Here is a 112,821-nt window from a genome sequence, read left to right on the forward strand (position 1 = left end):
CCCGATGATTGAACGCAAGTTGGACGACTGGGCGATCGCAAATCAGGCGCTTGCCAGGATTGAAGCTCTCGCACTTCGTCCTGATCCTGGCACGTTCGAGGTGTTTTACACGTATTTCGCGGGAACAATTCCCCAGCTTTCGAGTGACATCGACGGCGTGCTTTCGCTGCGGAATGCGCCCGCTATCCAGGCAGAGGTCGACGCGATCCACAGTCGGGTGTTCAGTGGTGGTCGAAAGACAGATGAAGTTGACGAGGCTGGCGATCGGCTAGCCGAGGCCTTGACGAGTGCTATTTCGTCTATCGCGGAAGCGGCCGGCCAGACCGGTGATGCGTTTACCGAAATCGATCAGGCGCGGCGGAGCCTCGACCCCAAGAACCCGAAGAGCATCTATGCATTCACCGAGAAGCTGGTGGAGGCGACCGCCCGTATCCAGAGCGGCAACAGCGCTCTCCAGGCCCGGTTGCAGGCCTCACGGAGCGAGATCGAGACGCTGCGAGACGACCTGCGGGCCGCGCGTGAGCACAGCGTGCGTGACGCTCTGACGGAAGTCTATAATCGCCGCTATTTCGACGAGAAGGTGACTAGCCTCGTGAATAACGGGAAGCGGCAGCAACCCGTGTCTTTGCTCCTGGTCGACATCGATCATTTCAAGTCGTTCAACGACCGGCTCGGTCATCAGATCGGCGATCAGGTGCTGCGGATGGTGGCGAACTGTCTGCAATCGTGTGTCTCCGATGATCATACCGTGGCCCGGTACGGTGGTGAGGAATTCGCGATCGTGCTCGAGAACTCGCCACTTGAGGAGGCGGCTGAAGTCGCAGAGCGCGTCCGGCGAACCATCATGGGTCGGGATATCAAGAAGAAATCCACCGGGGAATTGCTCGGGCGCCTGACCGTCTCTATCGGTGTTGCGACGCTCCAGCCGATCGACGGCCTTGAGACCTGGATTGGGCGAGCCGACGAGGCGCTCTACCGGTCAAAACGCAATGGCCGCAACCGCGTGATGTGTGAAGATGAGGACGCCGTCAAAGACGTCCCCTTGCGCGCGGTTGGCTAGTGAGCATCGTTATTCACGGCGGGATAGTCTTCCCGGACACCAGCCTCGGTCGGGTCTACGATCTTTTGGAGGGTTTCGCGCCTCGGATCGCGGAGTTGTCCGCCGATGAGCTTGCCACGTTCTTGGCGAATCACGCTTGTCGGAAGCTGGATGCAGCATGTGCCGGCGGCCCGGACGATGGAAGAGCGCCGCTGTCATCCGCTTGGGATGAGATTGATCGGGGTCGCAAGGCCGACCGTGAGGGCGTGCGCCATCCGCTGACCGATTTTGAGTTTCGGGTGGATCTCTTTCCCGTCGGGTCGAACGTATATGGGGTGGTCCGGACGGAGCGCGGACGATGGCTCAAGATCTTTCTAGAAGAGCTTTCGCCATGGGTGCGCGAGTATGTCTATTGGGACAACACCGACCGTCCTGACGATATCCTGGCCGCAGAATGGAAATCGCGAGGGAAGGTGTGGGATCGCATCTCGCGCACCATGATTCGGGGCCGGATCTCCGGAGGATGCAAAGTTGATCTCAGCCGGCTTCTCAATCCTCCCGAATCCGATCAGATCATGGCAAAGTTGCCGGACCTGGCAGCACGGATAGAGAGAACTGCAAAAGATCGCGGCGTCGAGCACTTTTTCCGACACAAGGCTGGGCTCTCGGATGGCGAGCACATTGATGATCACGTGCGAGCGGTCTTGCGGGCGCCGGATTGGCTCAAAAGTACCGCAGGCCAGGCTTGGCTTGCGGAGGAGCGAAAGCGGCTCGGCGAAGTCTTGGTATCGGAAGTCAGATTTGAGGATCTTAGACGACCTCCACCCGCTCCGGTTGCCGGCCCGTTCCCCTGATCCAGCTATCATAGCGGCAAAAAATAATTGCCGACGAGATTAATGTGGGTCAGCGCGTTCTGATCGGAAAGGTCAACTCGCGCTTCTCTACGGCTAGGGACTTGCGTTCCATGTCTCGGGACGGCGTGTTTCATCGGTCACTCCAGGACATGATCGGGAAGGATAATTGGGCCAGCCGCGCGAGGCAATCAGGCGTCGTAGTATCATTTGGATGGCCCAGGGCTGCATCTGGTCCCCCATAGTCTTGGAGGGAATTGAGATTGGGTGTGGTGGCGTTGCGGTCAAAAATCCAGGCAACGCTCGGGGGTATCGGATATCGGCAGATGTCACCGACCGGCGATTCCTCGCCGGACAAAACCGTCGGTCTCCGAGCGGCGCATGGGAATTAGATTGGCAAGGCCGGCGCGCAATGCGACTGTCATTTGTGCCCTGTATTCAGCTTCGTTGCCCATGAGCTCCGCGCGTTTCGACTTCAGCCATGCCGCAACCGGATCTGCAGGATCAGTTGCTAGGGCGATCATGGCGGAAATCGCGGCGAGCGAAGCGTCCTTGTCACCGCCGGCCACGATCCAACTGACGTATGGAATGATCAAGTCGGTACGGTCGGGCGCTACCGCCAAGAGGTGGGCAATGTCGTCACCCCAGTGCTTCACTTCGGGATCCAGGGCGGTCACGATCGGCGGGAAGTTGCCGCTGGATAGCAGCAAGCGGTGCCTGAGCTCGAGGAATGACACCAGGAATGCCGCTCCGGCGCCATGCTCGGCAAGATCTCGCATGATGCAGGAATAGTTGACGGTAGCCAGGATGCGCCGTGTAAACCAAGCAAAGGGAGCGGGTTCAGTTTCTCCCTGGTCCACGAAGCGCCGGAAGAGCGCTGCGTTGATATCGCGGGCCGGGATCAGGTGACCAGCGACCGGACGACACAGTTCGGGATTGGGGACCTGGAGCGGCTGAGCTTGGCGCGTTTTATATTCCAGGTTCGCAACACCGAGCATGATACTGGCGAAGTAGACCAATGAGATGCCTGCTCCAGCTGCCGCCAATGGTGATGCCAGCCCTGCAACTGTGCGGCGGCTGATGGTGCAGCAGCGTCGACGATCGATGTGAGAGACCGAAGCAAAAGCAAGAGCAAGGAATGGCGCCGCCGCGTTGCGAAGGGGACCAGTCACGACCGCGATGGCGAAGCCTATTACCAGGAAGGCAGCTGGAAGAACTGTTCTCGGCCCAGCCCAGACGAGCGGAGAGACAAGCAGCAGGCCAACAAGCAGCGCACCGGCGACGCCGAGCGACGCCAATGACTCCAGCAGGAGATTGCCGCTGTAGAGTTCATCGGTCGGCGTTTTCTGCCACAACGTTCTGGACGAAGTCTCTGACCCAGAGGCAAAAGCGCGCCCCGGAATCGTTCGCAGCTGCTCGGCGATAATGTCAGGATAGGCCCCCCAGCCGCGACCGATCGCCAGATAAAGCGGATTCTGGAAAAGGCTGTCCACGACCGCCCGGGTCTTCCGGGCAGTGGCCCAAAGTGAACCGTATGGCTTGGCGTCGATAGAAACATGATCGCGCGGATCGACTGACGGGATCCCGTCGATGCTCATAATCGCCGGCGTGATCTGCGACGTGGAAACGAGTTCGAGCGGCTCTGGAAGCAGCGCCAATCCCGCCGGGATGCCGAGCAGGAAGGCCGTGGAGGAAATCATTGCTGCGGCCCGGAACCGATCTTTTTCCAGTGCAAAGCGTCCCTTGGCGATAACACTCACTGCAAATGTGGCCACAATGATTGCGACCCACGTCGTCGCGCTTTCCGAAACTGCGGCGCCTACCGCCAGAGCCGCTCCGCCAAGGAAAGGCATGGCCCTTGGCCTTGCGGCAAACAATGGAGTCGCGGCAAGGATTGCCAGAGGGCCAAGCCAGCCACTGGCTGTATGCGGTGGCCAAGCAAGTGTCAGAAGGCTGGCAAGGCATGCGGCTGCTCCGCCGGCCGCCGCATGGGCATTCCTCCACGCGTCCGATCCGATGGCGAGGTAACCCGCGAAGAGCACGGCGCAATCGAGGAACCAAAGGCCACCAATGCCGTAGCCGATCAATCCGTGCAGGGTTCGAGGTGCGTCAAACCCTGCGATCGGAGAGAGCATCGCCTGCAGCACCGTTAATCCGGAAATTGCGGCGAAACATAACGTAACCGGATGCCTTAATGCGGCGGCGGCGCGGCGATCGCCGGCCAGGGCGAGAGCGGCAATCGCCACGGCCAAGAGACCCGAAACGAAATGTAGGGCAACGGTGACGGTTTCCGTTTCGTGCCAGATTCCAATCTTCACCCAGGGCAAACCGAAGGCGAACGCGAACGGTGCCACGAGCAGTAGCGCCCCGAGCACGACGCGCAGCATCGAAGCAAAGATCACAGAGGTCCCCTGTCTGCAGATTGACGAGGAAAAGGTAAGCGACCGCGTCCCAACCGGGCAAGGATTCGTAGACCATCACAACAGGTTGTCTGGGGACAGATCAGGGACAATGCGGCATGGAATGGTGAGCTTGGTTGACGGGCTCTGCTCTGGCCGCCATGACGTCACCAAGGAGACACTCATGAAAATAGCCGCGCTGACTACGCTTGCATTTTTTCTTGTCCCCCAGGTCTCTGCGGCCGGGGATGGCAGCATGCCGGCACCGCCTCGTCGCGAGCTTCCGGTGGTTCTTGATTGGGAGCCAGGGGTCGGGGCGCCGGGAGGCGTCACGCCGATGGAACAGGAGGCCAACGAGCGATTGTCACGGCACCTCTATGTCGAGCGGGTTCTGGACGACGGCATGCCGATCGTCATCCGATGGAAGGTCGAACCGTCCGGCGATTATCCGGCCCCGCCGGAATTGTTCGGGGGACCGACCTATCCGTCCGGCATAGTCCGGATGGAAGTTGGGCAGCGCACAGCGGATGTCGAGGTGAAGCTGACGCCGACCGGAAAGCCGGATTACAAGCGTGAATTCAAGCTTTCACTCTGGGATGCGGAGTCCGAGAAGCAGATTCTCGGGCCGTACATGCTTCCCGTCGAGATCGTGTTCATGGTCCAGGGCGACCTGCGTTGCGCTCCAGGCCGAACGAATCTTTGCGACAATGCCGAGGAGGACGACCCGCCGGTTGTCATGGGGGTTCCTTTGGGCCCGAAACCAGGGAAGACCGAGACGAAACAATGACGGCGAATCGAATCCTTTCACGCGTCGGAACGATGAAATCGGCCGTTACGCGCGAACGTCGCATCAATCCCGTCGGCAGAGCCGCAACCGCTAGCATTCACCGTGAGACCGTTGGCGGGCTGCGGCTGGCTGTGGTCGATATCGAGCAGACGGCCGATTTCATGATCGATGCGGTGTTCCCGCACCGACGAGTCAGTCGTCCTCTAAATCTGACCTCAGCCAATGGCGAAGTGCTCTCACGATGCTCAACCGAGCCGGAAACTGACCGGTTATTCCGTTCTGCCGACATGATCAATGCCGACGGGCAGCCGCTGGTCATGATGTCGAAGCTTCGGTCCGAAAGGCCGCTGCCCGAGCGTGTCGCGACGACTGATCTGTTTCACGTCGTTGCCCACAAGGCACAGGCTCTCGGGCTGACTTTCTACATGTTTGGCGCCAGTGAGATGGAGAACGCAGCCGCTGTCGCAAACGTCCGTCGCATGTATCCGAACCTCAAGATCGTCGGTCATTCGCACGGCTATCTGCGCGGCGAGGCGTTGCAGTCGAAGGTCGCAGAGATCAATGCTCTCGCGCCGGATTTTCTCTGGGTCGCGCTTGGTGTGCCGTTCGAACAGGCATTCGTCGAAGAGTTCATGCCGCGGCTTTCCGGTGTCGGCGTCATCAAGACTTCTGGCGGGCTTTTTAACTTTCTGTCCGGGAGCCGGCAACGCGCGCCGCAATGGATGCAGAACGCAGGATTGGAATGGGCTTGGCGCCTCTGGCTTGAGCCGCGCCGGTTGTTCTGGCGTTACCTGATCACTAATCCGCATGCTCTCTATCTGCTTTTCCGTCGCACCAAGGCGGTTCCATAGTCACGGGGCCAGAGGTCGTGACCCACTGACGCCGGGGATAAACGTGGCTTGACATCGACTGATCTCTAATCCTTGCGCCCCCGTAGTCTCCGTGGCGTTAACCACGGGTATCTGCGGCCTTGGCCGGATTGTCGTCCCTCGGTTCCAGCGGCTTGGTGGCGGTGCTAGAATCGAATCCTTACTGTGGAGGAGAAGTGGAAAATACCCGTTCTTGGCGTGAGCCTGCCTGCCTCTTTGGGCATGATGGGGATCCAATCGTCGTACCAGCCGGGGGGCTGGTCGATTGGGTGAGGGGGTATCCATTATGTCAGTGAAGTTTCGTCCCGCGCTTGTTGCGGGGCTGTTGTCTGCCGCTATCGCTGTTCCGGCGTATGCCGGTGGCTCATTTGAGGGTTTCCATCTCGGAGCATCTGTCGGGCCGCAGTTCGGGGCTGTCGAGGCCACTTTCCCGGGGGCGAAGACCGATCTCGGACCGACCGGCTTCGCGGCCGGTGTGTCGGGAGGCTATGCCTTTTCGATCGCACCCCGTTGGCTGCTCGATGTCGAGGCGACGTTCGATTGGAATGATGCCAAGGCGGATCTCCTGGGGGCGACCTCGATCAAGACCGGGCTTGGCTTCGGTGGGGCGCTGTCGGTCGGATATCAGTTCGATCGTTCCTGGCTCGGTTACGCGAAGGCCGGCTATCAAAGCACCGCCTTCAAGGTCGAGGGCTCGGACGAGAAACGCCTTGGAGGCGTTCTGCTTGGAGGCGGATTGCGCAAGGGCCTCGGAGACGGCTGGTCCGCGAAGGCCGAGTACGACTACGTTTTCTATCCGTCATTCACGGACTCGATTTACGGTGTGACCTGGAAGCCGTCGGCCTCGATCCTGAAATTCGGCGTCGACTATAGCTTCGACGGGCGCCTTTGGTGAGGCACTGAGCTGGCAGGCATGGAACAGGGTGCGACGATAATGGAGGGGCCGTCGCTGGTACCTTCAGAGGGACTATCCGCTGATCTGGCGGACGATCTGGTCTTCGTGGTCGCAACCGACGGCTATGAGGGGCCACTCGACCTCCTGCTTTCGCTTGCGCGGGATCAGAAGGTTGACCTTCGTCAGATCTCCATCCTGCAGCTCGTCGATCAGTACATCGCCTTTGTCGCCAGCAATCGCGACCTGCGGCTTGATCTGGCAGCCGATTATCTCGTCATGGCCGCGTGGCTGGCGCTGCTCAAGTCGCGCCTGCTCCTGCCGGAAGCCGTCAAGCCGGAGGAGAAGCGGTCGGCCGAGGACGATGCGAAGGAGCTGGCCGACGGGATCCGGCGGCTCGCCAAGCTGCGGGAAGCTGTTGCCTTTCTCGACGCCAGGAACCGTCTCGGGCGCGATTGGTTGCCTCCGGGGTCGCTGTCGGATACCGGGCCCAAGAAGATCGGCAGCCGGTCCAGTGCGACGCTGCTCGACATGTTGACCGCCTTTGTTCGCGAAGCCAAGCGCAACGCGCCGCCGCGGATACCGGCCCTCGAGCCGTTCGACTTGAGTTCGGTCGAAGATGCGATCGGACGTCTCTCAGCCCAGGTCGGCCGACTGGAGGGCTGGAATCGACTGCGTGATCTCTTGCCGAGCGGTGGCAGTTCATTGCGACGCCGATCCGAGATTGCAACGCACTTCGTTGCGATGCTGGAGCTTGCCAGGACGGGGCGGCTGACGTTCCGCCAGGAGGATTTATTCGGCCCGATCTGGATCCGGAAAGCGGAGGATGAACTCGATGGCTGATGCCAAGCCTACCGGGCTTGATCCCGTTGTCATCGTGGAATCGGCGATTGCCGTTGCCGGCCGGCCGGTATCGGAACGGGAGCTCGCATCCTATTTGCCGGATGGCACCGACCTCGCGGAGACTTCGGCTGCCCTTGATCGAGCCTACGCCGGCCGCGGTATTGCTCCAGTGCTCACCGCCGGTGGGTGGGTGTTTCGCACGCGGCCGTCGTCTTCTGGCCTCGCCGTGCGCATTTTCGAGGAACGGCACGCCCTGGGACGGGCAGCCACCGAAACGGCAGTTGCAATCGCTCTGTTTGCGCCCGTGACACGATCCGAGATTGAACGGGTCAGGGGCGTGACCCTGGCCAAGGGTACGATGGACGCCTTGCTGCTGGCGGGCTTGATCAGGCCCGGACCACGCCGGGACGGACCAGGACGTCCGCTGACTTGGATGCCGACAGAGCGTTTTCTCGAGCTCTACGATCTCGACTCGCCCGCCTCGATACCGCAATGGAAGGAGTTGCGCGACGAAGGGCTCGATGACATGCGTCGGTCACGAGGTGCTGCTGTCTCACCGGATGAAGGGAACGAGCAGGACGAAGAAGAGCCGGACATCGCAGTTTTTGACGACGAGGTTGTTCAGGACGATCTGCTCCAGGAGCCTTCCACCGACCCCGGCGTCCTGCCGCGCAACGAAAAATAGCGCGGCGTGATATTGAGCCTCTCGACACACTCATACCAGCGCTGCCTGGCCTGACGCACGTCGAGGCCTTCGCGACTGTTGCCGTTGCTTGCTTCATCGGGCGTGTTGCCGTCGAACAGATAGTCGACGTACCTGATCTCGGGCCGCACCGGGAGGAGCCCACACAGGACGATCATCGTGTCGGCCTGGTTGAGATTGCGACCAAGCGTCCAGTCCAGCAAGACCGGATGCAGGCGGGCGTTCTGGTCCGGCAGCCCGTGCGGTAGGAACGAGTCAGCCCGATAAGTCCAAAGCCGCTTCGAAAGATGTCTGCAGCGGGCCTCCGATCCCGCCAGGATCAGGACCCGACGCCCCAGTTTCAGGTGGGCTTCGGCGAGATCACCGATCGACATGGCGTCAGGGTCGGAGGCGAACTCATAAAACGTCACCTGACACGGATAACTGCTTGTGTCTTGCGGCGGTTCCGACTTGCGCGGATGTGGAGGGGTCTGCGAAGTATCGGTCATCGCGGGCGGTCCGCGACATGGCGGGGGCGTGGGTGGCCGGCGATCTGAAACCGATCGATCTTTACGATATCGCGCGGATGTGTTCGATGGCTTACCGTGCCAATCCGTCCCTCGCTGGTTGGCAGGCCTTTGGTGCAGGCGAAATGCGTTTGACCGACGCGCGACTTTACGCGACGCCCTACATCTCGCCGAACGCCGTCGCCTGGTACAAACGCGCCATTGCCGACCGAAGTCCGATCGTCGTGGTGGTCATTCGCGGCGCTGACGCTACCGTTGGCGATTCCGAGCCGACGTCGGCGGAAGTAGCCGCTGCGGCCGAGGTGGTGTCGGCCGTCATGAGATGGGCCGCGACAAAGGGAGACGCACGGTTCGTCGTGGCCGGCTGCGACGCCGGCGCCAGGATCGCGAAGGCAGTCGCTACGGCAGTCGACGCGGACGAACTGACGGTTGTCGCGTTCGGTCGCGAGCGCAGGGGTGAGGTTCCGGACCATATTCGATTGTTCGAGATTGTCGCTGCGCCGAGCGGTGAGCGTCGGCGGCGTGCCGATGGTTATCTGGCAGAGATACGCGCGCTCTACGAGGCCGGCGACCTCGCCGAGATGCTCGGGCGCGACGACGCCCACACGATCATCGAACTTCCCGAGCATCCGGGGTTATAGCCGCCAGGTTAGTCGTGACGGGGATGCGGCACGACCGCGGCCGGCGCCGAGGCGTCGGCCGGCCCGTAGGCCTCCCAAATCCCCCGCAATTGGCGAACGGCCTCGCCCTCGCGCTGGACGTACATGGGGGTGTCCCGGTACTGGGCGGATGCGAAGCCGTCGCGAACCATAGCGGCGGCAATGTCTCGACCTTCAACCTCGCAATGGGCGGACATGATCGCGTCGCCCTCCTGATCGACAGCCTCGCACACGACCGGTCCAACCGACAGGTGCCGCTGCAACTCTGCGCGCGCCTTGCTTCCGCAATTCCACCGGCCGCCGCGGCTATCCGGGCAGGTTTCACCAAGCGAGGGCGCCTCAATGCCGAACAGACGGAACGATTGTCGGCCGAGCAGGATCGTGCTGCCGTCCACTGCGCCGCCCTTGCCGCAGATCAACCGCGGGGCGGGCTTGGGAGCCGGCCGATCCGGCGGAAATTCGTCGACGTAGCCCTTGAAGGGGCTGACGAAGGGGCGTCGAAAACGGCCCTGGTCCAGGCCTGGCTCCGGGACGTGGTAGGTGTCGGTGGCTGCCGGCATTCCGGCGCGGAAGACGTAACTGCCGTCTGCGACTTGATCGCAGGCATTGTGCACCGGGGCGACGACCCTCGCCGCCGGAAGCGGCCGGCTCTTCACGATTGGCAGCGATGTGTCCGCCGCATGGGCGGCAACCGGAACGGCGGCTGCGATAACAAAAGCGACGGCTGTCAGAAGGCGCATTGAGAAATCCTCGTGAATGAAACCTTGACGGACCATAGCGCGTGCCTGCATCGCGATGCATCCCGAAACTTTCGTCCTCCCTGCTCTCAACAGGTTTGTTTCAGGTCGCGAACGGCGCGGTTGACTGAAACCACTGCCTGCCGGAAATAATCAAGGATTCGAATACGGTAACGGCGTCGTATCGAGTGCATTGGGCTGATAGGGGAGTGCAAGCGGCATGGGCGGGCTGTCCGTCGTACCTTTCGATCGAACCGTGATCGATGAGATCGTTGAAGGAGCGAGGGCGCGGCTCGTCGCGTCCTACCCGGACGCGGCGAGCCCGAGGTTTCCCTTCGGCATGCACCACGCCTGCACGCGGCGCCAGGTTCGGTTGCCGACCTCGCGTCGCCATCTCCAGCAGCCTGAAATTGCCGAAAAGCTCGTAGAGTGGGCAAAATTACATGGTGGCGCGCCGCTCTATGCCTGGCAAAGCGTGGCGACAGCGGTCGCTGAACTGGTCGCCGAAAGCAAGGAGAGCCCGGTAGCTCGCGATCTGCTGACCGAAGCGGAAACGGCTCTCCGCACAGCGCCACCGTTCCTTTCCTGGCTCAAGCAAATCGCATTTGCCGAAGAGCGACGAGCTGAGGGCGAGCAATGATTGTGCGGCCTATGATTTTTGCCGATCGTGACGACTTGCCAAACGGCATGGTTCTCGAGTCCCTGGAGGGTAATCTCCAGATCTGGAACGATCGAGGTCAAAGCTGCGGGAGATGCGAACGCCGTGGTTCGCGCTGGCTCTGGAGTGCCTCGGGGACGACCGGAATAGCACCCGACATCGGAATTGCGTGGCTAGCTGTCACGCAAGCGCTGGCCGCAGCCTAGTCCAGTCCTTGCGACTTGCCAGGGCGGGATCGATTGTCGTCTCAATCTTCAAGGGCGAGGCGCAAATGACGGACCGAACGATCATTTTGAGACGCGAATTCCTACTCCGTGATGGAGACGGGAAAAATGTCGACGTCGTGGCGGAGCTTCGTTCTCTCGGCGGACAAACGCCTTGCTTTTCTATCACCTGTCAAAATGGATCGGCTCACGAACTCATCGCGTCCGCGGCTCCGGTCGATATCAAGGCAGAGATTGAGACTTTAATCCAGGTCCATCTCTGCGAGATCAGTGGCGTGCCGGTTCATGCCGTCGAGAACGCCACCTATTGGCTGTCCAGCGCGAAATTCGATGCCGCTGCAAAGACCCTGCACGACGTCATCCCTGTCGAAGATCTCTATATGATGTTCGGCGAATGCACTCGCCGAGCCGAGGATCCTGCGACCCTGAAGGACTATCTGGACCGTGTCACGCCTCAGGCCGGGGTAGCTGCGCGTGCCATCGAGCGCCAGGCTGCTGGTTCCAATCCGGGAATGCGTTTCCGGTCGACCTCGGAGGCGGTCGCGAAGGTTGCCGGGCTCCTTTCTCGGCGGTCGGCTACCGACGCTGAGATTGCACAGTGGGCCAAGGGCAAGTACTCGGATGAAGTGAAGTCGCAACTCCTGGGGGCATTGCGGCGGGGTGTCTTCAGGACGGCCGTTTCAGCGCTGGTTGCCGATCGCTGCATGCCGGTGTGGGCGGAGCGAGCCGAAAAGGCCAAGGCGATCCTGGCAAAGCCGAACTATCGGGTTGAAGGCCGTCCGACGATCGAGGCTGATCCGACGACGTTTACTGGTTTTGCTGCAAAGCACGGTCTTGAGCTAGCCGCGTTGCTCAACAAGCGGCCTGAGGGTTCAGTCGCCGGGAAGTATCGCTGGGATTGCTGGTTGACAGGGCTGGCTTTCCGCAAAGTCGATGAGCAAGAGAAGTCGCTCCATGCACTCGTTCTGCCGTTCTCGTCGCCGGTTGGTAGCGAGCCTACGCTCGAGATGATCCTTGAGCATATGCAGATGGAGTTCTCGGACGTCACGATCTATTCGTGCGACGAGTTCCTCGACACGTTCGAGTATACGGGGAGTGCCAAGCTTATGCGGAAGGGCCAGGATGCTTACAGGAGTATCCAGGACTGGCTCGTGCGCTTCAAGGCGATCCTCGGCGGCGATGAGATCGATGCCGAAACCGGTCTGACGAAAGGCGAATCGGCGTTTCGCGAATTTGCTACCTCCGTCGGGGACAATCCTCCTCTGACCATGGATCACTTCGGGCAGCAGGCGACGTCCGGAGCGGCGCCGGCGCCGTGAGGTGATGCATTTTCCCCTCGCGGCTTGCAGGGGCAGCACCCAGAATGGCCCCAAGCCAGCAACTTTCGTGAATTGAAACGGATCATGAGCGCGAATATTCGTCTAGAAACTCATCCCGGCTACTACCTGCACGACGCTCGTGGGTGCATCGTTGGCATCAGCGAGATCGGTGTTGCGGCCGAGCCGGAGCGAGAGACGGTCACCGGCGGTGGTCTGGTCGATTTGCCGGATGATGACCGCGCTCCTTCGATCGCCGTGCTTCATGCTCCGTCGATGCCCCAGCGCTTTCTATCGGTGGAAATTACCGGGGGCGGCGTGTTTATGGTCCGCACCGATGGGGCTCGGTGCAGTATACTCTGTGACCCACTGGTGGCCGAAGAGGTCGCAAGGCGCGGCTCCATGCTCGTCAAGGAGGCCGGTGATCATCACAAGGACTGCCTGATTTACGAGATTGCGATTGTTGCGCCCGAATACGAGAATTCGATGAGGATGTGAGATGGTTTCCTCGGGACGTCAGAAGCAAGTGCTGGTCGGGACTGTGCGGGCCATCAAGGATGGCCGCGCAGTCGTTCGCACGCCTGACGGGAAAGGATTTCTCTTCCGGATCAAGGGTCGCATGCCGTCACTCGGAGAAAACGTCGTCGGCAAGGTCGATTCGGTCCGCCGCGATGGGCTCATGACGCTTGATCTCAGCGAGCGCCAAAGCCTGAAATCAAGCACGATCTCCTTCTTCGGTGATCCGGAGATTTTCTCCCGGATCTTCAAGCGTGTTTACACCGGTGCTGCGGCCTACGCGCCGGGGCGGGGGGATACGCTCGATCGACTGCGTCTTACCGGTGATGCTGATCTTGACTGGGCGCTCATGGTGTTTGGGCCGGAGGCAGATCGCGAGGGCGTCGCGCTGAATGTGCTCGACGTCCGCGCCCTCGCGGCCGCGTCCTGGGCCAACGAACGCCTCGAGGACCTCCTGCCGTCCGACACCTGCCGGGATCCCGACTCGACCGAAGCCCTGCTCACCTCGCTTCGTTCCGGGTTTGCACCGACCACCCGCATGATTCTCGAGACGTCACTTTCGTCTCAGGAAAGCGTCGATTTTGTTTTGCCCTATTCTCCGCTTGCCGGCGGCTGGAATTTTGTAAGGCGCGAAGCTATGGCGGCTCGGCGCATGTGGCCCAATGTGACCATCGATGCGGCCAGCGCACGGCGGTTGTCGGCTGCGCGTCAGATGGCCATGGTTTTCGCGTCGCGGGTCATGCCGAAGACGATTCTAACCGATGATGATGATCTTGTTCGCACTATTTCCCGCCGGCGTCTCGTCGACGCCTTTGCGACGGCGGCGGCATCTCTCGCCTGGCTGCGTGCCGGCGGTGACCGCTCTGTGCTGGAATCGTGGTCGCGGGCGAAGAAGGCTTCGGCCGCGATGCTATCGGAGGCGCCCGACGCCGAGCAGCGCGCCGCTATTTTGTGTGGCATGACGTCTGCTGCCATTGATCGCGTTCTGGCCGGCGATCGCGGACGGCCGCTGCTAAAGGAAGCCGCTGTGGCGGCCGCGGCAACCTGCGCCCAGATGGAAGATCCCAACAACCGTATCCGCATGATCGAACTCGCCGCGGTAGGCGAGAAGGCCCGCGCCGAAATGTTCGTCGATTGCGATGAGATCGCGCTCGATGAAAAGGCGCGCCGGCGGGCGATCTGGCGGACAGACCTGGATGACATCATTGCCCACCTTGGCCGCGATACTGTCGCCCTGTCGCGCCTCGCGTCGACTGGCCGCTCTTCGGTGCCGCTTGGTTGTCTCGACGACTTCGATGACCGAATGCTCGAGTTGGGGCTCGACATCGAGCCGGCCTTCGCGGATGGCCTTGAAATCGCGGTTCCAGGACCGCCGTCTTAAGACGGGGCGCGGCCGAGGCGCTACGTTCTCGTCGTCGGGATGTGCTGTCGGCAAACTCTTGCGGGTGCGTTTGACCACGAGGCTTAGAGCGCAGACGAAAGCTGCGTCAAGGTTTCGGTCTGTCCGGATGCATCTGACTGCGACACGCGCTGGACCTTCGGTGTTGGCCAGCTCGGCGTCACTGTCGTAACGACGAGGCTAGCGCCGCGCAGCCATTGTGTCTTCGTCAGATCGGCCATGTCGGCTGAAGCGCGCTGGATGGCTTCCGAAGCGCCGCGCTCAGAGGCGCGGTTGAACACTGCGCTCCAGTTCGAAGTGCGCCCCGCGGGGAAATAGAGATCGTCTTCCAAGAGCGTCATTCCAGTGTCGAACAGCACCTCCACCCGATCACTTGTCCAACGATAATTGAGGTATGCCGGGAATTGCCGGGGATCGTTGGTGCTCAAGCGAACGGCGATCCGGCGCGGCGGCATTGGCACCGGTGAGGTCTTTTCGCTCGTGGCGGCCAGTTTGGATGGTGCTGATCCCGGTAGGGGAAGATCCTGACCATCAACGGCGGCGAGCGCGGCAATCGCGGCCCTGGCCCGATTGTCTGGCACCTTCTCTCCAACCGCCGCCCGACCTGCCGCCGGAGCGCCCAGCACGGCCAATGCCTGCTCGATGCCGTCGGCATCCGGACCGCGCGTTGGGACGGCTGGTGTAGCTACATTGGGGTCGAACATCTCCCGCTCGATCGAGGTTTTGACTCTGATCGGGTCCGTCGCGGTGAGCGGTGCCACAGCCGGTTCGGCCGGCTTGGGCTCGATTGCTGGGGCCTCGTAGGTTCGGAAGCCAGGCTCGGGGACGCCAAACCGCGGCACGAATGAGCAGACAGCCCCCTGGTAGCGCTGCGTCAGGCCTTCCTTCCAATCTTCGCTTGCCTCGACCGCTGGACGATCATCGAGGAAGACGGTCCTTGTGCCTCGGCTGCAGTTCGCGCGGACGCGGGGTCCAGGGACGGCTTCGCTGGTGACCGGCGGCACCACGGGCGTCGTCCCGGCGGTCCCAGTTGTCGCGAGCTGAACTGGTGCGGATGGCGTGGGTGCAGGAAGTGCCACTTGCCGTTCGGCGACGGCGGGCACCGCAGAGAGCGGACGATAGTCGCGCGCGACAGGCGTTGCGGTCCCGGCTACGAGGGGAACTGCAAGGACGAATCTCATGACCTGGTTGAATTCGGCTTGGCCGCGCACCCAGCGTGCCGCCACCAGTGTCCTGGCGGTGACGTTCCGGACGAGCTTATCGCGAAGACTACGAAAGGGTTCGTCGATCCCGTCGCTAACGACGGACGGTCGCAACGCTACTATTGCCTGAGGCTTCTTGGCCTGGTCGTAGTTCAAGACGAAATGCTCCCCGCATTATCGGCGCAAACTGGCAAACATAGACGAATCCTTCAAGCTGATGCAGGCGCGCATCTGTGGACGGCGGTGGATGGGAAGCCGAACGGTTAACGTGGCCGGAACGCCTCCTGTTGAAAACACGGTTTTCATCGCTTTGGAGTTGACTTGAACGTCGCTGGGCCCGACGGAAAAGACGATGGACAATGCTGTGCAAGACTCCCTGGATGATGACCGGCAGGCCCGACTTGGCTTCATTCGGGCGGCCCTCGACGTCGTGATGGTGTTTGACGGCGAAATGCAGTTGGCTTGCTTCCGGACGCTCCTCAAGCTTTGTGAGGTCTGTGAGAGCCAGAGCGATGGGATGCCGACCCTGGCACTTGCCAATCTGCTCTACGATCCGAGCAGAAAACAACGGACCAACGTGACCCGGCACCTTGTGTTTCTTCGGGACAGGGGCCTGGTCGAAACAGGCAAGGATCCTCGCGACTCGCGTGTTCACCTCAACCGGCCAACCGATTTGGCGAGAGAGTTATGCCGAGCGATCAGCAGTTTGCCGGACGCCATCGACAAAGCTGCAAGCTAGTCGTCGTCCTCGGGGTGCTCCGCCGGCAGCGGCGTCCGCCCGTTCATGACCCAGCGGGCTCCTATCACGAACAGGAGGGCAAAGCCGGCGACCCCGCCGACCGACAGGGGTATCGATATCCAAAGGGGTGCCGTCGCCAATAGCTTTTCAGCGCTCTGCTGGATGAACAGACCGCCGAACAGGCCGATGACGATTAACAGCACATCCTTCAGCATCTTTTTTGGCTTTGCGCGGGTGGGAACAACATGGATCCACCTTGGCGAGCATACTCTGAGGATGGTCGGGAACCAAAGCGAAACGCAAGGATTCGAACAGGAAAGGCGGTCGTCCTTTGTGCGGCCCTATGGCGCTGGTCCAGAACCAGGTTCATCCTCGGCCTCGAGTTCTGTGTCATCGACATCGAGCTCCTCGAGTTCGCAAACGACGCTATCCCGCACGCTGACGTCAAATCCCGCCTCCTCGAGGAGGGCCTGCACGCCTCCAACGCAGCCACCGCCATCCAGGTTATACCAGGCACCGGTCAGCGAGATTCGCATGGTTTCCGGGTCTAGCGTTCCATCCTTGATCCAGGCGCGCACACGGTCTGACTGGTGCGGCGGGATATTGTCGCAGCCCCAGGAGCGGCGGGCACGAAAGCCCGCGGCGCGACAGCGCCCGAGAGCCTCTTTGATGGCCTGTCCCAGTTCGCGAAAGGCCGGATCCTTCAGATCTTCGCTGAGCTCTCCGTCAATGACCAGCATGTCCCCGGTCCACCGGGACAGATCGGCCGCGAGCTGCGCGCGGTATGAGTATGCCAGTTGGGAGCCGAGATTGTGGTTTGCGGAGCCGCAGGCCGATCCCGGATGGACCAGGATCAGGACGGCTCTCCTTTCAAGTGTGACGGCGTTTGACATCTGTTAACTGTCTGGCAGCGCGCTGAAAGGCACAAGTATGAACGAAGTAGTCGAATCCTTGAAGAGTCGATAGACTAGTTCGCAATGAACGTCATCAGTACCAGGTCCATCGAAATTGCCGCCGGCATGGCCGCCGATCCAGCCGTTCGTCCGGTCGTCAAGGAGTGGATGCGGCGCGCGGCGGAGCGGCATATCCGGAAGTCACCGGAGATGCTTGAGAAGATCGTCTCACGGCATCAAATCGAGGATGAAGTCGCCCGCAACTCCCGTTCGAAGCAGTGGCGGTTGAGCAAAGCTAAAAGTCGGGAGCTGGTTGATAAGTTGTCGGCCCAGTTGGAGGTCGGAACCGAGTTCTACGTCTTCGACTTCAATCGGAACGCGGCTTTCCAGGATTTCCTCGAGGAAGCGCGCAGCGTTCTTGACTGGCTAGATGCTATCCCGAGGTCCGATCGCCACCTCAAGCGTATCGATCGCGTATCCTATCGAGAAGCGGCCGGGATCTCGGCAGATTGGCACCGTCGGCTAGTTGAGCTCACCACGAATTCGAATGACGTCACAGAGGAGATAGACGTCATTGAGAGCTTCGATGACGGCTGTCGTTTTGTCGAGCTCAAGGGAGCGATCGCCCTTCTTCGGGAGGGAAGCTGCATGAATCATTGTGTGGGAGGTCGTGGGTACGTCGAGGCGGTGAAAAATGGCTCGACCAGGATCTTTTCATTGCGGGATCCGTCGAACCGCCCGCATGTCACGATCGAGGTGCGTCGGACGTACCGGCGGAAAGCATTCTGCGCGGTCCAGATCAAGGGAAAAGGAAATGCAGCCCCCGCGCTAAACGGCAGTTGGGCTGCCTACTGCCGGGCGTTCGTGATCTCCCAGGGGTGGGAAGTCACGCGTGATGGCAATCTGATTGGCCTTTACACCATCGGAGGTCGGACGTTCGATGATCCTGACGAAATGCTTGGAGCGCTGCTCGATCAGGTTGACGCTGAGAGACTCGGTGCACTTCGAGGCGGGTCGCTTTCCAGGGTTCTTGGAGATGCCGGAATAGCTGGTGTCATTCTGCGCAATGTGGATCGTTTGAAGGACGGGACGCGGCGGCGACTTCTCAAGGTCCTGACGCCTGACCAAGAGCCGGCATTCCAGACGGAGCTTGTGATGGTACACGAACACGGACCAAATGCGCGGAATATCGAAGTGCGTACGTTGGCGATGCCGTCGGCGTTGATGGAAGCGCTCGCGTCCGGCTTCTTCTTCGGAATTGAAGGCGAGGCATCCAGTGCGATCGGACCCTACCTCGACAAAGCCGTCGCCGAGATGAAGGCCGAACCGCATCACGTCCATAAGCTTGAGATGGGAGGTTTGCCCAAGGGGGCAGACCTTCTCCAGCAAGTGATGGCATATTGCGGGCTTACGAAGAAGCTGGATGACGTGCGTACGAGCGTGCTGTCGGCACGCAACAAGGTTGTTGGAGAACTCTCCTCGGCGATCCGGCGGGCAGCGCGCTCCGGCGAGACGCCTCCGCCGGCCGTTGGAGACTGGGCGCGTCAACTGGCCCACTTGGAACTCGTGTCCCGACCCGCGGTCGAGAAGATGACGTTGGATAGCCGGCACCTCGTGATTTGAGATCCTATGGAGCCGGCTGCGCCGCATCTTCTTCGTCGTCTTCGGGTCCCTCATACTCGTCCGCAGACCGGACTTCGCAGCGCCGGCTTGTGAGTGCGGCCATTTCGGCATGCAGTTCATAAGCCCTGTCGTCGGAGCCCAACCCGCCCTGCGGCTGCCATTGCCGTCGAAGCAACTCGAGATTTTGATCGAAGAATACCGTACGCAGGCAATCGGCAAGGACTGCGCGTGCCTCGTGATGGCGCCCTTCGGCGTGAAGTCGCCCGACAATTCCGGTCATGGCCTGCTGCAGCTTGGAATGAACCCCGTTGCAGCGATTGCGAATGAAGAACCTGGCGACCTCCGGCGTCTCGGTCCAGTTCCGACCGGTTGAACTGGTCCAGAGTTCGACAAACTCACTGAGGTCGGAGAAACTCTCGCCCTCGCCACGCGGCTTGCCGGTTCCGCCACCGGCAAGCCGCGTGGCGTCAACCAGGAACTCGTCGAACCGGGCTGCTTCGTTCGCGTACAGAGTCTCAGCTGGACCCCAAAGACCCGGAGTTTTCGCCGTCAGTGCCTCGAATACATCGGCGTGCACGAACATCGTCATGAGCTTTGACTTACCGTATGGCCAGCCAAGATCGACTTCGATGTCCTCGCCTTTCTTCGCGGCGTTCTCGATGACGGCGAACTCCGCGCCCGTTGCTGCCTTCAAGGAAATCGGGGCGTGGGCATGATCGATCTTCTCGGCGAATCCATAGTCGTCATAACGCCCGCGAAACGGCAGCGAGAGAGCCTGCCAGTACGGCGTGGCTCCGGTGAAGCCGGTCACGCCGGAGGCTCGGTATCCATAAGACTTGCCGATCACGAAGCCGACCACGGGATCCTGATACTCGATCGCCATGTGAGTTATGGCGCAGGTCTGACAGAAAGAGCCCATATTTCGACATCCTCTCAACAGTCGTGTCGAGTCGATTTATCGTTTGCGCCGGCAAACTGCAAGTGCGAGAGTCTCGGCGGAACGTGGACCAAAACCCGATTGCCCGATACATTCGCAGCGCAGTGAGATAGGCAGTGGAATGGGTTCGGCATGGCCAAGGACTCGTTGACAATACCTGAGCCGAAATCTGGACCATGATCGCTCGCCGGCGGAAGAAGGCCCGCTCGACTATACTCGATTTTGTCGCGCCGGGACTGAAGCACGTCTTCACGACGCGCGCGAGTCGCAGGTTGGCCATTGCCGGCGCCGCAGCGGTGGTTGCGACAGTGTTGGTCCGCGAAGATGGTTTCCCTCTGCCTGCGAATGCGACCAGTTTCATCAGCCAGGCCTCCGCGTCGGTTTCCGACGGAGCCTATCGTGCTGCCGATGCTGTGCTCGGGCCAGCTTCTGACGTTTTGGACGCCAAAATGAATGGAATGACCCGTTTTCTCGGACGGCGGTTTGAGGAGGTGCGCAAAGGGCTTGATCAGGCCGTTGTGGCGGTGGATCGCCACCTGAATCCGGCCGACTACTCGGATGAACCTGAAGTGCTAATAACCTCTGCGGTTAGCTCGGCTACCACAGGTTCCCCACCGGTGATCCGGTCGACGGATTACCAGACGCATAGCCGGAAGCGAAAAGCACCCCATTCTCGACGCAGGTCGCCCCACAGAGCGCCGGGCGGTGGTCCACGGCTTTAGCGGCTCAAGCGAGCGTCAGTTCCGGTGTCTCGGCTTCGACCTCTGCGCCCGGCGCCTTAGCTGCGCGGTCGGCGATTAGTGAAGCATACCGTTCGTGAATGGAGCTGCGATCGAGGTACGACGTCTGGAAACCGAAGAGCTCGCTGAGCTGATTGCGGACTGAGGCGAGGATGTCCGCCTCGTCGTTCGTCAGCATGCGGGTCGGCCAACCCTTGACGAACTGCATATCCTTGGTGATTGCACTTTCGATCTTGACCCGTTTGACAGCGGTTTCCTTCGCCGTTGCGATATCGGCCTGCAGTTCTGTGCCGAGAAGGTCGGGTGCGATATCGGCGAGCCATCGGTTGCCCTGGAAGGCAAAGGAGCTCTGCGCTTCGAGTCCGACCATGCGACGGAAGATGTCGTGTGATTCAGCGAGCTTGGCCGCGGCCTGCAGATCCGCGAGGCTCGACATGATGCAGAACCTGCACGAAACCCTCGTGAGGGTCGCATAGGCGGGATGAGGCTTCATACCCGCCTCGGCGATCGAGGCGAAGACTTCGCCCAGCTTCCAGTTTGATATTGGTCTCCAACTATAATTGCCGTTGGTGTCACGAGAAGCTATCGTGCCCTTGGCACGGGCAGGACTCTCTTCGCGGCGAACGCCGGTGACGTTGATGACGGTCTGGCCTTTGAACCTGCGGCGCAGTTCGGATGCAATTATTTGTGTCTTCAACTCTGAGGTGCAAAACCTCATTGACGGCGTCGACCAAGGAAGGATTAACTTCACGACTTCCAACCCGGTCCAGCGTCGTATACTCGATTGCCACCGAGACTCCCAACGCGCCATCATGTCGCCGCTGATGCGCCTGACCACGACGAGGTAGATGCCCAACCGCTTCGACATTTCTTCACAGATCCGGATCGAGTCGTCCCATTCCACGGACCCAAGGTCGCTGTGAATCAGGATACGCGGGCCTTTATGCCCGTTAGCATCTAAATGGGAGAGGGTTGCGATCGCGGCAGCTTGGCTATCTTTGCCGCCGGAGACCCCAATCGCAACCGGTGCATCGGCCGCAATCAGTTTTTCGATCGCTGGATCGGTGGCAACGGGGGGCATCATGTGTGCGGGCTCCGGGAAACTTTGTTCGGATGACCGTAGATGCCGCCCCGGCAAGTCGGAAGAGCGAGCGAGCCTTAGGCGGCCTTGGTCTGGACCCGCTTCTCGAGATACTCGCGAGCGGCGCCGACAGTAACGAGGCCCTCGGCAACGTCGTCAGTTATCTCGACGTCGAACTCCTCTTCGAGGCTCATGATTAGTTCTACGATGTCGAGGCTGTCGGCCCCCAGATCATCAACGAAACGCGCACTATCAACCACCTTCTCGGGCTCGACGCCCAGATGTTCGACTACGACCTTGCAAACTCGCTCGGCGATATCAGACATTGAAGTTCCTTCGCTCCTGATTTGAGAGGCGCTCTGTACCAGCAAGGATTGGAGACGACCATAACGAATCCTTGACTGCCCCCGATATTCGCAGGCCTGCAGGTTCGGCACTAGAAGGATCAGGCGAAGGCGGTCGATCGTCAGCGCGAGAACTTCGCCGGAACCGCGAAGTCCGGTGTCACCGGCAAGCGGACGACGGACCTCCAGCACATCGCCGGCGTCATCATCGTGCTCGGTCGCGCAAAGAATGATGAGTACCCCGGGGCGTGAAGGGCCTGGCAAGGCCGATTCGGCTGCAAATTTGGTGTGTCAAGCGCAAGCTGATCTCCACGAATCAATGGAACCGAGGCAAACTCGGGCATGGCCCACAGCGATTCGACTGCGCGCAAGCTTGAGGCTGAAGCGCCGGCCTTCCGCTCTCCTCCTCACAATATCGAGGCGGAACAAGGTTTGCTCGGCGCCATCCTGGTCAACAATGACGCTTTCTATCGCGTTTCCGATTTCCTCGAGCCCAAGCACTTCTTCGAGCCGTTACACCAGACGATCTTTGAAACGTCCAGCAGCTTGATCCGGATGGGCAAGATAGCCACGCCGATCACGCTCAAGACGTTTTTGCCATCCGATACCGATTTGGGGGGCATGACCCTTGGTCAGTACCTTGCCCGGCTGGCGGCCGAGGCGACGACCATCATCAACGCGCAGGACTACGGCCGGGCTATCTTTGATCTATCAGTACGTCGAAACCTCATCGGCATCGGCGAGGATATGGTCAATGTGGCCTACGATGCCCCTGTTGATGCCGCCCCTAGCCGGCAGATCGAGGAGGTTGAGCGGCGGCTCTATGAGATCTCGGAAACCGGCCGGTATGACGGCGGCTTCCGGCGCTTCTCCACTGCCTTGACGTCTGCCGTAGACATGGCTGCGAAGGCATTCCTGCGCGATGGCAGCCATTCGGGCCTCGCAACCGGACTCAGCGATCTTGACGCCAAAATGGGCGGCCTGCAGCCTTCTGACCTCATTATCGTCGCCGGCCGGCCTGGGATGGGAAAAACGTCGCTTGCGACCAACATCGCTTACAACGTCGCCAGGGCCTACCGCGGCGAACTTCAGGCCGACGGTTCGACCCGTGCGGTGGAAGGAGGAGTGGTCGGGTTCTTTTCCTGCGAGATGTCGGCTGAACAGCTTGCTACCCGGATTATCTCCGAGCGCAGTGGCATCACATCGAGCGCTATCCGTCGCGGCGACATATCCGAAGCCGATTTTGCAAAGATCCGCGATTGTGCGATGGAGCTCGAGGCGCTGCCTTTCCATGTCGATGAGACCGGTGGGTTGGCGATCTCGCAGCTGACGGCTCGCGCCCGCCGGCTTAAGCGCCAGCGAGGGCTGGATCTTCTTGTTATCGACTATATCCAGCTGCTGCAGGGGTCGGGTCGGCGTTCCGAAAACCGTGTCCAGGAAATCACTGAGATCACCACCAGCCTGAAGGCGCTGGCAAAGGAGCTGAACGTCCCGATCATCGCTCTTTCTCAGCTGTCGCGGAAAGTCGAGGACCGCGAGGACAAGCGGCCGCAACTTGCTGATTTGCGCGAGTCGGGCTCGATTGAACAAGACGCCGACGTGGTGATGTTTGTCTTCAGGGAGGAGTACTATCTGGCAAACTCCTCGCCGCGGCCCGGCACGCCAGAATACGAGGAATGGCAAGCTAATCTGTTGAGGTCGAGCGGCAAGGCTGAGGTCATCATCGGTAAGCAACGCCATGGCCCAACTGGGACGGTGGAACTGCAATTCGATGCCGCGGTGACCCGGTTTAGCGACCTGGTGCGTTAAGCTTCGTTTCGGTCAGGTCTTCCGGCAAAGACGGCTTCGGGGTAGGGTCATCCCGGTGAGCGAGGTCGTGTCGTGAATGAGCGTGTTTCCCCAGCCATGTTGGCTGAGCTTCAATTCCTGCAATGGCTCAAAGAGGAGTGCGGATACCGCGATCCGCGACCGCTTCCTGGCGGTCGATGGGCGGCGATTTCGCCGCTTATGTATACCCATGCGATCATCGTCGGCTCGGTCGGCTCGTATCTCGGGTATGATGATCGTTGGTGCTACGATTCCTATGATCGGGCGAAGACGGCTCTGGATGCGTGGGATGGCATGGGCGAACCGGATGGCTGGCACAGGCATCCAATGACTGGTCGCCGACGGATCGAGGGAGAGCCCGCGTCCGAATATATGGCGCCCTGAGTTAGGTTACGGCGCAGGCGTCAGCCGCGGACCAACCTCGATGACCATCGAGCATAGGTTCTCCATCATGCGACGTTCTGACGGGAGTCCTATGGCGTTATCCACGACGCGCGTGCCGGAGATGAACTCGTCGCGAACGCGGTGCTCGTGCCCGTGAATCCAAAGCTGTATTCCGTCGACCTCCTCCAGCAGAGTGGTCGTTGGAGGATAGTGCGTGACGACAACATCAGGCCTCGCCGCCTTTAGGGCGTCACGGGTCATCTCGAATTGGCGTCTGACATCGCGGTTCTTCGCGCGCCGATCCATGACCCCGGGCCCCTGCACATGAACTGGTTCTCCGAAGGGCAGGGCGCCATGCGGGACGGGGTGTTGCTCCATTCCAGACATGATCGCCGAGAGATTCGGTCTGCGAGCCCTGGGATCCTGTAACATTGGCTCCCAAAGGGTCGCCCCGAAGAAGACGACCCCGTCGATCTCAATGGTGGTGTTCTGAAGGAAGTGCACCCCGGTGCGCTCGCCGGCTTCCATGCCTTGCCGTTGGACCACTTCGAATGAACTGCCCCAGTGGCAATGATTCCCGGCCACGTAGATCGCGGGCCTTCCTCCCGCCATTGCGGCCGCCGTCTGGACGCCGCACACAACGTTACCGTCCATGACGTCGCCGGCCAGAATAAGCACGTCGAAATCCTCTGGCCGCTTGCGGCCCGGGTCCCAATCCTTGCGGACCTCGCGGTGGAGGTCGGAGACGATCCATAGTTTCATGCCGCCAGTTCTAGGGCTGAACCCGGCATGCTTCCAGTCCGGTGATTTTTTCTACGTTAACGCCCGCTATGGCCCACTTTTGTCCTCACGCTGCCCCGGACACGGCGCCCATACGGGTCGGTCCTAGCTCTCGAACGCCGGTGGCAATGGCTGTGTTTGCGATTTACTGGCGCTGGCCTGACAATCCGAGCTCAGTTCAAGAGGCCGGACATGGACGCGACCGAACAGCTTTTCCAGCAGATGATCAAGGATGAGGGAACCATCTCCCCCTTCGTGATCACGCGCGTTCACCAGGCAACCTCCGGTCAAAGCCTCGATGCCCACGGGCAGCATCTCGGTGAGGTAGCGCTCGATTTCGCGCGGAAAGGTCATGTTTCGCGTGAGAGCGCGCTGATCGACCCTTTTCTCACGCTCTATGCGCCGGATCCTGGCTCGTCCTATCACGCCGCATTGGCACTCAAGACCCCCGAAGACATGTTTCTCCTGATCGTCGAGTGGTCCGGAAAGCCGGACCCGAAGCTCGACAGGCTGCTTGACGAAATTCTTGAAAAGAAGGGCGCGCGCCTTCGCCCGCGAAGAGACCCCGCCGGACCCGATTATTCGAGGATTTCGGAGGTGCGCGTGTTGCGGCTCAAAAACGAGGATGAGATCGCTGCTGCATTGAAAGACGCTCAGGAGAGCGTCTGGAGTCCGTCCTTGATGATTCGGGCGAGGACCTCTTATCGCTTCCAGGGAGACAGGCAGTGGAGCCCCGGCAACATCAGCGTTGAATCGGAAGGCATCGACCGGTGGCCGGAGTTCTTCGCGGTCCTTCGCAGGGTCTTGACCGCCCATGACGCCGGTCGTGTCGTGCGCGACGGTGCCGAGTACGCAACCCGCATCTTCCCGAACGAGGCTGGTCCACGGAACGACCTGCCGGACTACGAAGCCGCACGTCTCCTCGGATTCTCGACCGCCGCCGCCGATGGCTTCCTGCCGGGGGAAAATGCCGAGGTCATGTTCCGCGGACTGGAGCGCTTCAAGGCCGAGGCCGACGTTCGTTATCTGCTCAACCGTGACTTTCTGACCGGCATCTACCAGCACTGCCTCACTCAGGGTCACGTCGCTGAGACGAGCGAGTTCGAGTGCAATGACATGAAGGACTACGTTCACGTCGTCGAACGTGACGGAGTGGTCAGCTTGCATCTTCGTGACCAGAACCGCCGTACGCGTGTGGATTTCACGGTGGATGGGGATACGGTGACGTCCCTTGACGTGTGGAGCGCCCCGATCAGCTCCCCGAAGGACCTCAGTCGACTTGCGAAATTCGATATCAGGGCTGGTTACCGGGTGGAGACGCTCGAGGCGCCCTCGATCAGGCTCGACGGGATAAGAGCCTGGAGCTCGTTCGTCATCGGTGTGGAGTCAGTCGCCGTGTCCCTGGATGAGTACTATTCCGTTGCGTCGCCGGCGCCTTAAAATTCGTCTATACGATTGCGCTCCGCGGCCGTTGCGGCTTGCCGCTTTGCATGCATCATGCCTTCCTAAGCGCCTGCACGGATGGATTTGCCATGAGCCTGGACTACCCTGTCGATCGTTTTGCCCGTCTCAAGCTTGAAGGGCGCCAATTCGCGTGGCGTACCGGGAAGGTGATCCCGCACAAGGCCCCACTCGAGATAGTCGATCCGCTGGAAGCATACGCGCCGTTCCTGTTCGACAGCCTCGCAGCCGCTCAGAAGTCGCATGCCGATGACATGGTTAAGCTCTGGAATATGGTGGCAGATGGCCGCATGAGCAGCGACGACGCTTACGCGGTGGACGAAATCATGGGAATTTTTCGGTGCACCATCGAAGCGGATGGTCGGATCCACGCCACTGATCCCGGCCATCACCTGCCCACTATCGCGGAGCGTCGAGCATTTGAGGACCGCAGGTTCGGTCCGACCGGCGAATTTGAGATCACCCGCGAGGATGCCTTCGCGGCTCACGGCATTACCGATCCATTGGCGTCGCTAGCGCGTTCGATGTGAAGGGCGGCGAGCAAAGCACGAGAGAGTCGTGTGGTGCCTGGCAAGCGGCCCATGCCGCCCGCTGGCTTTCGTAGGTCTGGCCATCTGTCCCGATCACGATGCGGTCGTACGGGATCATCTTCGGGTCATCGAGAGTGACGTTGTAGATGTACCAGCACCATGGATGGCCGTCGTTTCGATAGGTGGAATGGTCTGCCATGAACGCGAGGGCTTTGTCGCGGCTACTTGCGACAAACGCCAGGTCAGACTCGACGTTCGAACTGTTGGGCGTTGAGGCCGCCAATGGTGAGCGGACTTCAATAATGGTGACCGTTGTCATCCGGCGTTGCTCCGTGAATTGATCCGAAAGCCAATGGTTATAGCCAAGGCGGTGTACCCGTGTGAATGACCTGGGGACAAATCAGGGGATATTAACCCTCTCAAGGATTCGTTCGTGATTACGCGTGGGTCTGCGCGGTATTGCACAGCAACAAAAATCCCTCTCTTTCTTGCCGAGACATGTTCCAGACGTCACCTCGCCGCACTCCGGATCCGGCTGCGCTACTCGAGGCGCTACATGGCCTGCTGGCGCCCTTCTGGCCATTCGGGGTTGGCGATGAACCAATCCTTCGGCGCCAGATACTGGGTGGGCACTTCCGGAATCCGCTCTCTGTCGGATTGACGTTGGCGGATGCTCGCATGGCGCGATCATTTGCGGCGTTGGGCTTTGGCTCAATCGAGCTGTCGTTGTCGAGCCCCGATCTGACCGGGAGCGTGTCCCGTTTGGACAGCCTTACGTCCCTGATTTCCGAGATCCGGGACTGCGGTCGTCACGGTAATGCGGTCACGCGAGTAGGCCTTATCGTGAACGGTACATTGGAATCCTTCGCGAATGTAGACGGCTATGCCGAGGCGATCGGAATCGCCGTCGGGGAGGGCCTCGCCGATCATGTCACAATTGACCTGTCGCGTGGACACAGCGTCGGCTATAGCGATCCCCTGTTGCTGCGGCTGTGCGACCGTCTCGTGGCTGGGGTCATTGAAGTGTGTGATCGGATCCAAGGAACATCCGGTCGGCCGGTCTCAATTCTGGTCAAGATTGTCGACGACATCAGCAAGCCGGAGCTTGATGCCCTTGTATCGATGGCAGTCAGACGCGGGGCAGCCGGCATTATGGTTTCTCCCGTCTCCTCGGCACACGTCGGCGAAAGCCTGGCCGGTCGACCGGTTTATGGCCGGACCACCAAGATTCTCGCCGAGGTGGCGAGCCGCGTCGAGCCCGGAATGACGCTCGTCGGAGAAGGCGGGGTAGATGATGTGGAAACCGCTCTCGGCAAGGTTTCGGCTGGCGCGGATCTCGTCATCATCAATCCTGCGGTTGTGGCGGCGCAACCTTTGCTGCTGACGCGAATCAAATCGGCTCTGTTGAATGCGGTCAGGACGGGAATGAGCGTCAGCGAACTGGTCGGGCTCGAACTGGAAGGTTGGAGGGCGCGAGAATGGTGAGCGCGAGAAAGCCGCAGGTGTGGCCGGTCATTCACATCCTGTCGCCGGCGCTTGCCCTGGCTGCTGCTGAAGTCGCCGCAGAATGCGCATGTGCAGGTGTGTTTCTCATCAGCATGGACGGCTACGATCAACGACTCGACCCGATCGCGGACGAACTTCGAAAACAACTTCCCGCTCTTGCGATCGGCGTGAATTATCTGACGTTGACTGCTGACCGAGCGCTTTGCCGTAGCCTTGACCATGGCTATCAGGCCACCTGGACTGACGATGCAGGATTGCATTCGTCCGGCGCTGAGCCGCTTGCCCGGCAGTGTCGGCTACAGCTCAAGGATCATCCGGGGCACTTGTTCTTTGGTGCCGTCGGCTTCAAGGGACAGCGACACGAACCGGATCCCGCGGCCGCGGCGCGCCAGGCGCTTGAGCATGGCATGATCCCGACGACAAGTGGCCTGGCGACTGGTGTTGCGCCGGCGGCCGAGAAGTTAATTTCAATCCGGTCCGCGATCGGCCCCGAGGCGCCGTTGGCGGTAGCCAGCGGGATCACTCCGGAGAATGTCCGCGAGCTCGGACGCCCGGTAAGCCACATCCTGGTGTCTACAGGCATCGCGGCTGATTTCCACACGTTCGCTAAGGAAAAACTTGTTTCTCTCATGGCCAATTTGCCCGTTGGCTAACCGTGACCGGGGTACGCATTCATGATCCACCCGTACACTCACACCATGATGCCCCTGCACCTTGCCAAGCGCATGATCGAGCAGCGCGGCGGCGAATGGCGGATCGAATCGTGGCCGTTCTTGGAGATCATGAAGGGCGGCGAACACTTGGGTTCGGCCCTGATTGCCGATGACGTGGTTAGGTTTCTGGACATCACCAGAGCCTTAGCTTCCCGCCCTTCTTGAGGAGCATGAACCAATGACCGAGGAAAGTAAGACAATCGAGAGCGCTCCGTCCCCGCGTTCTCTAGAAACGCCGGGGACTGAGCGCAGCCAAGCGCGGAAGCAGGCGCAGGTGACAAAGTACCGCCAGATTCTTCAGAAGGCGACCGCTACGTCGCCGTTTCGAAACTCAGGCTCACGAAAGGGCAGACACTACCGATGATTCCAGATACCCGATCCAACCTCCGGTGACGAAATGAACACGCAGCACCAATGTGCCAGATCAACCTCAAATCGCGAAGAATCTAAAAGTGGTGGTGTCGCTTTTTTGCGACAGCCCACATAGGCCGGAACCAAATCCAGATTAGGCGATTGTAGTCACTGCGTCGTCGCACGTGCGGCGAGTGTATAGAAATTCCATCCGGGGGGATGTTCTGAAATGGCATTGGAATCCTTCGAGTCGTTGTCCGGTGGCGGACTGCGAAGTCCAAGGGCGTTTTCATCAAATCGACCAAATCGGCGAGCATGCGCGGACAGCGTTGGGCAATTGGCACCCGAGCGCTCTAGCTCCATTTCAAGAGATTAGTAACCATGACCACTGCAGTCAGTCGGACCGCGCTCTTCATTGACGGGCCAAACATCCACGCGGCTTCAAAATCGCTTCAGTTCGACCTCGATTACAAGGCTCTTCTACGCGAATTTCGCGGTCGAGGCGAGCTCGTCAGGGCATTCTATTACACCGCGATCAACGAAGACCTCGAAGTCAACGCCTTGCGCCCCTTGGTTGATTGGTTGGACTATAACGGCTTCACAGTCGTCACCAAGGCCACCAAGGAGTTTTTGGAAATTTCGACGGGCCGAAAAAAAATCAAGGGGAATATGGGTGTCGAGCTCGCCGTCAACGCGATGGAACTCGCCTCTCATGTCGACGAGATCGTTCTGTTCTCGGGTGACGGTGATTTCCGGTCCTTGGTCGAGGCGGTGCAGCGCCGCGGTGTGCGCGTGACAGTGGTGTCAACCATCAGGACCCACCCACCGATGATCGCGGATGAGTTGCGTCGGCAAGCGGATATCTTCCTCGAGCTCGATGATTTGCGTTTGGCATGTTCCCGATCGCCCGCGGAACGGCCTGTTCAGCGCGAGCAGGTGGCGAAGGCACCGGTAGTCGCCGCGTGCTCGAAATAGCCTGGAAGCAGGCATATTTCGGCGATCTGGCGTCTTCGGACACGACGCTGATCGCGCCGTTTCAGTTCAAGCCGCAGGTCCGGGCGAGGGGGAATGTTCGAGGTGCTCCGCATAGGAAGCCAGCAACTCGGCGGTGTCGGCCGCGACATCGTGTCCGTCGATCTTTCGGAACATGAAGATCAATCGTCCAGGGTTGCCTGCCCTGGCAATGAATCGCCCACACGGAGTGTGGTCCGGAAGGTCGACCACACATACTCCGGGGACGGTCGCTGTCACCGTGACGTCGGAATCCCGAAAGCTGATCTTTGCCTTCGGCCCACGATAGGCGTCAATATCGCTGAGCTCGATTTTGAGGCCGTCTGCTCCTTCACGATCGCGGAGGCGCTTCACGAAGTCTGTCAACAACGTGCGAAGCTGAACCATCTCCGGACTGTCCTCCCGGTGAATGACCTGCGCGTGCTGGTCCGGAAGTTGGTTGTTCGAAACGGACTCTCGAACTGTCCGGTAGTCGAATTGGCGGGTTGGTGGCGGGATAGGTGAAACCAACTGCCGCTGGGCGCCACGCGTCAGTCGCTCAGCATCCGTTTCGAAGCGGGAGCCTCTCTCGAACGGCGGCTTTGGCGCGTGCAAGGATAGCTCGAACAGCTCATCGCCACGCTGCAGGAAGGTGCCGCCGGCTAGTGCATGGATTTCGTCTCCCGGCCGCGCGTTGATGGCCTCCAACACGACCGCATGGATTCGACTGGAGCCATAGGATGCATTGGTGGCTGTCATACCGAAGTGCTTGAACACCCGGAAAGGCCGTTCGACACGAAAGTAGGAGTTCGCCCAACCCATGCCTGGCTCCCTCGGTTTGGGTATGGAGAGCGAGAATAGCCCCGCCTGCCGAAAGTACCAAGGCACGTTAACCAGCCGGTCTCGCCGCAAATTGCGTCCTGCGCCGCTTGCAGCTATGGATAGTGATGCAGGCGATCCTGAAATACCCCCGGACACCGCATTTGCGCGGCTCCGCCCTGCAGAACGGCGACGAGCCCGACCGCATCTCGATGTCCGAGCTCCGCGATCGCGGCGAGGTCGTCTGGGAGGAGAAGGTCGACGGAGGAAATTGTGGGATTTCGTTTTCCCCCGATGATGGGCGGCTCATCTTACAATCGCGAGGGCATTCTCTCGAAGGTGGCCCGCGCGAGAAGCAGTTTACGGTCCTCAAGCAGTGGGCGAGGGTGTTCGAGAAAGACCTGCGTGATGTCCTGGGTCTGGAATATGTCCTTTACAGCGAGTCGATGCTTGCGAAACACACGATCTGGTATGACCGACTCGAATCCTACGTGCTTTCGTACGATTGCTATAGCCGCTCGTCTAATCGTTGGCTGTCGACTGCGGCGCGCGCGCGTCTCTTTGGAGACCTCGTTACTCCGGTTCGTGTCGTCCACACGGGCTGGGTCGCGGATTGTGACGTTCCGAAGCTGGTGAAAGAATCCGCTTACAGATCGCCACAATGGAAGGAGAGCCTGCGGGGCGCGGTGGAAGCAGCAGGTGAAGATTTCGAGACTGTTCTCGGCCAGACTGACCCAAGCCCGTTGGCCGAGGGCGTCTATATGAAGTTAGAGGACGACCATCATACCCTCATGAGGGCCAAGTTCGTTCGGCCGGGCTTCGTCCAAGCTATCCTCGACAGTGGCGCCGTACACTGGGCGAAGCGTCCGATGATCAAGAACCAGCTCGCGCCCGGCATCGACATGTTCGCGCGGCCGTCCATGACCTCTGGGGTTGCGCCATGACAATCGATTGGCGGACTTTTGCCTCCGACGGCGTCATCGATTGGCCTGCGGTCGAGAAATCCTTCCCTTACGTGGACGAGATGTCCTCCTGCACACAGGATCCCATCTATCATGCTGAAGGGGATGTCTGGACTCATACGGCCGCGGTCGGCCGTGCTTTGTTGAGCGACCCAGATTTTGTGGGTTTGTCGCCTGCGCGACGAACGACGATGGCGTTGGCTGCCCTTTGGCATGACGTCGCCAAGCCCGAAACGCGGACCGAAGTCTTCGACGCGGAGCTCGATCGGCTGCGAGTCTCGCACCCCCACCATGCCTCCAAAGGCGCTTTGGTCGCCTGGCGTGATCTTTGGCGTGCTGATGTTCCGATTCACACCCGGCTCGATGTCTTCGCGCTAGTCCTTGGTCATCAGCAGATCTTCCGAGTTCTGAAGAACGAGGATCCAAGATTGTCATTGGCGCGCTTATCGACGCTCGGATCCTTGTATGAGCTTACGTTGCTTGGGCGGGCAGATAATCGCGGCAGGATTTGCGAGGATAAGCGGGTCGGCGATGATGAGATGGATTTGATCAGGATCGCGGCCGCGGAGAATTCCTGCCTCCACGAGCCATGGCCGTTTGCATCTCCACAAGCGCGCTTGCGGTTCGCACGCGGCGTTCCGGATAGCCTGTACTTCGAGCCGCGGCCTCCAAAAGGGTCGCGCGTCATCGTTCTTTCCGGGCTTCCTGGGTCCGGCAAGGACACCTATGCCGAGACCGTGCTCAAGGACTACGCCCAGGTGTCTCTAGATCGGACCCGGCAATCCTTGGGCGTCGACGCGGCCGATGACCAGGGCCGAGTTTCCCAGGCCGCGATCGAGGCCTGCCGGGTTCATCTTCGCGCCAAGGCGCCTTTTGTAGTCAACGCTACGAATTTAACGCGCCTTCAGAGAGCCAAGATCGTGACGCTCGCGATCTCCTATGACGCCCACGTCACGGTTCACGCCCTTGACGTGCCCGAGGCAGGGATCCGAAGGCAAAATCGCGACCGCAAAAATGTCGTGCCGGATGCCGTGATCGATCGGATGATCTCCAAATGGGAGCCGCCGACTTTGCTGGAGGCCCATGACGTGGTTTGGATCGGACCTGATTTCAGGCCGATCCCGAGGCCTGAGCTGCTGCCCGTGATCGCAGCTGTTCCCGCACCTTGAGCGTTAACAACGGGGACGGAGAGCGGGTCCGGGTGGACAGAATGGCGATCTTTGCCGAATAACGGCAAGAGGATCAAGGATTAGATATGAGCCACGTGCAATCCGCAGACGCCCTTTGGAAGGAAAATCCAGGCAGGACCGAAAGGGCGTTCCGGGCCTTATCTGAGGTGTTCGGGACTAGAATCCGATCCCTGGCAGCTACCCGAGTTATCCAGGAAGGGCCTTTGAGTTTGCTTCGGGTTGAGCTCGATAAGTGCCGCCGCGGCGACCTAGCGACGGCCCGGGAGGCTATTCCTGGAGCCTGTGTCCTGGCTTTGAATCGGTTCCATATCGATATTGATATGCTTCCGAAGCTCGCTCGTTCTGGCGCCCGGAAGGGGCCGTTCGACAAGGGAGCTTCGAACGAGCAGAGGAAGAAAGAAATCCTTGTGGCGCTCCGCAAGAAGAAGGCGGTTGGGCTCGAGTTCTACGACAATGTCTATGGACGACAGATCTCCGTGCTCGGGCGCGAGGACGGGCGTTGGCAGCTTCGGATCGTATCCGCCGATGGCCTGTTCGATCGAGCCCGCGCCGGCCACGAGATTGCTGATTATGTGATGGCGGGCTGGTGGAAATGAGCGTTGGCGCGACTCTTGCCGATCTAGCCCCGGAGAAAAGAGTGGGGGCCTTGGCGTCTGTTGGATGGCTCGCCATCGTCTTCGCGCTCTCCCAGCTCATTGGCCTTGGGGTCATCTTTCTGTTTGGTCTCGCAGGCCTCCTCGGATCTTCCAATCTGCTCGATAACGGCCCACTACTGGCAATGTCTGCCGTGGCCGGCTTCTTGCCCCAAGTGTTCAGCCTGCTGGCAATCGCTAACCGCTATTCCGGGGGAACTGCGCAAGTTCTCGGGTTGGTTCGCCCGGCACACCTCCGTCCTGTCGCGGCATTTCTTGTGCTCATGGCCGTCTTCTTGCTGGTCTCGGACTTCCTTGTGCATTTGTCTGGCCGGCCGATCGTGTCCGAATTCCAGGTTCTCAGTTATGGCTCTGCCGAGGAGTCCGGGATTGTGATGATGGTCTTCTACTGGCTGGCCATTGCGTTGTGCGCGCCGGTGGTGGAGGAAATGATGTTTCGGGGACTGGCTTTCTCCGGTTGGATCCCGGTGATTGGCGTTCTGCCAGCCGTTCTTCTCACTGATCTTGCGTGGACCTCCCTTCATCTGCAGTACGATCTCGCAGGGATGGTAGAGGTGTTTGCAGCTGGCTTGCTGCTCTCGACCGCTCGGATCGCCTGTGGATCGCTTTGGGTGCCGATCGCCATGCATGTGCTGATGAACGCGTGGGCGGTGTTTGAAACCGCGATTGGCGCCAAGTGGCCTTGGTGAGGGCCAGCTGGAGTTGTGGGTGGCTGGTCGACACGATGGCGAATTGCAACGGGGTAGGGTACTTGGACCTATACCCCTGCCTTCTCAGGAGAGAGCCAATGACCATGACTTTCGAAGATTTCCAGGCGACGCGCTTTGAAAGCCGTGATCTCGGCGCTGCCCTCGAGACGGACATGGGGATTCTGGAGCCGATCGCCGGAAACGTCTACTGCGGTGCGCTGTATATCGAGGAAGTTCAGGAACGGACTCCCAATGGGTATCCGAACGAGCACCGCGCCTTAGGCAAGTGGCATCTCGTGATCGAAAATGTGACCGAGATCGGCGATGATCTCGAGGCGTTCGAACGGCGCCTTTATGCCTGGGCTGTCACGTCCGCGCTACTCGGTGCAGCCAATTGAGCAGCGGATCGATCACGAGATCGAGATGCTATGCCGTGAATACAAGGCGTGGAACGAACGTAACAATCTCAATCTCGGCAGTGCGGATGAACATCTGCACGACGAATCCCTGACCGCAGAACAACAGGCGTGGGTACGCGACTTTTCGAACCGTTGGGAAAATTCGGCTCCGGTTCACATCAATGGGGGCATCGTGCCCGGACGGATGCGCTGACGCCGCTCGAACTCCGGCTCAAGGCTTTGGTTGACGATACGACGATATGGCGTGCTCGAGCGCGTATCCCCAGTACTTGGCATCGTTCTCTTGGCCGGTCACCTGGTTGATCCGCGGCAGGGCGGGCTGAACGATCTTTTGCACGACCGCAGCATTGAATGTGCCGGGTGAGCAGCTGTCATAGAGCTCAACGGCGGCGTCGAGCTCCTCCGCGGTGAAAAGATCGGTCAACGAAACAGTTTTCTGGTTGGTCATGGGCGAAGTCCCCCCGCCGTAATCCGGATCGTCCTGGTCGGTCACGACGTCTGGCCGAACCGAGGGGGAAATCGTCAAGACCTTCAACGCGAGAGCCCGCGGATCGTCAAGCTCCTTGAGGTGAAGCATGTGGTTCCGACCGCCGGTGTAATCCTTTCGTCCCTTGCAGGTACGCACCAGCAGGCCGTGCGCAGCACCGTTTTCTGCCACCATCGCAGATTGCGATGCCTGAATATACAATTTATCGTGGTGCAGAGTAACGTCGCCGCTCACGGCGATGCCGGCCTTATTTGAGCGGAGATCGTACGAGCCCTCCGGCAGCTCCAGGACCTCGGCCAGAGCTTTCAGCCTGGCGCGGGCGGTCCGGTGGAACGCTTGTTTTTGCTCCTGATCGTAAGAGCAGGACTTCGTCCAGTCGAACGCCTGTGCCATTTCGATCTCCTGTGCGTTTCGAGAGCGCCAATTCCCGATGAATTCCACCGCGGCGTCGAGCGCGCCGTGACGATCCAGATCCATATGCCCTCCGTCGAAAAGGAGCAACCGCTTGGGCTCAGCGGCCAATCCGTAGAGCGCTTCACCCTGGGAGACGGGGACAATGCCGTCGTTCCGACCGTGCAGGATGAGGACAGGGCATCCGATCGAGGCGATCCGCCGGCGCGAACAGAATTGCTCGCTCATCAAGGCCCCGATCGGCAGGAATGGGAACATCGAGGATCCCACCTCAGGCACAGAAGTGAACGGAGCTTCCAGCACCAGGCGTGCCAGAGGTCGCTCGCTTGCCAACTGCACCGCCACGCCGGTGCCGAGAGAATAACCCCAAGCAACTACGCGATCGGCGCCGTATAGCCGGGCAGCGGCGTCGTAGGCCGCATGAGCATCCAGGTAGAGCCCATTCTCGTTCGGTTGTCCGGTTGAACCAGCATAGCCCCGATAGGAAGGCGCCAGGATGCCAAAACCCTCGGCTATAAGGTTTCTGAAGCGTCCAGTTCGTGATGTCAGGCTCTGGCCGTTGCCGTGAAAATAGAGTACCAACGGCCGCCCTTTCGCCGGCGGCACGTGGATCGCAGCCAGCTGTTCTCCGTCTGAGGTCGCGATCACCATCTCCTCGGCCGCGGGGTGCACGGTCGGCGCCGCGATTCTCGACGCCGTTCGCTGATACAGGAGTGAGCGTTCAATCTCTTGGAGCGCCTCAGTCAACAAGCCAAAGAGTGGCAGCCTCCAAGCGCTGCGACTTGCCTGACTTGTTGCCGTTTCGACAATGGTCATCGCTTTGCGTTCTTCCTGATGGCATCTACGGCGCCAAACCAGGCGCCAGCCCTTCTTCGATCAGGTCGAACTCGGGTTGGTCATTCGCAACGAAGATAGGATCGACTACTTGCGCCTTTTGGTCTTCGAACTTCTTGAACGCTCCCGTCGGCTTCCTCTTTTCGTCGCGGACCAACTTGACAGCAGTCTCCATCATCTTATCGACGGCACGCCCGATCAATGGAGTGTGGACCGACAAGTTATGGAATAGTTCGTAGAACTCCGGGTCGTGATTGTTGTCGACGAGATTGGGCGCCTGATGCACGTATTCATGCAGCAGCAGGGAAGCGACCTTCGCGCAGCCGGAGAGACCTTTGGTCAAATCGCTCAGGCGATTGCGATTGATCCAAATCGTATGCTCGCCGTCGGTCCAGGCGGCGGCGGTCATTGATAGGCCGACCTTCAGCTCACGAGCGCGCGGCGTGGCATCTTTCCCGCCAGCCATGTCAACCATCATCTCGCACACCGAGGCGGGATAGGCGGCCAGATCTCGCTCTCGAGCAAGGCGCTGCCAGGGATACGGAGTCTCTTCGCCGAGATCGCGGCCGAGCTGGTAAATGCGGCTGATCTCCCAACCGAGGTTGTTGCAGCCCCTGGAGAAGACCTTCAGTGCGAACTTCTCGGCCGGCGATAAATCCTTGATTGGAACCTCTTCATAGTCGGCCTTCACGTACTTGCCGAAATCCTTCCCTTCGAGAATCTTCGCATCCCCCAGGGCCTGTTCGAGCATCAACAGCGGATTGCGCACCTTCCAGTCATGGATGCGTTTTGCTTCCTTTCCGGCTTTTTTTGCGATGTCAGTCTTGAATTCCTTCAGTGAACCATACCCGAACTTCGACAAGACCTCCTCGTCGAGGACGAGCGCGATCCCCCTTTGCAGAAGTCGATCGGCCACCATGTCTTTGGCCTTGGCAACGGCGATGCGATCACTGGCCCGGCCGAGCTTTGCGCCCAGATCGGCGAGCGAAAACATCGCGCCGCTGCTATTGCGCAGCAATTTAAGGTCCAGGATCTCAGCGAGAGACTTCGAGCCCACGCGAACAGCGTTGGCAATGGACTCCCATTCGTTGTCATTCAGCTTGGTCTTCTTGACGCTCTTCTCGACGGAGGTCGAACGTACTTTCGCGCTGATTTTCTTGAACACCTTGCATGCCGATACCACGTCATTGCGCGCAAAGTTCACGTCGAGAGGCACCTTTGACACGACTGTGCCGCCTGTGCCGTACGATGTCGCAGGATAGTCTTTGACGAAAACGCCGAGGTTGTAGACCGAGAGCGATCCGACATCGCGGAGCGAGTAGTAAGCGACGTCATCCTCGAAGTCCCATTTGCAGTCTTTCGGCAGCTTGTTGACGATCTCGCCGTTCAGTTCGAGCGGGATCTGCAGATATTTCATGTTGCGAGCGATTTCGCGCTCGATCTCGTCGATCTTCGATGGGATCAGCTTCTCGTAGAGCTCAATCTCGATGCGGCAGCCTTTATGAGACTCATCAAGCTTGTACAGCTGATAATTAAGTCCCTCATTCTTGCTGCCTTTCTGATACCTAAGATCGGTACGCATCCTATAGTTGTTGGAAATATATTTGCAAACGCCGGTCGCCAGGAGCTGGCCGCGCCCCATGCGGAACCGCCCGAACACAGCGTCGCCTTCTTCGTGCGGATGACCAAATGTTTCGAAGAAATCTTCGATTTCGCGATCGTCGACGAATCCCTTGCCATCATCCTCGATGATGAGCCGATCTTTTGTCAGCGTCATTCTGACCGACTTCGCGCCGGCGTCGACGCTGTTCTGACAACCTTCCTGCGCTGCCTTGCTCAACGTCCCTGCCTGACGCGTCATTACATCCCAAAGTAGTGCTGGATGCATTTTAAAAGCGCGGGTGGTGCCGCTCTCCGAAACGACGATGGTTGGGGCGCTTTGGTTCGAATGCTTGGTCATGCGTCGGCTCGATTTAGGTGGCTTACCGATTGACCGTACGGGCGGGCCCTGCAAGCGACAAACGAGCTTTCGTGGTCTTTCTTATTTCATTGTCGATCTCAATTTCGCTTGTCCACGTCTTCTAGATTCCGGCGCGTTGCAAACAGGACTGCGACGCGAGACGGTTATGTCGAAGGGGAAGTGGTGGATGTTCGATTTCGCAAAGTTCGATGCTCGGAAGGTTCTATGTGTGGGCGACCTCATGCTCCACGAGGTGGTTTATGGGCGAACTCGTTCGACGACATCCACGCCGAGCCTTGTTGCCCATAAATGGGAGGTATCGGTCGCCGGCTCGGCCGGAGTCGCGAAGTGGGTCGCGGCGCTTGGCGCTCAATCCAGTATCGTCGCTCCCGTCGGAGACGATCAGGGGGCATGTTCAGTTCGAGAACTGCTTGGGCGTGATGGAATTTCTCTTCGATTAGTTAGAGATACGGAGCGATCGACTGTTCGGACAATCCGGTATGTCACAGACCAGGCACCACCGATTCTGACCGTTGAGCGGGAGGGGCGGAATCCTGTCCGCGGACAGATCGAAGAAAGCCTCCTGGCCCGAATTATTGGGGAGGTTCTTGATGCCGACGTGATCGTTCTGTCCGATCACGATTGTGGTGCACTGACAGATCGTTTGATTCGCGACACCATTGCAGCTGCCCGTCAGCAGGGGATACCGACCCTGGTCGTTTCGTCGCAAGCTGACTTCTCCAAGTACGCTGGTGCAACGATTTTGGCGCCAGGTTTTGCTCACCTCTGCGCTTCGATTGGTTCCGTTCCGGCCAATGCAGACGAGCTCGAAATCGTTTCGCTGCAGGTTCTTGAGCGCGCCTCAATTGAAGCGCTCCTGGTGGTTCAGCCTGGGTTTGGCATGAGCTTTATTCCGAGGGCAACGACTGCCACCCATCTTGGCGGCTTCGGGATAGCGGACGCCGAGTTCCGATGCGGCGATGCTGGAATTGCGGCGTTGGCACTCGCTTTGGCCTGCGGCCTTCCGTGGGAGCAGGCCATGGAGGCCTGTTACGCGGCCGCATCAAGTGCGCTCGAGAATGGCAGCATCTTGCTTGACGCGCTCCGCGATGGAACGACCATCGCATAACCCGGTCACTGCTCGTTGGTTAACGAGCCTTCACCCTCTTGAAGGAATGGTGCTTGGCAATCGAATCCTTGGCGAATACGAGAAGAATGGGTTCTGGAGACTTCGCGACCACACGGAGGATTGTAGTGCAACACCGCGAATCGCGGATCGCAGCCAGGAGACGCATCTTTAAGGCTGGCGTGATTGAGTTTGGCGACGCCGTGCGTAGCGAAGTCGCATGCACAGTCCGCAGCATTTCCGAGACGGGAGCGGGCCTCATCCTCAACAGTCCGCTCTGGTTCCCGGACACCTTTACGCTCGTCATCGACAGCGATGGCTTTCGCAAACCCTGTCGCGCGGTCTGGCGCAAGGAAAACAGGGTGGGGGTCACTTTCATCGGATAAGGCCCGCCTGAGGATTCGGCCGCTTGCCGGTCACCCGCACCATGCTAAAAAGCGGCCGCATCAACAATAGGAGTGCATGGTGCCGAAGAAGACGACAAAAGGACCGGCGCGTAAGCCGTATACCAAAGACGACGTCAAGTTATTGAAACAGCACTCGAAAGCGCGCACGCCTGTCGCCAAGATTGTAAAGCAGATGAAGCGGTCAGAGGGGTCGCTTAGACAGAAGGCGAAGGGTCTCGGGATCGGACTCGGTCATCAACGATAGTCCACAGGGAGGCCTCGCCAGATCTGGAGCGATCTGGATTATGGCGAGGTACCTAGTGACCCTAGATTTGCATCCATCGCTTCATCTTTGGGTAGCCATGAACCTGCCGCGGGAGCTGGGTCATTCCGGCATGAAAGAGACCGTGAATTCCTAGATGACATCCAATGGCCAGCATGTCGTGGATTTCTTGGCCATTACCGTCGAACCCCTGGGCAAATGGCAGCCTGGTGTCGATCCCGATATGATGCGCGGCTGCATAGGACCACGCGATGGCCTCTTGCTCGCCGGATTGCATGATGGCCCTTGCGATGGGATCCTCGGGCCACGCCATGCAGTTCGGGTTGTCCTTGACGTATTGGGCCATAATCGGCGCCACGTCATCGACGTCTGCCGTAAGCTGTCCGCGAAACAGGCTCGGGATCACGGCGATATGGCCAGCCTCATGCAACATATCACCGACAATCTCGCTATCGTTGTTCTCAACAACGAGACCAGATCCCTCGATGCGCAGTTGATTGAGGAAGCCACGAGCTCCCTGTTCGATGCGAACCGAGATTCCGATCGCTTCGAGGAACGAGGCTGCTTTATCAAACATTTGCGATCCATCAAGCTACTTTCGCCCAAGCTCGCGTATCGTCGGCGGGCGATAGTGGCGTTCTGACATGCCAGAGAGTCCTGACAAACAGTGGACCGCTTGTCATGGTTAAAGGGTGAGCCTCATGACCTGCGCAGTGGGGCGAAATTGCCAGCTTCTTCGAAGCGTCTCGCCGTCGCAATTGCCACTTTCGAGCCCAACTGGGATAGTCGTTCAGTCGAATGATGGCGAGACTGGAGGTCACATGAGCTCAAACGAAATTCGTGAATTGGCGGGGTCCTTGCTTGTGGATAGCATGATGCTCTACGTTGGGCAGCGGATCGACGACGTCGGAAGGCAAATGGTCGAGAACTACCTCAAGAGCGGGCGAGGTGAACGCGCGGACATCCGCTCCACGATCGTCGACATGGTCACCGATGCGGGTCACTTCGTCACGTTCGAACGTAAGGATGCCGAGACGTCCTTCGATGCCGGGAACGCCTTGCGCGATGAATTCGTCATCCATTCCCCCGAGGTCGAGACCCGAGCCGCGGTCGCGATCGGCGCGCTCAAGGCCTATGCCTCGCAGAAAGGCTTCGACTTCGACAACATCCTCTGGCTGGCAAAAGATCACCTGAGGGCTGAGACCATGTCGCGATCGACAACGCCGTAGGGACCCATCATGGCCGATCATCGGGGCTACTTCGCCTATTGGCACGATAATCCGCCGGCGCCCTTTAATCCCGGACGCCGACCCGACGGCCGCGGATCGATACCGGAGGGTCTCGGCTTTCAATGGTCGCCGATCGCTTCTACGAAACCCACTCACGGGAGGAATGCAAGGCAGAGTGGGGGAGGCGATACGACGGACTTCTGGATGCGGAAAGAACTGCCAGCCCGCCGTGTCCTTGAGTGCCGGGATTCATAACGGCAAATCAGACGGCTTAAAGCAAGTCGGCGACATTGTCGTAGACGAGTTCGCGTACGGGGAGATCCGTTCGAGATTCGGCCCGCCAGTTCTCGTGACACAAGCTGCCGGGGCCACGCTCGGTAGAGCTGCGGGAATTGCCTTGGCAAGCGCAGCTTTCGGAGCCCGGTGTGGCGTCGTTGCTGTGGTCGGAGACGATTGTCGTGCGGAGCTGCTGCGTCAGCCTTCAAATCCGACCGGATTACCTTCTGACTTCTGAACGATTCAGATCGATCCACGTTGCGGCGGACCCGCTTCGTTGGAGATCACACGGCGAGCCCGCTGCTGTGTGCCGAATGGGACCGCGGCGAGCCAGTCCGTGCCCAGAACGAGGAAGGACTGCTAGCACGGATACTGGGCGAGGTTCTGCTGCTCAATTCACCTCGGTCTCCAACCGGTTCTGAAGTCGATAGCCGACCCCCGATTCGGTGACCAGCAGGCGCGGCTGGTTGGGATCGGCCTCGATCTTCTGGCGCAGCTTGCGCACCAGGATGCGCAGATACTGGATGTTGTCGCGCTGGTTGCCGGTCCAGATCTCCTTCAGCAGCTGATCGTGCGTCACCACCAGGCCGATATGTACGGCAAGTACGTGCAGCAGGCGGTACTCCTTCCGCGTCAGCTTGATCCTGGCCTGGTTGAGCGAGACGGTCCGGCTGACCAGATCGACCGACAGCGGCCCGGCGACGACGACCGGATTCTCGGTGGCGCTCTTGAAATAGCGGCGCAACGCGGCATCGCTGCGCGCCAGCAACTCGGCCATGCCGAACGGCTTGACGACATAATCATCGGCACCGGCCTGCAGCAGGCGAACCTTCTCGTCCTCGTTGGATTCGACGGAGAGCACGATCACCGGAACGTTGGACCAGGAGCGCAGCCGCTCCAGCGTCTCGCTGCCATGCAGGTCCGGCAGACCGAGATCGAGGATCACGAGGTCGGGCGCACTGAAGGTCGCGATCTTCAACCCGTCGGCGGCGTTCTCGGCCTCGACCACGGAGAAGCCGTGAATCTCGAACCCGGCGCGCAGGAAGCGGCGGATCTTTGGTTCGTCATCGATCAGCAGGACGAGGTTACGCGGCTTACTCATCGTCGCAGGTCACCAAATCTGAATCCGTGGTCTGCGCTGCCGGTAGCAAGATCGATGCCGTCGTCCCGAGGCCGTGGCCGCGGCTCGCGACCTCGACGGTGCCGTCATGTGCCCTGACGAAGGTCGATGCGATCCAGAAGCCGAGCCCGGAGCCGGGGACGCTCGCCTGGTGTCGCGGGCTGCGGAACGACTTGCGGCCGAGATGGCGCTGCTCGTCCAGCGTGACGCCAACCCCCTGGTCGATGATCGACATCACGACACGCCCGGCGACGTGCCGGGTCTGCACCGAGATCGTCGACCCGGACGGGGAATATTTGGCGGCGTTCTCGAGCAGCTGGCCACAGGCCTCCGCGAGCAGGCCGGAATCGACGTTGAGCAGCGGGAGATCGTCGTCAAATCCGATCTCGACGCGGTGCGCCGCCAGCCGCGGCGCACGCGCCTTGACGGCGGCGTTGACGATGTCGCGCGGGTCGGACCATTCGAGACGAGGCGTCAGCCCGCCGGCTGTGACGCGCGTCGCATTCAGGAGATTGCGGATGTGGCCGTCGAGCCGCGCGACCTCGTCCGAAACCGCCTCGATCAGCGAACGCAGCCGTTCGTCGGCGCTGACGGCCGGCATCGCGTGCATGACGCTCACCGATCCCTGGATGGCGGCCAGCGGCGAGCAGAGTTCATGCGAGAGTGTGCCGTGGAAGGCGTCCCGCAACAATTCGGCCTGCAGATGCATCCTGGCATCGTCCATCGCCTTGCCGATATCGAGCCGTTGCAGCGTCAGCGAAACCTCCTCCAGCACCGCCTCGATCCGGCGTGTGCGCAACGCGATCGCCTCGCGCGTACCGCGCCCGGCATTGATGGCGATGACGCCGTGCACCAGGGTTTTCGATCCGACGGCACGGAGCAGCCACACCTCCTGGGTCGATTCATCGATGACGCTGCGATCTGTTACGCCGACCGTCGCCGTCATCGCCGCTACGCTCTCCTGCACGGCCGGCGGGGCAGCTCCCAATTCCGGCGAGGATTCGAAATGACCTCCCGCGGACGCGACGAACAATGCAGCCCGCTGGCCGAGCGTATGGGCCAGATAATGACTGACGGCGTCGATCAGATCGGAGATGGTGAAGCAGGCGGCCAGGCGTTTGGAGAATTCGTAGAGGTGCTGGATCTCCCGCTCACGGCGCCGCAACCTTTCGGTCTCCTGTTGCAGGCGCGACGCCAGATTGCTGCTCACCAGCGCGACGACGAGGAAGACGAGGAGATCGATCGCCTCCTGTGGACTGTCGACCCGAAGGCTGTAGAGCGGCGAAAAAAAGAAGAAGTCGGCTGCGGCGATCGCGGTCAGCGATGCCAGCGTGCCCGACCAGATGCCCAATCGGGTGGCTGCATAGATGATCGGGATCAGATAGGCGATCGGCACCAGGTTCGCGGCGATCGGTTCATTGAGCGCAAACAGCAGCGCCGTGACGACGCCGATCGATCCAACCGACCACAGCAGGGGCCGGACGTCGGTCCACATGACCAATTGCGGCTTCGCTTCGAACCCCGGCGCGAACACATGCCCCGCTTCGGTAGGCCGCGCGCGGATATCCGCGAGCCGTTGAAACAGGGGCAGGGAATAGATCAAGGATTTTGCCTTCGCAGAGCACGACACCGGAGGATCCTCGTGTCACGGCCGTCGCGGCCAGCGCGATATCCGCCCCGGCAACATCCGATGAGAGCGTTGAAGACGTGGGTCCAGCGCCGTCACAATGGCGCACGCCCTCGCGAATGGTTCAACGTTCGATCGTCGGGCCGCTGCTCCGATGTCACCAACTACCCAACGATTCGAGCATTCCCCAGGAACGGATAGAAAATCCATGCTGCTGAGGCGGCTGAGAAATATAAAAGAAATAGTCGAAGCACGAGATCTGCGATTGCCGTCGCCGCCGGATGGATCGAATGGCAGACAAGACGGCGGCGCGAAGTGCCTTCAGTGCTGCTCAAGCAGGGCGGCATCATCCGATTTTTGCAGCATCTTATTGACATAGCCGAGCGCCAGCCGCTCTCCGGCAAGCTCCGGCTTCGACGTGCGGTTGAGTCCGAATTCGCCGGTCTGGTTCGTCCGCGGCGGGGTCAGCTTGGCGATCGCGGCCGAACTGACGTTTTCGGCTGGGTAGAGATAAAATTCCATCAGCGGAGTCTGCGAGCCGCCGGATTGCCGCTTCAGGACCGCATGCGCGCTCGCACCGGCCTCCGGATAGAGTGCGGTCCAGCCCGCAAAGCTGCTTGCCAAAATCTCCAGCGACAGGATCGCCGTCGCGATCTCGACGAAACCCTGGTTGGACTTCTTGGCGGCATTGCGGTCGACCGCTTGCTGCTGTTCTTCACCCGCTGCTGGGCTTATGGCGAGCTCTAGCACACCAACACCGATCCGGTGTTCGGTGTCGATCAGTTCAACGCCAACCGGAGCGGTCTGACCGCGCGGGTGGCGGCATCGCCTATGCGATCACCAACAACCTGATCGGCAAGTTCGAGTATCGCTACTACGACTTCGGCCGGTACGAGCGCGCTGCGCCGCTGAACGGCCAGATTCCCTACACGGTCGACAGCACGTATTCCGTCGTGACGGTAGGTCTCGACCACAAGTTCGGTGGTCCGGTGGTCGCGAAATACTGATCGGTCGCCGGACGTGGCGGCACGGCCGGAAAGGAGGGCAACGTGGTGATCTCGAGATTGAAGCGTACATTGCTGCGCGTCGTTGCGCTCGCCGGCGTCTGCGCCGCGGCCGCCGGCTGCGCCAGCGACGTGATGGCGCCTTCGGGGGACGGCTCCGCCCCCCACATGCGCTATTAGGGCGGTCCGAAGTTGCCGATGTGGCCGAGCCAGTAGGGATCTGATGCGACCACTTCGTTTTCACGGAGCAGGACGTTTCGGCATCAGGTTGGCGGTTCACCTTGGCGTATTGCTGGTGGTTGGCTCCTGCGGCGACGCGTCGGCGAAATCGGCCCGTCGGCATTGGCATGCCCGCAGGCCGCAGCTGGCGCACACGTCCGTGCGAGTGCTGGTAGCGCCGGCCAAAAAATGCGTCGGTCGATTTAGGGTGTGATGCCTGCCGACAGCTTCGAAGCTACCGCTAGAAAATCGGGACCTCGGCACGTCCCGCTCGCAGCTCCCAAAAAAGCTATGGGTGTAACATACAGGGTGTTGGAAGAGGCGTGGCGGTCACCATGTCCCGCTATAGGGCCACTATCAGGGGACAAGCGGAAGTGGCTCAGACATCGCCAAGCCGACGTGATTGACTCCAAGCGGCCACTGCGCTCAGTATCACTCGACCTCAACAATCATCTCGACTTCCACGGCGTTATTGGAAGGAAGCCCCGCCATTCCTACGGCAGAGCGTGCGTGTTTTCCAATTTTCTCGCCGAAAACGTCCACCATCAGATCGGAAAATCCGTTTATCACCTTCGGCTGGTCACCAAAACCGTCGGCCGAGTTGACCATCCCTAGGACTTTTACAATGCGTCTCACGTGATCCAAGCTACCAAGTGCGGCTCGCACTTTCGCCAACATGATCAGCCCAACTTGGCGAGCAGTGTCATAGCCTTCTTGAACCGTGAGGTCCCTGCCCACCTTGCCTTTGTACTTCCAATCGGGAGTTGCAGTAGTTCCAGCAAGGAACAGCAAGTTACCCACCCGCACCGAAGCGACGTAGTTCGCTATTGGCGGAGGGACCGACGGCAACGTGATATTCAGCTCTTTAAGTCTCGCCTCGGCGCTCGTGGCAACCTGTGCCAATGCGCAACCTGACGAAACGACTAACATTAGCATTCCAAGGCCACAGAAATTCATCAGGGCTTTCATGTATCGTTCTCCCTATCGTGCTCGTGCGCATGGCGCACGTTTGCAGATGCAAATTGGCGAAAGTTGACCACCGACGACATTGGCTTTGGCCCTATTCCCCCGAGCAGTCAACCATCGGGGACAGGTCGCGGCTGCGCAATCTATTTTTGATTGCCTTGACGGCATACACCATGGGCATGTGCTTGCCGTAATACTTGTCGAACGCTTCGGCGTTCTGCGGCTGGCTGTACAAGACCGTAACCGTTTCTCGTCCGCCATCGCGACGGACGAAACGAGTGACGAGGCTGCGACGATTGCTGTCCTGAATTTCAGCATCAGAAGTGCTCCGTCACTATTGTCGGATCAAACCATTCGGCAATAATTGTCGCTCACCGGAGTGGATATGTCTTATCCCAAATGGGAGATGCTAAGTTAAAAGATCAATCGCATCGGACAGGATTGTGGGTGGCAATTGCGAGGGTCGTATGCGTAGCTTGAGACTCGAAAGCCTAACAGACAAGCTACTAAGACGGGCGTTGTACATTGCGCACCATGATTTTGTAGCAACGGGGATCTCGAGTACGGGGACAGCCGTTTGCACCCAAACGACGAAGAAAACAGAACTCGCCAGAGGCGATCTGGGCGTTGCAGATATGGGGATGGTTGTCAGTCTCGTTGAAGTGCCTCCCGGGGCGTCGGGCCTGTTGCGCAACCATCCTGGTGAAGAAGCGTACTATGTCGTAGAGGGGGCTTCTGCGGAACGGCCAGACGGCACACCGTTTACGTTTGAGCCCAGAACCGCAAAATTCAACGTCCGTGATGCGCCACGTGGAGCCTTCAAGAACACAGGCGACAAAGCCCTCAAGCTACTTACCGTTCATCTCATTCAGAAGAGTGAATGACCAAAATGCGCAAGCGCGCACTCTGCCCAGGCACCGGAGCGGCAAAGATGGCAGCTCTCGATCCCAACGATGAGGCAACGCTTATAGCACAACCATCTTGGACAGAAGAGCAGCCAATTCGCTCTGGCGCGACACTCCGACCTTGGAAAAGACACGCTTGAGCACGACGCGCGCAGTTCCCTCGGCGATACCCAGCCTTTGAGCGGCCTGCACCGGTGAAAGCCCCGATCCGACGAGAGCTGCCACGCGCGCTTCCCCCAAGGTCAGGCCGAGAAGGTCTCGGACAATTGCAGGATCTGCCATAGCGTTCGCCGTCGGATCGATCACCAACACGATCACGCGAGCATGAGTTAGAAAATGAGTTGCCGCATCCTGCAACTCAGAGCCGCGAACTCGAATCACGTACAGCGCAAGAGGCCGATCAGACGTTTCTCGGTGAACCAAGATCGGCCTTGGGGAGTTGCTGTCCGGATGAACCGAGAGCATCTGGTCGATTGCGGCCTCAAGCTCCCGCTGCTCCTGCGATAGGCCAACCGAGAGCCGGCTGCCACTGATCGCTAAGCCGCCGCCGAGATGGCGCACCGCTGCTGGATTGGAGAAGATGATGCGCTTGCTCGAATCGAGGACAAAGACGCCAATGCCGATACGCACAAGCGCGTCGCTCAGCGCCAGTTTGGACAATTCGGCATCGAAAAGCCGGACACTCAGGCGCAGGGCATTTTCGGCGTGGTGGGCCAGGCGAGCAATCACCTCAAGTTCATCATCTGAAAACGGCGCCGTTGATTTGGATCGCTGGATACTGATCCAAACATCAATCAGCGGGTCCGGGGAAATTGCGGCTCCAGCGAACCAGCCGAGGCCATGCGGGACGAGAAACTGCGTGTAAATGGGGTGTTCTTCGATCTCCTGCGGGGTCACGACATGGCGATCGGTGATTGCTTGCTTGCGGCTGATGTAGGCCTGCTCGATAGCCCTGAGGCTACGAATGTCGTGGCGCCACCACTTTTCCTGGAAGGCCTCCTGAGCCGCGATAAGTTTGGGCGAGACGATTGTTCCAAAACTCCCATCGTCGCGGCGCCACATTAGAACGGTTCCGACCGCACCCAAGACATCGGCGATGGCCTGCAACGCGGACGGCCAATTGGACGGCTGCGGCGCGGAATGGTAAATGGCCTCAATCGCGGCAACGAACCGGCCATCTTCTGAAACTTCACTCATCTCCGGTCTTTCGCCGTCCGTTGCCGCCCAAGGCACTGCCAACGAGCATGCAGACAAGTTCAGCTTGCCTGGAAACTCCTGTCTTGCCGAATACCGACTTCAATTGCTGCCTGACCGTGCCCACGGTCACGCCGGCCTTGATCGCCAAGTCCTCGATGGTGTTTCCTTCCGCAATTCCGCGCGCAACTCTAGCCTCCGCTGGTGTAAGGTCGAACAAACCTTGAATGACGTCGGACGAGACGATCGCCAGTCTACTCACTTGGGTCACGATCAGCACGCAGGATGCCAGGGTGAACACCTCGTTGGCAGCACCGCGTATCGGAACGAGGTGAACAACCGATGCCGGCGTTTCCTCCGTTGCGGGAAGGGGAATGGAACGAAGCGATTTCGAATCCTGACAACCGAGCTGCAAGAATGATTCGCCCAGGATTGCGTCAGCCCGGCGATCGACGAGCGTCACGCGGGACGTCCGATCCTGAACGACGCTAGGGATAAGAACATCGAACAGTTTGTTGGTTGCCAATATTCGGTTCGAGAGAGACAAAACGGCGCAAGGCAGCCCTATCAGCCCCAGGATTTCAGCTGCGGCTTTGGCCTTCTCGAGACCCAGCCTGCCTGATAGAACGGACGCGCGTGCGAGGTGCGGACGAAGAGGGTCGAGTGCACGGATGGCCTCCGAGCTAACCGGGCCGTCCGAGAATTTCTTTTCCCAGCTGAATATGGCGATGTCTCCGCCCGGCGCCTGAACTACTGTCCCGGCACACCATCCTGCTCCCTTGCGTCGCAAGTAGGAATAAGCCGGGTCCTGATCCATCTCATCCGGGCTGAAGAGCTCATGGTCACCAACAAAACCCGGATAATTTCTTGCGATTGCTCGCTGTGGCCGAGGGTTCAGCGCTGCATACCCGTCTTCAATGAAGTCCTCATAAATCCGACGCAGCACAGGTGAGGCAACGTAGCCCGAAAACTGCCGATTTGCCGTAAACAGAATACCGCCTATGGAGTCAATCTGGCGTCCGATCTGATCGAGGAGATGCTGCCATTTGTCAGGGATAACGGCAGCCTCGTAGATGTCGTCGATGAGTTGCTCGGTAATCAGCATTTGGGCCGCACCCGAAAGCGCACTTCTAAGAAATGGCGCTAGAAGGGCCAGAAGATCGCAACGCGCTTCCGACCAACATGCCGACGAGTTCAGCTTGTCTGGAAACCCCCGTCTTGCCGAAGATTGATTTCAGTTGCTGCCTGATGGTGCCAACGGCAACTCCAGCCTCCGCCGCCATGCCGTCGACGGTCTTCCCGGCAGCAATCCCTCGCGCAACGTTTGCTTCCGCCGGCGTAAGATCGAACAATCCCTCAATGACTTGGGTGGGTGCAATCGCCTGCTGCGAGACCGTCGTGAGCACCAACACGCACGAGGCCGTTGCAAAGATATCGTTTGCCGCGCCTCGCACTGGGACGACATGCACGATGGAGGCTGGAGTATCCTCGGTCGCTGCTATCGGAATTGAACGCACCTGAGCAGCTGCTTGGCCTTCAACTTGTTGCAGCGCCAGCGCAAGCAGCCGATCCGCTCGCTTGTCGACGAGACTGATCCGCAATCTCCGATCCTGGATGACATGGGGGACTAGGTCGTCGAGGAGCTTATTTGCAGCCATGAGACGATGAGACGGCGAGAGCAGGGCGGCCGGCAAACCGATCAGGCCCAATACCTCGGCCGCAGCACGCGCGCGTTCGAGGCCTAGCCTGCCTGAGATCAGCGCGGCTCGGGCAAGATGAGCTCTCAATGGATCAAGTGCGGCGACTGCTTCGGCAGAAAACGGCCCTTGTTCAAAACGACGCTCCCAACTGAAGACAACAAGATCCTCGCTCGGCGCCCGGATGACAGTGCCCGCGCACCATCCTCCGCCCTTGCTGCGTAAGTACTGGTAAAACGGGTCCCGGTCCATTTCCTCTGGGGTGAACAGTTCATGATCGGAAATGAAGCCGCAATGGGTTCTTGCAAACGCTCGCTCGGTGCGCGGGTTGTGAGGCTCCATCACCCTCGCGGCGAATTCTGCAAACATGGGCCGCATGACCGATGAGCCAGCCCAGGCGTTGTACTGGGAATTGTGCGTGAACAGCAGACCACCAATAGAGTCGAACTGGCGCGCAACTCGGTCAAGAACGCCGTCCCAAAGCTCCGGTACGGCCGCAGCCTCGTAGACCTGATCGATCAGGTCTTCTGTCACTCGCAACATGTACGCCCGCGTCCCCTCATTCCCCAAAAGGGATATGACAACACGAATGTAACAAGCGCAATACGGTCAACAGAGTGTTCTGCGGTTATCAAAATGCGTTGCGCAGAGCGCCAACGGACCGTCGTTTTCTGTCGGCTCTATCGATTTGAAAGAACGTTCATGTTTGCTCTTGGTCTCGCAAGCGCGGCTATGAGCTTGGCGCTTGCCGGCTGTGTGAATCGCTTCCCGTCGAAGGTAGAACTCCTGGAGGCGTGCGCCGGGGGGGCGTTGATCCTCGGTCTGGCCCTGATTGGAGCGGCACTGCCCATATGCTAAGTCGGGCTCGGAGCGGAGTCGCCTCACAGGTTCAATGCATTCGTTCTCAAAGGTCCAGCGCTTCCGGTTTGCGCAAATCCGGGAGTGCGGCCAGATCGGTATTGGCGAAGGCGGCAAGCTCCGGCAGTCAAGGCGAAGGTGGCTTTGGCAGCCGTGGAGGGGGAGAAGACGTTGGCCGAGCTGGCGCAACTGTTTGATGTCCATCCGAACCAGATCACCACCTGGAAGACCCAACTCTTAGAAGGCGCCGGCGGAGCTTTGGGCAGGACAAAGGACCGGCGGAGGCGCCGGTCGATAACGATCTGCCGATCACCAGGCAGGCGGAGGTCAATTCCCGCCCAGCGAGCTTTTCACGGAAGCCGACAAGACCAGAGAACCAACTTTCTCAAACAAATGAATGAAGAGATGTGGCAGGGCGCCTTGGCGATTTTGCTAGCTCGCCGGCTCTTCTGAAATTACTGACTGAGATGAGGCATAAGCGCTTGAGACAAGCTTGTAGCAACAGCATGCCTTTTGCTCGAGCAGCGAGCGGTTATCGATCTGCAAGACGCCGCGCATCTTGCGAATTAATCCCAGCTCTTCGAATCGGATGAGAACCTCTGTGACCCCGGCGCGACGCAATCCCAAGACGGAGGAAAGATAGTCATGGGTAACCGGCAGCACATGGGCATCAGCTGCATCACTCGCCAAACATAGCCAGCTCGCGAGCCGCTGTTCGCGATCGTGCCGAACCCCGCACAATCCTGTCTGAACGCACTGAAATGTCAGCGCTTGAACGTACTCAAAGAGACGCTTTTGGATCTCAGGACGCTCCTTCATCACCCGACGCAAATCCTCGACACGGATTCTGTGCGCGTTTCCGGGAAATAGCACCACAGATTGATGCGACGAAAGATGTCCTCCCCACGAAAACGAAGCGCCGACCACGCCCCGATATCCAATCACCGCGGTTTCAAGCATGCTTCCCGCCGCGACTACCCTCAGCGAGACGAGGCCCGCCCCTATGAAATAGACGTGCTCGACTTGCTTGTTCGGCTCTTGCAGAGTCATATGTTTTTTCAGGACGATCGGCTCAAGGAACTCCCCCAGTGCCGCAAGGTCTTGCAGAGAAAGAGCCGCCAGAATCGCATTTTTGACAAAGGACTGCTTCTTAGGACGCGCCACAAAAGGCGGGTCGAGCATCTGCTGTTTGCCGGACACGCGCTTGAGAGCTGCATCTCTGGAACAGTCAGGCGCCTCGAGGACTGCGGGCATGCGGTCGGTCATGGTCCCTCTCCTGGCATGCGGTTTTTGGCGCCCCCGCCCGCTCATCCTAACGAAAAATTGATTGTAACTGTAACAATATGCTCATCTGAATTGATGCAGCCAACGCTGTTTTGACGCGCAAATCCTGCGTTAGAGCGTTTTACGTCGACGTCTTTCAACTGAATGGAGCATGCATCTGCTGGCACTCGCCTGGAGGGTCAGCGCCACATCGTCTCCTCTCAGCTATGGTAACCGATTTTAGCGGCAGGGGGCTGGCTCCGCCCTCGTCTCCATAGAGACGAGGGCGGGCCGTTAACATCATCTAGTGCAATTAGATTGCCTCCCCCTTTAAGTCGGGCGGCGCCATAGACTCACGGGAGTTCAGGTCTTCCGTGGGCTTTACGACTCGGATAGCTGCACAACCATTTCAGGCGCGCATTCTCTTGGTTACATCGCTCCAGTTCGCTGTGCTCGTCTGGCATTGCCGGTGCTTCGTGGAGAATCCGTCATGGGTTCCATGTAGAACTTGGTCGCCAAAGAATGCTCCGACGAAGACTGTACGTGAGGTACGAACATCGCGTCACACATCGAAGTGTGTCATCTCGGCTTCAGATTCGAACGTTTCGTACAAATGTTCCCGCGCGCGCCGTCGTCACGCCGAGCTGAAGCCTCCGTCCGTACACCAACATCGTGGACCCGGTGGATTGGAGACACCGAATCAAAGATTGCTTAATCTATCGCTGGGAGGCGTCTCAACAGGAACGGCAAAGCCAGATTTTACCCGATCCAATACGACCATCGTCTTGAAGCATTTGATGTCCGGGTTCTTATAGAAGAAGCACCTAGTGAACTGCTCATAATCTTCCATGGTTCGTGCGGTAACGTACAGGATAAAGTCAGCATCGCCAGTAACATAGAAACCGTTGACGACATCATCGGACGATTTGATGTCCTTCTTGAACCTATCGATGATATCCGAACGCTCCCGCTCCAATGTAACAAGCACAAGCATTTGGATAGGTCTTCCTACCGCCTTCGGCGAAACGATCGAGACATCCGCCTCGATGATGCCTTCCGAACGGAGCCTCTTTAGTCGCCGTTGACACGCGGTGGCAGAAAGCCCCGCCATTTCGCCGATCACCTCGGAAGTTAGACGGTTGTTCTGTTGCACGATCTTGAGGATGCGGGCGTCTGTTCGATCGTATTGCATAATCCCCTCCAGCCTTGAGGTGAATTTCACCGCCAATTTCCCTGCGTCGCGCGAAGGAAATTGTCCAAGGGCATGAAAAATATGAAGAAATTTCCCGCGTAGCATTCAGCGTGTCAAGCGGGGAAACTACTGGCCGCGCGCGTGGCTCTTCATCACCACGCCCCAACCTTCGGGCCGCTGCACCGCATTTTTCTGTTCCAGCTCGAACTGGTCCCTAGTGATGGACTTTGCACCGCGAAATAGTTCGAGCCTCGTCGCAGTCGTTCGGAATTCTCGAACTTTGGCGGTTCCATGAGTCCCACCTTGATCGCCGCCGCCCAGTGTCGGAGCTATGGCTACGAACCTTGAGGCGGTCGCGGCTATTCGAACCGCATTTCTGCTTCCAGTTCGAACTGGTTCCAGGTCTAGCGATAAGCGTTCGCGGCGCGCAGCCTTTCGATCCACCCAGCACTTGTGCAAACGCCGGGCGGCGGCGCGGAACTGGACTTCGTGCGCGGACGCCATGATCTGCACGGCGACGGTCACCTGTCGGGTATGTGGCCGCGGTCCGCTCCTAGATCGCGTTGGGTGCGCCGCAGCGTGCGCCATCAGCATAAAGTCCCGCACGATCGCAGGCGACGATCTTGGTTCCCCGGCCAGCACTACTTCGGCCAGCGCCGTCGTTCCATAGCGCCGGCCACGACGCCAAGCCCAATCGTCGATGCCGACGATGGTCGGGCAGCGAAGTCCGGCAAAGGGAGCACGGTGTCGCCGTTGACCGGCATGGCCAGTTTGCGCGCGAGGCGCAAGCCGGGCTCCGCCGACCGCAAAAGTCGATCGCCAATTGGCTTTCGCCAAGGCGGGTTGTGCGTCTTGCTTTCGACCGTACCGTAGCCGGTAGCCGCTTGGTGAATATCCGACGCTGGCATTGCGGATTCGCACATCGAAACCGTCGCGCCTGAAGACGGATTTCGAGGATTGGCTAAGCGTCGCACGTAGTGGCTGTGGACGTGACACACTTCGGGCACGCAACGGGCTGAGCGAGAGCGCTGACATAGGCCGAGCGATGAGCACCACCTCGTCGGACTGGGGAAGGAGCTGGACAATCGATAGCTCAGGGAAATCAGCGAGCGGAAGCTAGGGAGGTGCGTTAATCCCGCGCCTTCACCAAATATTCGGAAGCCCCTCCTGATCGCCGCCGCTCACGCGGCAGTTTCCCAACCAACACACCCAGCCGATCTCGCAAATCGCTTTCAGCTTCCAAATCTCCCGGTCGCTCAGCTCGAAATGGTACGGATCGCACTATTCGAGTTCGAGGAAGCGCGAAACCTACCGACGTGACACGATTGGAGCGCGCTTGCAAAGCACATACGCATTGCGCCCGTTCTGTACAAAAGGTACACGCCGGGAACGAACGCAATCCGTCAACCTAACCATGCGAGCGGCGGCGTAGTCGCCGCTGCGGAGCGGGCGTCCCAATGGGAGCACAGCCGTCCGAGGCCTTGCCATCTCGCCAACGTTTTGTGATGAAATGCGTGGACGCGTCGCTTTGTTGGCTAGGGAGAGTTCTATGACCGACGACATCTTGACGCGAGGTGCAGGCAACGCCGGGGGACAAACTGCGCGAGCAATCGCCGGGCTGCTGTTTGGTGACGAAGCCACAGTAGAATTTGCACGCGGTAGATTCGTGGTAAAAGGGGTGACTCGTGCAACGCGGTAGAGGCGGCCCGTCCGCCCCAATCAGCTACAACTTGCCAATGCATCCAAGCATACTGCCACCGACATGACGAGAGCGCGCCCCTTCAAAGAATTGATTGCCGTCGAACTGGCGCGCATCGAGGCTCAAATCGTGGAAACGCTGCACGAGCCGGAGCGCGAGCAGCTTAACCGCAAACTGCGTCGGCTCAGGACTGCATTCAACGTCGATAGCTGGGCTTGTCCGACTGACTTGAAATCTTCGAAGTAGGCGGCCGTCAGACCCCCTGGGCGCCAGACGGAAGCTAGCGAGTATGCGAACAATAGGGTGTCGACCTCTCGACAACTGCGTCTCGTCTTCAACGGCTATTTGGCGGACGTTTCGTTACGCGGTCAATACAGGGTTCGGCGTCGTGTAGGATTGCACGCATGCTCCTTAGACGATTTACAGGGTGTGCTAGGGGCGTACGGTGCTCGGCACCGCACCCATGCCAGTCTTGTCGACCAGAGTTTCCCAGACATCCTGGCTGAAGTGTTGGATGACGACTTCTTCCAGGACATTGAATATCACGCCTTCATGGTTCGCTCTCTGTCGGCGCATGAATACGGGCACCGGACGTTCGGCAACCAGCAGTATTCATCTACCATTCTCTTAACGCCATGCGCCCGTTTGGTTCAGCTGATGGCCAGTGCGCTACTCAACGTACGAAGTGTACCTTTCTTAGTCGGACACAGCTTTTAACACTGATTTGCACTTGCATTCAGAGCGAGCAGATTTCGTCTGTGCCGTACAAAGCTGCCGCAATATTATCGCAGTGATCGAACAGAGGACCAGCCCTGTACGCTGCGGACGAATCGATTGCTTTCATAGCCCCGCGGGTCTGCTAAAGTTAGTGTTGCCCTTTAGATCTGCCATCGCCTTCGCCTCGCGACGGCAGATGTTCAATGTCTTGTTTTCGGCCAGAGCACTCCCGCAACTAGAAGTCCGGCCGTCATTCGACAGTCGGACTATTTTTCATTGCGCCGAGGTCGGACTGCTGCACGCTCGACGCCTGATCGGCAGACTGCGTCCGTTGTCGTGGTCGAGGGCTTGGGAGGGCGATCTCGATCGTGATAAGGCCCGCCGGGTGCTCAACAGTGCCCGACATGCGACGGGACATGCGCGCCAAATCTTTGACGATCCAAACTCGTGGTGGTTGTGGTTCGGTCGATATTTTGCCAAATATAGAGGTGCGGTCGTTGAGAGGCACCGTGGCTCGCTCGACGTTAGGTAGTCGGCCGCGCCGGCGTTTGGGGCGCTTCCAGCGTACATGCGTTTGGATAGCATCTCCTCGATCTTCTTGGATTACCGTGGCTCTCACGACCAACCTGACGATCCACACGGAATTTAACGCGGTACTCATGGACAAACCCCTGACCTATCCGGCCAGGGCTTCCCGATTGAAGGACAAGTCATCAGAATGAACAGATCAGCAGCAAAGAAGATGAAACAGCGCAGTGCTGGCAGGCGCGACATTGAGTTGGGCCAGCGAATTCGCCTGCGGCGAGTGGAGCAGAAGATCTCCCAGGCCGAACTCGGCGACAAGCTCGGCGTCAGCTTCCAGCAGGTCCAGAAGTACGAGAAGGGCGTCAATCGCGTCGGCGCCTCCCGTCTTCAGCAGATCGCGAACGCGCTCGATGTGCCCGTTACCTTCTTCTACGACGCTGACAACAAGGCCCGCGAAGTCGACAGCCTCCTGTTCCTCGACAGCGCCTTCAGCCTGCGGTTGCTGCGTGCCTACAGCAAAATCAAGGACCAGACCGTCCAGCGCCAGCTGGTGTCGCTGATGGAATCGATCGCCGCCAACGAAGACTGAGCGGGCCGCGGCAGTCCGATCGCAGTTTCACGAACGCGATCGACAAATTCGAGCGGACCGGTCAGTAGCCGGTCCGCCGCCTTGCTCGCGGCTCATACTCAGGACAAACTTGGCTCGTTCGATCGCGCGCCTTGAGAGAAAAGCCATCCAAGCGACCAGAGATGGTTTTGGGCATTTCTTGGATCCTCGCGAACTCCATTTAGTCTGTCTTGCTGGCGCACTGCGTCACGGCCAGCTAATCCTCGAGTGGTCCTGCGGCCCGCGAGCTCTTAGCGATTGCTGTTTCGACCGATCCCAAGCCTTCGGGAGGACGCGTCGGCCGGATATGGCTCCGGCCGTGCCGCCGTTCTTCCTTTCGAGCTCCGAGATCTGGTCCCAGTCTGGAGAATCGTCAAGGCCAGTTATTCACGCTCCGAGCGACAGAAGCGACGGCCGCCGATCCCGGCGCACGCGGAATCTCAGACATGCTTACGCTCGACGGAACGCACCGCGACATCGGCCATTCGCTTTCGGTAGCGAATCTCTGACGATTGCTGCGAGCACAACGGCAACGGCTCCAACAGACACGATTCCAATCAATTCGAACATCTCGATTACTCCTATGCAATGCTCGGAGTGAACATCGCCTGCTCTAATAGACCCACCTAGTCGGCAGATCGATCGTAGCCGCGTGCTTCCGATAAAGCGCCGTCCACCCAAAACCAGCACCGTCGCGTTCAATGATGACAATCTGAAGTGTTGGCTGCGCTCGTACGCCCAAAGCTCGTATCCGAGCAGACAGGGCCCCATCTTCCGCGCGGCCACATAGCAACGGAACGCATTTTCCGCCCGTCCCATTTGGGATCCCAAAAGATATAGTAGAGGTGACTGAGCGCTTACGACGAACGGGGGCTATTTCAGTGAGTGGGAGGGGGCGGACGGGTGGCTCCGGCGCCCTACTCGGAGTCAGCATCGGCGCATAGTCGTAACCAGCATGAGCCGCGGGCATGACCGGCGGGATCAGAAGGTTCAACCGGACGGGAGGTGCCGTCGCGGAGTTGGTTGGAAATGAGGGTGCCGTAGTCTCCGGGGTGATCCATCCGACGTTAGCGCGTCGGACTGGAGACCACGCCATGACGAGCATTACCACGAAGCCCGATTCTGCGCAGCCTGCAGCCGAGATGGCTGTTGATCTTTTCGACAGCTGGTTTGATCCGCTCGAGACCGAGCTGCGGGCTCGGGCGCGCGGGTTCATCGAAGAGCTGATCCGCGGCGAGCTCGACGCCGTGCTGGCCCGGCCGCGTTACGGGCGAAGCCAGGTGGCTTGCGATGAAGGGCGAGCGGGTGTTGGAGGCCACCGCCACGGCAGTCAGAAGCGGACGCGGACCGGGACCTTCGGGCCGGTCGAGATCGCAGTGCCGCGCGCCCGACTGGACGCCGCCGGACGATGGGATTCATGCAGAGCGCATGCGGCTGCCGAATATTGCGCGTTCGATCTTGGTCCGCAACATCGGTTGGATCACTCAGGCGGCCAAAGTCGTTGTCGATTGGGGGCAGACGAGGAGATTGACAGAGGTTGCCCAAGCGATCCGCGGGGCACAATAATCTATCTGCCAGAGCGATGAATGAGAGAACGAACTGTTAATTCGAGGGACGCCGACAGCAGATCGTACAGTGTACAGTTTTCGCATGATCCAGCGGTGCTCGGCGCAGGCCCTCATGTTGCCATGTACCGATGCAACTGGTGAGTCGCATGGAGAGATTATTATGGCAAAGCCCCCTGGAATCGTCCTCACGCCGTTCTTCCGCCCTCGCGATGAAGGCGCTGAGGAGCAACACATGTACGTGGCGGGATTCGTCGATGAGGACGGCGTGGCGTGGGGTACAATCCAATTGGAGGCGGAGTTGGTCGAGCAAGCCGTTATGGAACATCAGGCGTTCGAGGTCTGGTGCGACTCGGACGGCTGCATCCAGCCGCAGCCCGCTAGCGAGGAGCTATTTGAACACCTCCTCCGGGAAGGGCAGTTGAAGAAGAGGCCCCTCGACGAACTCGTCGCCGAGGCTATCGAACTGGACAAGAATGAACCCAATGATGAGGTTCTCGACATGTTCGAGACTTTGCATGAACGGCTGCTGCGCGCCACGAGCGTAGTCGCTGACGAGATCGCGCGGCGGAGACGATGAAGGAAATCTCGGTGCAAGTGTGCGCGGGATGATCAACTCGCGCGGCAGCGACACGCCTTGGCCGGCCACTATGAGAAGACTCGAGCAGGCGCCGCGCGGCATAGGCCAATCTGTTCATAGACATGAACCGCTGCATGGGTCCTCGGCTTCTACGTAGCTGAAACTGCAGTCGCGATCGGACAACGCCAAGCGCGACCAGACGAGTGTCACCACCCATGCTCCGTCGCTTTTTGAAGCGACGCGCCCAACGTTGTACGAAATGCGCCCCGACCTCGGAATCGTGGAGATTAGACCGGCAGCTCCCAGCGCCTGGCGCACCTTCTTACGAAACCAATTATTGTGAGCTTGGCTGTGGCTCCTGAGTTCCAGTGCAAGCACCCCATCGTTGGCCGTGCATGACAGCAGAATCCTCGCCGGACTTGACACCACCTTCCGAAATCGTCGCATCGGCGCAGCAGCGGCGCACGTAGCGAATCGTCCATAGGACAAAATGTTTGCGCCCTTCGCGACGCAAACTATGGATCAAGTGCTCATGAGCGGTTCGCGATGTGAGTTTTCTTATTTTTCGGGCGCGCTTGACTTGGCGTGCACACGGTTCGACCATTTTGCTGACGCTCCAAAGTTTTGGAAGGACGGTGAGATGGGTGTTGCACTGGAGACATCGGTTGCGGAACCAACAAGGTCACATCAGAATCTCAGCGTCCGCCGTTACAAGCCGCTGATCGGAGCTGTGATCGAGAATGTCGATCTGACGCAGTCACTCAGCGATCGCAACAAGCAGGATCTGAACCGTGCATTGATCGAGCATGGCGTGATCTTTATCCGCAATCAGGCGCTGAGCTCAGCGCAGCATGTCGGACTCGCCCGCATCTTCGGTAAGCCCGTCCGCAAGAACGTCTATCTGCCCTCGGTGAATGAATTTCCTGAGGTCGAGGTCATCGCCCACGATGAGCACACGAAATCGGGCGGGACCGACAATTGGCACGTCGATGTCTCCTGGCAGCGCGAACCGCCCAAGGCGACGGTGCTGCACATCAAACAGGTTCCTGCCGGCGGCGGCGGAGATACGATCTGGGCCTCTTCGTCCGCGGCCTATGATCTGCTTGATCCCGATCTTGCCCGATATTTCGAGAAACTGACAGCGGTCAACACCTTCCTGGCCTCGCCGAAGAAGGCTGCTCTGTCGGATCTTCTCTCGGGCTATGCGGCAGGTGGCCACGAGACGGCCGAAGAAGGGCGGGCGCGCGTCAATGAGGCCAGCGTAAAGTTTCCGCCGATCGAGGTTCCCGTCGTCAAGACGCATCCGGAAACCGGTCGCAAGCTGATCTTCGTCAACGAGGCGCACACCAGCCATCTGCTCGGAGTGTCCAAGACCGCGAGCCAGAGCCTGCTGAACTACCTCTACGACCTGATCAAGACGCCCGAACTGCAGGCCCGTTTCGAGTGGCAGGAGGGCGACGTCGCCATCTGGGACAACAGGCAGGTCCAGCATTACGCGGTTCGTGACTATGGCACGGCTCCCCGTCGCATTCATCGCGTCACGCTGGAATATGACGGCGTGTTCTAGCCGACGGCCGTGAGAGCTGCAGCGCGCACTGCGAGCGCAGTCGCGCGTCGGTCGATTTCCAAGTTTCCGGAGCGCTGTTTCAATGAATTCGTTAGCTTACAACCCTGCGACGTCAGTCGGCGTGCGGATGCAGCGCATACGGACCGTCGGCCTCGGGGCGGGTTTCGCCGCCGTCCTCTGCGGCGCGACCGCGCCGGCGCACACAGCCGAATACGACAAGCGCGGCGGCATCATCCGCTACGGTCATTATCAGGAGCCGGGCTGTCTTTATGCCGGCTGGGTGCAGGCCGGCTACATCCAGCGCCAATATGCCGATAATCTGGTGGCGCGCACCCACGATGGTCGTATCGTGCCGTGGCTCGCGACGGATTGGGCGATCTCTGAGGACAATCTCACCTATGTCTTCAAGATCAAGCCCGGTGTGACTTTTCATGACGGCACCGTTCTTGACGCAAGGGCGGTCGTTTACAATTTCGAGCGGTGGCTCTCAAATGATCCGGACAAAGTCAACCGCAACGGCAAGCTCTATATCGGCGAGTATATCCGCGCCGTCACCGCGCCAGAGCCTCTCACATTGAAGATCGAACTCAGCCGGCCGTATCAGCCGTTCCTGACGGTGCTGTCGACCTACTTCTTCGGCATCTTGTCACCCACCGCGCTGGAGCGCGGGCCGCAGGAGTTGTGTGAAAAGCCGGTCGGTTCGGGCCCGTTCTATGTCGAGGCTTGGAACCACGGCCAGAACGTGATCCTCAAGCGCAATCCGAACTACAATTCCGCGCCCGCCACAGCGAAGCATCAGGGGCCGGCTTATGTCGACGGCATCGTCTGGAAATTCCTGAAGGACAACACCGTCCGCTATGGTTCGCTGGTCAGCGGCGAATCCGACGCAATTTACGACGTTCCGGCGGTTGATTGGGATGATGCCAAGAAGCGCTTCAACGTGATCCAGGACATTACCGGCGGTACGCCGACGCGGCTCCAGCTCAATACCGCGCGTCCGCCCTTCGACGATGTGCGCGTGCGGCGCGCCTTTGCCTACGTCTCGGAGCGTCGCAAGGCGGTCGATGTGGCCTTTCAGGGCTCGATTCCGTTCAACGGCAACGGCGCGCTCAGCATCAGTACGCCGGAGCATCTCAAGGACCTCGAGGGCTCCTATTCGTATGACCCAGAGACCGCCAATCGCCTGCTCGACGAAGCCGGCTGGACGGAGCGCACCCGCGACGGTATCCGCACCAAGAACGGCAAACGGCTGACGGTGCGTTTGCTCTATGCCGGCGGCTCGCTGATCTCGAGCGACGGGATTGTGGTGCTGCAGATCCTGCAGGATCAGGCACGAGCTGCCGGCTTTGATGTCGTGCTGAAGCCAATCCCGCAGGCCGACTGGTTTGCCGGCAAAGGGCGGGGAATAGACGACTACGAGGCGCAGCCGGCCTATTGGGTGGCGTCCTCGGCCGAGATCCTCAAGATCTCCTGGCGGCCGGACCAGGATGGGGTCATCAACGCCAATAATGCGTCGCGCTTCCAGCCCCCGGACCTGTGGAAGCTGGTCGAGGAGGCCGATCGGACCTTTGATGACAAAGCGCGCCTCCCGCTTTACGAGGCTGCCCAACGCATCATCGTCGACAATGCCGCGGTGGTAGGGCTGTTTCCGCTGACAGTGTCGATCGCGAGCCAACCGAAGCTGAAGGACGTCTGGATTTCGAGCCCGGTCAGCGAGCCCGTGTTCTATGATGCGTATTTCGAGAAATGAGCGCGACCTTCCACGGACGCCGGGCGAGCATCGGTAGCGCCGGGTGGAGCAAATTAAGCCAAGTGGTGCGACGCTTGATCGGCGCCATCGCCGTCTTTTGGGCGGTGGCGAGCTTCACGTTCTGCATTCAGGCGCTGCTGCCTGGTGACCGCGCTGAGCTTATTCTCAACGTGGCGGCGGGGACCTTCACCCAGCCGACGGCGGCCGAGCTCGCGAAAGTCAATGCGAAGTATGGCTTCGATGCGCCAGTAGCCGTGCAATATCTTCGCTATCTCGCCGGCCTGGCGCAGGGCGATCTCGGTGAGTCCTATCAGACGCATCGGCCGGTCCTGTCGATCATCATCGAGCAGGTCCCACCGACGATCGAGCTCACGCTGTCGGCACTTGCCCTGGCCTGGATGATCGCAATCCTTCTGACGGTACCGACCGCCGGCCGGCGCGATCCGTTCTCGCGCGCAGTTGCGTCCTTTCAGGTCGCGGCCGCCGTGTCGCCTCCCTATTGGATCGGCACGATCCTGCTTGTGGTGTTTGCCCTGAAGCTGCGGCTACTCCCGGTCGAGAGCGGCACCGGACCGGTAGGCCTCGTGTTGCCGGCGCTTGCACTCGCGATCCCGCTTTCCGGCTTCACCGGACAGATCATCCGGGAGGAGTTTTCGCGTGTGCTCGACCAACCATTCGTGACCTCGGCCAGAATGCGCGGCATGAGCGATCTCGGCGTCAGATTGTTTCACGTGCTGCGCCATGCTGTTCTGCCGGGCATTACTTTGTCGGGCTGGGCGCTCGGCGCACTGTTCTCGGGAGCGGCGGTGATCGAGACCGTGTTTGCGAGGTCAGGTCTGGGTGGACTATTGGTGTCGGCCACCTCCGCCCGGGATGTGCCGCTCGTCACCGGGATCATCGTCGCGTCGGCCGGCATGTACATCCTCGCCAATCAGCTCGTCGATCTCGCCTATCCCATCATCGATCCGCGGCTGAAGGCGACATGACCAGCACGAGTGATTTGATCTCCGATCGCGCTTTCCTGCCTTCCCAGCTTTGGCGTAGCATTGGCAGCGTCGCCGTGTTCGCCCGCAGCGTGCCTGTCAGCGTCTATCTGGCGGCCGCGATCATCTTCCTCTATGTGCTCGCATCGTTAGCGCCGAGCCTGCTTCAGACGCATGCGCCGTTCCGCACCGATCTTGGCGCCACGTTGCAGCCGCCGTCTTTCGGTCATCTATTCGGCACCGACCAATCGGGGCGCGATCTCTATTCGCGCGTGATCGAAGGTACACGGCAGTCACTCGCGATTGGCGTCGGCGCCACGACCCTCAGTATGACGCTCGCCCTGATCTTCGGCGTCTCGGCAGGGCTCGCCGGCGGTGCCGTGGATGGCGCAATCAGCCGCTTCCTCGAAGTGCTCTTCGCCTTTCCCAATCTTTTTCTCGGACTGCTGCTGATCACGGTGTTCGAGGCGACGACAACGACGCTCATCATTGCTGTTGGCGTCGGCACCGCACCCGGCTATGCACGCATGATCCGCGGCCAGTTCTTGACCGTGAAGCACGCAGGCTACGTCGAAGCAGCGCGTGCGCTTGGCCACTCCTACTGGCGCATCGTGCGGCGGCACATCTTTCCGAATGCCATGCGGCCGCTGGTCGCGATGATCACGCTCGGCCTCGGGCAGGCGATCGTGTGGGCCTCGAGCCTCGCTTTTCTCGGGCTCGGCGTTGCGCCTCCGTCGCCAGAATGGGGCGCGCTGCTCGATGCGGGCCGTCAATATGTGACGCGCGCCTGGTGGCTCGAAGTCATGCCGGGACTCGCGATCATCGCTTTCGCGCTGTCGGTCACGGCGATCGGCCGCCATCTGCAGCAGCGGCTCGAGGGACGGGCGAGGGCCCTGTGACCGCGATCCGTGCGCTGGAAACGCCGAGTGGAGAGTGCGATGACGAACACGATTGAGGCCCGCGTGCCGGCCGCCTTCGTCCCGGCCGGTGGTTCCGTTTGTTCGGCCGCCGCCCCGCTGCTGGAGGTCGAGAATCTCAAAGTATCGTTCGGTCGCGGGCCGCATCAGGTTGAGGCCGTGAAGGGTGTTTCGTTCAAACTCGAGCAGGGACGTTGTCTCGCCATCGTCGGCGAGTCCGGATCGGGGAAGAGTGTGACCGCGCGCGGTCTGGTCGGCCTGCCAGGGTCCGGCGCGATCCTGCACGCCGATCGCCTGGCCTTTGCCGGCCGCGAACTTGGCCGCCTGAGCGACCGAGCGTGGCGGGCCTTTAGGGGAAAGGAGATCGGTTTCGTGCTGCAGGATGCGCTGGTGTCGCTCGATCCGCTGCGCCCGGTGGGTGAGGAGATCGCCGAAGGCCTGCGCCTGCATGGCGAGGTACGTTCGCGCGTCGAGCGCGAGCGACGCGTCATCGATCTGCTCAAGCTTGTGGGCGTACCGGATCCGGAACTGAAAGCGCGTCAATTGCCGCAGCAGCTCTCTGGCGGCCAACGTCAGCGCGCCCTGATCGCGTCCGCGCTCTCGCTCGATCCACGGCTCCTGATTGCTGACGAGCCGACAACCGCGCTCGATGTGACCATCCAGGCGCAAGTGCTGGCGCTGCTCGAGGAAACACGCGCCCGCGGCAAGGCGCTGATCCTGATCAGCCACGACCTTGCGGTGGTCTCACGTATGGCGGACGAGGTTCTGGTCATGCGCGACGGCGAGGTGGTCGAACGAGGTCCCGCGGCGCAGATCTTTGGGCATCCGCGTCACGAATATACGCGCCGGCTGATCGACGCCATTCCGTCGTCCCATTCACGGGGCAGTCGGCTCGCTCCGTCGTCGACGCCGCGATTTAATCCTAGCCATGTGGACCAGGCGGCGCAACGAGCCTCCGGCCGACAGGGGCCCGATGTCCTGCTGCGAGCTAGCGGTCTGGTGAAGCGCTTCAAGGGACCGGACGGAACCCTGCATACCGCCGTCGATGGTGTCTCCTTCGAATTGCGCGGGGGCGAGACGCTCGGGATTGTCGGCGAATCCGGTTCTGGCAAGTCGACCGTGGCGCGCCTTGCGATGGCGCTGGAGACGCCTGACGAAGGCTCGGTCGAGTTGCTCGGCAAGAGCTGGAGCGCGTCGCCCGAGGCAGTACGCCGCACCAACCGGCGGGCTATCTCGATCGTCTACCAGGATCCGCTGAGCTCGTTCGATCCGCGCTGGAATGTGACGCAGATCCTGGACGACGCACTTCCCGATGACGAGCCTGACCGGCGCGGCCGGATTGCCGAGCTATTTGGGTTGGTCGGGTTACCGGCCGGGCTCGCGCACCGGCGCCCGCTCGAACTATCCGGCGGCCAGCGCCAGCGGCTGGCGATTGCGCGCGCGGTCGCGCCGCGGCCGCGCGTGATCGTCTGCGACGAGCCGGTGTCGGCGCTCGACGTGTCGATTCAGGCGCAGGTCCTCGATCTGCTCGGCGATCTCAAGGCGACGCTCGGCGTCAGCTATCTCTTCATTTCGCATGACCTCGGTGTCGTGCACCACATCAGCGACCGCGTGCTCGTGATGAATCGAGGCCAAATTGTCGAAAGCGGTGAGGCGGATGAGATATTCCTCAACCCGCGCGCTGATTACACCAGGTGTCTGGTCGCCGCCGTCCCGCGTCTCGTGCGCGGTGAGGCGGCCAGGCGTTCGTCCCGTCGCCTCGAGAGGAGCTCCGCATGAGTGCGCTGCATTTCAATGCTTTCGTCATGAACACGGTTTCGCACATCCAGCACGGGCTATGGCGTCATCCTGATGCGCGGCAGGCGGATTTCGAGGACGTCAGCCTCTGGATCGATCTGGCCAAGACACTGGAAGACGGGCTGTTCGACGCGATCTTCTTCGCCGACGTCGTTGGGGTCTATGGACCGGTGGGCGGAGACTACACGGTCAACGCGCGTGAAGGCCTCCAGATCCCGACCAACGACCCTTCGGTGCTGCTCTCCGCGCTCGCCGTCAATACCGAGCACCTTGGTCTCGCCTTCACGAGTTCGGTCCTGCAGGCCCACCCGTTTGAATTCGCACGCCGGGTCTCGACACTCGACCATATCAGCAAAGGCCGCGTGGCCTGGAACATTGTTACCTCGACCCAGGAGAGCGCCGCCCGCAATTTCGGGCTCGATCGTCTGACCGCACATGACGAGCGCTATGAGTGGGCAGAGGAATATCTGGAGGTCGTGTTCAAGCTGTGGGAAGGCTCATGGGACGATGGAGCGCTGCTGAAAGATCGGAAGCGCGGCATCTTCTCCGATGCCAGCCTGATCCACCGGATCAACCATGTCGGCAAGCGCTACCGCGTGGAAGGCCCGCATCTGCCGTCGCCTTCGCCCCAGCGCACGCCGCTGCTGTTCCAGGCGGGATCGTCGCCGGCAGGCCGTGCGTTCGCGGCGCGCAACGCGGAGGCGCAGTTCATTTCGACGCCCAACACGCGGACTGCCGCCGAACTGATCGCGGAGACGCGCGACCTTGCCGAGCGCGCCGGACGGCGTCGTGACGACATCAAGTTCTTCCAGGGCTTTGCCTTCGTCATCGGCGGCACCGAGGAGGAGGCGAAGCGCAAGGAGGCCGAGCTCGACAGTTACCTCAGCATCGATGGTTTCCTCGCCCATTCCAATCTGGGTGTGTCCCAGCATGATGGCCGGCCATATCCACCGGAGACGCTGCTCAAGGACATCGAGACCAACGGGGGCCGCAGCCATATCGAATGGCTGCGCAAGCGCGAGCCCAGCCGCGAGCCGACAGTTGGCGATCTCGGCCGCCTCGTCGCCCAGCGCCACCCGCGGCTTGTCGGGACGCCAGAGCAGATTGCGGATGCGCTCACCGAATGGCAGCGGGCCGGCATCGATGGCGTCAACCTGATCAACTGGACAATCCCGGGCTCCTATCTGGAGTTCAACGCGCATCTTCTCCCCGAACTGCAGCGGCGCGGGCTGGCGAAGCGCGAATATGCGGCGGGGACCTTGCGTCGCAAGCTGTTCGGGTACGACCGGCTCGACGAACGTCACCCGAGCGCGCGCTGGCGCGGGGCCTTCACGTCTCGCCAGGCGGCTGAGTGAGACGCGGCGAGCGTCAACTCGTCGGTCGACGGCGGGTACGAACGCTACACGAGGCCGCTGCGCCAGATCATGGGCGAATCCGGCAAGGCATCCGGCATCGCGGGAGCGAAGGCCGAGGTGGGCGATCCATTGAGAGAGTGCATGAGCGTCGTTTCTCGCGCGAGCTCCTCTAGGATGTCGTACTTAAGGCTCACGTAGCGCCGCTCAATCTCGCCGTGCCAAGCCGGACTGTCGAAGACAGTCCTCATGCTTGCGAATGTCGGTCTTCAGGCTTCGGGACTGCCGGGCCTCGGCCAGGCTACGATCTTTCTCGGCCGCGACCGGCGTCAATCCCGGCACCCAGCGGTGCGACCGCAAGGATAGTAAGCAGTTCCGTGCGCAGGAGGCGATCATGCTGCCGCCGCTTTTGTACGCCCTCTTCACCAGAGTCCATGGACCGGATTTGTCGTTGACGGCTTTCGGCGCGGTTCTGACCAGCACTTTGCCAGGAGGATCATGCTCGTTTAGAGTCTTCACGGCAAATATGAGAGCAGGCTGTTGAAAAAGGCGCTCGCCAGCCGACTCGTGGCCGTGGTTCATTGGCTCCGAGATACGGTTTATGGGGTGGTTACGCTGCTGCCAGCATCGCCGGCCCTAACTTTTGGCGCAGATGGTCGATCAGGATGCGGACTTTGGGCAGCGGGTGGCGCTGCTGCGGATAGACCGCCCAGATCGGCTCATCGTCGCGGCAGAAGGGCTGCAGGATCGTTTCCAGCCGGCCGGCGCGGATATGATGGCGAACATAGAATTCCGGCAAGTGGCAGATTCCCAAGCCGGCCAGCGCGGCATCGACGACGGCATCGCCACTGTTGCAGCGCCAGCGACCCTTGGGGCGGAAGGAATGATCGCCGGCGGAAATACGGAAATGCCATGCTGACGCGATGCCGATGACGCAGTGATGCGTCTCCAGTTCCTGTAGATTGCGCGGCCGCCCGGCCCGCTCCAGATACGCGGGGGCAGCGCAGGTGACGAAGCGGCGCGACCCGATCCGTGTTCCAATCAGACGGGAATTCTCCAAAAGCCCAGTCCGCACCCCGAGATCGAACCCCTCCGCCACCAGATCGACAACGCGATTTGTCACTTCGATGCCGATGCTGACCTTGGGATATTGTTCGCAGAAGGCCAGCGTGATCGGCACGATGAAGCGCTCTCCCATGATATTCGGGCAGGTCAGCCGCAAGTCGCCGACCGGGTCGCTATTCTTGCTGACCAGCGCGAGCGCTTCGTCGCGCTCGGCGATCAGGCGGTGGCAGTGATCGAGAAAGACGCGTCCCCGGTCGGTCAGCGTGACCGTCCGCGTGGTGCGGATAAAAAGCTGCGCCTGGATGCGATGTTCGAGCTGGGCGATGGCGCGGCTCATATAGGAGGACGACACCCCCAAAGCCGCCGCCGCCCTCGCGAAGCTGCCCGTCGTCGCTACCGCTTCGAATTCGTCGATTCCGTCCCATCCGGCCATCAGATTGTCTCTCATTGGCAATAATGAATTGCTATATTGCTAATTTACCAGCCAATTTGAAAAGAATAAAAATTTAGCCTGTGATAGTTCAGGGTGACTGATGAAGACCCGCGCCGCAGTCGCATTCGAAGCCAAGAAGCCGCTTGAGATCGTCGAGCTCGACCTGGAAGGCCCCAAGGCCGGCGAGGTCCTTGTCGAGATCAAGGCGACGGGTATCTGCCACACCGATGCCTACACGCTCGACGGCTTCGACAGCGAAGGCATCTTCCCCTCAGTCCTCGGCCACGAAGGTGCTGGCATCGTTCGCGAGGTCGGCGCCGGCGTGACGTCGGTGAAGCCTGGCGATCATGTGATCCCGCTCTACACGCCGGAATGCCGCCAGTGCAAAAGCTGCCTGAGCCAGAAGACCAATCTCTGCACCGCGATCCGCGCCACGCAGGGCAAGGGCGTGATGCCCGACGGCACCTCGCGCTTCAGCTACAAGGGCAAGACGGTCTTCCACTATATGGGCTGCTCGACCTTCTCGAACTTCACCGTGCTGCCTGAGATCGCGGTGGCGAAGATCCGCGAGGACGCGCCGTTCGACAAGAGCTGCTACATCGGCTGCGGCGTCACCACCGGCGTCGGTGCGGTCGTCAACACCGCCAAGGTGACGCCGGGCTCCAACGTCGTGGTGTTCGGCCTCGGCGGCATCGGCCTCAACGTGATCCAGGGCGCCAAGATGGTCGGCGCCGACAAGATCATCGGGGTCGACATCAACGACTCCAAGGACAATTGGGGCCGCCAGTTCGGCATGACGCATTTCGTCAACCCGACCAAGGTGAGCGGTGATATCGTGCAGCACCTGGTGGGCCTGACCGACGGCGGCGCCGACTACACCTTCGACTGCACCGGCAACACGAACGTGATGCGCCAGGCGCTGGAAGCCTGCCACCGCGGCTGGGGCGTGTCGGTCGTGATCGGCGTCGCGGAATCCGGCAAGGAGATCGCAACCCGGCCGTTCCAGCTCGTCACCGGACGTGTCTGGAAGGGCACCGCCTTCGGCGGCGCGCGCGGCCGCACCGACGTGCCGAAGATCGTCGACTGGTACATGAACGGAAAGATCCAGATCGATCCGATGATCACCCACGTGCTGAAGCTCGACGAGATCAACAAGGGCTTCGACCTGATGCACGCTGGCGAGAGCATCCGCAGCGTGGTGATGTTCTGAAACAGCTTTACAACAGTAGGAGCAGATAATGGGTGTAATCTCGGGGGACGGCATCTTCTCGCACGTTTTCATCGGCGCCGCCGATCTCAAGACGTCGGAAAAATTCTATGATGCGACGTTGGGTGCCTTGGGTGTGAAGAATCTCGGGCCATTCGGCAATGGCTGGATTTTGTACGGCAAGGACAAGCCGGCCTTCATCATCGCGCGTCCGGGCAGCGGAGCCGCCCCGTCGAGCAATGGCGTGACCATCGGCTTCGCGGCGGCCAGCACGGCCCAGGTCGACGCCTTCCATGCCGCCGGCATCGCCAATGGCGGCACCGATGAGGGCGCGCCCGGTCCGCGTGGCCACTTGCCCGGAGCCTATGCTGCCTATCTGCGTGATCCGGCCGGCAACAAGGTCTGCACCTACACCTTCACGGACGGCAACTAACCGATGGGCTTGGAGCAGGTCAGCGCCAACCGCTCCTTCGGAGGAGTGCAAGGCGTCTATAAGCACGTCTCGGCGTCCACCGGCACGGAGATGGTCTTCTCGGTCTTCGTCCCGCCCCATGCGGACGGGACGAAGCTGCCGGTGGTCTGGTATCTGTCCGGCCTGACCTGCACCCATGCCAATGCCACGGAAAAGGGCGAATATCGCGCTTTGTGCGCAGAACTCGGCCTGATCTTCGTCGCGCCGACACTTCGCCGCGCGGCGAAGGCGTGCCAGACGATGCCGACAAGGCCTATGATTTCGGGCTAGGAGCGGGCTTCTACGTCGACGCGACTGAAGCTCCTTTCTCGCAGCATTACAGGATGTGGAGCTATGTCACCCGGGAATTGCCGGATCTGATCGCCGCGCATTTTCCCGCGGATATTAATAAGCAATCGATCATGGGCCATTCGATGGGCGGCCATGGCGCCCTCACCATCGGCCTGACCTTCCCTGATCGTTACCTAGCCGTCTCGGCCTTCGCGCCGATCTCGGCTCCCAGTCAGGTGCCCTGGGGACAGAAGGCCCTGGCCGGCTATCTCGGTTCGGACCGAGCCGCCTGGCGCAAGCATGACGCGGTGGCGCTGATCGAGGATGGTGCCAAGGTGCGGGATCTGCTGGTGGATCAGGGCGATGCCGATCAGTTCCTCGCGATCCACTTACAGCCTGACAGGCTGCGTGACGCTTGCGCCAAGGCGGCCATCGCTCTGACGCTGCGCTTGCAACCCGCCTATGACCATAGCTATTACTTCATCTCCACCTTCATGAGTGACCATCTGCACTGGCATGCCGAACGACTGGCATAGCAGCGGCATCTGGCCTCACGACGCCATCAGCACTCTTCAGCAGCACAAGATCGCGATACCGGGTAGGGCGGCAGGCGCGCCGAAGATCGCGGTGGGCATCGGCTGGCATTGATGAGAAGGGATCAGGGCAGGTAACCAAGAATAATAGCCCCCCAGAAGCGCCCTCTTATGAACAACGGCCAAGAGCATGAACTTACCATTGCCGATATCATGGCGCTGGGCGGTCAGCGTAAATTTGTTCCTCAGCCGAACGAGGTCGATCAACTCTGTGAAGATAGATTTGTTACGGCAATTTGCTTGGGGCCGGCCCTTGTGGCTTGGCGAACTTCAAAATGTGTGTGGGAATGTACCCGGTATCATCGACCACAACGCAAGAAGTTATTTAGCCCGGTCGCAACCCGTTCCTGATTGGCGGCAGGTGTCGCTTGGCAGTTAAATGTAAGAATGCGCCTGTTTCGTTGCGGTTGACCATTTAATTGTGAGAATCCTGGCTGCCGACTGCATCGCGAGCGGTTCTCGGCCTGGGGTCGTATGTTTTCGGCGGCATCACTGAAGCGCGCTTTGTTGTCGAGCTTCCGGTCCAGCTTTTCAAAAATTCCCGGCTCGTATTGGCCCGGCGGCACGCCTCATCCCCCAAAGCGCCTCGTCAATCTCGCCAGGGACGGGTCACTCATAGCGGGCTCACGGGCAGAAACACCAGCAGCCCGATTCTCACATCAAGTGACGAAGTTGAAGTCACATGATTAAATGGAAAGGGACAATTGGACCCGCATGATCGGATGCTCTTCGAGGTACTTGGCATCCCGGTGTGGAAGGTCGGACGAGGAGCGCAGCTCAAGTTGAGCGCTCCGTGGCATCGCGCCGTTCAAACCTGCTCATCCGACCAGAGTTCCGTGCTGCTGCATATCTGCTCTGCTCGTCGCGTCTCGGCCGTCGTAGGACGAGGGCGTTGTGTTCGTGATATCCGAGCGGCGCTTCGGCGATGGGACGGGTGGACATGGAACAGGAACTACGAGCGGCTGTCGAGCGGATGATTTCGGTCTACGTTGCAGATACCTATGGCCTTTCCGGCACGATCTCGACGGTGGTGAAGGGTGCGAACTGGACGTTTGTCGTTCGTGACGACGCGCAAGATAGGGCTTTCATTCGGCTGTATCGAATATGGGGCCGCTCCGCTGCCGACGTCACGAGCGAAATGGCCGTGCTCCGAGCCGTTGAAGGCACGCCTGCGCTTGAGATTTCTCGACCCCTCATTGACCATGAAGGACGGTCGTTCTCCGCATTCCAACTACCTGATGGTACTAAGCGCCTTCTAGGCGTCTTCGCTCCGGCTGCCGGGCGTGAGCTGGCCGCAACACCGGCCGATTGGTTTCGCGCCGGCGTTGCCCTGTCCCATTTGCACCGGCAGACCGGGCTCAAGAAATTGGCGCCCAACAGGGAGCTTCTGAGCGAGAAGAGGGAGAAGGAGACGCTCGCGATGATCGCCGAGAGATCTCCAAGTGTTGCCGAGGACATCAGCAAATCACTGGATGTGCTCGTGGGCGCGGGTGCAAACGCGCCGATTGGCCCGACAGGGCTTTGTCACGGCGATGTCAGGCCGATGAACATGCGAATCGAAGACGAACGCGTCACATTTTTCGATTTTGATGATTGTGGCAGCGGCCCTCAGTGGCTCGATGTGGCTGCCATGGCACTGTGGCTGGAAACCATAACCGGTGGCGATGTTGGCGCGCTGTGGAAGGCTTTCCTGGCCGGATATGGCGTGGACGTAAGTGACTCCTTTGTCCTTTTTGTGGGCCGTATGGTGGCTGGACACCAGCTGCGTATCCTGCGGTTCTTGTTTGACTATTGCGAGCTTGACGCCGCGCTATGGGCTGATGTTTTGAATCGGGCCAAGATGGTCGTGGGCAGGGCCGCCCAGGGCCGGCTACGCGCATTCGCGCCGTGAAGCGTGAAACCAACGCTCAGCGGCTTGCGGAAGCGGTATCAGGCGATCGCCTTGACCGCGCTGGAGTAGATGCTGGCAGGACGCGCGAGGCCATAATGCTCGCGTAGGGTCGTTCCGGTGTAGTCCTCGCGGAACAGGCCGCGCTGGCGCAGGATCGGGACAACCTGTTCGGCGAAGACATCGAACCCGCCGGGCAGCCAAGGCGGCATCACATTGAAGCCGTCGGCCGCACCGCCCTCGAACCAGGTCTGGATATTGTCGGCGATCTTTTCCGGCGTTCCGGCAATGACCCAGTGGCCACGCGCGCCCGCGAGGCGCTGCACCAGCTGGCGGATGGTCGGCTTCTCGCGATCGACGATGTCGACCACGAGCTTGAAACGGCTGGCGACGCCGCGGGCGCTTGCGGTGTCGATCAGATGGCGCGGGACGGGGCCGTCGAGATCGTAACCGGTGAGATCGAGGCCGATCATCTGGCGCAGCTGGGTCAGGGAGTATTCCGGCTGGATCAGCGCGTTGAACTCGTCCTGGAGGCGATCCGCCTCGGCTTGCGTGCTGCCGATGAAGGGGCTGATGCCGGGAAGGATCTTGATTTGGTCGGGACCGCGGTCGAAAGCGCGCGCTTGGCGCTTGATGTCGGCATAGAAGGCTTTGGCGGAGTCCAGGGTCTGGTGCGCCGTGAAGATCGCCTCCGCGAAGCGTGCGGCGAAGGCACGGCCGTCGTCGGAGGCTCCGGCCTGGACATAGACCGGCCGGCCCTGCGGCACGCGCGAGATGTTCAGCGGGCCCCGGACGCGAAAATGCTTGCCGACATGGTCGAGCGTGTGGATTTTGCTGGTATCGGCGAAGATGCCGGACTCGGGGTCGTTGACGAGCGCGTCGTCTTCCCAGCTGTCCCAGAGCCGCGAGATCACGTCAAGATATTCGCGCGCGCGCTCGTAGCGTTCGTGGTGAGGGGGGTGCTCGGGCAGGCCAAAGTTTTGCGCCGCCTGCGGCGCGCCGGTCGTCACGATGTTCCAACCGGCGCGACCTTGGCTCAGATGGTCAAGCGAGGCAAACAGGCGCGCGAGGTTGTAAGGCTCGGTATAGGTGGTCGACGCAGTTGCGATCAGACCGATGCGCTTCGTGACCGCGGCGATCGCCGCGAGCCAGGTGATCGGCTCGAAACGAAAGCGCTGGGCGTAGCGGACGTTGTCGGCCAGTGCTGGCCCGTCGGCAAAGAAGATGGCGTCGAATTTGCTCGCCTCGGCGCGCTGCGCCAGCTCCTGGTAATAGGCGATGTCGAGGATGCGCTCCGCCGACGATCCTTTGTAGCGCCATGCGGCTTCGTGGTGGCCGCCGGGATAGATGAAGAGATTGAGAACAAGTTGCCGTTGGTTGCTCATGGTTCGAATGTCCAGATGCGAATGCCGTGGGGAGACGCGGAGCAGCTAGGAAGCGGATCGAATACTTCCCGCCCCCGGCTTTCGCGCGAATGCGAAACGAAGATATCGTTCCAGACGGAGGCCTTCCGGGGTGCGCTTTGCCTCGACCAGCGCAGCAAAGGCCTTGTCGATCGCCGCCCGTTCCGCCGGTGAAAAGCTGCCGAGGAAGTTACCGAATGCGCTGGCTTCGGACCATCCGAGCGCCGAACTCACGTCAACATGCAAATCGATGAGTGAACGCAGATCGCTGCGGTAATCGATAAAGCCGGTATCGGCGAACAGCGTCTTGAGCTCATCGTCGGTTGCTCCGAGCACCCGGTGCGCTTCGCCACTCCGTTCGGCGAAGCCGGCCTGTTCGATCGCCAGCCGCAGCAAGGTGCGGGATTCGTGAGGCTTGGTCGGGTCCTGGACGTTCAGCCCGATCCGGCCTCCCGGCTTGAGGACGCGTTCGATCTCACGCAGCGCCTGCCGCTTGTCGGCGATCCAGTGAAAGACGCTGTTGAGGTAAACGGCATCGAATTCCGCAGCCCCAAAGCGCGAAAGGTCCTCGGCACGACCAACATCGAAGGTCAGCGTTTGCGACGAGCGCAGGCGCGCGATGGCGATCCGGTTCTCCAGGGGATCGATACCGATCACATGGCCGCTCGGGCCGACAAGTCCAGCGACGAATTCGGTCAGGCGGCCGGTGCCGGCGCCGATATCGAGCACGCGATCTCCGGACTTCAGGGACAGCGGGCCGACGAGGAATTTGCCGTGATGAAACTGGAGGATGCCGGCCTGCTCGTAGGTGCGAGCAAGCTCGGGCGTGTCCCGTTCAAGGCTGATGACGCCGGGGGTCGACATCGTGCGTTCCAAATCTCCAACGAACCGTCGAGACGGCCTGATCGAGATGAACTCTATGTTGCCCGGGCGAGAAATGTCGATGAAATGGATTTGCGTTGTTCGATGCGATGCGAGCATGAATATAGCGGCCAGAGCAGGCGAAAGAGATGATGACGCGAGTCCATCTTTTCGATCAAAAGCCGCCGCGCAGGCCGAACGTCCGTTGCACTTCCCGGGTCGCTCCACGCCGTCGACGCAAATCTTTCAACGCGCTATGACCTTGCGGTGGGTTCGTTGCTCGGGCCGCCAAACAAAACCGATTCCATTTCATTGACTGAGTGTCGTTCGCTTCTACGATTTGATCGCATCTGATGCCGACAAATCCGGGTGCAACATGTCTCAGTCTGATATCGACGCCGCGGCTCGCGAGACCTTGCGTCTGATTGGTCCCGATCCGCAGAACTGGATCCCGGATCGCGAGGGGATCGATCACAACGTCGCCATCATTGGAGGCGGGCAATCGGGAAGCACTTTCGCCTTTGCATTGCGTCGTGCCGGCCTTGGCAAGGTCACTGTGATCGATGCGGCAAGCGACGCGGCTTCGTCCGGTCCATGGCTGAGCAGCGCGCGCATGCACAAGTTGCGGACGCCAAAGAGTTTGTCCGGACCCGAGCTCGGTTTGCCCGGACTGAGCTTCCAGGCCTGGTATGAAGCCCGCCATGGGGCGGCCGCATATGAAGCGATCGATCGCATTTCCCGCGTGGATTGGGCCGCTTACCTCGATTGGTATCGCAAAACGCTTCGTATTGAGGTGCGCTACCGGACGAAGCTTCTCCGTATCGAGCCCGTGGGAGATCACCTGCGGCTTCATCTCGACGTCGCCGGCGAGGCAAGGACCGAAACCGCCCGCAAGATCATCCTCGCCAGCGGTTTCCCTAGCAACGGCGGTCCGTCCATTCCAGACGTACTCTCGCGCAATCTGCCAAAGGAGCTTTACGCCCATACGCTAGAGGCGATCGATTTCGGGACACTGCGCGACAAGTCGGTCGCGGTCTTGGGCAGCGCGGCCTCCGCGTTCGATGCCGCAGCAGTTGCGCTCGAGGCCGGGGCGAGGGAGGTGCACCTGTTCGCGCGTCGCGACAAGGTCGCCTCGGAGCCCGTGATCAGGACGCGCGGATATCCGGGCGCATACGACAATTACGGGGCGCTCCCGGACGCGGTCCGTTGGCATCAGGCCATTCGCTTCCGTCGCGCGGGGTCCACACCGCCGCCCGACGCAATCGCGCGCGCAGTCAAGTTCCCGAACTTCCACCTTCATCTGGCCGCGCCGTGGACGTCAGCTAAGCCGTTCGGACGACGGCTGCTTGCGACCACGCCGCAAGGCGACATCGCATTCGACTTCGTCATCGCCGGTACGGGTTATCAGGTCGATCTCGCCAAGCGGCCGGAATTGACCGCCTTCTTCGATGAGATCTTGCTGTGGCGCGACCGCTTTTCGCCGTCTGCAGACCAGCAAGACGATACCCTGGGCGCACATCCCTATCTTGGTTCGGGACACGAATTCCTGGAAAAGGCGCCCGGGCGCGCGCCCTATCTCCGCAACATCCACGTCTTCAACCCCGCGGCGTTCGTCAGCTTCGGCTTGCCGATTGGAGACGTGCCGAGCTTCAAGCGCGATATCCCGGGCGTCGTCGCGCGGATCAGCAGGGATCTGTTCCTTGACGATCTCCCCGCGCACGAGACCCGTATCAATGCCCCGATCGCCGATGATTTCGAAGCTGCGCTCTATGCACCGGCCGTGTGGCGCGCGCCGAACACCGTAGCAGCTGAGTAGAACAAAGCGCAGATAACAATCGGATACGTCGTGCGGATGCGTGCAACTGTTTTCCGGGTCCCTCCAACTTTGGAAGCTATTTCCGAAGTCCTTGAGTTAGCATCATGCGGCCGAACAAGAGGCTGCATTGATGCAGCCTCGTCGGGAAGATCCCGACAGACGCGATCACCCTCAGAGCAGACGACAGTTCGCAAGAGGATCGATCACGACATTATCTGTTCTCTCTCTGCCATCGCTTTCTGCGATCGGCGAATGGCGGAGCCTTGTCCAAATGGGATCGCAGTCTTGGGGAAGATGACATGACGGACGCAAGCACCATCGACAACGTCATTCCGCGGGCCAATATCGTCAAGCGCTCGGCACGGATCGGCGCGGAGATCAGGAACATCAAGCTCTCGGGTGATCTGCCGGACCAGACGATCGCGGCGATCAACCGGGTGCTGCTCGAGCACAAGGTCATCTTCTTCCGCGGCCAGGGCCATCTTGATGATGCCGGCCAGGAGCGTTTTGCCCACCGGCTGGGCAAGCTGGTGCCGCATCCGACCGTCGGCGCCACCAAGGGTACCGCATCGATCCTGGAACTGGATTCCGCGCGGGGCGGCGGCCGCGCCGATCAGTGGCATACCGATGTCACCTTCGTCGATGCTTATCCCAAAATCTCGGTCCTGCGTGGGGTCGTAATCCCGGAGTTCGGCGGCGATACGATCTGGTCGAACACGGCGGCAGCCTATCTCGATCTGCCGGCTCCACTCCGCAAGCTCGCGGACGAGCTCTGGGCGGTGCACAGCAATGCCTATGACTACGCAGTCAAGACCCGGGCGAGCGAAGCCGACAGGAAGCACTTCGAGGAGGTCTTCACCGGAACGATCTATGAGACCGATCACCCGGTCGTTCGCGTCCACCCCGAGACCGGTGAGCGGACGCTGGTGCTGGGCAACTTTGTCCAGCGCTTCGTCGGCCTGTCGAAATATGACAGCCAGAAGCTGTTCGACCTGTTCCAATCGCACATCACCGCGCCGGAGAACACCGTGCGTTGGAACTGGCGGCAAGGCGATGTGGTGATCTGGGACAATCGTGCCACCCAGCACTATGCCGTCAACGACTATGGCGACGCCCACCGTGTGGTCCGGCGTGCCACCATCGACGGCGAGGTGCCGGTCAGCATCGATGGCCGCAAGAGTGTGACGCGCGTCAAGGCGGCCAAGCCGCAGGCAAAAGCCGCCTGAAACGACCGAGGGAGCAAAGACAATGAGGGTAGTCTCTTCCGCCTTTCCTCGCCTGGCTGCTGGCTTGCGTGCAAAGGCCCGACAACTAACCTTGGCCGGCCTCGCGCTGACCGGCCTTATCGGCAGCGCCATGGCCGAGCCGCCTCTCGAAAAGACCGAGATCCGCTACCAGGGCTGGGCCGGCCAGGTGACGTTCATCGAGCTGGCCGACGACCTCGGCTATCTCGCCCCGCTGAAGCTGAAATGGGTCGGCAACACGATCAGCGGTCCCCAGGACATCCAGACCGTGGTCACCGGCGACATCGACATCGGCGGTGCATTCTATGGTGCGATCATCAAGCTGATCGCGGCCAAGGCGCCGATCAAGGCGGTGGTCGGCTACTACGGATCGGACGACAACACATATTACGGCTATTACGTGAAGGAGGACAGCTCAATCAAGACCGCGCGGGACCTGATCGGAAAGAAGGTCGCGGTCAACACGCTCGGTGCGCACCTCGAATTCGTGTTGCGCGAGTACCTGGCCCGCAACGGCCTGACGCCCGCCGAAGCCAAGCAGGTGACATTGGTCGCGATCCCGCCCGTCACCGGCGAGCAGGCATTGCGGCAGGGGCAGGTCGAGGTGACGACGCTGAACGGGATCTTGCGCGACAAGGCGCTCGAACGCGGCGGCATCCGCAGGCTGTTTGCGGACACGGACATCTTCGGAAACTTTACCGGCGGCTCCTACGTGCTGCGGGACAAGTTCATCAAGGAGAATCCCAACACCTCCCGCAAGTTGATCGAAGGCGTCTCGCGCGCGATCGCCTGGGCCCAGACCACTCCGCCGGAGGACGTGCGCGCACGGTTCGAGCGCATCATCGCCGAGCGCAAGCGCAACGAGGACGCCACGCCCATCAAGTACTGGAAGAGCACGGGCGTCGCGACCAAAGGCGGATTGATCGGCGATGCCGAGCTCCAGGTGTGGATCGACTGGCTGGTCAAGGATGGCTTGTTGAAACAGGACCAGTTCAAGCCGTCGGACCTCTATACCAACGCGTTCAATTACTTCCGCCCAGGCAAGACCGCGGAGGCCAAATGACGACGGCCAAGATACGCTTCGAGCACGTCCGCAAGGAATTTTTTGTTCGTGGCAAGGATGGCGGGCCGGCGCAGAGCTTCACCGCGCTGGACGACATCACACTGGATGTTCGTGACGGCGAGTTCCTGACGCTGGTCGGGCCGAGCGGCTGCGGCAAGTCGACCTTGTTGGATCTGCTTGGCGGCCTGACGTCGCCGAGCAGCGGGCGCATCCTGCTCGATGGGAGGCCTATCGCGGGACCGGCGCGCGACCGCGGCATCGTGTTCCAGCAATATGCGTTGTTTCCCTGGCGAACGGCGGCGCAGAACGTGGAGTTTGGGCTCGATATCGCCGGCCTGAAGGCCAGAGAGCGGCGAGAGAAGGCGCTGCATTACCTCGATCTGGTCGGGCTATCCGGGTTTGCCGACCGCTATCCGCACGAGCTCTCCGGTGGCATGAAGCAGCGTGTCGCGATTGCCCGAAGCCTCGCCTATGATCCGGAGGTGCTGCTGATGGACGAGCCGTTCGCGGCGCTCGACGCGCAGACGCGCGAGACGCTCCAGGGCGAGCTGCTGCAGATCTGGCGCCGCACGGGAAAGACTATCCTGTTCATCACCCACGGAATCGACGAGGCCGTCGTCCTCGGCCAGCGGGTTGCGGTGATGACCTCGCGGCCCGGCCGCATCAAGCAGGTCGTCGATGTTCCCGATGAGCTGCACAGCGTGACCGAGGACGTCCGCTCGCTGCCCGAATTCGGGCGGGTGCGGCATGACGTGTGGTCCCTGCTGCGCGACGAGGTCTTGAAGGCACAGGGATCGGAGGTGCCCGTAACGGGCGAACGCGATCGCGTCGCCAATGCGAAGGAGTTGGCGCATGTCTAATCTGGAGATCCTGACGCTGCTCGAGCTTGCGGAGGGGCGTCCGAAGGACCGGACCGCGCAACACGCCGGCGCGTTCGCGGCCGTGACAGGCAACCTCGCCCGGCGATTTGCAGCCATCGGGCAGCGATCGCTGCTGCTGCTGCTGTTCTTGGGCGTCTGGGAAGCCGTACCGCGGCTGGGTCTGGTCGATGTGACGTTCTTGCCGCCGTTTTCCGAGGTCATCGCCGCCGGGTGGCAGCTCGCGCAGACCGGAGAGCTTTACGACGACGTCGCCGCAAGCCTGTTGCGAGCGCTGAGTGGGTTCCTGATCGCCGTCGCCCTGGCGGTACCATTGGGCCTGTTGACCGGGTGGTATGCGCGCCTCGGCGACTTCCTGAATCAGATCATCGAGATCGCGCGCAACACGGCGCCGCTGGCGCTGCTGCCGGTGTTCATTTTGCTGTTGGGGATCGGCGAGCTCTCGAAGGTCACCATGGTGATCTATAGCTGCGCCTGGCCGCTGCTGCTGAACACGATCGCAGCCGTCCGCCAGGTCGATCCGCTCCTGGTCAAGTCAGCGCGGACGATGGGCGCTACGCCGAGCCAGCTGTTCCGCAAGGTGATCCTGCCGGCGTCGCTGCCGACCATCTTCGTCGGGATTCGGCTGGCGAGCGCCTCGGCGATGCTGGTGCTGGTGGCGTCCGAGATGGTCGGGGCGAAGTCCGGGCTCGGCTATCTCATCATCAACAGCCAGTACAGCTTCCTGATCCCGCAGATGTATGTCGGCATCCTCGGAATCACGGTGATCGGCCTCATCTTCAACGCCATCCTCGAGGCGCTGGAGCGCCGCCTGATGCGCTGGAAGGCGCCGGCTGCCTAGCCCTGCTTGTTGCGGGCGGTGGCCTGCGTCACGATGCTGTTCGCTGGCACGTCCTGGGTTACCCAGACATTGCCGCCGATCGTCGAGCCGCGGCCGATCGTGATCCGGCCGAGGATGGTCGCGCCGGCATAAATCACGACGTCGTCCTCCACGATCGGATGGCGCGCATCGCCCTTGATCAGATTGCCCTCGTCATCGGTCGGGAAATGCCGCGCGCCGAGGGTAACGGCCTGGTAGATGCGGACGTTATCGCCAATGATGGCGGTCTCTCCGATGACCACGCCAGTGCCGTGGTCGATAAAGAAGCCGGAGCCGATGCTGGCGCCAGGATGAATGTCGATCCCGGTCCGGGTGTGCGCGATCTCGGCGATCAAACGCGCCACAAGCTTGGCACCCAGGCCGTGCAGGATATGGGCGAGGCGGTGGTGGATGACTGCGGTCATGCCGGGATAGCCGATCAGGATCTCCGGAAAATTCCTGGCGGCGGGATCGCCGACGAAGGCGGCCCTGAGATCGTTGATGAGAAGCCCGCGCACGGAAGGAAGTCGCGAGGCGAAGGTTCGCGTCAGTTCGACCGCGTCCTCGCGTCGGAAGCCGGCGCTGAGCTCGTCGCCGATGAAGAGGGCGCCGCGATGGATCTCGTCGCACAACGAGTCCAGCGCGACACTGAGGGTATTTCCGACGAAATAGTCTATATTCTCGCCATCGAGCTCGGAGCGGCCGTAGTGCCGTGGAAACAGCGCTGCGGTGAGGCCGTTGAGGATCGCCTCCAACGCTTCGCGCGATGGGGCTTGCCGCGGCTTGCCGTCCCTGCGAATGCTGTGGGTCTCCTCCCGCGAGACGCGCAGCTCCGTGACGATCCGGTCGAGCTGCCATCGCCTCGGTGTCGACTCCGGCGTGCTCTGATCAGGAGTGGCCGGTGGAATTTCGCGTTTCATGCTGCCTCGCTTCGCGATGCCGGAGATCGAGAGGCGGCAGGATCGTCGCTACCTGACATGCGCCAACGGGATGCTAATCTCGGCGAGCAGATCCAGATCGACGTCTTGCCTGATCTCGATGTATTGGCCGTTCCAGTATGCCAGTCCCGACAGCTGGGGCGACAGTTCGAAGCCCAGAATGCTGCCGACGATAATGCCGTGCGAATATCGTTCGATGATCTCCTCCACCTGGCACTCAACCGTCGCCAGGGAATTGCCGAGCAGAGGAACGCCTGATGCCCCGGGCGTCCAGGATACGCCTTCATAGCGTTGCGCACCTTTGAGCCTGCCGTTGCTGAACCGGCTCGCCAGCTCCTGCTGGTCGGATCCGAGAATATTGACACCAAACACCCGATGACGCTCAATCGGGGCGAATGAAGATGCGTGACGATTGACGCTGACCAGCAGACGAGGTGGACTCGCGCTCAGGGACGTCAGCGACGTGACAGTCATTCCTGTGATGTCTTCGTCACGTCCGGCGGTGATGATGCTCACGCCACCGGCGAGACGACGCATCACCGCACGGAACTGGTGTTCGATCTCATTGCTGTCGGTGACGAGATGGATGTCCGGCTTTCCCATATTTATCTCTCCGTGCGTCGGACCGTCGAATGCCGACGCGTTCCTTCTCAGAAGAAGCCCTTCGCCGGCAATGGCGTGCCGTTGATTTCGTGGTCTCCGATCGAGCGCGCCTTGTAGGTGGTCGGGTTATGCGATGACAGCGTCCGCGCATTGCGCCAGTGACGATCGAAGTTCGCGACCTTCTTGGTGGCCGACGCGCCGCCGACGTCGAACAGCAGGCTACCGCCGCGGATGGCGAAATCGTCGGCGATGATTTTTGCCTTGGCCGAGAGCAGGGCGGCGGTATGCGCCGCATCTGCCGCGTGAGGCGCACCGGCACCGAAGGCGTCGGTTGCGATGTCCAGCGCCTCGGCGGCCGCCAGCACGACGGTCTCGGCCGCAAAAGCGCCGCTGGCGATCTGGCCGACTGTCTGCTGGAGCAGCGGATCTTCGGTCGGAACCTCGGTGGGCGCGTAGTAGAAAGTGCGCTTGCGCGAGCGGACCAGCGCGGTCGCATCACGCAGCGTTGCGCGGGCGATGCCGGCAACGATCGCAGTCAGGAAGAGCTGCGCAAACGTGTTGGAATAGGGCACGCCATAACCGCCGTCCGGCGTGTCGAACACCACTTCCTGACGCTGGACCCTGACGTTACGGAAGTGCGTGGTGCCGGTTGCCGTGAGCCGCTGCCCGAGCCCGTCCCAGTCGTCGACCAGCTCGATCCCGTCGCGCTTGATCGGCAAGATCGTGGCGCCGGTCGCGCCGGATGGATCGGCCGCGCGCACCAGTACATAGTCTGAGTACAATGTGCCGGTACTGTAATATTTGGTGCCATTAAGTAGGTAATCGCCGTTCCCGTCGGGCGTGAACGTCGTCCCGGGGGTGACATTACCGACCCGTGGGCTTTCAAGCTCGGTCGTCGCAAGCCCGATGATGGCGCCCTCGGCGACCGCCCTCTGCCATTGCCGGCTCTGCTCGTCCTTGGGGGTACGCACCAGGCGCTCGACCACGCTGAAATGGTTGCGCAGGATATGCGCGACATTGGCGTCGGCCTCGCCAAGGCGGATGACGAAAGCGAAGAGATCGCGGATCGTGCTGCCGGCGCCGCCGGCCTCCACCGGGAGCCGCAGCGCGCCGAGGCGGTCCCGACGAATGAGATCAATGACCTCGAACGGCAGAACGCGGTCGCGCTCGCGGTCACTGGCCCCCTCGGCGATCTGGTTGAGCAGGGCCCCGAGTTCCGGAGCGCCGGCCTTGAGCGCCTCCGACGGCGTCAGGGAGGGCGTGGATATGGTCTTGTTCATTGCCTTGACCTGCTGGAGCGCTCTCAAAGCTGGGCGAGATGATCGGCCACCCTGACCGGCTCGGGCAGAACCTTGCGGGCGACGAGCCAGTCGGCGGCCTTTTGTAGCTCGCTGACGAACTGCTCGTCATTGACCGCGAAATAGCGATACTGGCGCTTCAGCGCGGTGAACTGGACGCGGAGTTCATCGCTGTACTTGCCGGCCTTCTGCGCGATGTACTCGGCGTCCTTGGCGTTCTCCGAGGCCCATTTCCCTTCGGCGCGGAACGCATCGTTCACGGCCCGCACCAGCGCGGGATTATCCGTCGCGAATTTGCGAGTGGTCAGGTAGGACGTGTAGTCGATCTGGAATTCGAGATCGCGGCCTTCCAGGAAGATGTCGTGCGCCTTGTATTCAAGCCGCGCGATATCGACGCCGGGGCTCCACATCGACCAGGCGTCGACCTTGCCGGAGGCAAGTGCCGGCGCGGCATCAGGCGGATTGAGATAGACGAACTTCACCGCGGAACGGTCAACCTTGTGCTTCTCAAGCGCGGCGACCAGCAGGAACTCGCCGAGGCCGGAGCGGTTGACCGCGACCGACTTGCCGACCAGGTCCTCGATCCTGTCGATGCGGGAGCCGTCCTTGGCGATGATCGCCGTAGTGCGGGGCTCATAGACCACGAACTGCGTGAACACCAATGGTGAGCCTGCAATGATCGCGGCCAACGCCGGGGTCGTGCTGCCGCCGAAGCTGAAGTCGGCACTACCGCCGGTGACGGCCTGTAATGTCGGTGCATGGTTCGGGAAGGGCCCAAGCCATTCGACCTTGATGCCGTCCCTGGCCAGCACCTTCTCGAACTCGCCGCGCTCCTTGGCGATCAGATTGAGGCCGCTCAAGCCCCAGGTCAGGCGAACCGTGTCGGTGGTCCGGCCGGGCGCGGCCTTTGCGAAGTCGCTGATATTCATGGCAGCGAGCGCGCCGATGCCAAAGGCTGCGGAGCCGAGGAAGCTGCGCCGGGATGGTTTGGCGGATGAGAAGTCGGACATGTCGGCCTTCCGGATGACTAGCTGGGAGAATGGGGGACCACGCCAAGCTCGCCGAGGAGTTCGGCGCGCGAGATGGGTGTCGAGCCGCGCACTGCGCGATGCTCGAAGGCGATCGCGCCGTTGCGCATCACGAGGATGCGATCGGCAAGCGCGATCGCTTCGTCGACATCGTGGGTGACGAGCAGGACGCCCGGCTGATGATTGGCCACCAGTTCGCGGACCAACTGGTGCATGCGGATACGGGTTAGCGCATCGAGCGCGGCAAACGGCTCGTCAAGCAGCAGAAGCTCGGGCTGCTGCACCAGTGCGCGGGCGAGGGCGATGCGCTGGGCCTGCCCGCCGGAGAGATTGCGGGGCCAGTCTTCGAGCCTGTCACCGAGGCCGACCTCGGTGAGCGCTTCAGCGGCGCGTTCACGCGCGGCCTGAGCCTGCAGGCCGAGCGCCACGTTGCGCCAGAGATTGTCCCAGGGCAGGAGCCGGTGTTCCTGAAACACCACTGCCGGCCGGCGGGGCGCCACGATGCGGCCACCCTGGATGGGATCGAGACCGGCGAGGGCGCGCAGCAGCGTGGTCTTGCCGCAACCGCTCTCGCCCAATAGGGCGACAAACTCACCGCGCTCGATACGAAGGTTCAGCTTCTCGATGACGATGCGGCTGCCATAGCTGCGCACGAGATTGCTGACAACGACCGCCGGTCCGGATTCGGATGGCGCGGCGTAACGCGGAGCGACGTGAACGTTCATCGCGCCGCTCCGTAATTCGGATGCCAGGCGAGCAGGCGCCGTTCGAGCAAGCGGGCAATGGCGTCGGCCGCGATGCCGATCAGCGCATAGATCACGATCGTCAGGATGATCACGTCGGTGCGCAGGAATTCACGCGCATCCATCGCGAGAAAGCCGATCCCCGATTGGGCACCGATGGTCTCGGCCACGACCAGCGCGAGCCAGGCCGTTGCCAGCGCATAGCGCACTCCCGTCAGGATCGACGGCAGTGCGCCCGGAAGGATGATCCGGCGGATTAGTTGGAGCGAGCTCAGGCCCTGGACGCGACCCAGTTCGAGCAGCTTGGGATCTACCTGGCGGATGCCAAGCACGGTGTTGATGTAGATTGGGAAGGTGACGCCGAGCGCGACAAGAAAGATCTTTTCCGCCTCGCCGACGCCGAGCCAGACGATGACCAGGGGGAGCGCGGCGAGGAAAGGGACGGCCCTGATCATCTGCACGCTGCGGTCGATGGCGGCCTCCGCGACCCGTGAGAAGCCGACGAGAACCCCAAGCGTCACGCCAACCGCGGCACCAATCGCAAAGCCTGCCGCGGCGCGCAGCAGGCTGACACCGAGATCGTTTAATAGGCTCCCGGTGGTTGCAAGCTTGAATGCAGTACGGACGACCTTGCTCGGTGCTGGCAGCACCTGTGGCGAAAGCCATCCCGCCTGCGCAAGCGCCTCCCAGATGAGGACGAGCAACAGGGGTGCAAACCAGGAGAGGAGTTGAAGGCCGCGAGCGCCAAGCTTGCTCGATGGTGCGATCGGAGCGGCTGATTTGCCGCTGGCCTTTGACGGCGGCGCGTCATCCGCGCCGATCACCGTGCGGTCGATTTGGCTCAGTTCGATATTGCTCAAGACGTGAGACCCCGTTCCACGCACTGCATCTGATGCAGGAGGTGCGACGCCAACAACATGCCGTCCGGGGAAAATGTCCCACGAAATCGCGCCGACAGAAATAGAGCGCTATTTCAATTGTCGTTCGCTCAGGAGTGATCTGCTGCCGTCACGGCACCGGTGCGCGACAAAGAAAATCTTTTGAGGTGGATGTGCTTGATCTTTCGTCAGCCCGCGGCGAGAACGCGTACCGATGCGATGGCATAGTGAGAGAAAGTTGCGGGAGAGCACGATGGCGATTGCACCCATTCGTTTCGGCATCTGGGCGCCGGTGCATGGGCCGCGAGCCGCGCACCATGACCCGGAAGAGCCCTATGATGCGTCATGGGAGCGTAATCGGGATCTGGTGCTCGCAGCTGAAGAGCTCGGTTATGACTCCACGCTGATAGCGCAACATACGATCAATCCACATCAGGAAGATCTCGATCAACTTGAGGCCTGGAGCGCCGCGGCGGCGATTGCGGCGCTGACCAGGCGCATCGAGATCATCGCCGCGATCAAGCCCTATCTCTATCACCCCGTCGTGCTGGCGAAGCTCGCACTCGGCATCGAGAACATCAGCCGCGGCCGCTTTGCGATCAACCTCGTCAATGCCTGGAACCGCCCGGAATTGGAGAAGGCGGGGATAGGCTTTCCGGAACATGACGCTCGGTATGCTTACGGCACGGAATGGATCTCGGTCGTCTCCCGCCTGATGGAGGGGGAACGCCTCAACTACAGAGGCGATCACTTTAACGTCTCCAACTATGCGCTGCGCCCGACCAGCCTGTACCGCAAGCGCCCTGCCATCTATGTCGGCGGAGAATCCGAGCCGGCGCGCGACCTGGTCGCTGGCCACGGTGACGTCTGGTTCATCAATGGTCAGCCCCTGGACGATGTCGCCGGCCTGATCGCCAATGTCGCCGCGCGCCCGCGGGGCGCGGCGCCGCCGCTCCGTTTCGGTCTGTCGGCCTTCGTCGTCGCGCGCGAAACGCGGGAGCAGGCGCAGGCGGCCTATGAGCGGCTGCTCAGCCTTGCTGCAAAGGATGCACCGATGAGGGCCATCCAGAAGCAGAATACCGACCCCAAGGTCGTGATGATGCAGACGATGCAGAAGACGCCGCGCGTCGGCAGCAATGGCGGCACGGCAGCGGGACTGGTCGGGAGCTATGACGAGGTCGCAGCGCGCATCGAGGCCTTCCATGCAGCCGGCATTGAGCTCTTCATGCTGCAATTCCAGCCGTTCGAGGCCGAGATGCGCCGATTTGCGCTCGAGGTGATCCCGCGCGTGCGGGCGAAGCAACTTACCGGGCCCGCCGAGCGGCTCGCCCGGTCCCTTGGATAATCATCGGTGCCCTATAGGCAGACGGAGCCAATCTGTTCGGCCCCGGCGGGTTGGGCAATGTGCCAGGATGAATTCAGTTTTCGGACGGCAGCCTCAAGCTCGTTGCCATCGCCACAACGGAGGCATGTGGTCGTCTGAGATTGCGGGCAATCTTGCTCGTCGGCAGTCCTCGATCGAGCATGCCTCGCAGCTTATGCTTTTCTACTGCGGTCCAAGGACGTTCATTTGAGGGGCTGGAGCGTGGTGACAGCTCGCTGTCTGCTGTGCTCTTGCGTGGCGATGGGGCGTGCATGAAAACTCCATGAAAGCGCGTTATCGAGCCATCATCGTGACCTTCCAGTCAATATCCGTCCTCAAATAAAGATAATTTGTTTGCCGACATGATGTGTCCCGCGGAGTTTTGCCTCAGTGAAAAGAGCACTTTGGCAATAGCGTTCCTCGACGCGACAGCGCCGTGGACCGCTCAGACTTGTCGCCAACGATGTTCGGTGAGCTCGCCGCAATGGCGAGAACGGATATTTACGTTCCCAATTCGCGATGGTCGACCTTTTGTCACACGATTGGGCCGGTTGAGATTATTGTTTCGAACGGGCCAGACATGCGCCGCCGTGAAAGGCATGCGATACGAGCAACGCCGGTTTCTCTGACGCAAAGACGAACCGATGTGTTCGCAGGCGCTGATTGGATTCCCAGTGTGCCGTAGAATGATTTCTTCTTTGGCGTCGGACGCGACGGTAAGCTTCGTCTATTTCGGCGCAAATATCTGAAATTGCCAGAAGCACCATCTCGCGAGATCTTTCTTCGAGCGCGGCGGACCTAGGACCGCGCGGAGATCGATCCGGAGACGAGCGATGACAAATCCATCTGGCCGTGCCGAAAAACTCTCGAGCGCGGCAGGATCGCTCGTGTTGGACGCGGATGTCCTGGTGCTCGGCGGCGGCCCCGCAGGCACGTGGGCCGCGATCAGTGCCGCGGAACATGGCGCGCGCGTCGTGCTTGCGGACAAGGGGTTTTGCGGCACGTCCGGCGCGACCGCGGCAGCCGGCACCGGCGTGTGGTACGTCGATCCCGCTCCAGAACGCCGCGAGGCGGCGATGACGAGCCGCGAAAAGCTAGGCGGCTATCTCCAGGATCGCCGCTGGATGGCGCGCGTGTTGGATCGGACCTTCACCCAGAGTAATCGGCTCGCCGAGTGGGGATACCCTTATCCGGTCGACGAAGGCGGCAAGCCACAGCGGAATTCGCTCCAGGGCCCTGAATACATGCGCCTGATGCGCAAGAGGACAAAGCAGGCTGGAGCCACCATCCTGGACCACTCCCCGGCACTCGAATTGCTCGTCGACGAGAACGGCGTGGTTGCCGGCGCCGCGGGTCTGCGACGCCAGAGGGGTGACCGTTGGGTTGTCAATGCCAAGGCCGTGGTGATCGCCACAGGTGGTTGCGCCTTCCTGAGCAAGACCCTGGGGTCGAACGTGCTGACCGGCGATGGCTATCTCCTGGCTGCCGAAGCCGGTGCGGAGTTCACCAGCATGGAATTCTCGAATGCCTACGCGATCTCGCCGGCATTCGGTTCTGTGACGAAGACCTTGTTCTACAGCTGGGCAAGCTTCACCGACGAGGACGGTAGCCTCATTCCGGGAGCTTCATCGAAGGGCGGCCGATCGGTGATTGCGCGCGCGCTTCGAAAGGGGCCGGTGTACGCCCAGCTCGATGAGGCGGACACCGAGACGCAGCGGCACATGCGCGTGTCCCAGCCGAACTTCTTCCTACCGTTCGACCGAACCGGTATCGATCCCTTCACGCAACGTTTTCCGATTACACTTCGCCTCGAGGGTACCGTCCGCGGCACGGGCGGCCTGCGGATCGTCGACGACACCTGCGCCACCACCGTTCCCGGTCTCTATGCGGCGGGCGATGCGGCGACCCGTGAACTGATCTGCGGCGGCTTCACCGGCGGTGGCAGCCACAATGCGGCCTGGGCGATGTCGTCAGGATATTGGGCAGGCCAGGGTGCCGCCGGGTTCGCGCGGCAGTTGGGTAAGACGAGCAAACGTCAGGTATCTCGACGCGGCACGGTTGCCTTCCGTTCAGGCAGCCGGAGACCCCTGCAGGCCGAGAACCTCGCGCGAGACGTTCAAGGCGAGGTGTTCCCGTACGAACTGAACTATTTCCGCGAGGCAGGACGGCTGGTGGAGTCGCTGCGCCGCCTGGATGGCTTCTGGTCGGATGCTTCGGATACCGGTGCGCCGGACGAACAGGATCTGCTTCGTACGCGGGAGGCGGCCGCCATGCTCGCGACCGCGCGCTGGATGTATCGCAGCGCGCTGGCGCGTCAGGAAAGCCGGGGAATGCATCGTCGCGACGACTACCGTGAGCTGGACGACCGCTACCGCCACTATGTGACGACCGGAGGGCTCGACGAGGTCTGGACCTCAGCTCGCCCGCTGGCGTTCGCCCAGTACTCGGAGGCCGCAGAGTGATCGAAGTCATTGATACCGAACGGTGCACCGCCTGCGACATCTGCGTGAACGTGTGTCCGACCAACGTCTTCGACAGGACCGACGGGATTCCGCGGATCGCCCGCCAGAATGACTGTCAGACCTGCTTCCTGTGCGAGCTCTATTGCCCCGAGGACGCATTGTTTGTCTCGCCGTTCGCCGACGCGCCCCAGGTGGTCGATGTTGCGGCGTTGAAGGAGGCCGCCCTGCTGGGCAGCTACCGACGTGCGGTGGGCTGGACCGACGAAAGCCGGCAGCTGCGAGCGGCCGATCGGAGCTACCGACTGTTCGGCCATTGAAGCTTACGCCACGTGAGGAGTTCGTCGGCGGCGCCGGTAGGGTCCGGCTGTCGAACGTGTCAGAAGGATGATCATGTCGCAGATCGATCTTGCCTGGGGCAGCGGCCCGTCGGCGCGCTATGAGGTGCTCGCCGCGCCGTTCCGGCCATTGTTCAAGTCGATCAGAGAGGGCGCGGTCGTACGTGATATCGAGCGGCGCTTGCCGTACGACGAGATCAGGGCCTTGCGCGAAGCCGGCTTCACCGCCGTGCGCGTGCCCAGGGATTTCGGAGGTGCCGGAGCCAACCTCCCGGAGCTCTTCAACCTTCTGATCGAGTTGTCGGAAGCCGACTCCAACGTCACGAATGCGGTTCGATCGCATTTCGGCTTCACCGAGGACGTCATCAATTCGCCCGATCGAAAGCGACGCGAACTATGGCTGCGCCGGATCGGCGACAGGACGTTCTTCGGGAACGGGCACAGCGAAGTCGGCGACACCAAATTGCGGGCCTTCTCGACAACGGTGTCGAGCAAGGGCGGTCAATTGGTGCTGAACGGCAAGAAGTATTACACGACGGGGACGCTGTTTGCCGATTGGATCAATACTGCCGCCCAGCATGAGAATGGCGATCCGGTTGGCGTGGTCGTCTCACGCCATGCCCCGGGCGTCGAGGTCCTCGACGACTGGGATGGCTTTGGCCAGGCCTTGACCGCAAGCGGGACAACTTTATTCACCGACATCCCGGTGGAGGGCAATCAGGTCATTCCGGTCAACGAGCGCTTCAAGTATTCCAATCCATTCTATCAGCTCGTTCATCTTGCAACGCTCGCCGGTATCGCTCGTGCGGCGGCCAACGACGTGGCGGGGCTGGTCAGAAAGCGCACGCGCGTCTTCAGCCACGGAAATGCGGACAGCGCCGCGGCCGACCCGCAGATCCTCCAGGTGATTGGGAAAGTGCGCGGAAACGCGTATTCGGCAGGCGTAATCGTCTTGAAGGTCGCCGAAGCGTTGCAGCGCGCTCATGAGGCGCAGCTGCCGGGCGATCCGGATCGAACGGTTGCCGCGATCGCGATCGCCGAGATCGAGCTCGATCAGGCCGTGACCGTCGTTTCAGACTTGGTTCTGGAGGCAACTACGATCATCTTCGATGCGCTCGGGGCCTCGTCGACGGCGAAAAACCTGGCGCTCGATCGCTATTGGCGAAATGCCAGAACCATCGCGACACACAATCCGCGTGTCTACCGTGATCGCATCGTCGGTGATTTCGCCGTCAACGGAACGCCTCCGCCGGGGCAATACCGCATTGGGGCGCCATGAGCCCTCGTTGCTCCGAAACGGGTGGCCGGTTGCGTTTCCCAACTGGCGAGGAAGACTGAAACGATGGCGTCCCCTTTGCGATTTGGTGTGTGGGCGCTGACCCACGGCAGCTGGGCCTCACGGCACCATCCTCTCGACCCGCCAGACGCATCTTGGCCGCGCATTCGCCGCCAGATCGGCGACGCCGAGGCTCTCGGATATGACTCGACGCTTCTTGCGCAGCACATCATCCATCCAAGTGGTGACGATCAGGATCTACTGGAGAATTGGACCGGCGCGGCAGCATTGGCCGCAGTCACGAACAAGATCGAACTGATCGCGGCGATCAAGCCGCTGCTGGTGCACCCGGTGGTCCTCGCCAAGATGGCGCTTCAAATCGAGGATATCAGTGAAGGCAGGTTCGCCATCAATCTCGTGAACGCCTGGTACCGGCCGGAACTGGAGCGCGCCGGGATCGGCTTCCCCCATCACGATGATCGTTATGCCTATGGTCGAGAATGGATTGAGATCGTCGAGGGGCTGACCGTCGGCAAGCGTGTGGATTTCCGGGGCGAGCACTTTCGCGTCGAGTCCTATCAGCTCCGTCCGGGTGATAGATTCCGCTCACGTCCCACGATCTATCTTGGCGGAGAGTCCGAGGCTGCGCGCGCACTCGCAGCAGATGCTGCCGACGTCTATTTCATGAATGGGCAGCCGCTCGACGACATTCGCTCGCTGATCCAGGACGTCGCGCGAAGGCCGCGCCGCGGCGCGACGATTCGCTTCGGCATGTCCGCCTTCGTGGTCGCGCGCGAGACCGACGCGAAAGCCCAGAGCGAGCTCGTCGAGCTGTTCACGATTGCCGACCAGGACAAGCCGACCCGGGCGCGCCTCGTCGCCAACGCCGACCCCGATGCGCAGATGTTCAAGACGGCGGCCAAGGAGGCAAGGGTAGGAACGAACGGAGGGACCTCTGCGCGCCTCGTCGGTAGCTATGACACAGTGGCGCGCCGGATTCTCGAATTCAACAAGATCGGTGTCGAGCTCTTCATGCTTCAGTTCCAGCCGGTCGACGAGAACATGCGGCGCTTTGCCGAGCATGTGATTCCTCGCGTGCGGCACCTGCAGGCAAGGGCGGCGTGACTAAGCATGAAGCGGTTATGGCCGACCGGATGATGATCCTTCTAGATCGACGCTGGCACGCGAAGCGGTCAGTACAAATAGGCCAAAACAACGCTCCTTCCATTTCATTGACTGAGGATCATTCGCACTTACGATCCAGCGCTACGATGTGTGGCGCACGATGAGACGAAATCGACCGCGCTAGCACAATCGAGTGTCGCAGACCCTCGGCGCGAATCACGCAGGTTTGGTGAGGGGCATTTCGGAGAACGGTGATGAGCAAAGATCGCCTCTTCCTGTTGAAGCCAGGATTTGAAGATCCGGCACAGCCGGGGCGGTTCTTCGTCTGCCCGCACTGCAACGCGATCGAAGGCTTGCTGGCATCGTTTCCGGGGCTGGCAACTCAGATCGAGGTGCATCGCCTGTCATTCGCGCGACCGAGAGCCGAGATCGTGGAACTTCTCGGAGAGGAGCACCAATCGCTTCCAATTCTCGTCTTCGATCAGACCCGTCCGGTACCCGACGATGCGGATGTCGCAAATGGCTGGCGGTTCATCGACTCATCGGAGCGAATACTCCGCTATCTCGCCGATCGCTACACCTTTCCACATGTCCATCAGTAGGTCGGGATGGAGATCGCCATTGCAAAGCGGCAACGGAGGAAAGCAGGTAGAGACTGGATCTCCTGGGGGAGAGTTCTGAGCCGGCGGGCCCACGCGCGGGGCGGGGCTGTCGATCAGAACGGCTGTCGCGTGAGCTCACGATCGGATGGCGGTCTGGATCGTGCGTCTCACGCGACAGCCTACTCGTTCGTTTCCGAGTGTATGAGGCTGGCCGCAAGGGTCGGGGCCAGGATCGATATCCAGGAAAGGAAGACAGTGTCTTACGACAATTCAAGGCCGCGGCGTCGGCCGGCGAGTCAGGTGTTGCGAATTGCATCTGCGGCATTTGGCTTTGCTCTACTGGGCATTCTGGCGATCGGCCAGTCAGCTGTGGCCGAGCAGGAGAAGCCGCTGCCGATCGGTTTGGCGACCAGCATATCGAATCAGGCCGTCGAGGTTGCAGCTCGGAAGCGGTCCACGCCAAACCGCGCGAGCTCTACGGATCGCTCGCCAGCTTCCCCGGGTCTTGGGAACAGCTCATGACACTGATGTCCCGGCGAGGCTTCGTTGCAGGGACCGCAGCCGCGCTCTCGGTCTCGACGTCCACCCGAGCCCAGGAGGGGGGGCCGCGTGCCGGAGGGCGGCTGTCCTTCGTCATTCACCCCGAACCGACTACCCTCGTGTGTTTTAACACGACGGAGGGACCGGCAATCCAGGCGAGCACCAAGGTCGTCGAGGGTCTTTTGGCCTACGACTTCGATCTCAATCCCAAGCCTCAGCTTGCAACGGCCTGGAGCGTCAGCGAGGACGGCCTGCAATATCGTTTCGAGCTGCGCCGGAACGTAAGCTGGCACGATGGACAGGCCTTCACGTCGGCGGACGTCGTCTACTCCGTGGGCCTATTGAAGTCGGCGCATCCACGCGGTCGCACAACGTTCGCAAACCTCATCGAGGCGACGGCTGTCGATGAGCACACGGTGGTGCTGAAGCTCTCCAGGCCGGCGCCATATCTGCTCTATGCGCTCGCGGCCGGGGAGTCGCCGATCGTTCCGCGACACGTCTATCAGGGCAAGGGCGATCCGCTCCAGAATCCCAACAACCGTGCGCCGATCGGAACAGGTCCCTTCGTTTTCAAGGAATGGGTCCTGGGCAATTATGTCAGCTACGTCCGCAACCCCAACTATTGGGACAGTCCCAAGCCGTATCTGGAGGCCCTGCTGGTTCGTGTCATCCCGGATGGAGCAGCTCGCGCTGTGGCGTTCGAAACCAGCGAACTCGATCTGGGTGGATCGACGCCGGTCTCGCCGCTGGATCTCGAGCGCTTCCAGAAGATTTCTCATCTAGGCCTGGAGACGCGAGGCTACGAATATTCGCCGACGCTTTACGGCATCGAGTTCAACCTCGATCATCCCATCCTCAGGAACATTCAGGTGCGCAAGGCGATCGCCCATGCGGTCGATCCGGCCGTCATTCTCAATGTGGCCTGGTACGGTCTCGGAGAGCGGACGGTCAGCATTGTCAGCCCGACGCTGAAACGATTCTACAATTCCAAGGTGCCCACCTATGCTTACGACCTGAAGGCGGCTGCGCGGTTACTCGACGAGGCCGGATTTCCCTTGAAGGGCCGGTGGCGCTTTGCTCTTACGCACGACTTCCAGCCGTTTGGCGAGAACTTCAAGCGCAGCGGTGAGGCGCTCAAGAGCGCGCTTGCTGCGGTCGGCATTGACGTGACCGTTCGTGGACAGGATTTTCCGAGCTATCTCAAGCGTGTCTACACGGACCGGGACTTTGATTTCACGTTCCATCCATTCACGAACATGTTCGATCCAACGGTTGGATTGCAGCGCTTCTACACGACCGACAATTACCGAAAGGGCGTCGCGTTCACCAATGCGAGCCACTACTCCAATCCGGAGATCGACAGGCTCTTTGCCGAGATTGCCGTGGAGGCGGACGTGGCCGGGCGCAAGGCGTCGATCGACCGCTTCCAGGAGATCGTGGCGGATGAGCTTCCGGTGCTTCCATTGATGCTCAGTAAGCCCGTGACAGTCTACAACAAGCGCGTCGTCGGTCACACCATTGATAGCGCCGGTCCGCAGGGCAATTTCGCCGATGTCTGGCTGCGTGCCTGACTTGCGCTTGGACCAACCGTGGCTCGATGGCGGACGGCGCTCGAGGTCGCGGAAGGGCCAAAGGCCAACCTCGCAATTGTGGATTAGGGGCGTTTGGGTACGAAGGCCGTTGGGTTCGAAGGCTTCCTCTTTCCGGCAACTCGGTGCGCTGCCGCTAACGCTAAACGAGCCCAGTTGATAAACTCCTCTGCGTCGTCGAACAGTCGATCTGGCGCGCGCCAGAAGGCGAGGTCTATAAGTTTTCCCCCTTTGCATAGTTCAAGGGGGGTGACGAACGAGCTTCCTCGAAGATCGCCCGGTTTTCGTCGTCGACCCGAAAATACAGGATATTTTCGGTGACCATCCCGAGCATCGCTCCATCGCAAAATACGCCCGTTTTTCCAAACATTCGCCGCATCGTAATGTGGCCCAGCGGAGTCAGTTGCTCGCGCAGACACTCGGCATATTCGGTGCTCGCAACCATGCGAAGATCCCAAAAGCGAGACGCATGTGAAAGGCAATCCGATGCCTCGAACGCGAAGCGATCGGTTGGAAGAAGCGTGGATGGAGCCACGGTTGGCTGACATTCGCAACGCCAAGATGCCAGATGGATACAGCCGAGTTACGGCCCAGCCCTTGGAGCCACGTCCTAGCTGGCCGGCAGATCCGCGTGATGGCAAGCCACGTGCTGGCCTGTTGGGCTGCCGCGCAGCACCGGATCCTCTCGCCCGCACAGCTCGGTCGCCAACGGACAGCGTGGCTGAAAGCGGCAGCCCTTGGCCGCGTTGCGGGGGTCCGGCAGGTCGCCCGGCAAGGGAGCCGAATATCGCCTGCGCGCCGGGTCCGGTACGGCGTCGATCAGGGCGCGGGTGTAGGGGTGCAGCGGAGTTTTCCAGATCTGCTCATGACTCCCGCTTTCAACGATACGGCCGAGATACATGACGAGAACGCGGTCCGACAGATATCGCACCACCGAAAGGTCGTGCGAAATAAACAGCAATGAAAGCTTCAGACGGCTTTTGATGTCGGCGAGCAGGTTCAGGACTTGAGCCTGCACTGATAGATCGAGCGCGGACACCGGTTCATCGCAGATGATGAGGTCCGGGCCCAGGATCAGCGCCCGTGCGATTCCGATCCGTTGGCGCTGACCGCCCGAGAACTCGTGAGGATAGCGCGATGCCGAATCCTCGGGCAGGCCCACTTGCGAGAGGATCTCGTCGATGCGCTGACGCCGCTCGCTGCGCGAGCCGATATGGTGGACGTCGAGCGGCGCGCCAAGGATATCGCCGATCGTCTGCCGCGGATTGAGCGATGCGAACGGATCCTGAAACACCATCTGGAGTCTGGGGCGGTAGGCCCGCAATTTCTGCTCCGGCAGTGTGGTGAGATCAGTGCCATCGAACGTGATACGACCGGCAGACGGCTCAACCAGCCGGAGAATGGTCTTGCCCAGGGTAGACTTGCCGCAGCCGGACTCGCCGACCAGACCCACGGTCTCGCCGGGCGCGATGTCGAGCGAAACGCCATCGACCGCGTGGACCGGCGCCGATCCCGATCGATAGGTTGTCCTGAGTTCAGAGACCGACAGCAGTGTCATGGATCGTACCGTGCGAGGAGTGGGCGAGTTCTGCGTGACAGGCCACGCGCCGCTCGGACTGCGGCTCCCGTTCGGGCGGGAACTCGGTTCGGCAGGGCGCGAACCGTTCCGGGCAACGTGGGGCGAACGGACAACCTGTTTGGGCGGCGGCAGAGGCGATGCTGCCGGGAATCTCGGATAGCCTGGCGTTTCTGTAGTGCAGCCGATCGTGCAGGCGCGGCGAGGCCGCCAACAGCCCACGCGTATAGGGATGCAGGGGATTATCGAACAGCGCGCCTGGCGCAGCTTCCTCGACCTTCCGGCCGGCATACATGACGACGACACGGTCGGCCCATTGGCCGACGAGGCCGAGGTCGTGGGTGATGAGCAGGAGTGACAATGAGAGCTCGCGGCGTAGCCGATCGAGCAATTCGAGCACCTGCGCCTGGATGGTCACGTCCAGCGCGGTCGTCGGCTCGTCGGCGATCAGGATCTTGGGGCGGCACGCAACCGCAATGGCAATCATGACGCGTTGACGCATCCCACCCGAGAGGCGGTGCGGATAGTCCTCCAGGCAGGCTTCCGGATTGGGAATGCGAACGAGGTCGAGGAGTGCGGCAGCTTCGCGGCGCGCCTGCGCCTTGCTCAGGCCGCGGTGCAGATAGAGCACTTCCGTGATCTGTCGCCCGATCGTCAGCACCGGATTGAGCGACGTCATCGGCTCCTGAAAGATCATCGCGATGTCGCGCCCGCGCCGTCGACGCATCTCGATCTCGGAAAGTGCGAGAAGCTCCTCGCCGCCAAGCCGAATACGACCCGATGCGATGCGAGCCGTCTTGGGCAGCAATCGCAGCAGCGCGAGCGCTGTCAGCGACTTGCCAGAGCCGGATTCGCCGACGACGGCGAGCGTCTCCGACGGCGCAACGCTGAAACTCAGGTTCCGCACCGGGGTGGCGTTCGGAAAGCCGATGGTGAGGTCTTGGACATCGAGCAGGCCGGTCACGTCAGCGCTCCCGGCTGAATCGAGGGTTGAGCACGTCTGTCAGTCCGTCGCCGATCAGGTTCAGCGACAGCACCGTGAGAACGATGACGACACCGGGAAGCGCGGTGAGATACCATGCCGTCCTGATCAACTCGCGTCCGGAGCCGATCATGCTGCCCCAGCTCACGACATTCGGATCGCCGAGACCGAGGAACGACAATGCAGCCTCCATCAGGATCGCAGATGCCACCATCACCGATGCCGTGACGATGATCGCCGGAAGAGCATTGGGCAGAATCTCCCGAATGGCGATCCGTGTGTGACCGAAACCGAGGCTCCGCGCCGCCATGACGAACTCCTTCTCGCGCAGCACCCTGAATTCGGCGCGGACGAGGCGGGCGATCGTCGGCCATGTGACCAGGCCGATCGCCCAGGTCACCGTGACGATGGACGGCTGGGCGATCGCCACAAGGACGATGAGCAGGATGAAGCTGGGTACCGTCTGAAAAAGCTCGATCACGCGAACCAGGACGTCGTCGATGCGCCCGCCGCGATACCCGGCCGTGGCGCCGATGAGGATGCCGACCGTGAGGCCGATCGTGGTGGCGACAAATCCGATCAGGAGCGAGACGCGCGCGCCATGCATCAGGCCTGCGGCAACATCGCGACCGAGCGAGTCGGTGCCAAGGGGATAGGCGAGATCCTGTCCTGGCCACAATAGAGGGCGCGCTACCATCCCGAGAGGATCACCTGGATAGAGCGCAGGCGCCAGGGCTGCGGCCACGATGATTGACAGGAGGAGCAGGCCACCGGCAATGACCGAGGGGTTCTGCCGCAGGCGCCGAAACAGGTGAGGGCGCGCATGGTCCACGTCAGTGGCAACGACGTGCGTGTCCGGTGCATGAATGTTCGGCCAGTCGTAATCGTCGGGTACTGGAACTGGCTGGCCAGCGGCGCTTCGCTGCGTCTGTGTTGCAGATTGGAGAACGGTGTCGGTCATGATCAGCGGGTCTCGATGCGAGGGTCTAGCCAGGCCTGGACGAGATCGACCGTCATGTTGGCGATGATCACGAGCAGGGATGACAGGAGGAGAATTCCGAGCAGCACGCTGAAATCGCGGCTCATGACGGCCTCGAAGGCGAGGCGGCCAAGCCCGGGCAAGCTATAGACCGTCTCGACCACAACGGCGCCGCCGAGCAGGCCGCCGAAATGCATGCCGGCAACGGTGGTGACGGGCAGCAGCGCGTTGCGCAAAACGTGGCGCACGGTGATTGCGAGCGGCGACAGGCCTTTGGCCGCGGCCGTGCGCACATAGTCCTGCGCCTTTGCCTCGAGCATCGCGGCGCGCGCCAGTCTCGAATAGATCGCGATGTAGAACAGAGAGAGCGACAACGCGGGCAGAACCATGTAGCGCGCCCGGTCGAGCATGAGACCAAACCCGCTGACGGTTGAACCGATCGTCGTGGAGCCTCCGCTCGGCAGCCATCCGAGCTTGACCGAGAACAGCAGGATCAGCATCAGGCCAATCCAGAAACCGGGGATCGAGTAGAACAGCGTGACGATGATCGAGATCACCCGGTCCGGCCATCGCCCGGCGAACGTCGCCATCACAATGCCAAGCGCGATGCCGCCGGCGAGCGCGATGACGAGAGCGGTTGCCATCAGAGCCACGGTGCCGGGCAGGCGCTGCCCGATGATATCGGCGACAGGCAGGTTGTAGCGTGGAGAATAGCCGAGGCTAAAGTGAGCGAGATTGTCCAGATAGGTGACCAGTTGTATGAGCACAGGCTGGTCGAGCCCGAAGCGAGCCCGCAAGGCGGCGACCGTTTCCACCGTTGCGGAGCCCGACTCTCCGGCCAGGACGTCTGCGGCGTCGCCGGGCGCAAGCTGAAGGAGAAAAAAATTAATGATGATGATCCCGATCACGGTCGGGACCGCCTGCCACAGCGTACGACGAAAAGTCTTTGCGATGCGCGCAATGCTCGACATGATTCTTCTAACTTCCGCGGTTCGTCGACAAATTGCTGTTGAGCTCGGTGTTGCATAGGTACGTGGCCGTATCTGCTCGGCCGCCGTCGCTCGGTTGACAACGGCAAAATGCATCAGCAACGTCGATGCATTCGCGTGCGGCTGTATGAGTGCTGTGAACTGTCAGCAGATCGCGCGCATCATCACGACGGACATGATCATGACGATAGTGCACAAGCCGGGCGAAATTGTCGGCTGGCCGGTCTTCCCGAGCCCCGCGCAATATCCCGAGAGCCCTCTGGCGAAATCGCTGAAGCAGCCGTTGCTGCTTGGCTTGTTTCTCCCGATACAGGCAGGTGGCTGGAGCGCCTCGACCCTGCCGCGTTCGACGACCTGGACGTTCGACTACAATCGCGATCTGACGCTCGTCGCCGAAGCGTTGGGATTTGACCTCGTCTTCGCCCTGTCGCAATGGTTGCCGAAGGGCGGATATGGCGGCGTGTTCACGGGCCAGGCCCTCGATTCCTTCGTCACCACGGCGTCGCTCGCCGCCGTGACGTCGCGGATCATGTTGATCTCGACCATTCACGTTCTCTATGGCCCGATCCATCCGCTGCATCTCGCCAAGTACGGCGCGACGCTGGATCACATTTCGGGCGGCCGTTGGGGCATCAACGTCGTGACCGGCCATCGCGCCATCGAGCACGAAGCGTTCGGCTGGAACCAGATCGAGCATGACCGGCGCTATGAGCTGGCTGCCGAATTCCTGGAGGTGCTTCAGCGGCTGTGGGGCGATGAGGAAAATTTCTCCTTCGCTGGCCAGTCGTCCTGGAAGCTCAGCAATGCGTTCGTGACGCCCAAGCCGCAATTCGGCCGGCCGATCCTGGTCAACGCGACCGGGTCCGATGCCGGCATCGCCTTCGCGGGCCGCTATTCCGACATCGTGTTCATCACTAGCCCGGCCGGCTCGTCCTTTGAAAGCGCGATCGAGGCGCTTCCGGCGCATACAAAGCGCGTCAAACAGTCGGCTATCGATGTCGGCCGTGAGGTCCGCACCCTGTTGCATCCCATGGTCATTTGCCGGGAGACCGAGCGGGAGACCTGGCAGTACCACGACGCGATCGTGGCCCATCTCGATCCCACAGCCAGCATGCAGAATTTTGCCAGCGACGCGCACGCCTGGAAGGGGCGTGTCGGCGTCGATGCGCAAAAGCGGCGTGCCATTGGCGGCAACATTGAGGTGATCGGGACGCCGGAGCAGGTTGTGGAGCAATTCGTGCAGCTCAAGAAGGCAGGTGTCGACGGGCTTCAGCTCAGCTTCTTCGACTTCAAGCCTGACCTCGAGTTTTTCGGCCGACGCGTATTGCCTCTGATGGAGCAGGCCGGGTTGCGCCACGCCGTGCCAAAGCTCAAAGGCGGGTGAAAACGAGTGCATGAGGCTCAAGCAGACGTGGTTTCGCGCTGCGCTTTGGCCGCAGCGTGATCGCGGAAGCGCGCCGCCGAATGAGACGACGGCAGGCGCGCTTGACCGGGGCCGAAGATCTTTTCGCGCAGGGTGCCTGCGGCGTACTCGGTTTTGTAGACACCGCGCCGTTGCAGCTCCGGCACGACGAGCTCGGCGAAGTCCTGATAGCCGCCGGGCGTCACGGCGTAGCTGAGGTTGAAGCCGTCGATGTCGGTTTCGTCGACCCAGGCCTGAAGCTGATCGGCAACCTCGGCAGGCGATCCGACGATCACGGGACCGCGGCCGCCGATGCCGTTGTGCTCAATGATTTCGCGGATTGTCCAGGGGCGCTCCGTCCGCGAGAACGAGTCGATCATCGATGTGACCGAATTGTCCTTCTTCACCGTTGGGAACGGATCGTCCAGGCTATAGCGCGACAGGTCGATGCCAGTCCAACCGGACAGCAGGGCGAGCGAGCCCTTCGGGTCGATGTAGCGCTGGTAGTCACGGTACTTGGCCTCCGCCTCGGCACGGGTCTCGCCGGCGATGACGGTCATGAGTGCGTAGAAGCGGATGTCGCGGCCATCGCGGCCGAACGCGCGTGCACGGGCTCTGGTCTCGGCGACGTTTGCCGCAGTGCGGGTCTTTGAATGTTCGCCGAGAAACACCGCTTCCGCGTGCCGGGCAGCAAAATCCTTGCCGCGGTTGGAGGCGCCAGCCTGGAACAGGAACGGTGTTCGCTGCGGCGAGGGATGGGCCAGATGGATGGCATCGATCTTGAAATGTGCGCCATGGTGATGGACCTTGCGAATCCGCGTCGGGTCCGCGATGACTCCGCGGATCGGATCGACGATGACGGCTTCATCGTCCCAGCTCCCTTCCCAGAGCGCATAGACAGCGTCGAGGAATTCGTCGGCGAGGTCATAGCGCGGGTCATGCGCCATGACGGTGTCGCGGCCGACGGCCCGAGAGGCCGCATTCGAATAGCCGGTCACGATGTTCCAAGCGACGCGCCCGTTGCTCAAATGGTCCAGAGTCGAGAAGCGCCGGGCCAGCGCGAAGGGCGGCTCATACGATACGGGAGCGGTCACGCCCAGGCCAAGGTGCTCGGTAACATGGGCCATGGCCGAGACCAGCAGCATCGGATCGAGCTTCGGGATCTGTGCGCCGGTGCTGAGAGCCGCATCAGCCGTGCCTGCGTAGACGTCGTGAATCCCGATTCCGTCTGCAATGAAGATGGCGTCGAACTTGCCGGCCTCGAGAATCTTGGCCACATCCGTCCAATAATCGAGCGTCGCAAAGTCGAGGGATCGATCGTCCGGATGACGCCACAGGCCAGGTGACAGGTGGACGGGACTGAAGATGGCGAAGCCGTTGACTTGGATGATCTTGGACACGGTCACCTCGCGCACTCGGCGCAGTTACTGGAATGTGGATGGTTCGGGATGGGCGCCCGTGAGAAACCAGGTTCCCACGTTGCGTGTCTTGTATTCGGCCGGATTGTGCAGCGTATGGATGCGGACATTGCGCCAGAAGCGGTCATAACCATTGGCGATCGTAGCTGAGCGCGCTCCCATCACCTCGAAGATGCGGTTGGTGACATCCAGCGCGACCTCACCGGCATGAACGTTGGCACCGGCGATCACCACGGACGCCTCGCCGCGTTCCTGGGCGGTCAGGTCTCGGCCGCGCGCCCACACCCGATCGAGCGTTGCTGCGGCCTCGTCGGCAAGCAGCGTCGCCGCCTTCACGCGCGTATAGAGCTCGCCATAGACGCGCTTGATCCAGGGGTCGTCGGTATGCCGTTCAACTCCCGAATGGACCCAGGGGCGGGACTTCTCCCTTGTATAGTCCCGGGCAGTGATCAGCGCGCCCTGTGCGCTTCCGATGAAGACATTGAGCAATGTGGACTGTTGCAAGAACGGCGTGATGGTCTGATAGGGGCGGCCGCCATCGGGCTTGTGGTCCAGTACCTCATTGCGATGGACCCGCACGCCCGTGTAGGTGACTCGGCCGCTTCCGGTCTGGCGCTGTCCGAACCCATCCCAGTCGTTTTCGATCCGAATGCCGTCGCGATTGGCCGGAATGGCGGCGAAGCTGCGCGCGTTTGTCTCGTGGTCCTCCCAGGCGACCTGGAGATAGTCGGCAATGTGGGACCCCGACGTGAAGGGCCGATAACCGTCGAGGATGTATCCTTCGCCGTCCTTGCGGCCGAACAGACTCTTCGAGAAGCTGTTGGCAGTGTTTCCCCAGAACCAGTTGCCTGCAGCCGACCGCCGGAAGACATCCGCCGCCTGCTCCGAAGTGCCGCGCAGATGGGCTGCATGCTGCGAGCCGAAATGATAGCCATAGAGATGACCCAGCGCGCCATCCACCTTGGCGAATTCGCGGACGATCTTGAGTGCGGTTGACCAGCGCTCGCCGGAGCCGCCGAACTCTTGCGGAATCAGTAGATTGAGGAGGCCGCTGGCCTTGAGCTGAGCCAGCTGTTCGAGCGGCTTTCCACCGGCCCGGTCACGCTCTGCGGCGTCCCTGGCGAAGATCCGGCGCAAATCGACGGCCTTGGTGAAATGTGGATTTGATGTGTCGAGATCGAAACTCATTCGGCGATGCCTTGTATGTTATTCAGGCTTGCATGTTGCTCATGCTTGCAGCCAGACGTCGGCAAAGTTCGCAGACGGGCCGTCGATGGTGGCGGTGTGGTTCCGCAGCTTGCGGTTGGCGATGGTCAGGTTCGCCCCTGTCACCAGGTTGATGTCCGGTAGGTCGGTGGCGATGATGACCTGGAAGGCGCGGAACAGTTCGCGCCGCTTGGCGGGATCGCTTTCGACGGCGGCTGCTTCCAGCAGCCGGTCGACCTCCGGGTTGCTGTAACCCGAGCCGTTCGAGAAGGGGACGCCGGGCTTGAAGTTCTTCGACCAATAGAGCCGCTGCACTCCGACCGTCGGGTCGAAGGAGTGGCTCATGCCGTTGCTCATGAAGTCGAAGTCGCGATTGGTATAGGTGCGCTTGAACCAGGTCGGCACGTCCTGCGCCCGCAGGGTGACGCCGATGCCGATGTTGGCGAGCGCCTGGCGCGTGTAAGCCCCAAGCTGCTGGTAGGTCTCGCTATAGGGCATGTAGTCGTGAAACACCTCGAAGCGCCTGCCGTCCGGACCGCGGGGCAGCCCGGCTGCGTCAAGGATCGCTTCGGCTTTCTTCGGGTCGAAATCGTGCCGGGGAATGTCCGGATTGTAGAACTGCTTCAGCGCGGGACTGATGGCGGCCGGTGCATTCTGGCTCCAGCCATAGAAAACGACGCGATTGATCGCTTCGCGATCGACGGCGTGCGCCACAGCCCGACGGACCTCGGGCCGCGCGAAATAAGGGTTGGCAAGGTTGAACTCCAGCCGGTAGACGACCGGTTGGTAGTCGTAACCGCGCGTCTCGATGACCAGGTTCGGATTGGCCTTGAGCGTGTCGATCTGCCCAAGCGGCACTGGGGTGTCGGGCGCGTAGTGAACTTCTCCGGTTTCCAGCGCAACGGCGCGGGCATTGGCGTCGGCAATAAAACGGATCACGACGCGGTCGAGATACGGCTTGCCTGCGTCCCAATAGTTGGGATTGCGCTCCAGCAGGATGTGGCTGCCTTGCTTCCATTCCTTGAAGACGAAGGGGCCGGTCCCGATGGGTGCACGACCGTTCGGATTGGCGAGCGGATCGGAGCCTTCGTAGACATGCCGGGGAACGATCGGGGACTCTGAGGCCGTAAGCGCTGCGAGCAGATATGGCGCCGGCTTTTCCAGCACGATCTCCGCAATATGCGGATCGGGCGTGAGGACCTCACGCACCGATGCAAGGGTGCCTCGGCCGCGCGGATGATACTGCTTGAGAAGCTCGATCGAGTAGGCGACGTCGGCCGCGGTGAATTCCTTTCCGTCATGCCACTTCACGCCGCGCCGTAACTCGAATCGGTAGCGCAGCCCGTCTTCGCTTATAGTCCAGGATGTCGCCAGTTGAGGCCGCGGATGGAAGTCGAGATCGAAAGTCAGGAGCCCCTCCGTGACTTTCGGGCTGACGCGTGTCGTCGGGCCGGCGGTGTGGGTGAGGCTGACGAGAATCGGCGGTTCGGGTTGGATAACGATATTCAACGTGCCGCCGCGGCGGATGTCCTCAGCCGCACAGAGAGGTCGCGGTGCAAAGCCGCCCGCGAGCGCGCCCGATGCGAAGAGAAGCGCCTTGGAAATCTGTCGGCGTGTTGGTTCGTACATCTTTGATCGCGTGTCATTCGCAAATGTCGTTGCGTCAATAATTCATCGAAGGATCGGACAATCAATCCCGCGACACGTCAAATTGCATAATGAAAATGTTGCTACTGTACGCGCAGTAGGCCGCGCAAGCGAACACGCGTTGTGGCTTCAAACAACAAAAGCAAATTCTCTGCGAACCATGCCTAACATTGCAGTGGTCGGGAACTTCGCCGAGTGGCCGAGCGAATGACGATTTGTGGAAAGTTGAAACGAGACGGAGTGACGTGATGGGGCTCGATCGCCGAACGTTCAATCGCGGCATGCTCGCCGCCAGTGCTGTCACGCTGCTCCCGTTGGCAAGGAGCGTTGCGGGAGAAGTCCGCCCTGTCTCCGGCGGTACCTTGAATTGGGTCTATTATCCTGATCCGTCGGCGATCATTGCGATCAACACATCGTCTGGAACCGGGCAGACCATCGGCACCAAGATCAACGAGGGACTGCTCGCCTACGACTATGATCTCAATCCACGGCCGGTTCTGGCGACGTCATGGACGATCAGCGCGGACGGGAAGCGCTACACGTTCCAGCTAAGGCCCGGCGTGAAGTGGTCTGACGGAAAGGAATTCACCTCGGCCGACGTCGCGTTCTCGATCGAACGCCTGAAGATCGCTCATCCCCGCGGCCGGATCACGTTCGCAAATGTCGAGACGATTGAAACGCCTGATGCGTTGACGGCCATCATCGTGCTGTCGAAGCCGGCGCCATACCTCATTACTGCATTGGCCGGTGCCGAATCTCCGATCGTGCCGAAGCATATCTATACGGCGCTGAAGCCTGACGAGCAGCCGCGGCTGGAACAGACGATCGGGACCGGTCCGTTCCTCCTTCGCGAGTGGGTTCCCGGGAGTCATCTCCTGTTCGTCCGCAACCCGAACTACTGGGATGCGCCAAAGCCCTATATCGATCGCCTGGTGCTCAAGGTCATTCTCGACCCGGCTGCGCGGGCTGCTGCGCTTGAGGCCGGAGAGGTCGATATCGGAGCTACCCCCGTGCCCTATGGCGACATCGAGCGGTTCAAGGTCGACAAGCGCTTTGTCGTCGACACCACCACTTATGCCTATTCCGGCCCGCAGCAGCAGCTCTTTTTCAACTTCGACACTCAGCTCCTGCGGGATCGTCGCGTGCGTAAGGCGATCGCCCACGCGATTGATCTGAAGGCTCTGTTGAATATCGTCTTTTATGGGTACGCGCTCGTTTCGCCGTCACCGGTCAGCACAGCCCTGCCGAAATTCTACGATCCCAAAATCCAGGCGTGGCCGTTCGACCCGAAGGCGGCCGAGCAATTGCTGGATGAGGCGGGCATTGTGCGCGGCGCAGGCGGGATCCGGGCCAAGCTGAAATTGACGCAAAATCCGTTCCTGCCGGCAAGTCTTTCGGACTTCCTGCGCAATTCTCTGCGCAGTATCGGGCTCGACATCGAGATCCAGCGATACGATCTCGCGACCTACCTGAACGTCGTCTACCGCGACCGGGCGTTCGACCTGACCGTCGAGAGCCTGTCGAACACGTTCGACCCCAGCCTCGGGATCCAGCGCGCGTACTGGTCGAAGAACTTCCGTATCGGGCTGCCGTTCTCGAATGCCGCGCATTACGACAATGCCGAGGTTGATGGGTTGCTGGAGGCCGCGGCGATCGAGCCGAATGTCGAGAAGCGGCGCGAGATCTGGTGGAAGTTCCAGTCTGTGATCCATGAGGAGGTTGCCTCGGTCGACCTCGTTGCGGCCGGCGGTGTGATCATCGCGAATAAGAAGGTCCGTAACTTCGCGCCGGGCGGGGAAGGATTGAACGGCAGCTTTGCCGACCTCTGGATCGACCCGTCGGCATGATCCGAAAATCATATTCTTCCGCGTCGGATCGTTTCTGAAGAAGAGACGTACCGCCGGACGCTGCAAGAATGAAAATCTGTGAGATTGCGCAAAGCGAAAAGCAATCGTCATATCGGCCCACAATCGCTCCGCAATATCGATAGTCAAAGGACAACTGCATGTCGCGTCGCAAGGAGAGGCTGTCTCTCGGCGCCTTTCTGCTCTTTACCGGTCACCACGTCGCCGCGTGGCGCTCGCCGCAGGCATCCGACAGTCAGTCTCTGGCGGATTTCGTGCATTTCGCCCGGATCGCGGAGGACGCCAAGTTCGACGCTATCTTCCTGGCAGACATGGTCGGCGTGCGCATCGATCGCATCGAAGCGTCCAGCCACAAGGCCCACAGCGGGGTCTATCCGTTCGAGCCGATCACGCTGTTGTCGGCGCTCGCGGCCGTCACGTCCCGGATCGGCTTGGTCGCCACGGTTTCGACAAGTTACAGCGAGCCGTTCAACGTGGCGCGGCAGTTCGGCTCGCTCGATCGTTTGAGCGGCGGTCGATCCGGCTGGAATCTTGTCACGTCGACAGAAGCATCGGCCGCGTTGAACTTCAATCATGATGGTCTCGTCGCCCACGCCGAGCGCTATGCCCGAGCGGAAGAGTTCGCCGACGTGGTTCTCGGCCTGTGGGATAGCTGGGATCACGATGCCTTTGAGCGAGACCGCGCAAGCGGCCGGTATTTCGATCCCGAGAAGCTGCACCTCCTCAACCATCAGGGCCGTCATTTTAAGGTGCGCGGTCCCCTCAACATCCCGCCGTCGCCGCAGGGGCGGCCGGTGCTGGTGCAGGCCGGATCGAGCGGACCCGGCAAGGAGCTGGCGGCGCGAACGGCGGAAGCCATCTTCACTGCACAGCAGACGCTCGAAGATGCCGTCTCGTTCTACTCAGATGTGAAGGGCAGATTATCAAAATATGGCCGGGACGCGGACGAACTGAAGATCCTGCCCGGCATCTTTCCCGTGGTTGCGGAGACCGAAAGCGAAGCGAAGGAGAAGTTCGACGAATTGCAGTCACTGATCCTTCCTCAGGTCGGCCTCGATCTGCTCGCCGGCTTTCTCGGAGCGCCCGAGATCGTCCACGCCGACCCGAACGGACCAATTCTGCCGCTAAAGGAGACCGAGGGCGGCAAGAGCAGACAGGCGCTTCTGCTCGAGCTGGCGCGCCGGGAAGGACTGACCGTTCGGGACCTTTATCTGCGGATCGCCGGCGCGCGCGGTCATTGGCAATTGGTCGGTACGCCAGCGCAGATCGCGGACCAGCTCGAGGAGCGCTTCCAGAATTACGGCGCCGACGGCTTCAACATCATGGCTCCGACGCTGCCGGGTGGTCTGACCGATTTTGTCCGCCTGGTGGTGCCCGAGTTGCGCCGTCGCGGCCTCTTCCGGCACGAATACGAGGGAACGACCTTGCGCGACCATCTCGGCCTGCGCCGCCCGCAGCCGGCGCGACGCCCCGCGGCCGTAGCCGCCGAATAGTTCGAAATGCAGCAGGAAATCACGTCATGATCGGAAAACGCACGCTTCTCCGCCACCTGCTTGCGGGAGCAGGACTCTTGGTCGCGGCGGCGTCGCCGGGCTGGGCTGCTGATACGATCACGGTCAGGATCGGCTTCGCCTCAGTCGGTGCCGACAACCGTCAATTCTCGGGTGGATCATCGGCCGGGGTCGCGCACTCCGAACACTACCTCGATCGCGAGTTCAGCGACCGGCCCGAGGTCAAGATCGAGTGGTATTTCTTTAAGGGGGCGGGCCCTGCGGTCAACGAGGCGTTCGCCAACAACCAGCTCGATTTCTCGATCCAGGGCGATCTGCCGGAGATCATTGGCCGGGCGAATGGACTGAAGACGAAGATCCTGCTGGCTTCGGGCGCGCACGCACCGATCTATCTCGCCGTGCCCTTTGGTTCGCCGGTTCGCAAGGTTGCGGATCTGCGTGGGAAAAAGGTCTCGATCTTCCGAGGCACCAACAATCACCTTGCCGCCGTGAAGGTGCTCGCCGGCAACGGCCTTCAGGAGCGCGACGTTCAGGTGATCAACATGGACACCGCGACGACCAACGCGGCACTGACCTCCAAGGACATCGACGCCGCTTTCGGCAATTTCCCGTTGGCGGGCCTCGCCGAGAAGAACATCGCGGAGATCATCTATACGACCAAGGGTGATAACCCGGCCTATGAGCGCCACTCGACGCTGATCGGGCAGGAGGCCTTCATCAAGGCGCATCCGGACATCACGCAGAAGATCGTCTCTGCGATCGTGAAAGCTGCGCGTTGGTCGTCAGAGGAGGCCAATCGGGAAGCGTTCTTCGAGATTTCATCTCGGACCGGCTTCCCGGCGTCGGGCTATCGCTTCGACTTCTCCAATCAGGAGTTGAAGTACCGCAATACGCCGATCGTCGATGCCTCGATCATTGAGAGCTATCGCGTGCAGGCGAAGCAGGCCAAGGAATTCGGTCTGTTGCGCCGGGACGTCGACATCGACGGATGGTTCGACCGGTCGTTCCTCGATGCAGCGCTCAAGGAGCAGGGATTGGTAGGCTATTGGCACGAATATGACGCGAGCGGCAAGCCGCTGACGGCGGGGCAATGACCGCGTTGTCGCAGGCGGACGCGACGCCATCTGCAAGCGCCGGTCGAAGCGGCGCGCATCTCGACATTCGCAATGTTTCGAGATCGTTTGTTGTCAACGGCACGATGATCGAGGCGTTGAAGGACGTGTCGCTCGATGTTGCCGCAGGCGAGTTCGTGGTCCTGCTCGGTCCGAGCGGATGCGGGAAATCGACCCTGTTGCGGTTGGTCGCCGGACTCGATCGCGAGTTTCGCGGGAGCATCAGCTTGGACGGCGAAACGATTTCCGGGACCAGTCTCGATCGCGGCATCGTCTTCCAGGAGCCGAGACTGTTCCCATGGGCAACGGTCGCACAGAACATCGCGCTAGAGCGTTTTCCGATCACGTTGCGTCGTAACCAGCCGCGACGAGATAATTTTGACATTCCTCGGGTGAGAAGCGTTTGAGAGCGTTGGCGATTGCTTGCCAGAGATCGGGCATGGTGCGCGCTGCGGCGGCCCGCAACAGCGCTTTCAGTTTGGAGAAGGCCATTTCAATCGGGTTGAAGTCTGGACTGTAGGGCGGAAGATAGAGCAGGCTAGCTCCGACCGCCTGGATGGCCTCTCGAACGCCATGGACCTTGTGAGCGGGCAAGTTGTCCATGATAACGGTATCGCCCGGCCGCAGCGATGGGGCGAGCAATTGCTCGACGTAGGCCAGGAAAGCGTCGCCATCCATTGGACCGTCCAGAACAAGCGGCGCGATCAGACCGTCGGAGCGCAATCCAGCGGTGAATGTCGTCGTCTTCCAATGTCCGTGTGGGATAGCTGCACGACATCGCTCGCCGCGTGGCGAGCGCCCGTAACGCCGCGCCATTTTGGTGTTGGCGCTGGTTTCGTCGATGAAGACGAGACGCTCAGGGTCAAGGTCGATTTGCCCTTCGAACCACTCCTCACGTGCGGCATTTATATCGCCGCGCCGTTGCTCGGCGGCGTGCGCTGTCTTTTTTTAAGTGTGATCTTTCTGCGCTGGAAA

107 protein-coding genes and 3 pseudogenes (1 of these 110 only partly in view) are annotated in these 112,821 nt (G+C 60.9%); 66 read left to right on the forward strand and 44 right to left on the reverse strand.

Going from position 1 to position 112,821, the window contains the following annotated elements; all coding sequences use genetic code 11:
- Positions 1-4: 4 nt before the first annotated feature.
- On the forward strand, positions 5-1,060 hold the full coding sequence (locus ACVIGB_RS00520) for a diguanylate cyclase (protein ID WP_456717602.1): 1,056 nt from the start codon (positions 5-7) through the stop codon (positions 1,058-1,060).
- On the forward strand, positions 1,060-1,893 hold the full coding sequence (locus ACVIGB_RS00525; RefSeq protein WP_456717601.1) for a hypothetical protein: 834 nt from the start codon (positions 1,060-1,062) through the stop codon (positions 1,891-1,893). The genes ACVIGB_RS00520 and ACVIGB_RS00525 overlap by 1 nt, the downstream gene beginning before the upstream one ends.
- 326 nt (positions 1,894-2,219) lie before the next feature.
- On the opposite strand, the gene ACVIGB_RS00530 is transcribed toward ACVIGB_RS00525, so the two are convergent.
- Positions 2,220-4,292, reverse strand: coding sequence for a hypothetical protein (locus ACVIGB_RS00530; protein ID WP_456717600.1), 2,073 nt, complete (start codon positions 4,290-4,292; stop codon positions 2,220-2,222).
- Positions 4,293-4,473: 181 nt separating this feature from the next.
- Here ACVIGB_RS00530 and ACVIGB_RS00535 point away from each other — a divergent pair, with 181 nt between their 5' ends.
- The 5 genes from ACVIGB_RS00535 (at position 4,474) to scpB (ending at position 8,365) form a co-directional block, all read left to right on the forward strand.
- Positions 4,474-5,076 carry a hypothetical protein gene (locus tag ACVIGB_RS00535; protein WP_456717599.1) on the forward strand — a complete coding sequence of 201 codons (603 nt, stop codon included), beginning with the start codon at positions 4,474-4,476 and terminating at the stop codon, positions 5,074-5,076.
- Complete coding sequence (locus ACVIGB_RS00540; protein WP_456717598.1) at positions 5,073-5,927, forward strand: WecB/TagA/CpsF family glycosyltransferase; 855 nt, start codon at positions 5,073-5,075, stop codon at positions 5,925-5,927. Before ACVIGB_RS00535 ends, ACVIGB_RS00540 begins: the two co-directional genes overlap by 4 nt.
- A gap of 304 nt (positions 5,928-6,231) precedes the next feature.
- A complete protein-coding gene (locus ACVIGB_RS00545) occupies positions 6,232-6,840 on the forward strand; it encodes an outer membrane protein (protein WP_456717597.1) in 609 nt (202 codons plus the stop codon).
- A gap of 18 nt (positions 6,841-6,858) precedes the next feature.
- Entirely contained in the window at positions 6,859-7,680 is an 822-nt protein-coding gene (locus ACVIGB_RS00550; RefSeq protein ID WP_456717596.1) for a segregation and condensation protein A, read from the forward strand.
- Positions 7,673-8,365, forward strand: coding sequence for an SMC-Scp complex subunit ScpB (gene scpB, locus ACVIGB_RS00555; RefSeq protein WP_456717595.1), 693 nt, complete (start codon positions 7,673-7,675; stop codon positions 8,363-8,365). Before ACVIGB_RS00550 ends, scpB begins: the two co-directional genes overlap by 8 nt.
- Here the strand turns inward: scpB and ACVIGB_RS00560 are convergent.
- Entirely contained in the window at positions 8,302-8,871 is a 570-nt protein-coding gene (locus ACVIGB_RS00560) for a DNA polymerase III subunit chi (RefSeq protein ID WP_456717594.1), read from the reverse strand. The genes scpB and ACVIGB_RS00560 overlap by 64 nt on opposite strands.
- A 32-nt stretch (positions 8,872-8,903) precedes the next feature.
- Here ACVIGB_RS00560 and ACVIGB_RS00565 point away from each other — a divergent pair, with 32 nt between their 5' ends.
- The gene (locus tag ACVIGB_RS00565; RefSeq protein ID WP_456717593.1) at positions 8,904-9,530 is read left to right on the forward strand and encodes a hypothetical protein; all 627 of its coding nucleotides are present in this window, start codon (positions 8,904-8,906) and stop codon (positions 9,528-9,530) included.
- Positions 9,531-9,538: 8 nt separating this feature from the next.
- Here the strand turns inward: ACVIGB_RS00565 and ACVIGB_RS00570 are convergent, their stop codons facing one another.
- Positions 9,539-10,339 carry a thermonuclease family protein gene (locus ACVIGB_RS00570; protein WP_456717592.1) on the reverse strand — a complete coding sequence of 267 codons (801 nt, stop codon included), beginning with the start codon at positions 10,337-10,339 and terminating at the stop codon, positions 9,539-9,541.
- A gap of 166 nt (positions 10,340-10,505) precedes the next feature.
- Between ACVIGB_RS00570 and ACVIGB_RS00575 the strand changes: the two genes are divergently transcribed.
- The 4 genes from ACVIGB_RS00575 to ACVIGB_RS00590 all read left to right on the forward strand — a co-directional run bounded on the left by ACVIGB_RS00575 (position 10,506) and on the right by ACVIGB_RS00590 (position 14,380).
- Positions 10,506-10,925, forward strand: a complete 420-nt coding sequence (locus ACVIGB_RS00575) for a hypothetical protein (protein WP_456717591.1) — start codon at positions 10,506-10,508, stop codon at positions 10,923-10,925.
- Between the two features lie 289 nt (positions 10,926-11,214).
- Complete coding sequence (locus ACVIGB_RS00580; protein ID WP_456717590.1) at positions 11,215-12,486, forward strand: hypothetical protein; 1,272 nt, start codon at positions 11,215-11,217, stop codon at positions 12,484-12,486.
- Positions 12,487-12,570: 84 nt separating this feature from the next.
- Positions 12,571-12,981 (forward strand): hypothetical protein, encoded by a 411-nt coding sequence (locus ACVIGB_RS00585; protein ID WP_456717589.1) that lies wholly within the window; start codon positions 12,571-12,573, stop codon positions 12,979-12,981.
- Position 12,982: 1 nt separating this feature from the next.
- Positions 12,983-14,380, forward strand: coding sequence for a hypothetical protein (locus ACVIGB_RS00590; RefSeq protein WP_456717588.1), 1,398 nt, complete (start codon positions 12,983-12,985; stop codon positions 14,378-14,380).
- An 83-nt stretch (positions 14,381-14,463) separates the two neighbouring features.
- On the opposite strand, the gene ACVIGB_RS00595 is transcribed toward ACVIGB_RS00590, so the two are convergent.
- Complete coding sequence (locus ACVIGB_RS00595; RefSeq protein ID WP_456717587.1) at positions 14,464-15,756, reverse strand: hypothetical protein; 1,293 nt, start codon at positions 15,754-15,756, stop codon at positions 14,464-14,466.
- Between the two features lie 196 nt (positions 15,757-15,952).
- Between ACVIGB_RS00595 and ACVIGB_RS00600 the strand changes: the two genes are divergently transcribed.
- Positions 15,953-16,339: a hypothetical protein gene (locus tag ACVIGB_RS00600; RefSeq protein WP_456717586.1), complete on the forward strand. Its 387-nt coding sequence runs from the start codon at positions 15,953-15,955 to the stop codon at positions 16,337-16,339.
- On the opposite strand, the gene ACVIGB_RS00605 is transcribed toward ACVIGB_RS00600, so the two are convergent.
- Both ACVIGB_RS00605 and ACVIGB_RS00610 read right to left on the reverse strand, forming a co-directional pair.
- The gene (locus ACVIGB_RS00605) at positions 16,336-16,554 is read right to left on the reverse strand and encodes a hypothetical protein (RefSeq protein ID WP_456717585.1); all 219 of its coding nucleotides are present in this window, start codon (positions 16,552-16,554) and stop codon (positions 16,336-16,338) included. The two genes, ACVIGB_RS00600 and ACVIGB_RS00605, sit on opposite strands and share 4 nt — an antisense overlap.
- Before the next feature lie 126 nt (positions 16,555-16,680).
- A complete protein-coding gene (locus tag ACVIGB_RS00610) occupies positions 16,681-17,232 on the reverse strand; it encodes a hypothetical protein (RefSeq protein WP_456749064.1) in 552 nt (183 codons plus the stop codon).
- An 84-nt stretch (positions 17,233-17,316) separates the two neighbouring features.
- Between ACVIGB_RS00610 and ACVIGB_RS00615 the strand changes: the two genes are divergently transcribed.
- Positions 17,317-18,855 (forward strand): PcfJ domain-containing protein, encoded by a 1,539-nt coding sequence (locus ACVIGB_RS00615; RefSeq protein ID WP_456717583.1) that lies wholly within the window; start codon positions 17,317-17,319, stop codon positions 18,853-18,855.
- Positions 18,856-18,859: 4 nt separating this feature from the next.
- Here the strand turns inward: ACVIGB_RS00615 and ACVIGB_RS00620 are convergent, their stop codons facing one another.
- The 3 genes from ACVIGB_RS00620 to ACVIGB_RS00630 form a co-directional block, all read right to left on the reverse strand.
- Positions 18,860-19,738 (reverse strand): hypothetical protein, encoded by an 879-nt coding sequence (locus ACVIGB_RS00620; RefSeq protein ID WP_456749065.1) that lies wholly within the window; start codon positions 19,736-19,738, stop codon positions 18,860-18,862.
- 780 nt (positions 19,739-20,518) lie between these two features.
- On the reverse strand, positions 20,519-21,616 hold the full coding sequence (locus tag ACVIGB_RS00625) for a phosphoadenosine phosphosulfate reductase domain-containing protein (RefSeq protein WP_456717581.1): 1,098 nt from the start codon (positions 21,614-21,616) through the stop codon (positions 20,519-20,521).
- Between the two features lie 74 nt (positions 21,617-21,690).
- Entirely contained in the window at positions 21,691-21,939 is a 249-nt protein-coding gene (locus ACVIGB_RS00630) for an acyl carrier protein (RefSeq protein ID WP_456718247.1), read from the reverse strand.
- A 360-nt stretch (positions 21,940-22,299) separates the two neighbouring features.
- On the opposite strand from ACVIGB_RS00630, the gene ACVIGB_RS00635 reads away from it, so the two are divergent.
- Together ACVIGB_RS00635 and ACVIGB_RS00640 are read left to right on the forward strand one after the other, a co-directional pair.
- Positions 22,300-23,766 (forward strand): replicative DNA helicase, encoded by a 1,467-nt coding sequence (locus ACVIGB_RS00635; protein ID WP_456717580.1) that lies wholly within the window; start codon positions 22,300-22,302, stop codon positions 23,764-23,766.
- Positions 23,767-23,838: 72 nt separating this feature from the next.
- Positions 23,839-24,168 (forward strand): hypothetical protein, encoded by a 330-nt coding sequence (locus tag ACVIGB_RS00640; RefSeq protein ID WP_456717579.1) that lies wholly within the window; start codon positions 23,839-23,841, stop codon positions 24,166-24,168.
- Between the two features lie 6 nt (positions 24,169-24,174).
- On the opposite strand, the gene ACVIGB_RS00645 is transcribed toward ACVIGB_RS00640, so the two are convergent.
- Positions 24,175-24,930, reverse strand: coding sequence for a metallophosphoesterase (locus ACVIGB_RS00645; RefSeq protein ID WP_456717578.1), 756 nt, complete (start codon positions 24,928-24,930; stop codon positions 24,175-24,177).
- Positions 24,931-25,140: 210 nt separating this feature from the next.
- On the opposite strand from ACVIGB_RS00645, the gene ACVIGB_RS00650 reads away from it, so the two are divergent.
- A complete protein-coding gene (locus ACVIGB_RS00650) occupies positions 25,141-26,388 on the forward strand; it encodes a hypothetical protein (RefSeq protein WP_456717577.1) in 1,248 nt (415 codons plus the stop codon).
- Positions 26,389-26,480: 92 nt separating this feature from the next.
- Positions 26,481-26,939 carry a hypothetical protein gene (locus tag ACVIGB_RS00655; RefSeq protein WP_456717576.1) on the forward strand — a complete coding sequence of 153 codons (459 nt, stop codon included), beginning with the start codon at positions 26,481-26,483 and terminating at the stop codon, positions 26,937-26,939.
- Here ACVIGB_RS00655 and ACVIGB_RS00660 read toward each other — a convergent pair.
- On the reverse strand, positions 26,902-27,258 hold the full coding sequence (locus ACVIGB_RS00660) for a hypothetical protein (protein ID WP_456717575.1): 357 nt from the start codon (positions 27,256-27,258) through the stop codon (positions 26,902-26,904). The genes ACVIGB_RS00655 and ACVIGB_RS00660 overlap by 38 nt on opposite strands.
- Before the next feature lie 359 nt (positions 27,259-27,617).
- Here ACVIGB_RS00660 and ACVIGB_RS00665 point away from each other — a divergent pair, with 359 nt between their 5' ends.
- The 4 genes from ACVIGB_RS00665 to ACVIGB_RS00680 all read left to right on the forward strand — a co-directional run bounded on the left by ACVIGB_RS00665 (position 27,618) and on the right by ACVIGB_RS00680 (position 30,484).
- A complete protein-coding gene (locus tag ACVIGB_RS00665; RefSeq protein WP_456717574.1) occupies positions 27,618-28,424 on the forward strand; it encodes a hypothetical protein in 807 nt (268 codons plus the stop codon).
- Positions 28,418-29,098, forward strand: coding sequence for a hypothetical protein (locus ACVIGB_RS00670; RefSeq protein ID WP_456717573.1), 681 nt, complete (start codon positions 28,418-28,420; stop codon positions 29,096-29,098). Before ACVIGB_RS00665 ends, ACVIGB_RS00670 begins: the two co-directional genes overlap by 7 nt.
- A gap of 21 nt (positions 29,099-29,119) precedes the next feature.
- Positions 29,120-29,323: a hypothetical protein gene (locus tag ACVIGB_RS00675; RefSeq protein WP_456717572.1), complete on the forward strand. Its 204-nt coding sequence runs from the start codon at positions 29,120-29,122 to the stop codon at positions 29,321-29,323.
- Between the two features lie 567 nt (positions 29,324-29,890).
- The gene (locus tag ACVIGB_RS00680; protein WP_456717571.1) at positions 29,891-30,484 is read left to right on the forward strand and encodes a LabA-like NYN domain-containing protein; all 594 of its coding nucleotides are present in this window, start codon (positions 29,891-29,893) and stop codon (positions 30,482-30,484) included.
- Positions 30,485-30,550: 66 nt separating this feature from the next.
- Here the strand turns inward: ACVIGB_RS00680 and ACVIGB_RS00685 are convergent, their stop codons facing one another.
- Positions 30,551-31,321, reverse strand: coding sequence for a hypothetical protein (locus tag ACVIGB_RS00685; protein WP_456717570.1), 771 nt, complete (start codon positions 31,319-31,321; stop codon positions 30,551-30,553).
- A gap of 125 nt (positions 31,322-31,446) precedes the next feature.
- Here ACVIGB_RS00685 and ACVIGB_RS00690 point away from each other — a divergent pair, with 125 nt between their 5' ends.
- The 6 genes from ACVIGB_RS00690 (at position 31,447) to ACVIGB_RS00715 (ending at position 35,424) form a co-directional block, all read left to right on the forward strand.
- Entirely contained in the window at positions 31,447-32,262 is an 816-nt protein-coding gene (locus ACVIGB_RS00690; RefSeq protein WP_456717569.1) for an RNA ligase family protein, read from the forward strand.
- Positions 32,259-33,449, forward strand: a complete 1,191-nt coding sequence (locus ACVIGB_RS00695) for an AAA family ATPase (RefSeq protein ID WP_456717568.1) — start codon at positions 32,259-32,261, stop codon at positions 33,447-33,449. The genes ACVIGB_RS00690 and ACVIGB_RS00695 overlap by 4 nt, the downstream gene beginning before the upstream one ends.
- A 224-nt stretch (positions 33,450-33,673) precedes the next feature.
- A complete protein-coding gene (locus tag ACVIGB_RS00700) occupies positions 33,674-34,066 on the forward strand; it encodes a hypothetical protein (RefSeq protein WP_456717567.1) in 393 nt (130 codons plus the stop codon).
- On the forward strand, positions 34,063-34,812 hold the full coding sequence (locus ACVIGB_RS00705; protein WP_456717566.1) for a CPBP family intramembrane glutamic endopeptidase: 750 nt from the start codon (positions 34,063-34,065) through the stop codon (positions 34,810-34,812). Before ACVIGB_RS00700 ends, ACVIGB_RS00705 begins: the two co-directional genes overlap by 4 nt.
- Before the next feature lie 98 nt (positions 34,813-34,910).
- Positions 34,911-35,210, forward strand: a complete 300-nt coding sequence (locus tag ACVIGB_RS00710) for a hypothetical protein (protein WP_456749066.1) — start codon at positions 34,911-34,913, stop codon at positions 35,208-35,210.
- Entirely contained in the window at positions 35,197-35,424 is a 228-nt protein-coding gene (locus ACVIGB_RS00715) for a hypothetical protein (RefSeq protein WP_456749067.1), read from the forward strand. The genes ACVIGB_RS00710 and ACVIGB_RS00715 overlap by 14 nt, the downstream gene beginning before the upstream one ends.
- A gap of 18 nt (positions 35,425-35,442) precedes the next feature.
- Here ACVIGB_RS00715 and ACVIGB_RS00720 read toward each other — a convergent pair whose 3' ends face one another.
- Both ACVIGB_RS00720 and ACVIGB_RS00725 read right to left on the reverse strand, forming a co-directional pair.
- Positions 35,443-36,945, reverse strand: coding sequence for an alpha/beta hydrolase (locus ACVIGB_RS00720; RefSeq protein ID WP_456749068.1), 1,503 nt, complete (start codon positions 36,943-36,945; stop codon positions 35,443-35,445).
- 25 nt (positions 36,946-36,970) lie between these two features.
- The gene (locus tag ACVIGB_RS00725; RefSeq protein WP_456717562.1) at positions 36,971-38,923 is read right to left on the reverse strand and encodes an ATP-binding protein; all 1,953 of its coding nucleotides are present in this window, start codon (positions 38,921-38,923) and stop codon (positions 36,971-36,973) included.
- Positions 38,924-39,110: 187 nt separating this feature from the next.
- Between ACVIGB_RS00725 and ACVIGB_RS00730 the strand changes: the two genes are divergently transcribed.
- From ACVIGB_RS00730 to ACVIGB_RS00740, 3 genes are all read left to right on the forward strand, one after another.
- Positions 39,111-40,052, forward strand: coding sequence for a bifunctional heptose 7-phosphate kinase/heptose 1-phosphate adenyltransferase (locus ACVIGB_RS00730; RefSeq protein WP_456717561.1), 942 nt, complete (start codon positions 39,111-39,113; stop codon positions 40,050-40,052).
- 125 nt (positions 40,053-40,177) lie between these two features.
- Positions 40,178-40,435 carry a PilZ domain-containing protein gene (locus ACVIGB_RS00735; protein ID WP_456717560.1) on the forward strand — a complete coding sequence of 86 codons (258 nt, stop codon included), beginning with the start codon at positions 40,178-40,180 and terminating at the stop codon, positions 40,433-40,435.
- Between the two features lie 76 nt (positions 40,436-40,511).
- Positions 40,512-40,700 (forward strand): hypothetical protein, encoded by a 189-nt coding sequence (locus tag ACVIGB_RS00740; RefSeq protein WP_456717559.1) that lies wholly within the window; start codon positions 40,512-40,514, stop codon positions 40,698-40,700.
- A gap of 61 nt (positions 40,701-40,761) precedes the next feature.
- Here the strand turns inward: ACVIGB_RS00740 and ACVIGB_RS00745 are convergent, their stop codons facing one another.
- The gene (locus tag ACVIGB_RS00745; protein WP_456717558.1) at positions 40,762-41,295 is read right to left on the reverse strand and encodes a hypothetical protein; all 534 of its coding nucleotides are present in this window, start codon (positions 41,293-41,295) and stop codon (positions 40,762-40,764) included.
- A 298-nt stretch (positions 41,296-41,593) separates the two neighbouring features.
- Here ACVIGB_RS00745 and ACVIGB_RS00750 point away from each other — a divergent pair, with 298 nt between their 5' ends.
- Complete coding sequence (locus ACVIGB_RS00750) at positions 41,594-41,947, forward strand: hypothetical protein (RefSeq protein ID WP_456749069.1); 354 nt, start codon at positions 41,594-41,596, stop codon at positions 41,945-41,947.
- A gap of 667 nt (positions 41,948-42,614) precedes the next feature.
- Here the strand turns inward: ACVIGB_RS00750 and ACVIGB_RS00755 are convergent.
- The 5 genes from ACVIGB_RS00755 to ACVIGB_RS00775 all read right to left on the reverse strand — a co-directional run bounded on the left by ACVIGB_RS00755 (position 42,615) and on the right by ACVIGB_RS00775 (position 47,162).
- A complete protein-coding gene (locus tag ACVIGB_RS00755; protein ID WP_456717556.1) occupies positions 42,615-43,325 on the reverse strand; it encodes a response regulator in 711 nt (236 codons plus the stop codon).
- A complete protein-coding gene (locus ACVIGB_RS00760) occupies positions 43,318-44,973 on the reverse strand; it encodes a DUF4118 domain-containing protein (RefSeq protein ID WP_456717555.1) in 1,656 nt (551 codons plus the stop codon). The genes ACVIGB_RS00755 and ACVIGB_RS00760 overlap by 8 nt, the downstream gene beginning before the upstream one ends.
- Positions 44,974-45,291: 318 nt before the next feature.
- Complete coding sequence (locus ACVIGB_RS00765) at positions 45,292-45,720, reverse strand: hypothetical protein (RefSeq protein ID WP_456717554.1); 429 nt, start codon at positions 45,718-45,720, stop codon at positions 45,292-45,294.
- A gap of 175 nt (positions 45,721-45,895) precedes the next feature.
- A complete protein-coding gene (locus ACVIGB_RS00770) occupies positions 45,896-46,144 on the reverse strand; it encodes a hypothetical protein (protein WP_456717553.1) in 249 nt (82 codons plus the stop codon).
- A gap of 481 nt (positions 46,145-46,625) precedes the next feature.
- Positions 46,626-47,162 (reverse strand): RidA family protein, encoded by a 537-nt coding sequence (locus tag ACVIGB_RS00775; protein ID WP_456717552.1) that lies wholly within the window; start codon positions 47,160-47,162, stop codon positions 46,626-46,628.
- Positions 47,163-47,626: 464 nt separating this feature from the next.
- On the opposite strand from ACVIGB_RS00775, the gene ACVIGB_RS00780 reads away from it, so the two are divergent.
- Positions 47,627-48,043, forward strand: a complete 417-nt coding sequence (locus ACVIGB_RS00780; protein WP_456717551.1) for a cupin domain-containing protein — start codon at positions 47,627-47,629, stop codon at positions 48,041-48,043.
- An 81-nt stretch (positions 48,044-48,124) separates the two neighbouring features.
- Here ACVIGB_RS00780 and ACVIGB_RS00785 read toward each other — a convergent pair whose 3' ends face one another.
- Genes ACVIGB_RS00785 through ACVIGB_RS00795 form a run of 3 tightly spaced genes read right to left on the reverse strand, consistent with a single transcriptional unit; the run spans position 48,125 to position 51,498 of the window.
- Positions 48,125-49,261: a helix-turn-helix transcriptional regulator gene (locus tag ACVIGB_RS00785; RefSeq protein WP_456717550.1), complete on the reverse strand. Its 1,137-nt coding sequence runs from the start codon at positions 49,259-49,261 to the stop codon at positions 48,125-48,127.
- Entirely contained in the window at positions 49,254-50,363 is a 1,110-nt protein-coding gene (locus ACVIGB_RS00790) for a helix-turn-helix transcriptional regulator (RefSeq protein ID WP_456717549.1), read from the reverse strand. Before ACVIGB_RS00790 ends, ACVIGB_RS00785 begins: the two co-directional genes overlap by 8 nt.
- A 25-nt stretch (positions 50,364-50,388) precedes the next feature.
- Positions 50,389-51,498 carry a helix-turn-helix transcriptional regulator gene (locus ACVIGB_RS00795; protein ID WP_456717548.1) on the reverse strand — a complete coding sequence of 370 codons (1,110 nt, stop codon included), beginning with the start codon at positions 51,496-51,498 and terminating at the stop codon, positions 50,389-50,391.
- 399 nt (positions 51,499-51,897) lie between these two features.
- Here ACVIGB_RS00795 and ACVIGB_RS00800 point away from each other — a divergent pair.
- Positions 51,898-52,068, forward strand: a pseudogene (locus tag ACVIGB_RS00800) (transposase); the annotation flags it as partial.
- A gap of 177 nt (positions 52,069-52,245) precedes the next feature.
- Here the strand turns inward: ACVIGB_RS00800 and ACVIGB_RS00805 are convergent.
- Together ACVIGB_RS00805 and ACVIGB_RS00810 are read right to left on the reverse strand one after the other, a co-directional pair.
- Entirely contained in the window at positions 52,246-53,079 is an 834-nt protein-coding gene (locus tag ACVIGB_RS00805) for a Crp/Fnr family transcriptional regulator (RefSeq protein ID WP_456749070.1), read from the reverse strand.
- Positions 53,080-53,776: 697 nt separating this feature from the next.
- Complete coding sequence (locus tag ACVIGB_RS00810; protein ID WP_456718246.1) at positions 53,777-54,268, reverse strand: Lrp/AsnC family transcriptional regulator; 492 nt, start codon at positions 54,266-54,268, stop codon at positions 53,777-53,779.
- Between the two features lie 1,762 nt (positions 54,269-56,030).
- On the opposite strand from ACVIGB_RS00810, the gene ACVIGB_RS00815 reads away from it, so the two are divergent.
- From ACVIGB_RS00815 to ACVIGB_RS00860, 10 genes and pseudogenes are all read left to right on the forward strand, one after another.
- On the forward strand, positions 56,031-56,213 hold the full coding sequence (locus ACVIGB_RS00815) for a hypothetical protein (RefSeq protein ID WP_456717546.1): 183 nt from the start codon (positions 56,031-56,033) through the stop codon (positions 56,211-56,213).
- Between the two features lie 1,189 nt (positions 56,214-57,402).
- On the forward strand, positions 57,403-57,798 hold the full coding sequence (locus ACVIGB_RS00820) for a helix-turn-helix domain-containing protein (RefSeq protein WP_456717545.1): 396 nt from the start codon (positions 57,403-57,405) through the stop codon (positions 57,796-57,798).
- 1,112 nt (positions 57,799-58,910) lie between these two features.
- Positions 58,911-59,210, forward strand: a pseudogene (locus tag ACVIGB_RS00825) (IS256 family transposase); the annotation flags it as partial.
- A gap of 334 nt (positions 59,211-59,544) precedes the next feature.
- Entirely contained in the window at positions 59,545-59,961 is a 417-nt protein-coding gene (locus ACVIGB_RS00830) for a hypothetical protein (RefSeq protein ID WP_456717544.1), read from the forward strand.
- Between the two features lie 640 nt (positions 59,962-60,601).
- Positions 60,602-61,528 carry a TauD/TfdA dioxygenase family protein gene (locus ACVIGB_RS00835; RefSeq protein WP_456717543.1) on the forward strand — a complete coding sequence of 309 codons (927 nt, stop codon included), beginning with the start codon at positions 60,602-60,604 and terminating at the stop codon, positions 61,526-61,528.
- Positions 61,529-61,610: 82 nt separating this feature from the next.
- A complete protein-coding gene (locus ACVIGB_RS00840) occupies positions 61,611-63,278 on the forward strand; it encodes an ABC transporter substrate-binding protein (protein WP_456717542.1) in 1,668 nt (555 codons plus the stop codon).
- Entirely contained in the window at positions 63,275-64,264 is a 990-nt protein-coding gene (locus ACVIGB_RS00845; protein WP_456717541.1) for an ABC transporter permease, read from the forward strand. Before ACVIGB_RS00840 ends, ACVIGB_RS00845 begins: the two co-directional genes overlap by 4 nt.
- Positions 64,261-65,160 (forward strand): ABC transporter permease, encoded by a 900-nt coding sequence (locus ACVIGB_RS00850; protein ID WP_456717540.1) that lies wholly within the window; start codon positions 64,261-64,263, stop codon positions 65,158-65,160. Before ACVIGB_RS00845 ends, ACVIGB_RS00850 begins: the two co-directional genes overlap by 4 nt.
- A gap of 39 nt (positions 65,161-65,199) precedes the next feature.
- Positions 65,200-66,957, forward strand: coding sequence for a dipeptide ABC transporter ATP-binding protein (locus ACVIGB_RS00855; RefSeq protein ID WP_456717539.1), 1,758 nt, complete (start codon positions 65,200-65,202; stop codon positions 66,955-66,957).
- Positions 66,954-68,330: an NtaA/DmoA family FMN-dependent monooxygenase gene (locus ACVIGB_RS00860; RefSeq protein WP_456717538.1), complete on the forward strand. Its 1,377-nt coding sequence runs from the start codon at positions 66,954-66,956 to the stop codon at positions 68,328-68,330. Before ACVIGB_RS00855 ends, ACVIGB_RS00860 begins: the two co-directional genes overlap by 4 nt.
- Before the next feature lie 204 nt (positions 68,331-68,534).
- On the opposite strand, the gene ACVIGB_RS00865 is transcribed toward ACVIGB_RS00860, so the two are convergent.
- Both ACVIGB_RS00865 and ACVIGB_RS00870 read right to left on the reverse strand, forming a co-directional pair.
- A complete protein-coding gene (locus ACVIGB_RS00865) occupies positions 68,535-68,909 on the reverse strand; it encodes a hypothetical protein (RefSeq protein WP_456717537.1) in 375 nt (124 codons plus the stop codon).
- Positions 68,910-68,937: 28 nt separating this feature from the next.
- Positions 68,938-69,825, reverse strand: coding sequence for a LysR family transcriptional regulator (locus tag ACVIGB_RS00870; RefSeq protein ID WP_456717536.1), 888 nt, complete (start codon positions 69,823-69,825; stop codon positions 68,938-68,940).
- 100 nt (positions 69,826-69,925) lie between these two features.
- Between ACVIGB_RS00870 and ACVIGB_RS00875 the strand changes: the two genes are divergently transcribed.
- The 4 genes and pseudogenes from ACVIGB_RS00875 (at position 69,926) to ACVIGB_RS00890 (ending at position 74,258) form a co-directional block, all read left to right on the forward strand.
- On the forward strand, positions 69,926-71,035 hold the full coding sequence (locus tag ACVIGB_RS00875; protein WP_456717535.1) for an S-(hydroxymethyl)glutathione dehydrogenase/class III alcohol dehydrogenase: 1,110 nt from the start codon (positions 69,926-69,928) through the stop codon (positions 71,033-71,035).
- A gap of 28 nt (positions 71,036-71,063) precedes the next feature.
- Positions 71,064-71,465 carry a VOC family protein gene (locus ACVIGB_RS00880; protein ID WP_456717534.1) on the forward strand — a complete coding sequence of 134 codons (402 nt, stop codon included), beginning with the start codon at positions 71,064-71,066 and terminating at the stop codon, positions 71,463-71,465.
- A 3-nt stretch (positions 71,466-71,468) separates the two neighbouring features.
- A pseudogene (gene fghA / locus ACVIGB_RS00885) lies at positions 71,469-72,310 on the forward strand (S-formylglutathione hydrolase).
- A 997-nt stretch (positions 72,311-73,307) separates the two neighbouring features.
- Complete coding sequence (locus ACVIGB_RS00890; RefSeq protein ID WP_456717533.1) at positions 73,308-74,258, forward strand: phosphotransferase enzyme family protein; 951 nt, start codon at positions 73,308-73,310, stop codon at positions 74,256-74,258.
- A gap of 38 nt (positions 74,259-74,296) precedes the next feature.
- On the opposite strand, the gene ACVIGB_RS00895 is transcribed toward ACVIGB_RS00890, so the two are convergent.
- Both ACVIGB_RS00895 and ACVIGB_RS00900 read right to left on the reverse strand, forming a co-directional pair.
- Positions 74,297-75,640, reverse strand: coding sequence for an LLM class flavin-dependent oxidoreductase (locus ACVIGB_RS00895; protein WP_456717532.1), 1,344 nt, complete (start codon positions 75,638-75,640; stop codon positions 74,297-74,299).
- A gap of 45 nt (positions 75,641-75,685) precedes the next feature.
- Positions 75,686-76,387 (reverse strand): class I SAM-dependent methyltransferase, encoded by a 702-nt coding sequence (locus tag ACVIGB_RS00900; protein WP_456749106.1) that lies wholly within the window; start codon positions 76,385-76,387, stop codon positions 75,686-75,688.
- Here ACVIGB_RS00900 and ACVIGB_RS00905 point away from each other — a divergent pair.
- The 6 genes from ACVIGB_RS00905 (at position 76,316) to ACVIGB_RS00930 (ending at position 82,361) form a co-directional block, all read left to right on the forward strand.
- Positions 76,316-76,672: a hypothetical protein gene (locus ACVIGB_RS00905; RefSeq protein WP_456749113.1), complete on the forward strand. Its 357-nt coding sequence runs from the start codon at positions 76,316-76,318 to the stop codon at positions 76,670-76,672. The genes ACVIGB_RS00900 and ACVIGB_RS00905 overlap by 72 nt on opposite strands.
- 223 nt (positions 76,673-76,895) lie before the next feature.
- A complete protein-coding gene (locus tag ACVIGB_RS00910; RefSeq protein WP_456717530.1) occupies positions 76,896-78,335 on the forward strand; it encodes an FAD-dependent oxidoreductase in 1,440 nt (479 codons plus the stop codon).
- A 299-nt stretch (positions 78,336-78,634) separates the two neighbouring features.
- Positions 78,635-79,561, forward strand: coding sequence for a TauD/TfdA dioxygenase family protein (locus ACVIGB_RS00915; protein ID WP_456717529.1), 927 nt, complete (start codon positions 78,635-78,637; stop codon positions 79,559-79,561).
- Between the two features lie 91 nt (positions 79,562-79,652).
- A complete protein-coding gene (locus ACVIGB_RS00920) occupies positions 79,653-80,642 on the forward strand; it encodes an ABC transporter substrate-binding protein (protein ID WP_456717528.1) in 990 nt (329 codons plus the stop codon).
- On the forward strand, positions 80,639-81,502 hold the full coding sequence (locus ACVIGB_RS00925; RefSeq protein WP_456717527.1) for an ABC transporter ATP-binding protein: 864 nt from the start codon (positions 80,639-80,641) through the stop codon (positions 81,500-81,502). Before ACVIGB_RS00920 ends, ACVIGB_RS00925 begins: the two co-directional genes overlap by 4 nt.
- Positions 81,495-82,361, forward strand: a complete 867-nt coding sequence (locus ACVIGB_RS00930; protein ID WP_456717526.1) for an ABC transporter permease — start codon at positions 81,495-81,497, stop codon at positions 82,359-82,361. The genes ACVIGB_RS00925 and ACVIGB_RS00930 overlap by 8 nt, the downstream gene beginning before the upstream one ends.
- On the opposite strand, the gene epsC is transcribed toward ACVIGB_RS00930, so the two are convergent.
- Genes epsC through ACVIGB_RS00960 form a run of 6 tightly spaced genes read right to left on the reverse strand, consistent with a single transcriptional unit; the run spans position 82,358 to position 87,756 of the window.
- On the reverse strand, positions 82,358-83,299 hold the full coding sequence (gene epsC / locus ACVIGB_RS00935) for a serine O-acetyltransferase EpsC (protein WP_456717525.1): 942 nt from the start codon (positions 83,297-83,299) through the stop codon (positions 82,358-82,360). The genes ACVIGB_RS00930 and epsC overlap by 4 nt on opposite strands.
- 48 nt (positions 83,300-83,347) lie before the next feature.
- Positions 83,348-83,920, reverse strand: coding sequence for a flavin reductase family protein (locus ACVIGB_RS00940; protein WP_456717524.1), 573 nt, complete (start codon positions 83,918-83,920; stop codon positions 83,348-83,350).
- A gap of 47 nt (positions 83,921-83,967) precedes the next feature.
- Entirely contained in the window at positions 83,968-85,200 is a 1,233-nt protein-coding gene (locus tag ACVIGB_RS00945; protein WP_456717523.1) for an acyl-CoA dehydrogenase family protein, read from the reverse strand.
- Positions 85,201-85,223: 23 nt separating this feature from the next.
- The gene (locus tag ACVIGB_RS00950; RefSeq protein ID WP_456717522.1) at positions 85,224-86,228 is read right to left on the reverse strand and encodes an NrtA/SsuA/CpmA family ABC transporter substrate-binding protein; all 1,005 of its coding nucleotides are present in this window, start codon (positions 86,226-86,228) and stop codon (positions 85,224-85,226) included.
- A gap of 17 nt (positions 86,229-86,245) precedes the next feature.
- Positions 86,246-86,971, reverse strand: coding sequence for an ABC transporter ATP-binding protein (locus ACVIGB_RS00955; RefSeq protein ID WP_456717521.1), 726 nt, complete (start codon positions 86,969-86,971; stop codon positions 86,246-86,248).
- The gene (locus ACVIGB_RS00960; RefSeq protein WP_456718245.1) at positions 86,968-87,756 is read right to left on the reverse strand and encodes an ABC transporter permease subunit; all 789 of its coding nucleotides are present in this window, start codon (positions 87,754-87,756) and stop codon (positions 86,968-86,970) included. The genes ACVIGB_RS00955 and ACVIGB_RS00960 overlap by 4 nt, the downstream gene beginning before the upstream one ends.
- A 364-nt stretch (positions 87,757-88,120) precedes the next feature.
- On the opposite strand from ACVIGB_RS00960, the gene ACVIGB_RS00965 reads away from it, so the two are divergent.
- From ACVIGB_RS00965 to ACVIGB_RS00995, 7 genes are all read left to right on the forward strand, one after another.
- A complete protein-coding gene (locus tag ACVIGB_RS00965; protein WP_456717520.1) occupies positions 88,121-89,212 on the forward strand; it encodes an LLM class flavin-dependent oxidoreductase in 1,092 nt (363 codons plus the stop codon).
- Positions 89,213-90,063: 851 nt separating this feature from the next.
- A complete protein-coding gene (locus tag ACVIGB_RS00970) occupies positions 90,064-91,692 on the forward strand; it encodes an FAD-dependent oxidoreductase (protein WP_456717519.1) in 1,629 nt (542 codons plus the stop codon).
- Positions 91,689-92,009 carry a 4Fe-4S dicluster domain-containing protein gene (locus ACVIGB_RS00975; RefSeq protein WP_456717518.1) on the forward strand — a complete coding sequence of 107 codons (321 nt, stop codon included), beginning with the start codon at positions 91,689-91,691 and terminating at the stop codon, positions 92,007-92,009. Before ACVIGB_RS00970 ends, ACVIGB_RS00975 begins: the two co-directional genes overlap by 4 nt.
- Before the next feature lie 73 nt (positions 92,010-92,082).
- Positions 92,083-93,306 (forward strand): acyl-CoA dehydrogenase family protein, encoded by a 1,224-nt coding sequence (locus ACVIGB_RS00980; protein ID WP_456717517.1) that lies wholly within the window; start codon positions 92,083-92,085, stop codon positions 93,304-93,306.
- Positions 93,307-93,369: 63 nt separating this feature from the next.
- Complete coding sequence (locus ACVIGB_RS00985) at positions 93,370-94,428, forward strand: LLM class flavin-dependent oxidoreductase (RefSeq protein ID WP_456717516.1); 1,059 nt, start codon at positions 93,370-93,372, stop codon at positions 94,426-94,428.
- 254 nt (positions 94,429-94,682) lie between these two features.
- Complete coding sequence (locus ACVIGB_RS00990; RefSeq protein ID WP_456717515.1) at positions 94,683-95,030, forward strand: DUF3088 domain-containing protein; 348 nt, start codon at positions 94,683-94,685, stop codon at positions 95,028-95,030.
- Positions 95,031-95,548: 518 nt separating this feature from the next.
- Positions 95,549-97,141: an ABC transporter substrate-binding protein gene (locus tag ACVIGB_RS00995; RefSeq protein WP_456717514.1), complete on the forward strand. Its 1,593-nt coding sequence runs from the start codon at positions 95,549-95,551 to the stop codon at positions 97,139-97,141.
- 232 nt (positions 97,142-97,373) lie between these two features.
- On the opposite strand, the gene ACVIGB_RS01000 is transcribed toward ACVIGB_RS00995, so the two are convergent.
- The 5 genes from ACVIGB_RS01000 to ACVIGB_RS01020 form a co-directional block, all read right to left on the reverse strand.
- The gene (locus tag ACVIGB_RS01000) at positions 97,374-97,604 is read right to left on the reverse strand and encodes a TfoX/Sxy family protein (RefSeq protein ID WP_456717513.1); all 231 of its coding nucleotides are present in this window, start codon (positions 97,602-97,604) and stop codon (positions 97,374-97,376) included.
- 165 nt (positions 97,605-97,769) lie between these two features.
- Positions 97,770-98,717, reverse strand: a complete 948-nt coding sequence (locus tag ACVIGB_RS01005; protein ID WP_456717512.1) for an ABC transporter ATP-binding protein — start codon at positions 98,715-98,717, stop codon at positions 97,770-97,772.
- On the reverse strand, positions 98,695-99,699 hold the full coding sequence (locus ACVIGB_RS01010) for an ABC transporter ATP-binding protein (protein ID WP_456717511.1): 1,005 nt from the start codon (positions 99,697-99,699) through the stop codon (positions 98,695-98,697). Before ACVIGB_RS01010 ends, ACVIGB_RS01005 begins: the two co-directional genes overlap by 23 nt.
- Before the next feature lies 1 nt (position 99,700).
- Entirely contained in the window at positions 99,701-100,678 is a 978-nt protein-coding gene (locus tag ACVIGB_RS01015) for an ABC transporter permease (RefSeq protein ID WP_456717510.1), read from the reverse strand.
- A 2-nt stretch (positions 100,679-100,680) separates the two neighbouring features.
- Positions 100,681-101,667: an ABC transporter permease gene (locus ACVIGB_RS01020; RefSeq protein ID WP_456717509.1), complete on the reverse strand. Its 987-nt coding sequence runs from the start codon at positions 101,665-101,667 to the stop codon at positions 100,681-100,683.
- 199 nt (positions 101,668-101,866) lie between these two features.
- On the opposite strand from ACVIGB_RS01020, the gene ACVIGB_RS01025 reads away from it, so the two are divergent.
- Positions 101,867-103,069 (forward strand): LLM class flavin-dependent oxidoreductase, encoded by a 1,203-nt coding sequence (locus ACVIGB_RS01025; RefSeq protein WP_456717508.1) that lies wholly within the window; start codon positions 101,867-101,869, stop codon positions 103,067-103,069.
- A 17-nt stretch (positions 103,070-103,086) separates the two neighbouring features.
- Here ACVIGB_RS01025 and ACVIGB_RS01030 read toward each other — a convergent pair whose 3' ends face one another.
- Genes ACVIGB_RS01030 through ACVIGB_RS01040 form a run of 3 tightly spaced genes read right to left on the reverse strand, consistent with a single transcriptional unit; the run spans position 103,087 to position 107,340 of the window.
- Positions 103,087-104,487 (reverse strand): LLM class flavin-dependent oxidoreductase, encoded by a 1,401-nt coding sequence (locus ACVIGB_RS01030; RefSeq protein WP_456717507.1) that lies wholly within the window; start codon positions 104,485-104,487, stop codon positions 103,087-103,089.
- A 24-nt stretch (positions 104,488-104,511) separates the two neighbouring features.
- Positions 104,512-105,693, reverse strand: coding sequence for an acyl-CoA dehydrogenase family protein (locus tag ACVIGB_RS01035; RefSeq protein ID WP_456717506.1), 1,182 nt, complete (start codon positions 105,691-105,693; stop codon positions 104,512-104,514).
- Positions 105,694-105,732: 39 nt separating this feature from the next.
- Positions 105,733-107,340: an ABC transporter substrate-binding protein gene (locus ACVIGB_RS01040; RefSeq protein ID WP_456717505.1), complete on the reverse strand. Its 1,608-nt coding sequence runs from the start codon at positions 107,338-107,340 to the stop codon at positions 105,733-105,735.
- A 266-nt stretch (positions 107,341-107,606) separates the two neighbouring features.
- On the opposite strand from ACVIGB_RS01040, the gene ACVIGB_RS01045 reads away from it, so the two are divergent.
- From ACVIGB_RS01045 to ACVIGB_RS01060, 4 genes are all read left to right on the forward strand, one after another.
- On the forward strand, positions 107,607-109,205 hold the full coding sequence (locus tag ACVIGB_RS01045) for an ABC transporter substrate-binding protein (protein ID WP_456717504.1): 1,599 nt from the start codon (positions 107,607-107,609) through the stop codon (positions 109,203-109,205).
- Positions 109,206-109,363: 158 nt separating this feature from the next.
- Entirely contained in the window at positions 109,364-110,716 is a 1,353-nt protein-coding gene (locus ACVIGB_RS01050; protein ID WP_456717503.1) for an LLM class flavin-dependent oxidoreductase, read from the forward strand.
- 26 nt (positions 110,717-110,742) lie between these two features.
- Positions 110,743-111,828, forward strand: a complete 1,086-nt coding sequence (locus tag ACVIGB_RS01055) for an ABC transporter substrate-binding protein (RefSeq protein ID WP_456717502.1) — start codon at positions 110,743-110,745, stop codon at positions 111,826-111,828.
- Entirely contained in the window at positions 111,825-112,253 is a 429-nt protein-coding gene (locus tag ACVIGB_RS01060) for an ATP-binding cassette domain-containing protein (protein ID WP_456717501.1), read from the forward strand. The genes ACVIGB_RS01055 and ACVIGB_RS01060 overlap by 4 nt, the downstream gene beginning before the upstream one ends.
- Here the strand turns inward: ACVIGB_RS01060 and ACVIGB_RS01065 are convergent.
- Positions 112,189-112,821, reverse strand: a protein-coding gene (locus ACVIGB_RS01065) for an IS630 family transposase (RefSeq protein ID WP_166081867.1) whose coding sequence is annotated in 2 segments (ribosomal slippage) — positions 112,189-112,796 and positions 112,796-112,821 — 948 coding nt in all (it continues 314 nt past the right edge of the window). Because the reading frame shifts where the segments join, the coding sequence is not laid out codon by codon here. The two genes, ACVIGB_RS01060 and ACVIGB_RS01065, sit on opposite strands and share 65 nt — an antisense overlap.

The organism is Bradyrhizobium sp. USDA 4341, from assembly GCF_054063755.1.

Excerpts from the sequence above, each read along its gene's own strand:
- ACVIGB_RS00670 (WP_456717573.1), top strand. The coding sequence starts at position 28,418 with ATGGTGAGCGCGAGAAAGCCGCAGGTGTGGCCGGTCATTCACATCCTG.
- ACVIGB_RS01050 (WP_456717503.1), top strand. The coding sequence starts at position 109,364 with ATGTCGCGTCGCAAGGAGAGGCTGTCTCTCGGCGCCTTTCTGCTCTTT.
- ACVIGB_RS00695 (WP_456717568.1), top strand. The coding sequence starts at position 32,259 with ATGACAATCGATTGGCGGACTTTTGCCTCCGACGGCGTCATCGATTGG.
- ACVIGB_RS01025 (WP_456717508.1), top strand. The coding sequence starts at position 101,867 with ATGACGATAGTGCACAAGCCGGGCGAAATTGTCGGCTGGCCGGTCTTC.
- ACVIGB_RS00820 (WP_456717545.1), top strand. The coding sequence starts at position 57,403 with ATGAACAGATCAGCAGCAAAGAAGATGAAACAGCGCAGTGCTGGCAGG.
- ACVIGB_RS00985 (WP_456717516.1), top strand. The coding sequence starts at position 93,370 with ATGGCGTCCCCTTTGCGATTTGGTGTGTGGGCGCTGACCCACGGCAGC.
- ACVIGB_RS00880 (WP_456717534.1), top strand. The coding sequence starts at position 71,064 with ATGGGTGTAATCTCGGGGGACGGCATCTTCTCGCACGTTTTCATCGGC.
- ACVIGB_RS00890 (WP_456717533.1), top strand. The coding sequence starts at position 73,308 with ATGGAACAGGAACTACGAGCGGCTGTCGAGCGGATGATTTCGGTCTAC.
- ACVIGB_RS01015 (WP_456717510.1), bottom strand. The coding sequence starts at position 100,678 with ATGACCGACACCGTTCTCCAATCTGCAACACAGACGCAGCGAAGCGCC.
- ACVIGB_RS00860 (WP_456717538.1), top strand. The coding sequence starts at position 66,954 with ATGAGTGCGCTGCATTTCAATGCTTTCGTCATGAACACGGTTTCGCAC.
- ACVIGB_RS00850 (WP_456717540.1), top strand. The coding sequence starts at position 64,261 with ATGACCAGCACGAGTGATTTGATCTCCGATCGCGCTTTCCTGCCTTCC.
- ACVIGB_RS00770 (WP_456717553.1), bottom strand. The coding sequence starts at position 46,144 with ATGTGGGGGGCGGAGCCGTCCCCCGAAGGCGCCATCACGTCGCTGGCG.
- ACVIGB_RS00805 (WP_456749070.1), bottom strand. The coding sequence starts at position 53,079 with ATGACCGACCGCATGCCCGCAGTCCTCGAGGCGCCTGACTGTTCCAGA.
- ACVIGB_RS00865 (WP_456717537.1), bottom strand. The coding sequence starts at position 68,909 with ATGAACCACGGCCACGAGTCGGCTGGCGAGCGCCTTTTTCAACAGCCT.
- ACVIGB_RS00570 (WP_456717592.1), bottom strand. The coding sequence starts at position 10,339 with ATGCAGGCACGCGCTATGGTCCGTCAAGGTTTCATTCACGAGGATTTC.
- ACVIGB_RS00970 (WP_456717519.1), top strand. The coding sequence starts at position 90,064 with ATGACAAATCCATCTGGCCGTGCCGAAAAACTCTCGAGCGCGGCAGGA.
- ACVIGB_RS00685 (WP_456717570.1), bottom strand. The coding sequence starts at position 31,321 with ATGGGTTGGGCGAACTCCTACTTTCGTGTCGAACGGCCTTTCCGGGTG.
- ACVIGB_RS00730 (WP_456717561.1), top strand. The coding sequence starts at position 39,111 with ATGTTCGATTTCGCAAAGTTCGATGCTCGGAAGGTTCTATGTGTGGGC.
- ACVIGB_RS00535 (WP_456717599.1), top strand. The coding sequence starts at position 4,474 with ATGAAAATAGCCGCGCTGACTACGCTTGCATTTTTTCTTGTCCCCCAG.
- ACVIGB_RS00895 (WP_456717532.1), bottom strand. The coding sequence starts at position 75,640 with ATGAGCAACCAACGGCAACTTGTTCTCAATCTCTTCATCTATCCCGGC.
- ACVIGB_RS00625 (WP_456717581.1), bottom strand. The coding sequence starts at position 21,616 with ATGATGCCCCCCGTTGCCACCGATCCAGCGATCGAAAAACTGATTGCG.
- ACVIGB_RS00705 (WP_456717566.1), top strand. The coding sequence starts at position 34,063 with ATGAGCGTTGGCGCGACTCTTGCCGATCTAGCCCCGGAGAAAAGAGTG.
- ACVIGB_RS00995 (WP_456717514.1), top strand. The coding sequence starts at position 95,549 with ATGACACTGATGTCCCGGCGAGGCTTCGTTGCAGGGACCGCAGCCGCG.
- ACVIGB_RS00875 (WP_456717535.1), top strand. The coding sequence starts at position 69,926 with ATGAAGACCCGCGCCGCAGTCGCATTCGAAGCCAAGAAGCCGCTTGAG.
- ACVIGB_RS00925 (WP_456717527.1), top strand. The coding sequence starts at position 80,639 with ATGACGACGGCCAAGATACGCTTCGAGCACGTCCGCAAGGAATTTTTT.
- ACVIGB_RS00835 (WP_456717543.1), top strand. The coding sequence starts at position 60,602 with ATGGGTGTTGCACTGGAGACATCGGTTGCGGAACCAACAAGGTCACAT.
- ACVIGB_RS01060 (WP_456717501.1), top strand. The coding sequence starts at position 111,825 with ATGACCGCGTTGTCGCAGGCGGACGCGACGCCATCTGCAAGCGCCGGT.
- ACVIGB_RS00965 (WP_456717520.1), top strand. The coding sequence starts at position 88,121 with ATGGCGATTGCACCCATTCGTTTCGGCATCTGGGCGCCGGTGCATGGG.
- ACVIGB_RS00680 (WP_456717571.1), top strand. The coding sequence starts at position 29,891 with ATGACCACTGCAGTCAGTCGGACCGCGCTCTTCATTGACGGGCCAAAC.
- ACVIGB_RS00915 (WP_456717529.1), top strand. The coding sequence starts at position 78,635 with ATGACGGACGCAAGCACCATCGACAACGTCATTCCGCGGGCCAATATC.
- ACVIGB_RS00545 (WP_456717597.1), top strand. The coding sequence starts at position 6,232 with ATGTCAGTGAAGTTTCGTCCCGCGCTTGTTGCGGGGCTGTTGTCTGCC.
- ACVIGB_RS00590 (WP_456717588.1), top strand. The coding sequence starts at position 12,983 with ATGGTTTCCTCGGGACGTCAGAAGCAAGTGCTGGTCGGGACTGTGCGG.
- ACVIGB_RS01045 (WP_456717504.1), top strand. The coding sequence starts at position 107,607 with ATGGGGCTCGATCGCCGAACGTTCAATCGCGGCATGCTCGCCGCCAGT.
- ACVIGB_RS00600 (WP_456717586.1), top strand. The coding sequence starts at position 15,953 with ATGGACAATGCTGTGCAAGACTCCCTGGATGATGACCGGCAGGCCCGA.
- ACVIGB_RS00750 (WP_456749069.1), top strand. The coding sequence starts at position 41,594 with ATGCTCTACGTTGGGCAGCGGATCGACGACGTCGGAAGGCAAATGGTC.
- ACVIGB_RS00675 (WP_456717572.1), top strand. The coding sequence starts at position 29,120 with ATGATCCACCCGTACACTCACACCATGATGCCCCTGCACCTTGCCAAG.
- ACVIGB_RS00665 (WP_456717574.1), top strand. The coding sequence starts at position 27,618 with ATGGCGCGATCATTTGCGGCGTTGGGCTTTGGCTCAATCGAGCTGTCG.
- ACVIGB_RS00635 (WP_456717580.1), top strand. The coding sequence starts at position 22,300 with ATGGCCCACAGCGATTCGACTGCGCGCAAGCTTGAGGCTGAAGCGCCG.
- ACVIGB_RS00755 (WP_456717556.1), bottom strand. The coding sequence starts at position 43,325 with ATGAGTAAGCCGCGTAACCTCGTCCTGCTGATCGATGACGAACCAAAG.
- scpB (WP_456717595.1), top strand. The coding sequence starts at position 7,673 with ATGGCTGATGCCAAGCCTACCGGGCTTGATCCCGTTGTCATCGTGGAA.
- ACVIGB_RS00780 (WP_456717551.1), top strand. The coding sequence starts at position 47,627 with ATGCGTAGCTTGAGACTCGAAAGCCTAACAGACAAGCTACTAAGACGG.
- ACVIGB_RS00660 (WP_456717575.1), bottom strand. The coding sequence starts at position 27,258 with ATGACAACGGTCACCATTATTGAAGTCCGCTCACCATTGGCGGCCTCA.
- ACVIGB_RS01055 (WP_456717502.1), top strand. The coding sequence starts at position 110,743 with ATGATCGGAAAACGCACGCTTCTCCGCCACCTGCTTGCGGGAGCAGGA.
- ACVIGB_RS00940 (WP_456717524.1), bottom strand. The coding sequence starts at position 83,920 with ATGGGAAAGCCGGACATCCATCTCGTCACCGACAGCAATGAGATCGAA.
- ACVIGB_RS01040 (WP_456717505.1), bottom strand. The coding sequence starts at position 107,340 with ATGTACGAACCAACACGCCGACAGATTTCCAAGGCGCTTCTCTTCGCA.
- ACVIGB_RS00580 (WP_456717590.1), top strand. The coding sequence starts at position 11,215 with ATGACGGACCGAACGATCATTTTGAGACGCGAATTCCTACTCCGTGAT.
- ACVIGB_RS00710 (WP_456749066.1), top strand. The coding sequence starts at position 34,911 with ATGACCATGACTTTCGAAGATTTCCAGGCGACGCGCTTTGAAAGCCGT.
- ACVIGB_RS00840 (WP_456717542.1), top strand. The coding sequence starts at position 61,611 with ATGAATTCGTTAGCTTACAACCCTGCGACGTCAGTCGGCGTGCGGATG.
- ACVIGB_RS00560 (WP_456717594.1), bottom strand. The coding sequence starts at position 8,871 with ATGACCGATACTTCGCAGACCCCTCCACATCCGCGCAAGTCGGAACCG.
- ACVIGB_RS00930 (WP_456717526.1), top strand. The coding sequence starts at position 81,495 with ATGTCTAATCTGGAGATCCTGACGCTGCTCGAGCTTGCGGAGGGGCGT.
- ACVIGB_RS00950 (WP_456717522.1), bottom strand. The coding sequence starts at position 86,228 with ATGTCCGACTTCTCATCCGCCAAACCATCCCGGCGCAGCTTCCTCGGC.
- ACVIGB_RS00870 (WP_456717536.1), bottom strand. The coding sequence starts at position 69,825 with ATGGCCGGATGGGACGGAATCGACGAATTCGAAGCGGTAGCGACGACG.
- ACVIGB_RS00615 (WP_456717583.1), top strand. The coding sequence starts at position 17,317 with ATGAACGTCATCAGTACCAGGTCCATCGAAATTGCCGCCGGCATGGCC.
- ACVIGB_RS00855 (WP_456717539.1), top strand. The coding sequence starts at position 65,200 with ATGACGAACACGATTGAGGCCCGCGTGCCGGCCGCCTTCGTCCCGGCC.
- ACVIGB_RS00980 (WP_456717517.1), top strand. The coding sequence starts at position 92,083 with ATGTCGCAGATCGATCTTGCCTGGGGCAGCGGCCCGTCGGCGCGCTAT.
- ACVIGB_RS00520 (WP_456717602.1), top strand. The coding sequence starts at position 5 with ATGATTGAACGCAAGTTGGACGACTGGGCGATCGCAAATCAGGCGCTT.
- ACVIGB_RS00605 (WP_456717585.1), bottom strand. The coding sequence starts at position 16,554 with ATGCTGAAGGATGTGCTGTTAATCGTCATCGGCCTGTTCGGCGGTCTG.
- ACVIGB_RS00945 (WP_456717523.1), bottom strand. The coding sequence starts at position 85,200 with ATGAACAAGACCATATCCACGCCCTCCCTGACGCCGTCGGAGGCGCTC.
- ACVIGB_RS00690 (WP_456717569.1), top strand. The coding sequence starts at position 31,447 with ATGCAGGCGATCCTGAAATACCCCCGGACACCGCATTTGCGCGGCTCC.
- ACVIGB_RS00630 (WP_456718247.1), bottom strand. The coding sequence starts at position 21,939 with ATGTCTGATATCGCCGAGCGAGTTTGCAAGGTCGTAGTCGAACATCTG.
- ACVIGB_RS00610 (WP_456749064.1), bottom strand. The coding sequence starts at position 17,232 with ATGTCAAACGCCGTCACACTTGAAAGGAGAGCCGTCCTGATCCTGGTC.
- ACVIGB_RS00720 (WP_456749068.1), bottom strand. The coding sequence starts at position 36,945 with ATGACCATTGTCGAAACGGCAACAAGTCAGGCAAGTCGCAGCGCTTGG.
- ACVIGB_RS00790 (WP_456717549.1), bottom strand. The coding sequence starts at position 50,363 with ATGCTGATTACCGAGCAACTCATCGACGACATCTACGAGGCTGCCGTT.
- ACVIGB_RS00955 (WP_456717521.1), bottom strand. The coding sequence starts at position 86,971 with ATGAACGTTCACGTCGCTCCGCGTTACGCCGCGCCATCCGAATCCGGA.
- ACVIGB_RS00845 (WP_456717541.1), top strand. The coding sequence starts at position 63,275 with ATGAGCGCGACCTTCCACGGACGCCGGGCGAGCATCGGTAGCGCCGGG.
- ACVIGB_RS00540 (WP_456717598.1), top strand. The coding sequence starts at position 5,073 with ATGACGGCGAATCGAATCCTTTCACGCGTCGGAACGATGAAATCGGCC.
- ACVIGB_RS00810 (WP_456718246.1), bottom strand. The coding sequence starts at position 54,268 with ATGCAATACGATCGAACAGACGCCCGCATCCTCAAGATCGTGCAACAG.
- ACVIGB_RS00830 (WP_456717544.1), top strand. The coding sequence starts at position 59,545 with ATGGCAAAGCCCCCTGGAATCGTCCTCACGCCGTTCTTCCGCCCTCGC.
- ACVIGB_RS00905 (WP_456749113.1), top strand. The coding sequence starts at position 76,316 with ATGGCCGCTCGGGCCGACAAGTCCAGCGACGAATTCGGTCAGGCGGCC.
- ACVIGB_RS00620 (WP_456749065.1), bottom strand. The coding sequence starts at position 19,738 with ATGGCGATCGAGTATCAGGATCCCGTGGTCGGCTTCGTGATCGGCAAG.
- ACVIGB_RS00745 (WP_456717558.1), bottom strand. The coding sequence starts at position 41,295 with ATGTTTGATAAAGCAGCCTCGTTCCTCGAAGCGATCGGAATCTCGGTT.
- ACVIGB_RS00645 (WP_456717578.1), bottom strand. The coding sequence starts at position 24,930 with ATGAAACTATGGATCGTCTCCGACCTCCACCGCGAGGTCCGCAAGGAT.
- ACVIGB_RS00650 (WP_456717577.1), top strand. The coding sequence starts at position 25,141 with ATGGACGCGACCGAACAGCTTTTCCAGCAGATGATCAAGGATGAGGGA.
- ACVIGB_RS00785 (WP_456717550.1), bottom strand. The coding sequence starts at position 49,261 with ATGAGTGAAGTTTCAGAAGATGGCCGGTTCGTTGCCGCGATTGAGGCC.
- ACVIGB_RS01005 (WP_456717512.1), bottom strand. The coding sequence starts at position 98,717 with ATGACACTGCTGTCGGTCTCTGAACTCAGGACAACCTATCGATCGGGA.
- ACVIGB_RS01035 (WP_456717506.1), bottom strand. The coding sequence starts at position 105,693 with ATGAGTTTCGATCTCGACACATCAAATCCACATTTCACCAAGGCCGTC.
- epsC (WP_456717525.1), bottom strand. The coding sequence starts at position 83,299 with ATGAAACGCGAAATTCCACCGGCCACTCCTGATCAGAGCACGCCGGAG.
- ACVIGB_RS00815 (WP_456717546.1), top strand. The coding sequence starts at position 56,031 with ATGACGAGAGCGCGCCCCTTCAAAGAATTGATTGCCGTCGAACTGGCG.
- ACVIGB_RS00725 (WP_456717562.1), bottom strand. The coding sequence starts at position 38,923 with ATGACCAAGCATTCGAACCAAAGCGCCCCAACCATCGTCGTTTCGGAG.
- ACVIGB_RS00910 (WP_456717530.1), top strand. The coding sequence starts at position 76,896 with ATGTCTCAGTCTGATATCGACGCCGCGGCTCGCGAGACCTTGCGTCTG.
- ACVIGB_RS00740 (WP_456717559.1), top strand. The coding sequence starts at position 40,512 with ATGGTGCCGAAGAAGACGACAAAAGGACCGGCGCGTAAGCCGTATACC.
- ACVIGB_RS00585 (WP_456717589.1), top strand. The coding sequence starts at position 12,571 with ATGAGCGCGAATATTCGTCTAGAAACTCATCCCGGCTACTACCTGCAC.
- ACVIGB_RS00795 (WP_456717548.1), bottom strand. The coding sequence starts at position 51,498 with ATGTTGCGAGTGACAGAAGACCTGATCGATCAGGTCTACGAGGCTGCG.
- ACVIGB_RS00990 (WP_456717515.1), top strand. The coding sequence starts at position 94,683 with ATGAGCAAAGATCGCCTCTTCCTGTTGAAGCCAGGATTTGAAGATCCG.
- ACVIGB_RS01000 (WP_456717513.1), bottom strand. The coding sequence starts at position 97,604 with ATGGTTGCGAGCACCGAATATGCCGAGTGTCTGCGCGAGCAACTGACT.
- ACVIGB_RS00775 (WP_456717552.1), bottom strand. The coding sequence starts at position 47,162 with ATGAAAGCCCTGATGAATTTCTGTGGCCTTGGAATGCTAATGTTAGTC.
- ACVIGB_RS00655 (WP_456717576.1), top strand. The coding sequence starts at position 26,481 with ATGAGCCTGGACTACCCTGTCGATCGTTTTGCCCGTCTCAAGCTTGAA.
- ACVIGB_RS01020 (WP_456717509.1), bottom strand. The coding sequence starts at position 101,667 with ATGTCGAGCATTGCGCGCATCGCAAAGACTTTTCGTCGTACGCTGTGG.
- ACVIGB_RS00550 (WP_456717596.1), top strand. The coding sequence starts at position 6,859 with ATGGAACAGGGTGCGACGATAATGGAGGGGCCGTCGCTGGTACCTTCA.
- ACVIGB_RS00575 (WP_456717591.1), top strand. The coding sequence starts at position 10,506 with ATGGGCGGGCTGTCCGTCGTACCTTTCGATCGAACCGTGATCGATGAG.